Here is an 87,409-nt window from a genome sequence, read left to right as displayed (position 1 = left end):
GGAATGTGAATTTCGGTTTAACTTTGGAACACCCAAAATGCAGCTAAAAACATTGCGAAAATGGTGTGAAATTTAGGGCTAATCTACGTCAGCCCCTAAATTTTTATACAAAAGAAGAAAAAATTTTTAAAGATAGCTTTATAGATGAATTACCTAAAGGTTCTGTATCATGTGGGGAAATTAGTATTGATTATAGGGTTTATATGATATTTTGTTAAATATTAAATCAACACATTATTAAAACATAGCCTTGTTGATAATAATGACGAGATCGTATTTAGAAAAAGTATCCGTTAAAGCGTATGAATAGCACAAAAGTGCGGTCAAAATTTTGCAAGTTTTATGTGAAAATCGTCTTTAATGGAAATGCTAATGGGCTAATGAAATGATGGGTTGGATTTATTGGCAAGATAATGGTGCGTATAGACTACGCACCATTTTTTATGGGTTATTATTATGTGCTGTTATTGGGTATTGCAATTATGCATCTGCACGCACACGCGGGAATAAAATATTATTTTCTAAATGGGTGTGCTGAATGAGATCTTCAATAAATGCGCCCACGCCAATATAAAGCGTGCGCCATGTCGAACAAGCGTCATCAGGTGCGGTAACATTGTTGGTGATCGATTTCAATGTTTCTAGTTGATCGCCCATTTGATCGTGTTCCATTTCCATCACGCGAATTGGCATGCAAGCCATCGCATAGTTGCCCGCACGAATCATTGGGAACAAAATTTGTTCTTCTTTCATCATGTGTTGGCTTAATTCATCAAAAATAGCTTGCAATTCTACACTCAAGCCAGCAGGGCAATCTTTGCGATCTGCGTGCACGCGTTCTACGGTTTCAGCTAGTTGAATTAATTCTGGTAATTGGGCGCGGTGTCCGTCATGAAAACGGCTCACTAAGTAGGCAGTGAAATCATCGTAGCTGGCTTGAGTCCAATCCTTTTCTTCAGGTTCTGCGGTTTGTTGTAGTTGGGCTAAACGCGCTTCTAATTCTGCGAGATCTACCTCTTTTTTAGCTGCCGCTGTTGCTAATTCGACAGAACCGCCGCAGCAGAAATCTAAATCATATTCACGAAAAAGTTTAGTTGCGCCAGGTACGGCGACGGCAATTTCACCAATTTTTTGATTTGCAAATGACATAATAAATCCTTATGGTTTAAGTCGGTTTTAATTCTGAGTTAAATAGTATGGTATTTTGTGAAAAATGCAAGGGGAAAAATAAAAAAGCCACATAAAATCTGTGGCAATTTACGGTATTAACGCTTGTGTTATACGTCATAAGTTCCCATTACAACCGCTTGATCTAAAATATGCCCTTGCAATGCAAAATGCAGATCGTTGAAACGGAAGCCTTTGGCTAAATCAAGTTTACAATCTAATGCATAAACAATCAGTTCATAACGGTGTAAACAATTTGGCGGCGCCATGCCACCGTAAGCACTGGCTTCTTCAATATTGAAATTCCCAAGCGCACTCGCCCAACTGTTTGCGCCTTGCACAAAATCCACCGCCGTTTGGCTTTCATTTTCAGTCACCGCGGTGCGTTCAAGATTTGCAATCAGCCAGTGAATCCAAACAAAACCGCTAGCGGTGATCGTATCTTTATCTTCTAGCACCACCGCAAAAGATTTTGTCCCTGCTGGGGCATTATGGATTTCAAAAGGAATGGAATAGGTTGGCATACCATTTGGGCTGAATTGGCTCCCACGTTTTCCATATTTATCTTCAAATACGCCATTCACAATGGCAGAAGTCGTTACTTTCATTGTTCCTCCTTATTTATTGAGTGGGATTATCATATCGTAAATTAATGTAAATTTTGCTAGACTACGTCAAATTTACATCAAAAATTACGTCAGAATTTTTGCAATTTTAAGGAAAAAATTATGCATTGCCCATTTTGTTCCACTGAAGAAACCAAAGTGATTGATAGTCGTTTAGTTTCGGAAGGTTATCAAGTACGCCGTCGCCGTGAATGCACAAACTGTCGCGAGCGGTTTACCACATTTGAAACCGCAGAATTAATCACCCCTAAAATTATAAAAACCGATGGTTTGCGTGAACCTTTTAATGAAGATAAATTACGCCGCAGTATTCAACATGCGGTGGGAAAACGCCCTGTGAGTGAAGATGATGTTGAAAAATCTGTTGGGCACATCATTCATCAATTGCAAGCCACGGGCGAGCGAGAAGTGCCGAGCAAATTAGTTGGTAATTTGGTCATGGATGAATTGAAAAAATTGGATAAAGTAGCTTACATTCGCTTTGCTTCTGTTTATTTAAGTTTTGAAAATATCAATGAATTTTCAAAAGAAATTGAAAAATTAAAGGAATAATGATGACATTTACCCCGCAAGATCATGAATTTATGCAAATCGCGATAGATTTAGCACAGCGTGGGCGTTTCACCACAACGCCAAATCCCGCGGTGGGCTGTGTGCTTGTGAAAGACGGCGAAATTGTGGGCAAAGGGTTTCATTTTAAAGCAGGCGAGCCCCATGCCGAAGTAATGGCGATGCGTGATGCAGGGGAAAAAGCAAAAGGCGCCACCGCTTATGTCACACTTGAGCCTTGCTCACATTATGGGCGAACACCGCCTTGTGCTTTAGGGCTAATTCAAGTGGGCGTGAAAAAAGTGATTGCCGCAATGCCCGATCCTAATCCGCAAGTGGCAGGGCGCGGACTCAAAATGTTGGCGGATGCGGACATTGAAAGTGCGGTGGGATTATTGGCAGAAAAAGCTGAAATGCTGAATCAAGGGTTTCTCAAACGAATGCGCACGGGCAAACCTTTTGTTCAATTAAAATTAGCGATGAGCCTTGATGGTAGAACGGCAATGGCAAATGGCGAAAGCCAATGGATTACAGGGGAAGCTGCGCGTGCCGATGTGCAAGTGGGGCGTGCGGCGGCCTCGGCAATTTTATCTACGGGCGTGACTGTTGAGATGGATAATCCCAGCTTAAATGTGCGTTGGGCACAGTTGCCAGCGGATATTCAGCAAGAATATACGCAGCACGCCGTGCGTCAGCCTGTTCGTGTGATTTTAGATTTTCATCACCGTGTGCAGCCACATCATCAATTATTCCAAACTCATTCGCCAGTTTGGCTTGTAGGCAATCAAGAACGTGATTTAAGCCCGTTTCCCGATTTTTGTGAGCAAATTGTGTTAAAAACAGCGGAAAATTTCACCGCACTTTCTGCCTTAATGTCAGAACTTGGCGCTCGTGGAATTAATTCGTTATGGGTGGAAGCAGGAGCGAATTTAGCGGGCGCGTTAATTGAAGAAAATTTAGTGGATGAGTTGATCTTATACATTGCGCCGAAATTGCTAGGCGACCAAGCCCGCGGTTTATGCCAATTGCCACATTTGACGCAATTAAAAGATGCGCCATTATGGGGGCTCAAAAGTGCGGTCAAAATTGGCGATGATTTAAAAACAACCTATATAAGGAAGACGAATGGTTAAGAAATTATTACACGCCGCCTTGATTGGTTTAGTTTGTGCGGCATTGATCCTTTTTGTGCTACCGCGTTTTACAGGTGGGCAGCCGTTGCAATTAACGAATGAAGTATTTTCCTTTAAAAATGCCGTTCGCTTAGCTTCGCCAGCGGTGGTGAATGTGTATAACCAATCTTTCACCAGTGAAAATAATTTAGATGCAGGCGAAGTCACAACCAACGAATTGGGCTCTGGCGTGATTATGTCGGCTGATGGCTTGGTGGTGACTAATAAACATGTGATCCAGCTTGCCGATCAGGTGATCATTTTGCTGCAAGATGGCCGCGCTTATGAAGCCACATTAGTGGGCGTTGATAGTTTGACTGATCTTGCGGTGTTGCGTATTCACGGAGAAAACCTGCCCACCATTCCACAAAATCCCGATCGTTTAGTTCATGTGGGCGATGTGGCGTTAGCCATTGGCAATCCTTACAACTTGGGGCAAAGTGTATCGCAAGGGATCATCAGTGGTACAGGGCGCAACGCCATCGGTGAAACTGTCGGGCGGCAAAATTTTATTCAAACCGATGCATCGATTAATCGCGGCAATTCAGGGGGCGCGTTAATTAATTCTCTAGGGGAATTGATCGGCATTAATACATTGACTATCGGTAAGAATGAAATGGAAACCGCAGAGGGCTTAGGTTTTGCGATTCCGATCACGGTGGTTAATGATGTAATGCACCGCATTTTGCGTGATGGACGTGTGATTCGCGGCTATTTAGGGGTGAGCACCAATATTTTATATAGCAATGGTCAAGAGCGTGATTATGGTATGGGCATTGAAATTGATGCGGTTAAACCTGGTGGCCCTGCGCAGAAAGCTGGGCTAAGGGAAAATGATGTCATTTTAAAATATGCAGGGCAAGAGATTAAATCCCCATCGCAATTAATGGATCTGATCAGCAATACTCGTCCAAATACCAAAGTGCCGTTGTTAGTGCTGCGTCATAATCAAGAAATAACGATTCCTGTGGTTATTGAAGAATATCCAGAGAGCTAATTCCAAGGCTCGATAAACGAAAAGACCGCACAAAAGTGCGGTCATTTTTTTCAAATTTTTGTATTAAAGTACTTTTACAATACTTTCACATAAATAACGAATATTATCTTCGGTAATACCCGCCACGTTGATACGACCAGAGCGAACAGCGTAAATCGCAAATTCGTCTTTTAAGCGATCAACTTGTTCTGCGGTTAAGCCACTGAAAGAGAACATACCATTTTGTTCAGTAATAAAATTGAAATTCTGCTGTGCGCCGAATTCTTTCAATAATTCCACAAATTTACCACGCATTTGTTTGATACGATTGCGCATTTCTGTGAGTTCCGCATCCCATTCAGCACGCAATTTAGCGTCAGACAATACAGTTGCCACTGTTGCTGCACCGTGTGAAGCCGGGTTTGAATAAATGGTACGAATGATAGTTTTCACTTGAGTTAAAGCCACAGCTGCCACTTCGGCATTTTCCGCAACTAAGGTAAAGGCACCGACACGCTCGTTATATAAACCGAAGTTTTTAGAATATGAGCTTGAAACTAATAATTCTTTATGACATTTCGCAAATGTGCGTAATCCAACCGCATCTTCATCTAAACCATTGCCTAAACCTTGGTAAGCGAAGTCGAATAGTGGCAACCAACCGTTTTTCACGGATAAATCAGCCAAGGCTTGCCATTGCTCTGGGGTTGGATCGATCCCTGTTGGGTTATGGCAGCAGCCGTGTAATAAAACCACATCGCCTTCACTGGCATTGCTTAAATCTGCGATTAAATTATCCCAGTCTAAAGCTTTCTTTTCGGCGTCATACCAACGATAATCGCGAATAGTCATACCCACAGCATTAAAAATCGCATTGTGGTTTGGCCATGTTGGCGCAGAAATCCACACATTTTGTGCTTTTGTTTGGCGTTTGATAAATTCAGCCGCAATGCGCAATGCGCCAGTTCCGCCTAAACTTTGCACGGTTTTAGCGCGTTTTTGAGCGATGATTTCAGAATCGGCACCAAATAATAATTCTTGTGTTAGTGCATTAAATTCTTGTACGCCATCAATGCCCAAATAGTTTTTCGTACTTTCTTGAGCAAGTAAACGCGATTCCGCTTCTTTTACTGCTTTCATAATTGGCGTGTTGCCCTGTGCATCTTTATATACACCGATACCTAGGTTTACTTTTGGGCTACGAGTTTCTGCTTTAAATGCTTCACCTAAACCTAAAATAGGATCCGCTGGCGCGGCTTTAATATTCTCAAACATACTTTGATCCTTTACATGTTGTGTTAAATTGAATAGTTCTTTTATACTGATTTCAGAGTTTTATTGCAATAGTATTTGAATAAAAAAGCGATTTATTAAATATTCATTAATAAATCGCGTATTAAATTAGATTATTTCAATTTTTCAATCGCCCAATCTAAACCCGATTGATAATCATCAGGTAATTGATGACGAAGTTTGTTCAGCTGTGCAATCAGCACTTTTTTATCCATATGCGTCAAATTAATATGCCCCACTTTGCGACCTGCACGCACTTCTTTGCCATACCAATGCACTTGGCTAAATGGCATATTGAGCCATTGCGGATTATGTTCCGTGCCGATGAGATTCACCATCACGCTCGGCGCAAAAACTTGTAATTCTGGCGTTGGCAAATCAAGTAAAGCGCGCAAATGTAGTTCAAATTGGCTGATTGAGCAACCAAGTTGAGTCCAGTGTCCACTATTATGCACCCGTGGCGCTAATTCATTAATCAATAATTTACCATCCACCACAAAACATTCCATCGCCATTACGCCCACATAATCTAAGTGCGACATCACTTTGCCGAGCATTGTCTCTGCCTGTTGCTGCAAATGCGCGTTAGAATCATCGGCAACACTATAACGCAAGATCCCATTTTGCTGCAGATTATGGGTAACGGGATAGAAGCGAGTGGTGCCATCACGAAAACGTGCGCCCACGATGGAAACTTCGCCGTCAAAGGGAATAAATTTTTCTGCGATGACTTCCCCAAAGAGTTCATCGGTGATCACGTTTTGATTTTCTGTGCTAACAATCCATTGTCCACGGCCGTCATAGCCCCCAGTACGGCGTTTAACGACCACTTTATCGCCAATTTCATTAAAAATTTTCTCAAAATCGACCGCACTTTTTACTAAACACCAAGGCGATGTAGGCAAATTGAGTTCATCTAAAAGGGATTTTTGAGTGAAACGATCGGCGGTTTTGCTGAATACATTTTTATTGACGAATAATTCGTGGTTGCCGAGCATTGTGGTTAATGGCGTTTCTGCCCAGCGTTCAATTTCCGCTGTAATGAGCGCATTTTGGGGCAAATCAAAAACAGGCGCATCAAAAGCCAATGGTTCAACTTGAATATCGAGTGGCGCACCAGCATAGCGTAACATTCGCCCAAGTTGACCATTGCCTAACACATAAATAGTGGGATATAGAGCACTTTTTTGCATACATTAATCTCTTGGATCTGGATTATCTAATACAAGGTTGGTTTGTTTTTCACGGAATGTTTTTAGACGCGCAATCAATTCATCATCCCATGCGGCGAGAATTTGTGCTGCCAACAAACCTGCATTTGCCGCGCCCGCAGGACCAATCGCAAGGGTGCCTACAGGAATGCCTTTTGGCATTTGGACGATAGAGTATAGGCTATCTACACCACTGAGCATTGAACTTTTGACAGGCACGCCCAACACTGGCACGAGCGTTTTGGCGGCGATCATACCGGGCAAATGTGCTGCACCGCCTGCGCCAGCGATAATCACTTTATAGCCGCTCGTTTCAGCATTTTCGGCAAAACGGAATAATTTGTCAGGGGTGCGATGTGCAGAGACGATTTCTACGTGATATGCCACTTGTAATTCATCTAAAATTAGCGTGGCTTCTTGCATTGTTGCCCAATCACTTTTAGAGCCCATTACAATGGCGACTTTAGGGGATAAATTTGACATTGTCGTTCCTGTATCAAGATGAAAATCGGCGTAAGAATAACATATTAGGCAAACGATTGCGATAAAAACTGCTGATGACAAAAAAGTGCGCTGAGAATTTCATCAGTTTTAAATAGACGCTGAAAAATACAGTGCTTTTTGTTATAGTAAGCCCGTTTTATTTGTTAGGAGCTTGAAAGAGAAAACGATGAAATTTATTTGGAATGTATTGAAATGGTGTTGGAAAGGATTCAATTTTATTCGTGATCTTGTCATGAATATTTTCTTTCTTGTTTTTATGCTATTTGTTATCAGCGTATTTAGCCTGCTTCATAGCCATAAAAGCACCGAAACCCTAGAACAGCCGAGTGCATTGTTGCTTAATTTGAATGGCTATTTGGCGGATAATCGTGATGAGAATATGAAATGGCAAACCCTGTTGCAAGAAATCAATGGGCAACCTGCGCCAACGCAAATTTCCACCTTTGATGTGGTGTATGCCATTAATCACGCGGCTGAAGATGAAAAAATCAAAGGGCTGGTGCTCGATCTCAATTATTTTGAAGGGGCAGATTTGCCAGCATTGGATTATTTGGGTTCTACGATCAACCGCTTTAAACAGTCTGGCAAACCCGTGATTGCTTATGCGGATAATTATAGCCAAGCGCAATATTATTTAGCGAGCTTTGCCGATCAGATTTATCTTAATCCTGTCGGCGATGTAGGAATTCAAGGATTTTCTGCACAGCATTTATATTTCAAATCGATGATGGATAAATTAGAAGTCACGCCGCATGTTTTCCGTGTGGGAACCTATAAATCCGCCGTGGAGCCGTTCTTGCGTGATGATATGTCGCCTGATGCGAAACAAAATACGACACGCTGGTTAAACCAAATGTGGAATAATTATAAACAAGGTATTGCACAAAATCGCCACATTCCAGAAACGACCGTCTTGCCTGCTACAGAACAATATCTCACAGAACTCAAAGCCTTGGGCGGCAATAGCACAAAATATGTGATGCAACGCCAGTTGGTGACTGCGCTTGCGACCCCGTCAGAATTATCTGAAAAATTGACCGCACTTTTTGGGCAATCAGATGATGACGACTTCCAACACATTGATTTCGATAGCTATTTAGCGACATTGCCTGATCGCTTAGATGGCATAAAATATCCCCATAATATTGCGGTGATCAATGTGGAAGGCACGATTATCGATGGAGAGTCTTATGAAGAAAACGTTGGCGGCGATAGTATTGTCGCGCTGTTACGCAAAGCGCAATCAGATGATCGCATTAATGGCGTGATTTTACGCGTAAATAGCCCAGGCGGCAGTGCCTTTGCCTCAGAGAAAATTCGCCAAGAAACGGAACAGCTGCAAAAATTGGGCAAACCTGTTGTGGTTTCAATGGGGAGTATGGCGGCGTCTGGGGGATATTGGATTTCTAGCACTGCGGATTATATTGTCGCCGATAAAAACACCATTACTGGGTCTATCGGTATTTTTTCGATGTTGCCAACCTTTGAGAAAACCCTTAAAAAAGCAGGTATTTCCACCGATGGTGTGAGTACATCGCCTTTTGCCAATGTGAATAGTTTACAAACATTGCCTAAAGCCGTCAGCGAGCGATTCCAAGCTGAAATTGAACACGGTTATGATGCGTTTTTAGAGGTGGTAAGCCGTGGGCGTAAGCTTTCCAAAATCGAAGTTGATAAAGTTGCGCAAGGGCAAGTGTGGCTCGGTCAAGAAGCCTTGCAACATAAATTAGTGGACGAGCTTGGCAATATGCGAGTGGCGGTGGAAAAAGCAAAAGCCTTGGCGCAAGCCAAATTGGCAACTGATACGCCGACCGATTTTGATGTGGTTTGGCTCACGGAAGAAGCAACAGGCATTAATGCCTTACTCAATAGTTTTAAACAAGAAAGCAAAGCGTTGTTGCGTAGTTCTGTCAGCGAAATGTTGGGATTGCCGAAAGACACACAACAAATACAAAAAGAGCTCGGACTGTTAACTAAATTTAACGATCCTAAAGGACAATATTTGTATTGTTTAAATTGTGCGAATATCAAATAAACCGAGTGACCGCCTAAAGTGCGGTCATTTTTTTATAAATTTTAAAAAGAGTAGTTGCAATTTTAAAATTTATCATGTAGCTTAATCGTTACATTTAATGTATTAAAAAAATTACAACCTAAGGAAGGCAAAATGAAGAAAGATAGTATCCATAACGTCCATATCGTTTCGGAAAAAGTACTCATCACACCCGCAGAATTAAAAACAAAATTACCACTGCCCGCCGAATTGCGTACACAAATCGAAACGCATCGTAGTGAAATTTCTGACATTATCCATAAAAAAGACAACCGTTTATTGGTGGTGATCGGGCCTTGTTCCATTCACGATCCCCTTGCAGCATTGGATTATGCTAAACGTTTGAAAGCCTTGTCAGAAGAATTAAAAGATCAAATTTATGTGGTTATGCGTGTTTATTTTGAAAAACCGCGCACCACGGTGGGCTGGAAAGGTTTAATCAACGATCCCAAAATTGACGGCACTTTTGATGTTGAACATGGCTTGCATATTGCTCGCCAATTGTTATTAGAATTAGTGGAAATGGGCTTGCCGCTAGCCACTGAGGCTTTAGATCCAATGACACCACAATATTTAGCGGATTTATTCAGTTGGTCTGCCATTGGCGCACGCACGACAGAATCGCAAACACACCGTGAGCTTGCTTCGGGTTTATCTATGGCGGTGGGCTTCAAAAATGGTACAGACGGCAGCCTTGGCACCGCAATTAATGGTATGAAAGCGGCGTCAATGGGGCATAGCTTTATTGGCATTAACCAAAAAGGGCAAGTGAATTTATTACACACCGAGGGCAACCCCGATGGACATGTGATTTTACGCGGGGGAAAAGCGCCAAATTATACGGCTGAGTTCGTACAAAAATGTGAAGAAGAATTAGCCAAAGCAGGATTAGAAACCGCCATTATGATTGATTGCAGCCACGGCAATTCCAATAAAGATTATCGCCGCCAACCTATTGTTGCGGAAGATGCCACTCAACAAATTGTCAATGGCTCAAAATCGATCATTGGCTTAATGATTGAGAGCAATATTAATGAAGGCAACCAATCAGCAGAACAGCCTGTGAGTGAAATGAAATACGGCGTCTCAATTACCGATGCCTGTATTGGTTGGGAAACCACAGAGAATTTGCTACGCAAAATTGCAGCGGATCTGAAAAATCGCTAAAATATCGCAAATTTTGACCGCACTTAAGGACGTCCAAAGGCGTCCTTTCATGTATTCAGTTCATGCATTTAGAGAAATAAAATGGACGCATTAAAAGAAATCCGAAATGAAATTGACGTGCTAGATAAAGCGCTCATCGACCTTTTTGCCAAACGCTTAGCTTTAGTGAAAAAAGTAGGCGAAATCAAACATGAACATGGCTTGCCCATTTATGTGCCTGAACGTGAAGCAGATATGCTAGCCGCTCGCCGCCAAGAGGCAGAAAATATGGGCGTGCCCGCTGATTTGATCGAAGATGTGCTACGCCGTTTAATGCGCGAATCTTATACCAGTGAAAATCATTATGGATTCAAAACCGTCAATCCCGAGATTAAAAAAATTGTGATTGTTGGCGGAAACGGTAAATTAGGTGGTTTATTTGCGCGTTTCTTGCGTGCTTCATGCTATCACGTGCAAGCCTTGGGAAGCCATGATTGGCAAAGTGCGGACAAAATTCTGGAAAATTCTGATGTCGTGATTGTGTGCGTGCCGATTGCGAAAACCTTGGAAACGATTGAGCGATTACAGCCCTATTTAACGGAAAATATGTTGCTGACCGATTTAACCTCGGTGAAACGTCAGCCATTGGAAAAAATGTTAAATGTGCATAAAGGCGCGGTGCTAGGCTTGCACCCGATGTTCGGACCAGACATCGCCAGTATGGCGAAACAAGTGGTGGTGCGTTGTGATGGGCGTTATCCTGAGCGTTATCAATGGCTGCTTGACCAAATCACCATGTGGGGAGCGAAAGTGTTCCAAGTTGATGCAACAGAGCATGATCGCAGTATGACCTACATCCAAGCGTTGCGCCATTTTTCTACCTTTGCCAATGGCTACCATTTATCGCGCCAACCAATTAAATTATCCAACATTTTAGCTTTATCATCGCCTATTTATCGCTTAGAGCTTGCCATGATTGGGCGTTTATTTGCCCAAGATGGCGGATTATATGCGGATATTATTATGGATAAATCTGAAAATTTAGAGGTTATCGAAAGCCTACAACAAAGCTATGAAGAAAGCCTAAAATTCTTTGAAAACGGCGATAAACAAGGGTTTATCAACGCGTTCAACGAAGTGCGTGAATGGTTTGGCGAATATTCTGAACAGTTTATGAAAGAAAGCCGCCAACTTTTACAACAGGCAAATGATTATCGAAATAGCTAAAATTCGTTGATAAAAAAAGTGCGGTCAAAAATTTTAAAAAATTTGACCGCACTTGTTGTTTATTGCTGGATTATTTGGGGCAGATCAAACCTGATCTTTTACATCTTGTTTATATAACAACTTATATAATAACGTCAATCTAAGCGGCTCTATACCTAAACAATATCTGATTACAACATTTCATCAATCGTTTTTAATGCATGCAATCCGCCCATTTCTAAACTTAAAAAATGCATTTTAGGTACGCCTGCTTCAATCGGGTTAATACGAATTAAGCCACCTTTTTTCTGTTTGGCGATGCGTTCAGAAAAAGTACGTACTGTTGGGACGGCTTTTCCGGCACCAATTTCAATAACAACAGGGCGTTGGGTTTGGCGTAACCATTCACAGAGTAGTGCGTATTTGCCGAGTTGGTAACTTTCGCAATAAGTATAGTCATTAAACATCATTACATTTTGTCGCGCTAAACCTCCGCAATTTGGGCAGGTTGGTACTTCACTCACCACGATGCATTGCTCATCATCTGTAACAGGATGATAATCATCAGCCCACCAAGATTGGTTTTGGCAGTTATTCACGCATTGTAAGCGGTCTAATGTGCCGTGACATTCATAAATGCGATTTTCAAGAAAACCAGCCTTGCGGAAATGCCCATCTACATTGCTGGTAAATACAAAATAACCATATTGTTTATTTTCCGCCCAGCGTTTTAACATTACATAGCCTTCGTGGGGTTCTGTTTGGCGATACTGATTTAAGCGATGAGCGAAAAACCATTTGGCTAGTTCGGGGCGTTGCTCATAGACAAGCGGTGTTGCAATATCGATAAATTGCACATTAAACTTTTTAAGTGGGGGATAAGCATTCCATAATCCGCCAACACTTCTAAAATCAGGTAAGCCACTATCAACAGACATTCCAGCCCCTGCGGTAATTAAAATGCCGTCAGCTTGATGAATAAGCTCAACAGCATAATTAAAATCATTTTTCATCGGTTCCCCCTTGATCTTTTAAGTATTGTAAGTAGGGGCGCGAAAAGTTGTGTCGCAAGATTATAAAAACTGACAAACAATAGCAGAAAAATCATCGTACAAGTGGTGCTTTTTGACCATTTTTCTGCAGGTTTGCAGCCGTTCAATGTTATTAGGGTAGTGTTTCCAGATTTGGTTAATATGTGTAGGTGTGATGTAATTATATAAGCCGTCTGAACAAAGTAATATGCTTTCACCTTTAGCTAGCTGAAATTCAGCAACATGAATGCGGAAATCCGCACTATCAAAGTCCGCACTAATACAATCGGATAACGCTTGATACATTGCTGCGTATTCTCTTTTTTCATCAACTAAGCCTTGAGCTTGCATTTCAGCCAAAATGGTATGATCAAAACTAAGCTGTTGCCATTCGCCATTTACTGTAATTTTATAAGCTCGGCTGTCGCCTGTGTTGACTATTTTTCCCGCGCCATCTTTATTAAGTTCGCAAGCAACAAAAGTGCTACTTGTTCCGAAATAAGATTGGGTATATTGTTCGCTCAATTCATTTTGTGCGGCTTTTAGCCAAGTGGAATTAAGTTTTTGACATTGACTTAATTTTTCCATTAAAAATCGGCTAGCAAGTTGGGGTTTTAAGCTATTAGAAATACCATCGGCAACACCTAGAATGACCTTTTCATCATTTAAAATCACACTTTCGGCGTTTTTTAACTTCCATTGATAAAGGTTTACGCCATTGAATAACGCATCTTGATTTTGCTTTTTACTGTTACCAGCTTGCTGGCAGAATGTGATTTCAAATGCCATAAAAAATCTCCTAATTATTTAACCGCACTTTGCTTACTATGAAATAACCAATCAGAAAAATGATAAACCATATCATTTGTTGGTTAATGATATGGCTCGTAAATTTATGTTAATGGCTCTCGTTCTATATCCCAAATATCTTCGCCAAATTTTAAGATCCACCATTCGAGCATATCATTTTCAGAAACCGTTGCTCGAAAACGGTAATGTTCATCACTTTCTTCTAAAAGTTGTTGATCTTTGGAAATTGGCGTTTCCGTTAAATGAAAGCCTGCCCATTTTGAAATTGAAAAGGTCAGGCGGATTTTACGAATGTTTTGATAGCTAGCAAAACCTAAATGACCTTCTTCTTGATAAGTTTGTAAATTAAAATCTTTCGGACGTTCAAAACTAAATGTAGAAATTTCCGCTTTACGAATACGATGCATTGCTAACATTCGCGTATCAGAAAACCCATCAAAACGACAAATTAGATAAATGGTCGCACCTTGCTGTGCAATTGCGAGCGGCATAATGGTGGCTGCGTGTTTTTTGCCCTTTGGATTTTGGTATTCAACTTTCAATAATTTATTTAAATACAAAGCTTGACTAACAGCTGAAAAAATCTCTTCTTTTATTTTGGCAGGAATTAGCGGCAAACTTGTCGGCGTGACACAAACTTTACCTAGCCATTGTTGCGCAGGCTTTTCTTTGCCATTTGGATAAGCCCCTGAAACCATTCGCTCAGCCTGATCAAAAAACGGTTGCATCGCAGACATAATATTCGCAGGCAATAGATATTTCAGCTGTTTTTCCGCCAGTTTTAACAATAGTGATTGTTGCTCATTTAAAATAGGCAGCGCAAAGCCAGCTGAACGCTCTTTCCAATAATAAGTGTAAGGCTTACTATCATCATTACATTCTAAATCATCAAAATGTTGGCAGAGCATTTGCAAAGCCCGCTGAATACTGCGTAAATCACGTTTAAAACCTAAATCAGCGAGTTTTTGGTGAATTTTTCTGGCTTCTATGCTCTCTGGCAACTTAGGAATCATCCGTAAAATTTCTAACAGTAAAAGCGTTGCATCAATATCTTTTGGTCGATTTGCCATAATTTTCTCCAAGTATTAATTTAAAAAATTATAGCATAATCAATTGGTTAAATTGAGCATTCTTAAATCATAAATTCTGATAATGCTATTTCATTCTCAGATTTATAAAATCGCACAATTTTTATAGTTAAATGCCCCAACATATAAACATGTTTAGCTTGCCTAAAAGCGACTCTATGATATTCAGCCCTACAATAGCACTTCCATTTTTCGGTTTAAAACTATGCATGGCCTTTGCAATATAATTGTACTGGTCTAACTCTATATCTTCTCCAGATTCAATAGCGCATAAAATCTCGTTGTTAGGTTTGATATATTTCATGATCTTATCTATTTTTTGATAAAAATCATTGAGATTTTTCCAAGAGTCAATTTCAACAAAAATACATTCTAAGTCTCGATCTTGTAGCACATATTTGATATCTGCGGTGTCAATATATAGGGGTCTTGAAGAGTCATCAGTCACCATAAAATTATTGATGATTTCTGCTGCTTTCTCAGATGATAAATTTTCAACATTCACATTATCATCTTTGAGAGATATTTTTAATGCGGCTTTGGTTTTATCAGTAAAATATTGAATTAGGTTGTCCATTGTGATTCCTTGAAGATAAATAAAGGCTATTTTATATATTGATATGATATTTTGTGTCGCATAATATGATTTTATTGTGTTAGCAAATGACACAATATGAATAAGCTCGCCAAATACTATTTAGATCATCAAAGGATTGAATTTGAATGCCTTACTAGGAAAGGAAAATGCAATTTATCGGGGTATTGAGTGGGGATAGGTATAGGCAATAGCTGGAATAAATCCATTAATTTTGCCGATTGGGCAAAAAAGTGCGGTCAAAAATTTTAAAAAATTTGACCGCACTTTGGGTTATTGCTGGATTATTCAGCGTCTTCTTTTTCCCATTCTAATACACGGCGAACTGCTTTTTTCCAGCCTTTGTAACGGCGTTCGCGTTTTTCGTTGTCATCGTCAGGGCTGAATGTGCGTTCAACACGGGCTTTATTTTGCAATTCACTCAAGTCTTTCCAGAAGCCAACGGCAAGACCCGCTAGATAAGCCGCCCCCAATGCTGTCACTTCTTTCACGACAGGGCGTTCAACGTTTACGTCTAAAATATCAGATTGGAACTGCATCAAGAAGTTGTTGGCTGTTGCACCACCATCCACACGGAGATATTTCAATTTTTCACCTGAATCTGATTGCATCGCTTCTAACACATCACGAGTTTGGTAAGCGATAGATTCTAGGGTTGCACGCACGATGTGATTGCGGTTTGCACCACGAGATAACCCTAAAATTGCCCCGCGCGCATAAGGATCCCAATATGGCGCGCCTAAACCTGTGAATGCAGGCACCACATAAACGCCGTTGGTGTTTGGCACTTTGGTGGCGAAGTATTCACTGTCATAGCTGTCGTGTACAATTTTGAGTTCATCACGCAACCATTGAATAGAAGCGCCAGCAATAAATACAGAGCCTTCAAGCGCATATTCAGGTTCGCCTTTTGCGTTACAAGCAATGGTTGTGAGCAAGCCATTTTTTGATGTAATCGCTTTGTTACCAGTGTGGAGTAGCATAAAGCAACCTGTGCCGTAAGTGTTTTTTGCTTGACCTGCGGTAACACATAAATGTCCATATAACGCCGCTTGTTGGTCGCCCGCAATACCTGCCACAGGAATACGCACGCCACCTTTACCACCGATATTGGTTTGTCCATATACTTCAGAAGAGTTTTTCACTTCAGGCAACATTGAACGTGGGATATTTAAGATTTCTAACATTTTGTCATCCCACTGTTTAGTGTGGATGTTGAATAACATCGTACGCGATGCGTTGGTGTAATCTGTTACATGAACACGGCCTTGAGTTAATTTCCAAACAAGCCAAGTATCCACGGTACCGAATAATAATTCGCCACGTTCTGCTTTTTCACGCGCGCCTTCTACGTTATCTAAAATCCATTTGACTTTTGTGCCAGAGAAATAAGGATCCACCACTAAGCCCGTTGTATTGCGGATATATTCTTCATAACCATCAGCTTTGAGCTTATCGGTAATGTCAGATGTGCGGCGACATTGCCATACAATCGCATTGTAAACTGGTGTGCCTGTTGCTTTTTCCCAGACGATAGTGGTTTCACGTTGGTTTGTGATCCCAATCGCTGCGATTTCATCGGAAGTAATGCCTGCTTTCGCCACCACTTCATTTAAGGTTGAACTTTGGGTCGCCCAAATCTCCATTGGGTTATGTTCCACCCAGCCTGCTTGCGGATAAATTTGGGTGAATTCACGTTGAGCAATTTCAACAACATTCGCGTTATGATCGAGTAACACCGCACGAGAACTTGTTGTGCCTTGGTCTAATGCAATGATGTATTTTTTATCTGTCATAAATCAATTCCTTTTATGAGGGGAGTGATAAGTTTTAGTTTTTAGTAAGATATTTCCCAGTTTTGAGTATCAATGAACGAATTGCGTGCTTACATTAATTCATTAATCCCACAATTTAAATGGGATTTTTCTGAAATTTTGAGCTGAATCACAAAAGCAAAAAAACATTTGTTCATTAACGTGATCTTGTTAACAAATTTGTTAAAAAATTGAAATCCCGCATTGAATTTCATTTTTAAAGCAAGATAATAACAATCACTCTAGTAAGCGCTATTCCGTATTTTGTATTGAATATGAACGAATTTGCAAAGATAGTTCAATAAATTATAAGGAGCGTCTTATGAATGCGTATTTAGCTGAATTTTTAGGTACAGCATTATTAGTATTAATGGGTAATGGCGTTGTTGCCAATGTTTGCTTGAACAAAACTAAAGGAAATAGTTCAGGCTGGATTGTGATCACCACCGCTTGGGCATTTGCCGTTTATGTTGCTGTTGTGGCAACAGGGGAATACAGCGGTGCGCATTTAAATCCTGCTGTAACATTGGGCATTGCCGTGAAAGGCGGTTTTGATTGGGCGATGGTTCCGGGTTATATTGCCGCACAGGTTGCAGGCGGTATTGTCGGCGCCTTTACAGTATATTTGTTCTATCGTGATCATTTCAAAATTACCGAAGACGCTGGTGCAAAACGTGCCTGTTTCTCAACCGAGCCTGCTATCCGCAACTATGCAAGCAACTTCTTCTGTGAAGTAGTCGGCACGGTTGTTCTTGTTTCTGTTATTTTCTATATTTCATCAGGTCATGTGGTATTACCGGGAACAGAAGCGCCTGCACCAATTGGATTAGGCTCTATCGGCGCATTGCCAGTCGCCATTCTTGTTTGGGCAATTGGTTTAAGTTTAGGCGGCACAACAGGTTATGCCATTAATCCAGCCCGTGATTTAGGCCCGCGTATCGCATTAGCGATTTTAGGCAAAAAATTAAATACTTCTCCAGATTGGGGCTATGCATGGGTGCCTGTTTTAGGCCCTATTACAGGTGGTGTGATTGCCGCAATCGCCTATAACATCATTATGTAAGGATTTCAGTTATTCCATGAAAAAGAGCTCAAAACTTAACGATTTTGAGTTCTTTTTATCTGTATGATTTGACGTAACAAAAATTCTTGTTTTTTCTTCGCTGTGCAATGTTGCATCCGTTATCCGCTCATTTCCTTTTTTCGCTAAATATCAGTAGAATAGGCGAATTATTTAATAACAAGGAATAAGAAATGACAAAATTAACGGTCGCTATCGCAGCAGAATTTGAACTGTGCGAGAAAATTGCTGAATTTTTAGAGAAAAGTGAATTGCCCGTAGAAAAGCTATCTATCGTTGAAATTACGCCCTTTGGCGAAGAACAAGGCGTGCGTTTTAATAATCGTGCAGTAGCGCAGTTAGCAGTAGATGAAGTCGAGTGGTCAGAATTTAATTATTTATTATTTGCTGGGGATACCGCTCAAGCAACGCATATTGCAAATGCTGCAGAAGCAGGTTGTGTTGTCATTGATATAAAAGGGGTAACCGCTAATATTGCAGGCGTGCCTGTGGTTGTTCCAAGCGCAAATGATGAACATTTGGCACATATTAAACAACGTAACATTGTTGCTATGCCTGATCCGCAAGTGAGCCAACTTGTTTTGAGTTTGTCACAATGTATTGAACAATATCAATTAACTCAGCTATTTGTTACGTCTATGTTGCCCACATCTTATACCGATGGTGAAACCGTGTCTAAATTAGCAGGGCAAACGGCACATTTGCTCAATGGAATCCCATTGGATGACGGTGAACAGCGTTTAGCCTTTGATGTATTTCCAAAAAGTGCGGTGAATTTATCTGCACAATTACAAAAAATTTATCCCACAGTGAATGCGGTATTTCATGCTATCCAAGCGCCAGTGTTCTATGGAATGGGACAAAAAGTGACCGCACTTTCAGCTTATGAATTGGATCCAGAGCAAATCAAAGCGCAATGGCAAGGGAATGAGTTGCTTCAAGTTGAAGATAATCTGATTACGCCAGTGTTAAATGGCGAACAAGAAAGCCATGAAGAAAGCGTTAAACTGCATCTCAGCAACCTAAGTGCGGTGGAAAATGGCATTGAATTTTGGTCTGTGGCGGATGAACAACGTTTTAATCTCGCATTGTTAGCGGTGAAACTACTAGAAACTATCGAACAGCGAATTGAATAGTGTTATAGAAAATAGAGCAGTAAAGGCACGCATAATATAATGCGTGCTTTTTATTTGGCATATCTTTCACAAAAGCACGCATTAAATGATAAATTTTCCCAGTATCTTGGGATTAATTGATTTTTTTCACTGATTTTCGTATCACTAATTCAGGATAAATCTCAATGGTTTTACGTTCATCAGATTTATTGGTAATCCGCTCAAACAATAGGTTGAGCGCACGTTCGCCTAGGCGCGCTTTGGATTGGTGAATAGTGGTTAATGGCGGCGCGCAGAAACGGGAAATATGCACGTTGTCATAACCGATAATGGAAATATCGTCAGGAACACGCAAACCTTTCTCGGTAATTGCAGAAATCGCACCAAATGCCATAATATCATTACAGCAAAACACAGCGGTTGGGCGAACAGGTTGCGCCAATAAACGGTTCATACATTCATAACCGTCTTCAGGCTCAAAGGATCCTTCATATAACCAATCAGGGTTCATTTCCAAATCCGCTTCATGCAAGGCTTTTAAAAAGCCCTCATAGCGTTTGCGCGCGGTTGTTTTCGTTAATTCAGCACTGAGATAACCAATCTCTTTATGTCCATTTTCGACCAAATATTTCCCCGCCAAATAACCGCCTTGGAAACTGTTATCCAAAATGCGATCCGTATTAGGGTTCAACGGGCCCCAGTCCATTACCACCATAGGAATGTTGCTATAATTTTTGAGCAAATCCAAGCTGTCATCTTTATATTCAGAACACATCACCAAAATGCCATCTACCCGTTTTTTCGCCAACATTTCGACGTGATTTTTGATTTTTTCAGGATTATTTTGCGTATTGCATAAAAAGAGTGAATAGCCTTGGCGATAACATTGTTCTTCGACCGCATGAATAATTTCAGCGAAATAGGGCGCTTCGCTGGTGGTCACAATCATACCGATAGATTTTGTGGTATTCACTTTCAAGCTGCGAGCAACAGCGCTCGGGGAATAGTTGAGTTCTTCAATTGCGCTTAAAACGATATTTTTGGTGTCTTCAGCGACGTGGCGAGTTTTATTAATTACGTGCGAAACGGTGGTGGTGGAAACCCCTGCCAATTTTGCGACATCTTTGATTGTTGCCATGAAATATTCTCCTTAAAATTTTGCGTATTATACGGCAATAATGAAAAATTAATATGGAAAAATTATAGATAACTGTTAGAATGCAATCGTTTAGCAATTAGTATTTAGGAGAAGATGATGAGCGATTTCGGTTACTCAATGATGATGACTGTGCTTTCGTTAGCAATCGTAGTATTTCTAGCAACAGCCATTTTTTAATAGCAAAAACTTAACAAAAATTGACCGCACTTGAGAGTATTAAGTGCGGTCAAATTTTTATAAATTTTCTGTGTTTTCTTTTGTTTCTTTTTTGAAGATATCTTCTTCGTTTAAACTGTGTAAGCGTGCAATGGCATTGCGGTAGGAGATTTCAAGGCTTTCGCTGCTTGTGGCGAGTACGCCTTGGTCGATTAAGTAGCCATCGCTGACATCATAAACCCAGCCGTGTATTGAGAGTTTAGCCCCCCTTGCCCAAGCGTCTTGTATGATAGAAGAGCGCCCTAGGTTGTAAACTTGTTCTGCTACATTGAGTTTAGTGAGCATATCCGCGCGCTTTTCAGGGGAAAGACCGCCTAACAAACTGCTATGTTTAAACCAAATATCGCGAATATGGAGCAGCCAGTTGTTGGCTAAACCGAGATCTTGTTTAATCATTGCCGCTTTGATACCGCCACAGTTTGTATGCCCGCAAATGATGATATGTTCAATATTGAGCACATCAACGGCATATTGCACCACAGAAAGGCAGTTTAGATCGGTGTGGATCACTTGGTTACCGATATTGCGGTGAACAAAAAGTTCTCCCGGTCCTAAATTGGTGAGTTTTTCAGCGGGAACACGGCTGTCGGAACAACCAATCCAAAGATAATCAGGCGTTTGCTTTTCTGCGAGATCGCGGAAGTAGTCATTATTTTCTTCACGCATACGTGTTGCCCAACTATGATTGTTGGCAAAAAGTTGTTCGATTTTTTTCATGTACTTTCCTTAAAAATTCTATTTTATATTTGGTGTGCAAAGATAATCAGCGGCTAAAAGTCGGCCATCTGAAATAAATGCATTAACGTGTGATTTGATAACAAGGCACATAAGCATCGCCCGTTGGCAATTTCATACGGTGTTGTTTCACAAAACTTTGCAATAATTCATCCATTTTGCGCATTAAATCCGCATCACCTTTTAGCTGGAATTTACCCAATTTTTCAATTTGATCTTGGGTTTCCGCCTTGATATTGCCTGCCACAATGCCAGAAAAGGCGCGGCGTAAATTTGCGGCTAAATTGACCGCACTTTGGTTTAAATGCAAATTGAGGTTTGCCATATTTTCATGGGTTGGGATAAATGGATGTTGCAATTCTGCATCAATTTTAAGCGACCAGTTAAAGGCATAGCTGTCGGTATTTTCGTAGCGTTGTTTTTTCACATCAATCATGGCTTTATGCATTTGGCGCGCCACGGCAGCAGGATCGTCAATAATAATTTCATATTGCTTTTGCGCTTCTGCACCTAAGGTTTCCGCCACAAAATGATCGATGGCAGCAAAATAATCCGCACTTTCTTTAGGGCCAGTTAATACTAAAGGCAAATGCTGCGCTTGATTTTGCGGATTCAATTTAATGCCCAAAATAAACATAAATTCTTCAAATGTGCCTGGGCCACCAGGGAAAATTACAATGCCATGCCCCATACGCACAAAGGCTTCAAGGCGTTTTTCAATATCCGGCATAATGATCAATTCATTCACAATGGGATTTGGCGGCTCAGAGGCGATAATCGATGGCTCGGTAATACCAATGAAACGGCTATTTTTGTAACGCTGGTTGGCGTGCCCAATGGCAGCACCTTTCATTGGTGCTTCCATTACGCCTGTTCCGCAGCCTGTAATAATATTGAGTTCTCGATGCCCCAATTCTAGCCCGACTGCACGGCAATATTGGTATTCTATTTGGCTGATTGAATGTCCGCCCCAGCAAACCACAAGATTAGGATCTTCGCCCACAATCAAGGCTTTTGCATTACGTAGGATACTGAACACTTGGTTGGTAATGTCTTCGCTACTTTGTGGTTGCCCCAAGCCAAAACGCTGCATCATTGCGTTGACGAATAAAATATCACGCAACACCGCGAATAAATGGAATTGGATATTGCGAATCATCACATCGTCCACAAATGCGGTTTCGGGCGGATTATGCAATTCAAGGGCAACGCCACGTTCTTTGGCGATGAGATTAATATCAAAATCCGCATATTTGCCGAGTAGGGCACGGCTGTCATCGGTTACCGCCCCTGAATTTAATACCGCTAATGAACAATTGCGGTAAAGTTGATAAAGTGATGAAGTGGCCTGTTTTCTCAGCTGTTTCACTTCTGCGTGAGAAAGCAAATCCATGCTGCCTTTCGGGTTTACATAATGAATATGGCTCATAATTTTCCTTATAATCTTTTATTGGCGTGCCAAGCGTAAATTGCTTGGAACAGTTTCAAAATTGGAACGAAACGGATTAATATCTAACCCGCCACGGCGTGTGTAGCGTGCGTAAACCGTGAGTTTCTCGGGTTTGGCAAAGCGCATAATGTCGCAAAAAATCCGTTCCACGCATTGTTCATGAAATTCGTTATGTTGGCGGAATGACACAATGTAACGCAATAATTTTTCACGATTGATTTGTTTGCCAACATAGTGAATTTGCAGGCTGCCCCAATCTGGTTGGCTGGTGATTAAACAATTGGATTTTAGCAAATGGCTGACTAAACGTTCTTCCACCCAATTTTTATCCGTGCAATCCGCTAATAGCTCGGCATTAAAGCCATAATCTGAAATTTCAATGTCTTGCGCGTCAATTAATTCGCCAGCCAGCGCATTGATCGGCTGATTAGTATAAAACTCGACAGAATTTAACCGCACTTTGACATCCCCTTGCGCGCATTCGCTGAGATCTTGTTGCATTGTGCGTTGGACTTCGTCAAAAGAGGTAAAGTGTGTTTGGTTAAAGCTGTTCAAATAAAGTTTAAAACTTTTCGATTCAATTAAATTCACCGAGCGAAAATCAATTTCTACATCGGCAATGGCGACTTGTGGCAAGCCTTTTGCGTTCAGCCACGAAATTTCATAAGCCGTCCAAATATCCGCACCTTGGTTGAACGGCTGTTGCGTGGTAATGCCTAAGCCGTCACGATTTAACGCGCGTGGCACAGGTTGTAGCAAAGTGCAGTCGTATTGGGCTTTATATTCTGTTTTTTGCCCGAGTTTAAGGCTTTTTAATTGAGATTCGTAATTCATTATAGAAAATTCCATGACATATTCGACACCAAGCGACAATGATCGCACTTAAAATGAAAAAGGTCAAAAAGCGGAGCGGAAAGCGCCCAATCACCACCACATTTAGGGCATTTTCGTTGTTGCTCTGAGAAACGATCAGCGCCGCCAACACGATACAAATAATAAAAAGTTGGAATTTGAGTTTCACGCTCAATTTCTTGCGCAAGCGAATAACCGTGTTTAAAACTGTTTGAATGAATGTCAGAAATTTCTGCCAAGGCTTGCTTTTCTAGCACTGAGCCATTCATTTGCAACTGATCGCAGGCTTGCCAATTTTCCTGCCATTTGATGACATCCATGCTTAAGTGCTGTTGATTTTTCAGCTGTTTGTAGAGCGGAATCGGCGCAAGACGATCACCACTGTGCAGCGGCGAACAGACTTGTAAATAGGTGGTGTACAACACCTGCCATTCAGGACGTTCTTGTTCAAAGGTAATATCAGAATTGAGATCTTCGCTAATAATTTGAAAACTATCTAAAATTAGACCGCACTTTTCCGCCTGTTCAAGGGCAAGAGCGACTTCAGCATTGTTATTTTCAGGCAACAGGCTTGATTGTTCGGGGCAAATGACACGCGTGCCAAACCCGTTTTCGCCGTCTTGTTCCGCCACAAAAACAGGAATTTCACGCCCAATAATTTGCCCGTTATAACGCCATTGATCGATAACACGATTAATATACGGCATTTGTTCAAGCCCTAAATCAGGCTGATTATTTTGGAAAAATACTTCAACAAGATACATTTTTATTGTCATTTTCGTTAGAATAAGTCACATCTTAACCTATCGAGAATGTTTATGCCAATTCGACACAAAACTCGCCAACATTTGACCGCACTTCAAGCGGTGATGAACGAATTAGATCTATGGCAAATTGAAGCGCCTTCTGAAGAAGCATTCGCCAGCCAAGAACCTTTTGCCATTGACACCATGAGCCCAACAGAGTGGCTACAATGGGTGTTTATTCCTCGTATGCACGCGCTTTGTGAGAGCCAATTGCCCTTGCCAAGCCAAATTGCGATTTCGCCTTATATTGAAGAAGCGTTGAAAGAACAGGAGCGTCTAACGGATTTATTGCGTCCGATCATTGAAATTGAACAGTTGTTACAAAAACAATGACGCTCGAAATTTTATATCAAGACGAATATCTTGTTGCGGTGAATAAACCTGCGGGGATGCTAGTGCACCGCAGTTGGCTTGATAGCCATGAAACGCAATTTGTGATGCAAACCTTGCGCGATCAAATTGGGCAGCACGTTTTCCCCATTCATCGCTTAGATCGCCCTACATCTGGCGTCTTGTTATTTGCACTGAGTAGCGAAGTCGCCAATTTGTTGTGTCAGCAATTTGAGCAGAAATCCACAGAGAAAAGCTATCTTGCGGTGGTGCGTGGCTATTTGACGGATAGCGCACGCATTGATTATCCATTAAAGATTCAGTTGGATAAAATTGCGGATAAATTCGCCCAAGAAAACAAAGAGCCGCAAAGTGCGGTAACCGATTACCAAGGTTTGCAAACGGTGGAAATGCCGTGGGCGATAGGGAAGTATCAAACGGCACGCTATTCTTTAGTGGAACTCACGCCACACACTGGGCGCAAGCATCAGTTACGTCGTCACATGAAACATATTTTCCATCCCATTTTAGGGGATACGCAATATGGCGATTTGCACCAAAATCGGGGATTGGCAGAGCATACTGGAATAACAAGATTGATGCTGCATGCTCGAACTTTAACCTTTCAGCACCCCATTTCACAGCAACGAATTAAAATTTGTGCAGACTTAGACCAACAATGGCAAGCCTTGTTAGAAAAATTTGCCTGGCGGCTACGTTGATACCCTGACGGCTATGTTGATACCCTGATGGCTACGTTGAAATGTTGAACGAATGCTCAAGATAAAATTAATGCCCTTGGCAACAAGCTCAAAAAAGAAAAGCTATACATATTGGTATAGCTTTTTACTTTATTTTTCAGTAATTATTTAGCCTAATGACGCCACCATCACTGCTTTGATCGTATGCATACGGTTTTCAGCCTGTTCAAAGGCAATGTTCATTGGGCTTTCAAATACATCTTCGGTCACTTCAATACCATTGGCTAATGCAGGATATTTTGCCGCAATTTCTTGCCCGATTTTGGTATCGCAGTTGTGGAAAGAGGGTAAACAGTGCATAAATTTCACGTTTGGATTACCTGTGCGTTTCATTAATTCTGGTGTTACTTGATATGGCATTAACAAATCAATGCGCTCGCCCCAAGCCTCGATAGGTTCGCCCATTGAAACCCAAATATCCGTATGCACAAAATCTACGCCGTTGACAGCAAGATCAATATTTTCGGTCACGGTAATTCTTGCGCCAGTTTCTTTGGCAAATTGCTGGCACTGTGCAACGAGACTTTCTTCAGGTAATAAGGCTTTAGGCGCACAGATACGCACATCCATACCTAATTTAGCACCAATTAATAATAAGGAATTGCCCATATTGTTACGCGCATCGCCAATATAAACATAGCTAATTTCATTTAATGGTTTCGGGCTGTGTTCCATCATTGTCAACACATCGGCAAGCATTTGAGTGGGATGAAATTCATCGGTTAAACCGTTAAATACCGGCACGCCAGAATATTTCGCCAAATCGTTCACTACTTGCTGGCTAAAGCCACGATATTCAATGGCATCATATAAACGCCCTAACACGCGCGCCGTGTCTTTAATGCTTTCTTTATGGCCGATTTGTGAAGAAATAGGATCAAGATAGGTTACATTGGCGCCTTGATCATAAGCCGCAACTTCAAAGGAACAGCGTGTACGAGTGGAAGTTTTCTCGAAAATTAACGCAATATTTTTGCCTTTCAAACGGGGCTGCTCAGTTCCTGCATATTTTGCACGTTTCAAATCACGGGCTAAATCTAATAAAAACTGAATTTCTCGCGGACTATGATTAACCAAGCTAAGTAAATGGCGATTTTTCAAGTTAAAAGGCATTGTGTTGCTCCCATCTCGTTGTGTTTATATCGTTGTGTTGTGATTTTTGCTATATTACCGTTTTCTTTAGTGTTATTAAAGGGCAATTATGTTAGATAGCGCATTATTAGGATTAACCCATGAACAGCAGCAACAAGCGGTAGAAAAAATTCAAGCGCTTATGGCGCAAGGCATTGCAGCAGGGCAAGCAATTGCGATGGTGGCGGAAGAATTACGTCAGCAACATCAAGACAAAGAGCAAAAATAGCACAGAAAGCAACGTAATATTCTATCAATGTGCCGTGTTTGAGTTACTGATTATTGGGCTTAAATCGTGATATAATTCCGCTAGTTTTTCGCTAGGATTTTATGATGAAACGATTTTTTTTGTTTTTTGCGCTCATTTTGACCGCACTTTCCGCTCAAGCTGGGCTATTTGATAATAATAAACCAGCATTTTTAAAGGCGGGTGAGGCTTTTCAATTTTCTGCAGAACGGCAAAATGATGTTGTGCATTTGCAGTGGCGCATTGCCGATGACTATTATCTCTATAAAAAAGAAATTCATGTAAATAGTGAAAGCACGAAATTAGGCGAATTGCAATTCCCTAAAGGGGAAATGTATCACGATGAATTTTTTGGTGATGTGGAAATTTTTCGCCATGATTTACTCGTGAATGTGCCGATTGAACAGCGCACCGCGGCGGATCAAATTGTGGTGAGCTATCAAGGTTGCACCAAAGGATTTTGCTATCCGCCAGAAGAAAAAATCATCAACTTAAGTGCGGTCAAAAAAACGCAAGAAAATTCGACCGCACTTACAGCCAATTTAAGCGAGCAAGATAAACTTGCGCAGAGTCTATTTCAATCAAAATATGCGGTATTTTGGTTTTTCTTACTTGGGCTTGGGCTTGCCTTTACCCCTTGTGTATTGCCGATGTTACCCTTGCTTTCCGCCCTTGTGATCGGGCAGGGCGAGCGTCCAACTATGGGGCGTGCATTGAGTTTGAGCGTTGTTTATGTGCAAGGCATGGCGCTCACCTATACTTTACTCGGCTTAGCCGTGGTTGCGATAGGCTTGCCGTTCCAAGTGGCGCTGCAAAGCCCTGCGGTTTTGATTGGGTTGTCCGTATTATTTGTGCTATTAAGCGCATCAATGTTCGGCTTATTTGAATTACAACTGCCGAGCGGTTTGCAAAATAAATTACATCAATGGAGCCAAAGCCAAAAATCAGGGGCATTTGGTGGCGTTTTTATGATGGGCGTGATCGCAGGGCTGGTGGCATCGCCTTGCACGTCGGCGCCGCTTTCGGGTGCATTGCTTTATGTGGCACAATCGGGCGATTTATTGACTGGGGCGGCGACCTTGTATTTACTGGCTTTAGGCATGGGCGTTCCGCTCATTTTAATGACCGTCTTTGGCAATAAAGTGTTGCCTAAATCAGGTGCGTGGATGCTGATCGTAAAAGAATTATTCGGCTTTATATTATTGCTGTTGCCGGTATTCTTGTTAGAACGTGTTTTCCCCGAATATTCTGTTTATTTATGGATGCTTTGGTTGATTGCATTTTGTTGCTGGGTGGCATCGAAAAAATATTGGGTGGGACTCATTGTGACTTTGGCGTTATTTTTTGCACTTCAGCATTTTTATCCAAATGCTTTATGGATAAAAAGTGCGGTCAAATCTGACGAAATTTCGCAAAACCATCGCCAATTTGTGCCTATTTCAACCTATGCCGAATTGCAACAAGCATTGGCGGAAAATCCGACTAAAATGGCAATGGTCGATTTGTATGCCGATTGGTGTGTGGCTTGTAAAGAATTTGAAAAATACACGTTCACGGATAACAATGTACAAAAAGCCTTTGAAAATATGCTTTTATTACAAGTGGATATGACAAAAAATAGCAAAGAGAATAAAGAATTAATGGAGCAATTACAGGTGATGGGATTGCCGACCATTCTCTTTTTCGATCACAATGGCAAAGAAATTCGAGGCTCACGAGTTACAGGATTTATGGAGGCTCAGCCCTTTGCTGATTGGATCAATATGCTAATGCAGAAAACGAATTAATCAAAAATTAAGGAGAGAATATGACAGCACAAAGTGGCATTTTATTAGAGAGCTGTAAAGCGGGGATCTTTTTAGAAGCGAATGTAGTTGATGTCAGCTTATTAGCCAATGCAAGCCGTCAATTTATTGCGCAATTAACTGAATTGCAAACCCAATATTCAGACGCTCATCTTGGCGCAACAGTGGCATTCGGTGATAGGGTGTGGAAACAATTGACAGGTGCCGACAGTGCACCAGAATTAAAGCCTTTTACTGCGTTAGGCAAGGGCAATTTAAGCGCGCCAGCAACGCAATATGATTTGCTTATTCACATTCAATCAAATCGCCCTGACGTGAATTTTAGCGTGGCGCAATCGGCGTTCAATGTCTTTCAAAGTGCGGTCAAATTTCAGCAAGAAATTCACGGTTTCCGCTGGATTGAAGAGCGCGATTTGACAGGATTTATTGATGGCACGGAAAACCCTAAAGATGAACAGCGCGCCAAAGTGGGCTTAATCGCCACTGGCGATGATGCGGACGGAAGTTATGTTTTCACTCAACGTTGGGTGCATCAGCTAGATAAATGGTCAAAACTCAGCGTGGCTAAACAAGAAGATGTCATCGGGCGAACCAAGCCAGATAGCGTGGAATTGGATGATGTTCCTGCCACTTCTCATGTTGGGCGTGTGGATATAAAAGAAAATGGTGAAGGGCTGAAAATTTTACGCCAAAGCTTGCCTTACGGCACGGTAACAGGCGAGCATGGCTTGTTCTTTATCTCTTATTGCGCAAAATTGCATAATATTGAACAACAGCTGCTCAGTATGTTTGGTGAAGTGGATGGCAAAACTGATCGCCTTCTTGGTTTCACCAAGCCTGTGACTGGCGCATATTATTTCGCGCCATCATTGGAAAAATTAAAAGCACTCTAGTTGCTAACATATTGGAAAAACGTTCACTTTGTGGACGTTTTTTTATGCAGTTAAACATCTTAGTATAGTTTTGCGCAATCGTTTGCGGTATAATGCAGCCAATTTTTTATGGCTAACAAAAAGGAAACATTCATGCAAACTCGTCCCATTCGTCAAGCGTTATTAAGCGTATCTGACAAAGCTGGTATTGTAGAATTCGCTCAGGGCTTACACCAACGTGGTGTCAAATTATTATCAACTGGTGGCACAGCAAAATTGCTCGCAGAGCGTGACTTACCCGTGACTGAAGTTTCTGATTATACTGGTTTTCCTGAAATGATGGATGGTCGTGTGAAAACCCTGCACCCGAAAGTGCACGGCGGGATCTTAGGTCGCCGCGGCACGGATGACGCGATTATGCAGCAACATGGTATCGAAGGAATCGATATGGTGGTGGTAAACCTTTATCCATTTGCGGCAACGGTGGCAAAAGCCGATTGTTCCCTTGAAGATGCGGTAGAAAATATTGACATTGGCGGGCCAACAATGGTGCGTTCTGCCGCGAAAAATCACAAAGATGTCGCCATTGTGGTGAATAATAAAGATTTCGATGCCATTCTTGCTGAAATGGATCAAAACCAAAATAGCTTAACGTTAGAAACGCGTTTTGATTTAGCGATTAAAGCATTTGAACATACCGCGCAATACGATTCGATGATCGCCAATTATTTCGGCAAAATGGTTAAACCTTATTTTGCCGCCGAGGAAGAAGATAAAGACGCGAAGTGCGGCCAATTTCCACGCACTTTAAATTTAAACTTTGTTCGTAAACAAACAATGCGTTATGGCGAGAACAGCCATCAAAATGCGGCGTTTTATGTGGAACAAAATCAGCAAGAAGCCAGCGTTTCCACCGCGAAACAGCTACAAGGCAAAGCTCTTTCTTATAATAATATCGCGGACACGGATGCGGCGTTAGAATGTGTGAAATCCTTTGATGAGCCTGCTTGCGTGATTGTGAAACATGCGAATCCTTGCGGTGTAGCATTAGGCAAAGATGCATTAGAAGCCTACAACCGAGCCTATCAAACGGACCCAACTTCAGCCTTTGGTGGCATTATTGCCTTTAACCGTGAATTAAATGAAGCCACAGCAAAAGCGATTATTGAGCGTCAATTTGTGGAAGTGATCATCGCACCAACGGTTTCAGCGGCGGCGGTAGAAGTGGTTAAAGCGAAGAAAAATGTACGCTTGCTTGAATGCGGTGAATTCACTAAATCGCAACAACGTTTAGATGTGAAACGTGTAAACGGCGGCTTGTTAGTGCAAGATGCGGATTTAGGCATGGTGACGATTGATGATTTAGAAGTGGTCAGCAAACGTAAACCGACTCAACAAGAATTAGAAGATTTGCTGTTCTGCTGGAAAGTGGCGAAATTTGTGAAATCTAATGCCATTGTTTATGCGAAAAATAATCAAACTATCGGCATTGGTGCGGGCCAAATGAGCCGTGTTTATTCGGCGAAAATTGCAGGCATTAAAGCTCAAGATGAAGGTTTAGAAGTGAAAGGTTGCGTCATGGCTTCTGATGCGTTCTTCCCATTCCGAGATGGTATTGATGCGGCAGCGGCAGTGGGCATTGAATGCGTTATTCATCCAGGTGGTTCAATGCGCGATCAAGAAGTGATTGATGCCGCAGACGAACATAATATGGTGATGGTGTTGACTAAAATGCGTCATTTCCGTCATTAATTAAAAGTGGGGTAGAAAAATGAATATTTTAATCATCGGAAATGGTGGACGTGAACACGCTTTGGCTTGGAAAGCGGCACAATCGCCATTAGCCTCAAAAGTGTTTGTTGCTCCAGGCAACGCAGGCACGGCACGAGAAAAAGATAGCAAACAAAGTGCGGTTGAAAATGTGAATATTTCGGCAACGGATGTTCCCGCATTGGTAAAATTTGCACAACAAAATGAAATTGGTTTGACTATTGTTGGGCCAGAAGCCCCACTGGTTGTTGGTGTGGTGGATGCCTTTGAAAAAGCAGGTTTAACGATTTTTGGCCCGCGTCAATCAGCGGCGCAATTAGAGGGTTCAAAAGCCTTTACCAAAGATTTCTTAGCTCGTCATCATATTCCAACGGCAGAATATCAAAACTTTACCGATGTGGAACAAGCATTGGATTATGTTCGCCAAAAAGGCGCGCCAATTGTGGTTAAAGCAGACGGCTTAGCTGCGGGGAAAGGCGTGATTGTGGCAATGACCTTGCAAGAAGCGGAAGAGGCAATCAAAGATATGCTTTCGGGCAATGCCTTTGGCGAAGCAGGCAGCCGCGTAGTGATTGAAGAATTTCTTGATGGCGAAGAAGCCAGTTTTATCGTGATGGTTGACGGCGAAAATGTTGAACCAATGGCGACAAGTCAAGATCACAAACGTGTAGGCGAGGGCGATAAAGGCTTGAATACTGGAGGAATGGGCGCTTATTCGCCTGCACCAGTGGTTACTCAAGAAATTCATGACCGCATTATGGAACAAATTATTTATCCGACTGTGCAAGGCATGGCTGCGGAAGATAATGTTTATAAAGGTTTTCTCTATGCAGGGTTAATGATCGACAAAAAGGGGCAGCCTAAAGTGATTGAATTTAACTGTCGCTTTGGCGATCCTGAAACTCAGCCAATTATGATGCGAATGAAATCAGACTTAGTGGAACTTTGCCTAAAAGCCTGCAAAGGCGAGTTGGATCAAGTCAAATCAGAATGGACGCAAGAGTCTGCACTAGGCATTGTGTTAGCCGCAGAAGGGTATCCCGCAGATTATCGTAAAGGCGATGAAATTCAAGGTTTGCCAGAAAAAGCCACAGCGGATGAAAAAGTATTCTTGGCTGGCGTGGCAGAAGAAAATGGCAAATTAGTCACCAATGGCGGACGCGTGCTTTGCGCCACTGCATTAGGCAATTCTGTTTTGGAAGCCCAACAAAAAGCGTTAAAACTCGCTGAACAAATTCAATGGCAAGGGCGTTTCTTCCGCCGAGATATTGGCTGGCGAGCCATTGCGCGTGAAAGCAAGTAACGCATTAAGTAGAATGACTTTAAACGCTATCATCAATCATAAAGATGAAAAAAATTCATCAAGATGATGAGAAATTAACAATTAAATTTTCATTAAAAATTGTAAGAGAACAGGGTAAACTATTCTCATATTTAAAACAGAGAGGACAAACACAATGTTTAAAAAAAGTATGAATATCGCTGATTATGATCCTGTATTATGGCAGGCGATCCAAGATGAAAATCGTCGCCAAGAAGAACATATCGAATTAATCGCCTCAGAAAACTATGCAAGCCCTCGTGTGATGGAAGCCCAAGGTTCTCAATTTACCAATAAATACGCAGAAGGGTATCCAGGAAAACGTTATTACGGCGGCTGTGAATATGCAGATATTGTTGAACAATTAGCCATTGATCGTGCAAAAGAATTGTTTAACTGTGACTATGTGAATGTGCAACCGCACTCTGGTTCACAAGCAAATGCTGCCGTGTATGGCGCATTATTGCAACCGCACGATACCATTTTAGGAATGGATTTAGCCCACGGCGGACATTTAACTCACGGTGCAAAAGTAAGTTTTTCTGGAAAAATCTATAATTCAGTGCTTTATGGCATTACCGCTGATGGCGTAATTGATTACGAAGATGTACGCCAAAAAGCCTTAGAATGTAAACCAAAAATGATCGTGGCTGGTTTCTCTGCTTATTCGCAAGTAGTTGATTGGGCGAAAATGCGCGAAATCGCCGATGAAGTAGGCGCATATTTATTCGTAGATATGGCGCACGTCGCTGGTTTAATCGCCGCAGGCGTTTATCCAAGCCCATTGCCATACGCGCATATCGTCACAACCACAACCCATAAAACCTTAGGCGGCCCGCGTGGTGGTTTGATCTTATCTGCTTGTGGTGATGAAGAATTATATAAAAAATTACAATCTTCTGTATTCCCAGCCAATCAAGGTGGTCCATTAGTACATATCATCGCGGCAAAAGCGGTTTGTTTCAAAGAAGCATTAGAGCCTGCCTTTAAAGAATATCAAACGAATGTATTGAAAAACGCCAAAGCAATGGTGGAAGTGTTCAAAGCGCGTGGTTATGATGTGGTTTCCAACGGAACAGAAAACCATTTATTCCTTGTTAGCTTTATCAAACAAGGCAAAACAGGTAAAGCGGCAGATGCTGCATTAGGCCGTGCTAATATCACTGTAAATAAAAACTCAGTGCCAAATGATCCACAAAAACCATTTGTGACTTCAGGTATCCGAGTAGGCACGCCATCTGTCACTCGCCGTGGCTTTACTGAAGCAGACGTTGCCGCACTTGCAGGCTGGATGTGTGATGTGTTAGATGCAATGGGAACAGATAAGGAAGAAGAGGTTATTCTTTCAACCAAAGCAAAAGTGCTAGAAATCTGTGCTCGTTTACCAGTTTATGCAGACTAATGTTTTTTAGTATTATTGCAATCTATTTGGCGGCGGTGAATATCGCCGCTTATTTTTTGATACGCGCCGATAAAAAACGCGCAATGAATAAAGAATGGCGCATTGAAGAAATAGTGCTATTCAGTTTTTGCTTTATGGGCGGTTTTATCGGTATTCACCTTGCGATGGAACGTTATCGCCATAAAACTCAACATTGGCAATTTCGCGCGGCTGTTATCATAAGTGCGGTCATTTTTTTTGATAATTTTACCGCTCTTATTTTTTATGCGAATGCATAGCTAATAATCAATGAAAAATCCCAAGCTATTTTCTCGCTTGGGATTTTTATATGCCTTGTTTAAGAGCCTAAGATAAGTGGTTATAGTTGAACAATTACTCGCTATATAGTGCAGAAAAAGCATTATTGTGTTGGTTTGAGTATTACCGAAAACGAATATTTAATGCACTGGGAATATCAACAAAATGATAATATTATCAAACCAGAACTGCGTTATAATGCCGTAGTAAATAGCAATCTGTTAGCCCAGAATATGGCTGTTGACGGTGTTGGTATCTGTTGGCTACCAGAACATATGGTCGCAGACGATCTCGCCAGTGGAAATTTGATTGAAGTGTTGGCGGATTATGCCATTACCTACCCTGGGCATTATCTCTATTTCCCTAAAAACAGCTATAAATCATCGGCACTGCAAGCATTGATAGATGTGTTAAAGATGTAAAATGTTTTCAACCTTGAATCTTCACTTTTCTGTCTTGTTCATAGAAATAATAGAGTAAAAATAAGTTAACTTAGGAAATTATATGTCATCTAATAAAATAAATTTGTCATTAATGCTCATTTTGGGCTTATTAATGGCATTCACCTCACTTTCCACCGATATTTATTTGCCAGCGATGCCGCAGATGGAAGTGGATTTACAAGGGAATGTGGAATTGACGATCACTGGCTTTTTGATCGGTTTTACTATTGCTCAGCTAGTGTGGGGCGCGATTTCAGACCGCATTGGGCGCAAAATTCCGCTTTATATTGGTATGTGCTTATTCATCATAGGGTCAATTGGCTGTGCGCTATCAACCACAATTGGGCAAATAGTATTTTGGCGAGTATTCCAAGCATTAGGGGCATGCACGGCACCAATGTTAAGCCGTGCCATAGTTCGAGATATGTTCAGAGCCACGCAAGCCGCACAGATACTTTCAACCTTAACCCTAATTATGGCGGTTGCGCCTATTGTTGGACCATTATTAGGTGGTCAACTCATTCGTTTTAGCACATGGCACAGCATATTTTGGTTGTTGGCAATAATTGGTGCGGTGATGTTTTTCTCTTTATTTGCGTTAAAAGAAACTCATCATAAAGAGAAAAGGGCAGCTACGCCTCTTTGGGCTGCGTTTCGGACTTATATAAATTTACTGGGTAATAAAGTATTTATGAAGTATACGTTATGTGTAACCTTTTTCTATGTGGCAGCGTATGCTTTTATTGCAGGATCGCCAAAAGTCTATATTAATGATTTCGGAATTGAGCCTCAATATTATGGTTATTTATTCGGACTTAATATTATTGGTGTAATGACCTTAAGTTTTTTCAATCGAAAATTAGTTCATCAATATTCCCTTGATCAATTACTTAAAGTTAGCACATTGATCGCTATGTTAGCAGGGATTGCATTATTAATCGTGGCATTAAGTGGTGCGAGTAGCATAGTTGGCATTGTTATTACGGTGTTTATTATGTTTTCAATGAATGGCATTATCGCAGCCTGCTCAACTGCCGCGGCATTAGACGGCGTCCCTCAAGTGGCAGGATCAGCTTCAGCATTAATTGGCGCTTTACAATATGGTAGTGGGATTATTTCATCACTTATTTTAGCTTGGTTTGCGGATAGTTCTTTCATTACTATGGCTGCAATAATAGCCGTTTCTTGTATGTTATGCGCACTAATGGTATGGAAAAAATAGATTAATTAGCTGCTATTTTGCTCTTTAATGCCAATGAAGTTTTTAAAAGTGAAATTGAATTTAATGAGAATTATTTGCTGAAAAGGGAAGTCGGAAGTGGTAATAGAAAAACAAGAAGAACCGTTCCAGACAAGCAGCAATTTAGCGCAGAGCATAAAAAAGGGTATCTTTACGATACCCTTAATTTTTAGATTGCTTTGCGATTAGCCAGTGTTACGCATACCTGCGGCGATACCTGCGATTGTAATCATTAAGGCTTGTTCTACATCTTGGTTTGGTTTTTCTGGGTTTTGACGTAAACGGCTTAGCAATTCCACTTGGAGTAAGTTGAGTGGATCGGTGTACACGTTACGTAAGGCAATGGATTCCGCAATCCAAGGCAAGTCAGACATCAGTTGTTGACCTTTGCCAGAAAGTGCCAATACGGTTTTAATATCTTCAGCGAGTTGTTCGCGTAAAGATTGACCAAGATACCACAGCTCTTTTTTCACTAAACGTTGATCATAATGTTCAGACAACCATAAATCTGTTTTACTGAACACCATTTCTAACATGCCGATACGCGTATTAAAGAACGGCCATGCGTGGCACATTTCTTCAATTGTGGCTTTTGCTTCGGCATTTTTCATCACTTGACGTAATGATGCTCCCGCACCAAGCCAAGCTGGTAACATTAAGCGGTTTTGCATCCATGCGAAAATCCATGGAATTGCACGCAAACTTTCTACGCCGCCATTTGGGTTACGTTTAGCTGGGCGAGAGCCGAGTGGCAATTTAGACAATTCTTGCTCTGGTGTTGCGCTGCGGAAATACGGCACAAAGTCTTTATCGCCACGCACAACATTGCGGTAAATATCGCAAGATGAACGAGAAAGCTCATCCATCACAGTGCGCCAACTGGCTTTTGGTTCTGGCGGTGGTAATAAATTCGCTTCTAAAATGGCGCTGGCATATAAATCTAAGGTTTCGACTGCCACGGCAGGCAAGCCGAGTTTAAAGCGGATCATTTCCCCTTGTTCAGTCACGCGTAAGCCATTTTTCAACGAGCGTGGCGGTTGAGATAATAATGCCGCATGAGCTGGTGCACCGCCACGACCTACTGTACCGCCACGTCCGTGGAATAAGGTTAATTCAATGCCTAATTTTTCGCAGAGTTTAACTAGGTTTTCTTGCCCACGATATTGCGCCCAAGATGCTGCCATCATGCCCGCATCTTTCGCACTGTCTGAATAGCCAATCATCACCATTTGTTTATTGTTGATAACGCCACGATACCAGCCAACATTAAAGAGTTGTGTCATCACTTCTTCTGACGCGTCTAAGTCATCAAGGGTTTCAAACAATGGCACAACAGGCAAATGATATGGCACACCAGCTTCTTTCAACAATAAATGCACGGCTAATACATCAGAAGCCGTACGCGCCATAGAAATGATATAGCAAGAGAACGTTCCCTCAGGCTGTTTTGCGATCACACGGCAAGTATCTAAAATTTCTTGCGTTTCTGCTGACGGAACCCAATCGCGCGGCACTAATGGGCGGCGTGAGTTTAGTTCGCGAATTAAGAACGCTTGTTTGTCATCTTCTGTCCAGCTTGAATAATCGCCCAAACCGATATAGCGTGTGATTTCAGCAATGGCATCGGAATGACGAGTGCTTTCTTGGCGAATATCTAAGCGAGAGAAAGCCACACCAAAGCAACGGATACGACGCAAGGTGTCTAATAATAAGCCGTTTGCAATAATCCGCATCCCACAAGCGGTTAAGGATTGATAGCTATCGTAAAGCGGTTCCCACAAATCTTCATCTTGGGTAATGATTTCTTCTTTAGTGTGTTTAGGCAAACGATCGGCTAATAAATCATCATAATAATCAAGCGTATTTTTTAATTTAGTGCGTAAACCTTTCATCACATGGCGATAAGGCTCTGAACGCTCACCATATTTTTCACGGAATTGGGCGGTACAATCTGTAATGGAAAGCTCATCGACTAAATTTTGAATATCGCTTAAGAATAAATCAGCTGCTTTCCAACGTGCGAGTTGGAGAACTTGCGCGGTTACTTTAGCGGTAACAAACGGGTTGCCGTCACGATCTCCCCCCATCCAAGAAGAAAAACGCACAGGCGTGAGATCAAGTGGTAATTCATAGCCAAAATGCTCCACCGCATGATCGTTTAACTGACGTAAAAAGGTTGGCACAGCTTCCCAAAGGCTGTTTTCGATCATCGCAAAGCCCCATTTTGCTTCTTCAAATGGCGTTGGGCGTTGGGTACGAATTTCATTGGTGTGCCAAGCTTGCGCGATCAATTGTAACAAACGGCGTTCGATAGTATGACGTTCAATTGCAGTTAAATCGCTATGTTCGAGTTTGCTTAAACATTTATTGATTTCCACTTGTTTATGCACAAGCGAACGGCGAGTGACTTCGGTAGGGTGCGCAGTTAGCACCAATTCCACCAACAATTTTTCTATGGTTTGGACAATTTGTTCACGCGGCACATTTTGTTCTTTTAAGCGTTTAAATAAGGACTGAATCGAACGTTCTTGCGCGGTTTTGTCTTGATGATGGCGCGAAATTGTTTGATATTGTTCCGCCACATTCGTTAAGTTTAAAAATTGGTTAAACGCGCGGGCAACAGGAATAATATTTTCAGTAGAAATATTGGAAAGAAGTGATAAAAGTTCGCTACGCGCTTTATCATCACCACTGCGAGAATTGCGCGATAATACACGAATATTTTCAATTAACTCGAGAATATCGCTCCCTTGCGCTTCACTGATTGTTTCGCCTAAAAAATGCCCCAGCATATTGATGTTATTTCGCATCGCTGAATATTCTTGTTCTTGTGTCATATAAACCTCGCTGTAATTTTAATTCTGCTATTGATATAACCAAAATTCGTTATGAATTGCAAACGGAAATCACAAAAAAAATAAAAATTTGCATTTTTCTTGTTTTAGATCGTGTTTTTATAAAATTAAAGTCTTATTTTTGGATAATATCTAACAAATATTGCACTATGCAAGAAAATTATCAAAAATTTGACCGCACTTTTGAGCCCATTTAACTATTCACGGAAACCTTTAACTCACGTTCATTTTTAGTCGCAAAAGAAGCGATATTTCGTTATAATCGACCGCACTTTTGAGCTTATCTATGGGAATGAAATCAGTGAAACTTCGTGCAAATAACAAAGTGCTAGATTTGTCGCAGCCACAAATTATGGGGATTTTAAACTTTACCCCCGATTCATTTTCTGACAGTGGTCAATTTTTTAATTTAGATGCTGCCTTATTTCACGTTGAAAAAATGCTGCGTGAAGGTGCAACAATTATTGATATTGGTGGCGAGTCCACACGCCCAATGGCAGATGAAGTGAGCGAACAAGAAGAGCTTGAGCGAGTAGTGCCGTTGGTGGAGGCGGTGAATCAACGTTTTGATTGCTGGATTTCGGTGGATACGTCAAAAGCCGCGGTGATGGAAGAAAGCGCTAAGGTGGGTATGGATATCATTAATGATATTCGTGCTTTGCAAGAACCGAATGCCTTAGAAACCGCCGTAAAATTAGCACTTCCAACTTGTATTATGCATATGCAAGGGCAACCGAGAACGATGCAAGCCAATCCGCAATATGATGATGTGGTGAATGATGTGCTCGAATTTTTACAAAAACGCACCGCACTTTGCCTGCAAGCGGGAATGGCGCGTGATAATATCATTTGGGATGTGGGTTTTGGCTTTGGCAAAACGGTGCAACATAACTATAAATTATTGCAACAAACCGCGCGTTTTGCCGTGGAAGGCTATCCTGTGTTGGCGGGGCTTTCACGCAAATCAATGATTGGTGCCGTATTGGATAAACCCGTAGAACAACGAATGGTGGGCAGTGCCACAGGGGCATTACTTGCCGCAATGAATGGTGCCACTATTTTGCGTGTGCACGATGTGGCAGAAACCGCCGATGCATTGAAAATTTGGCAAGCGATGTTAAACGCTTAATTAATTTGGCAAATCTGTTTGCCTGTTAAACGAACAATTAGTTAGAAAGCGTGAACAAATCTGTTCACGCAATAAATTAAGGATAAAAAAATGGCTGAACGTAAATATTTTGGTACTGATGGTGTGCGTGGAAAAGTCGGTGAATTTCCGATTACCCCCGAGTTTGCCCTTAAATTAGGTTGGGCGGCTGGCAAAGTGTTGGCGACACAAGGTTCAAAAAAAGTATTAATTGGTAAAGATACGCGTATTTCGGGCTACATGCTGGAATCTGCGTTAGAAGCAGGGCTCGCCGCAGCGGGTTTATCGGCGGCATTTGTTGGACCAATGCCGACACCTGCGGTGGCTTATTTAACCCGTGCATTTCGTGCCGAAGCGGGCGTTGTGATTTCAGCTTCTCATAACCCTTATTATGACAATGGCATCAAATTCTTTTCAGCAGAAGGCACAAAATTACCTGATGAAGTCGAAGAAGCCATTGAAGCGATGCTTGAGCAGCCTATGGATTGCGTGGAATCCGCAGCATTAGGTAAAGCGAGCCGTATTAATGACGCGGCAGGGCGTTATATTGAATTTTGTAAAAGCACTTTCCCAACGCATTTAAGTTTAGACGGATACAAAATTGTGGTGGATTGCGCTCATGGGGCAACATACCATATTGCCCCTAGTGTGATGCGCGAGTTAGGTGCGGAAGTCATTGAAATTGGTACAGAACCAGACGGTTTAAATATCAATGAAAAATGTGGTGCAACAGATATTAAAGCCTTGCAAGCAAAAGTCTTAGAAGTCAAAGCAGATGTGGGTTTGGCTTATGACGGTGATGGCGACCGCATTATGATGGTTGATCACTTGGGTAATAAAATTGATGGCGACCAAATTCTGTATATCATTGCACGCGAAGCATTGCGTTCAGGCAATTTAAAAGGCGGTGTTGTGGGAACATTAATGAGCAATATGAGCCTAGAAATTGCCCTAAAACAGCTTGGCATTCCATTCTTGCGTGCCAATGTGGGCGACCGCTATGTCTTAGAGAAAATGCAAGAAAATAACTGGAAATTCGGTGGCGAAAACTCAGGGCATATTATCATTGCAGACAAAAATACCACGGGCGATGGCATTATTGCATCATTAGCTGTATTAACCGCAATGGTTCAGCATAAACTTAGCTTGCATGAATTAGCCACGGCGGTGCAGTTATTCCCACAAGTGTTAATTAATGTGCGTTTCGCTGGCGGGACAAATCCATTAGAAAGCGAGAGTGTGAAATCAGTTGCCGCTGAAGTAGAAAAACGTTTAGCAGGCAAAGGACGCATTTTATTACGCAAATCAGGCACAGAGCCGTTAATTCGTGTGATGGTGGAATGTGAAGATGGTGCCTTAGCGCAACAATGTGCTGAAGAAATTGCTAACGCAGTAAAAGCAAACTAATCGTTCAAATTTGTATCAGTTAGCAAAGTGTGGTCAAATTTTCTCTTGTTTTGAAATAAAAACTCGCTATAATTGACCGCACTTTACACGCATCAGCGTAAATAAAAAATTCATTATGCGACTATAGCTCAGTTGGTTAGAGCACCACCTTGACATGGTGGGGGTCACTGGTTCGAGTCCAGCTAGTCGCACCATATTAGAAAGCCAGACTATACAGTCTGGCTTTTTGCTATTTTAAGATTTCTTATACTAAAAATTGTCGCCAAATTTCGTCAATAAATGACCGCACTTCTGCAAATTCTTCAGCTTCTACAATTGAAGGTAGCCCTAATAGGTTTAGATGATGAATGTGGTTGCGTAGGCTGGTATAACAGGCTTTTAAACGTTCTGCGGTGTCATATTCAATCACATTATTGCTCGCCATAACATCAAAAATTCGCACGTTATCAGACCAATAGGCGAGATCAGGATTTTGTGGTGCGTTGGCAAGCACTAGATATTGGGCGATAAATTCAATATCGGTAATGCCGCCGTGATCAGTTTTGATGTCGAATTTTTCGCTATGTGGATTTGCCAGATGTTGATACATTTTCTCACGCATTTCACGCACATCAGTTTTTAATTGTTTTAAATCTCGTGGGGTTGCTAGGATTCCTTGGCGTAATTGTTCATAGCTTTGGCGCAGACGCGCAGAGCCATACACCGCACGGCTGCGCACTAGCGCTTGTTTTTCCCATGTCCAAGCTTCGTTAAGTTGATATTGCTCAAATGCTTGGATTGAGCTGCATAATATGCCTGCTTCCCCAGAAGGGCGTAAACGCATATCCACTTCATAGAGAATACCCGCGCTGGTATTCATGCTGAAAATACTGATGATTTTCTGCGTAAGGCGCAGATAAAATTGATGGGTATCAATTTGTTTTTTTCCGCCCACCGTCCAACTATCTGCTGCTTCATATAAGCAAACTAAATCTAAATCAGATTTATAGCCCAATTCAATGCCGCCTAATTTCCCATAACTGATCACCAAAAAACCTTTTTCATTGGCTTGCAGATGTTCGGGGACGCCAAAACGCGCGGTAACTTGTTGCCAAGCTAAATTAACCACTGCATTAATCATGGCTTCAGCAAGATAAGTGAGGTGATCGCTGACTTTCATCACGGGGAGAGCGCCAAGAATATCGGCTGCCGCAACACGGAGCAAGATCGTTTGTTTAAATTGGCGCAGTGCGTTGATATATTGCTCTTCATCGTCATCGGGCAAACGCAACAGATATTGTTGCAGTTCATCCGCATATTGGGTAAATGGCGGCGGATTGAACAGCGGTTTGCTGTATATGAGTTCATCAAGCAAAATAGGGTGCTGCGCCACTTGTTCTGCGATCATCTGCGATTGCGCGCAGAGTTCCATTAATAGGCTAAGCACTTGGGGATTTTCGAATAACAGCTCTAAATAGGTAGTGCGCGACACAATTTTTTCAATGATGTTTAGCATGCGTGGCAAAAGCTGACGATATTGTGCGTGCGCAAAAATTTTTGCAAATAAATTCGGCATTAATTGCGCAAGCACATCACGCCCACGCGCACCAATAGAGCGATTAGCAAGTGTATTGCGGAATTGTGATAACAGGTGATCAATGTCATCGAGTTCTTCATCGCTTACGCCCATTTTACTGATTGCGAAGAGTAAATCTTCATGATTGAAATCAGAATCCAAAAAATCAGCCCATTCACTGTCTTCATGATTTTCTTCCGTTTCATTATCATCGCCAATTAATGCGTTGAAAACTGACCGCACTTTTTGCTGATGCATTTGTAGCATCGCATAAAACTCATCCCAGTTGGCAATATTGTAATGGATCGTAACGGGCTGATGATTTTCGTCCCATTGCGTAAATGTTGCCATAGCAGAAACCAAACGCTGGCGATCGAGTTCATCCGTGGGTAAAAGCTGGGTTTGTTTATCATTAATCGCTTGCAGCACATTTTCTGTGCGGCGCAAAAATAAATAGGCATTTTGTAGATCTTGCCGCTGTTCTGCGCTGATTAACTGCAAATGCGCAATTTCGGGGAGTAACTTTAATAATTCGTGCTGCTGTAATTTAGCTTCTCGTCCACCACGAATCAGCTGGAATACCTGCACAATAAATTCCACTTCACGAATACCGCCTGCACCTAATTTGATGTTATCCACTAATCCGCGGCGGCGAACCTCACGCTCAATTTTTCCTTTCATATCACGCAATGATTGAATCACACTGAAATCAATATAACGGCGATAAACAAAAGGGCGGAGCATTTGATGCAGCGTTTTTACGTGAGGATCATCGGATTGCGCGCCGAGAATGCGCCCTTTGATCATCGCATAGCGTTCCCAATCTCGCCCTTGCTCTTGATAATAGGTTTCCATTGCCGCAAAACTCAATGCCAGTGCGCCATTATCACCAAATGGGCGCAAACGCATATCTGTGCGATATACAAACCCGTCAGAGGTGAATTGGTCTAGGGCATTGATTAAACGTTGACCAAGGCGAGTGAAGAATTTTTGATTATTGACACAGCGCCGTGCGCCCACGGTTTCGCCATTATGCGGATAGGTAAAAATGAGATCAATATCTGATGAAAAATTGAGTTCAAAGCCCCCTAATTTTCCCATGCCTAAAATATACAGTTGCTGTGGTGTGCCATTTTCATCGACAGGTGTGCCCATTTCTTGGCAGGCTTGTTGATAGAGCCAATCACGGGCAGCAATAATTAAACTTTCCGCGAGCTGAGATAAACGAATAAAAATTTCTTCAACGGTTCCCAAATTTAAACTTTGACAAATGCTTAATTTGGCGATTTCACGATTGCGAAATTGGCGTAAAGCTTGATTGAGCAGTTCTTCATTTTCAACATGATAAAGTAGCGAGCCAAGTTTTGTACTATAATTTTCGCAATCAGTAATATTCGGTAAATTAAGCCAACATTCCGCCAAAAAGTGCGGTTGTTTTCTAAAAACATCGGTGACAAAGTCCGACATAGCGATACTTTGCAAAATCGCAGATGAATTTGGATTGGCAGTTTGAAAGCCTGCTGAAAATTGTTCAGGAAATTGCTCACAGAGCAGATTGGCAAGCTGATTCAGCGTATCTTCAAATTGCGCGGTAGGAAGTGGCATTTTTCGTCCTTTATCGTATTGAGCGGCGGGAGATGATGCGCTTATGATACAAAAAAGTGCGGTGAAATTCGACCGCACTTTTGCCGTTTTTATGATTTTATGATGAATTATAAAGTTGCTGCTTTCATCGTTTTCACAAATGCGGCTAATTCATCAAGACATTTTGCATGATTATCAAGATTAGCCTCAATAATTTTTACGGTTGCCGAACCCGAAATCGCCCCCGCAACGCCCATATTTAAGGCATCTTTCACCTGTTGAGGCTGCGCGATACCAAAACCTTGCAGAATTGGCGGCGCATTGTGCGCTTTAAGGCGTTCCACCAAATTATCCAAGTTAGCGGCATGACTTTGATTTTCAGCGCTGGTGACACCCGCGCGTGAAACTAAATAGGTATAACCTTCAGAGTGTTCAGCCACGCCTTGAATTGTGCTTTCATCCGCATTCGGCGGGCAAATAAAGACGGGCTGAATGCCGTATTTTTTCGCTGCTTGAACATAAGGTTCGCAAGCCAATAGGGGAATGTCGGCGACTAACACGGCATCCACGCCCACTTCCGCACAACGCTGATAAAATCCATCTAATGTTTGCGCATAAATCAAATTAGCGCAAAGCAGCAGGCTGATAGGAATTTCTGGATATTTTGACCGCACTTTTTCCAATAATTTAAAGCTTTCAGCGATGCTGCAACGGGCTTGCAAGGCACGATTATTGGCTGCTTGGATAACAGGGCCGTCTAATAGCGGATCAGAAAAGGGAAAACCTAATTCCAAAGCGTCTGCACCGTTATCGACCAAAGTACAAATGATGTCAAATGAACGTTCAAGATCGGGATCGCATAATGTCACGAATGGCACAAAAGCCCCTTGTTTTTTTGCTGCTAATTGAGCAAATACTGTTTCAAAACGAGCCATTAGAGCATACCTCTTTCAGTGAAAATTTTATCTACCGTGAAAATATCTTTATCACCACGACCAGATAAATTCACCACCAATAATTGTTCTTTTTCGGGATTTTGTTTCGCCATTTTTAAAGCGTGCGCAAGCGCGTGAGAACTTTCAAGCGCAGGAATAATGCCTTCGTGCTGCGCCAACTCTTTAAACGCATTAAGCGCTTCATCATCAGTAATGCTAGGATATTCCGCACGACCTATTGCGTTTAAATAGGCATGTTGTGGCCCCACAGAAGGAAAATCTAAGCCCGCAGAAATACTATAAGATTCTTCAATTTGCCCATCTTCTGTTTGCATAATAGGCGATTTCATACCAAAGTAAATACCAGCTTTGCCATGACCAAGCGGCGCGCCATGCTCGCCTGTTTCGATGCCTTTGCCCGCAGGTTCAATACCAATTAGGCGGACGGATTGTTCCTCAATAAAATCTGCAAACATCCCAATCGCATTTGAACCACCGCCAACACAGGCAATCACCGCATCGGGTAAACGACCTTCTCGCTCTAAAATTTGGCGTTTGGTTTCTTCACCGATCATTTTTTGGAATTCGCACACAATGGTTGGGAATGGATGCGGGCCTGCTGCGGTGCCGATTAAATAATGGGTATTATCATAATTTGCTGCCCAGTCACGCATCGCCTCACAGCAGGCATCTTTTAATGAGCAAGAGCCTTTTTTTACGGGAACAACTTCCGCGCCCATTAAACGCATTCGGAAAACATTAGGTGATTGGCGTTCTACATCTTTTGCCCCCATATAAATACGACAAGGCATACCTAACATTGCACAAGCAAGCGCCGTGGCGACACCATGTTGCCCTGCACCTGTTTCCGCAATAATACGCGATTTTCCCATACGTTTTGCTAGCAAAATTTGCCCTAAAACTTGGTTCGTTTTATGTGCGCCACCGTGCAATAAATCTTCACGTTTTAAATAAAGCTTGGTTTTTGTGCCTCGGGTGAGATTGCGACACAGCGTAAGTGCGGTTGGGCGGCCTGCGTAGTTTTTGAGTAAATCTAAAAATTCGGCTTGAAATTCAGGATCTTCTTTGGCTTCCACAAAGGCTTGTTCTAACTGTTTTAATACAGGAATCAGAATTTCGGGGACATACATCCCGCCAAATTCCCCAAAATAAGGGTTTAAAATTGTATTCGTCATAGTATTTCCTCAATATGATATTTATGTGAATTATACTATTAAACTAGTACATAAATGTAAAGTGATTTTTTAACTAAACATTTAAAAATGTTGAAAGAGTAGGAGTTGGCGAAATTTAAAGGAAAGAATGTGTAAACGATGTGAATGAGAGAATGCATAAGAAAAAGCAAAAAGTGCGGTCAAATTCACCGCACTTTTGGTTTAAAAATCAATGATTTGTTTAAAGGTGGCGGCAATTTTTTGCTGATCCTTTATACCTGCGGCAGATTCCACGCCAGAGTTGAGATCTAAGCCACGACAATGTTGTTGCAATGCCTGTTGCACGTTGTCTGGGCTGATGCCACCTGCGAGCAAAATTTGGCTTTTGAGTTCAGTTGGGATTTTTGACCAATCAAAGGTTTTCCCTGTTCCCCCTTGCTGGTTACCTATTTTGCTATCTAACACATAGCGATTTACGGCAGAAAATTGCGGAATTTCCACCGCACTTTCTGTGTTGACATCCACAGAAATGGCTTTCCAAATCTGAATTGGCGGTGGTAGTTTGGCACGAAGTGCGCTGATAAATTCAGCCGTTTCTGCGCCATGTAATTGCACTGCGTAAAGATTTAATTGACTGGCGATTTTCACAATAAAATCAATGTCCTGATTTTGAAAAACGCCGACAAAGCGCAATGGGGCTGTGGTTACTAGCTCTTGCGCTTGGCGTAAAGAAACACAACGTTTTGATTTTTCAACGAAAATTAATCCGCCATAAAGCGCACCATTGTCATATACCGCTTGCACATCTTGTGGACGTGTTAAACCGCAGACTTTGTTTTCCCCAAAAATCACCGCACGCACGGCATTGTTTAAATCCTCACTTCCCATCAAACTTGACCCGATTAAAAAGGCATGCACATGGCTTTTTAATTGTTGTACTTCTTGATGAGAATAAATACCTGATTCACTAACAATAATGCGATCAGCGGGGATTTGTTGTGCCAATGGTGGGGTTTGGCCAAGATCGACCGTTAAATCATGCAAATTGCGATTATTGATACCGATAACTTTCGCCTCTAAGGCAATAGCGCGTTCAAGTTCTTGCTGATTTGAGGTTTCCGTGAGCACGCCCATTTCCAATTCGTGCGCAAGTGCGGACAAATTTTGATAAGTTTCATCATCTAACACAGAAAGCATTAATAAAATCGCATCTGCTTGATGATAGCGTGCCAAATACACCTGATATTCACTGATCATAAAATCTTTGCAAAGCACAGGGCAGGTGACAATGTCACGCACTTGTTTAATATAGGCAAAATCCCCTTGGAAATATTTTTCATCAGTCAGCACCGAAACGGCTGTCGCATAATGTTTATAGATTTGCGCGATGGACTTCGGATCGAATTGTTCACGAATGAGCCCTTTTGACGGCGAAGCTTTTTTACATTCCAAAATAAACGCAGGGCGTTGGTGCGTGCCTTTCGCCAAGGCATCATAAAAACTGCGGTCAGATTTTGTGATATTTTGCTTAAATTCGCTTAAAGGAAAAGCCTGTGATTGGGCTTTCACCCACTCAATTTTATCGAGCACAATTTTTTGCAAGATAGTCGGTTTGTCTTTTAAATTATTCATATTTTTATCATTAATATGTGGTTAGTTGTTCTAAAGTCGCAAAGGCTTTGCCCGAGGCAAGTTGCTCTAATACTTGTTGTGCATTTTGTTTCAGATCTTCATAACCAAATAATTTCATGAGCAGCGCGGTATTCATCGCAACCGCTTGGTTATGTTCCGCTTTGCCTTTGCCTTGCAAAAGTGCGGTCAAAATTTTAGCATTTTCTTGAGGCTCGCCACCACGTAGGCTTTCTAGCGGTTTAGCCTCAAAGCCGAAATCTTTTGGGGTCAGGCTGTAATATTCAATTTTGCCATCGCGTAATTCTGCCACTTTTGTTTCGCCGTGAATGGCGACTTCATCAAGCCCACAACCATGCACAACAATGCTATGCTCGTGTTGCAGATTGGCATTGGTTTCGGCATAAGGTTTTAATAATTCTGGACGATACACCCCCAATAATTGGCGTTTCGGGTTCGCTGGGTTAATCAATGGGCCTAAAATATTAAAAATGGTTCGTGTTTTTAACGCTTGGCGCACAGGTGCCGCATATTTAAAGCCCGTGTGATATTTTTGTGCAAAGATAAAGGCGAGCCCAATCTCATCTAAGGCTTTGCGTGCGCTTTCTGCTGACATATTAATGTTCACATTCAAGCACGTTAATAAATCGCTTGCCCCAGTTTTACTGGATACGCTGCGGTTTCCGTGTTTAGCAATTTTTAAGCCAAGGCTCGCACCGACAATGGCTGAAACGGTAGAAATATTGATTGTGTTAGCGCCATCACCACCTGTTCCTACAATATCTGCAAAGGCATAATCAGGAGCAGGGAAAGGTTCTGCGGCGTTTAAAAGTGCGGTCACCGCGCCTGTAATTTCTTCAATGGTTTCCCCTTTTAGTTTTAATGCGATCAGTGCCGCCGCTAATTGTTCATTGGATAATTTTCCATTAACAATGGCGTGGAATAAATGGCTAGATTGCTCTTGAGTGAGGGATTGCCCCTCAAAAAGTGATGAAAGAATGTGTTCAGTTTGCATATTATTGTCCTTTTCTTATTTGGTGCGATTAACTTTTGTGCGATTAACGATGAATATCGTAGGCTAAATCATTGGCTTCATCGCCCGTCATTCCACGAAATCCCCAGCAATGAGAAGGTTGTTCCTTGATGGTAATTTCCACATCAATAGGGGAAAGCCCAATTCGTTGTTCTAGTTCACAAAACAGCGTTTTTATTAGCCGTTTTTTGGTTTCTTCTGTCCGCCCTTGCATTAAATTAATTTCAATCACGGTGAAATTTTCACTGCGCCCTTCGGGATAGTAAAAATCTTCAGGCTCTAGCCCAATAAAGCGCAAAGCATGTTTTCTTGCGGGAATGCCTAGCTGTAAATGCAAACAATCAAAAATTGCTTGCATAATGGCAGCTTTGCGAGATATTAAAGGCTGTTTGAGCCCATAAACGATGATCATTTATTTCTTCCTATCCTGTGTTTGCTTATCTTTTTAATAACCAATTAATGGAATTTTCTAATAATTTAGAGCCTTGCACCGTTAAAATGCTTTCTGGGTGAAATTGAAAGCCACAAATGGGCAAGGTTTCGTGGCGAATCGCCATAATGATATTGTTGTAATGCGCGTTGGCGATTAATTCATCTGGTAAATTTTGCCCCATTAACGAATGATAGCGTGCAACTGGCATCGGGTTTTGCAAGCCTTGGAACATAGCTTGTTCATCATGAGTGATTTTAGAAACCTTGCCATGCAAAACTTCCCCCGCATGAACCACCTTGCCCCCAAAGCTCTCAATCAGCGCTTGATGGCCTAAACAAATGCCAATAATGGGTACTTCATTTTTCACACGTTCAATCAAGGCTAACATATTTCCTGCTTGCGCAGGGGTGCCTGGACCGGGTGAAAGGGCGAGAATATGATTAGGCTGGCGACAGCATTTCGCTAAAAAATCGAGATCACAATCATTGCGATAAATTTTCACCGAATGCCCAAGCGTGCGAAATTGATCGACTAAATTGTAGGTAAAGGAGTCAAAATTGTCTAAAAAGATGATGGTTGCCATTTTTTACTCCTTATTTGAACGATTGATTTGCATAATGGCGTTTAAGACAGCGCGGGCTTTGTGTCGTGTTTCATCCGCTTCCATTTGCGGATCGGAATCTAACACTTCACCGCAGCCCGCTTGAACATAAGCGATACCATTTTGCACAAAGGCAGAGCGAATGACGATACAGGTATCAAAATTGCCGTCTGAAGAGAGATAGCCTACCGCGCCGCCATAACTATGTCGTTTTTGTTTTTCAAATTGATAAATAAGCTGCATCGCCTTGATTTTTGGCGCGCCAGTCAGTGTTCCCATATTCATACAGGCTTGGTAGGCGTGTAGCGCGTCAAGTTCTGTGCGCAGTTTGCCCACTACACGAGAAACCAAATGCATAATATGAGAATAGCGATCCACTTGCATTAAATCTTTTACTTGGCGCGTGCCACTTTCACAAACGCGTGCGATGTCATTGCGCGCGAGATCCACTAACATTAAATGTTCCGCCAATTCTTTGTGGTCAAGACGCATTTCGAGTTCTAAACGCGCGTCCAGCTCAGGATCAATATTGCCATTGGCATCAAAACCACGAGGGCGCGAGCCGGCGATCGGATAAATTTCTAGCTGACGGCTATCCGCACTATATTTCAATGCACTTTCAGGAGACGCGCCAAACAGGGTAAATTCGTCATCTTGCATATAAAACATATAGGGACTTGGGTTATTCACTTTTAGTTGACGATAAGTTGCCAGCGTATTCGGGCAAGGTATGCTAAAACGGCGTGACGGCACAATTTGGAACACATCGCCTATATAAATATGCTGTTTAAGTGCGGTGATAATTTGTTTAAATTTATCATCATCGTGATTTGGCACCACTTCCGTGCTGGCAGGCACAATAGCGGGTAAAGGCTTGAGATTTTGTAAATCTTGCTCAATTTTGACCGCACTTTGTTGCAAATTTTGCTTTTCTTGGCTCGTAAAACAGAAGGTTTGTAGCGTTGCCTGTTGGGTAGGGTGATCTAAACGCAGCAAATTTTCTGCTAGGTAGAACACATAATCGGGGCAGCTGAGTCCGTCATCTTGCAACGCAATGTCTTTCATCGGAATAAAATTGGCGACCAAATCATAGGCAAATAATCCGCCTAAGAAAATCGGTGTTTGGCTGTGAGCATAAAGATTATTCACTTGGCGCAAACCTTCAAAAATCGTTGCGGCTTGCAATTTACTGTCTTCATCAAGGTTTTGGTCAAGCTGAGAAAATTGCGCTTGCAAGGTTGTATCATTTAATTTTGTTAAGGTTGCTAAACCCTGTAACTTTTCTTCTAAATGAGATAAAACCGCTTTGCCATTATTCGTTAATGCTAAAAATGTGACGAATTGACTTGTACAAGTAATTTTCACTGCGGCATTAACAATAAGCAGACTTTTTAAACTGTTTTTACTGGAGATTTCAGCACTTTCCAACAAAAGGCTATTTGATGTCGCAGGGCAGAGCGTGGTAAATACAGCGCTTAAATCACTTTGATAGCGCACATCACGTTGAAAAACTTGAATATAAGGTTGAAACATAGTAAATCCTTAATCTTGAATATTTTGCACTATTAAACTAGTGCATTAAATTTTTGTCAAGTAAAGAAATAAAAATTTTTCGATTATCATCATCGGTCAAGAGAAAGTGCGGTCAGTTTTTGCATGATTTTAGAAAAAAGAGTATGATTCGTGCCTATTTTTGCAAGTGAATATGAAATGAAAGCATTAGAAATTTCTAAATTAACAAAATCTTATAAAAATGGTGTGCAAGCGTTGCATGGCATTGATTTAGTTGTCGAAGAGGGGGATTTTTATGCCTTGCTCGGACATAATGGCGCAGGTAAATCCACAACCATTGGCATTATCAGTTCGTTGGTGAATAAAACCAGCGGTTCGGTGAAAGTGTTTGGTTATGATTTGGATCAAAATCAGTCGGCATTAAAGCAACACATTGGTTTGGTGCCACAAGAATTTAATTTTAACCAATTTGAAAAAGTACAAGACATTCTGACAAACCAAGCGGGCTATTACGGTATTCCCCATAAAGAAGCCCTAGTTAGTGCAGAAAAATGGCTAAAAAAATTGGATTTATGGGAAAAACGAGATCAACAAGCAATGCGCTTATCTGGCGGAATGAAACGCCGTTTAATGATTGCGCGCGCCTTAATGCATAACCCTAAGTTATTGATTTTAGACGAACCCACCGCTGGGGTAGATATTGAATTGCGCCGTTCTATGTGGATTTTCTTGCAAGAACTCAATGCGCAAGGCACAACCATTATTTTAACCACCCATTACCTTGAAGAAGCAGAGATGTTGTGCCGTCATATTGGCATTATTCAGCAGGGGAGATTAGTGGTGAATATGCCAATGAAAGATTTGCTTGCGAAGCTTGAAACAGAAACCTTTATTCTTGATGTGAAAAATGCTGAGACGTTGTCACAAATTGAAGATTATCCGTTACGCAAAATTGATGACAATTCTATTGAAGTAGAAATTCATCGTTCCCTTGGGCTAAATTCGTTATTTACTCAATTAACCGCGCAAGGCGTGCAAGTGGTGAGTATGCGCAATAAAGCCAATCGTTTAGAAGAATTATTTGTGAGTATGTCGCTTAACAAGCCAGTGGGAGAAACAAAATGAGATTATCTTGGGTAGCATTTTCGACCATTTTACACAAAGAAATTCGCCGTTTTACACGCATTTGGCTGCAAACTCTCGTTCCCCCTGTGATCACAATGACATTATATTTTGTCATCTTCGGGCAATTAATTGGCAGCCGCATTGGTGAAATGAGCGGTTTTAGCTATATGCAATTTATTGTGCCAGGGTTGATCATGATGTCGTCACTGACCAATTCGTTTACAAATGTGGCGTCTTCTTTTTACAGCACAAAATTCGCGCGAAATGTGGAAGAACTCTTAATTTCACCAACTTCGCCGCATGTGATTATTTTAGGTTATATGGCAGGGGGAATGGCGCGCGGTTTATGCGTGGGGGTGTTAGTTACCATTGTTTCGCTCTTGTTTGTTTCCTTTGATATTCATTCTTGGCTTGTCATTTTTGTGACGTTGTTACTTACTACCGCCACCTTTGCTTTAGCAGGATTAATCAACGCTGTTTTTGCTCGTTCATTTGATGATATTAGCATTATTCCTACCTTTGTATTAACGCCATTAACCTATCTTGGTGGGGTATTTTATTCCATTTCTTTATTGCCCCCATTCTGGCAGGTTGTGTCTAAGCTCAACCCAATCGTCTACATGATTAACGGTTTTCGTTATGGTTTTTTAGGTATTAGTGATGTCAGTTTAGGCTACACCTTCACAGTGTTGCTAATTTTTATTTTAGGCTTGTATAGCTTTTCCTATTATTTAATTAGTCGTGGTATAGGATTGCGTAGCTAATCGCATACAGCCTAAAAAGTGCGGTCAAATTTTGAGAAATTTTTGAAGAGTTTTAAAGAGAAAAGGAGAGGACAATGTGGTCTGAAATTTTAGTGGGATATGGGATTTTTATTTTAGAGATCTTGACGATTTTACTCATTATTGGCGCAATAATTTTTGCCATCATCGCCTTAAAACAAAAGAAAAATGCTATTCATGGCGAATTAGAGCTGACGGATTTAGCTAAAGAATTTGAAGAGAATAGCAAAAAAGTGCGAGATTTCTATCTCACCGAAGATGAACTTAAAACACAGGAAAAAGCCGAGAAAAAAGCAGAAAAAGCCAAAGCGAAAGAACAAATGGCGAAACGTAAAAGTGGTGAGCTGCTAGAAAAAGAAATTAAGCCAACGCTTTATGTGCTTGATTTTAAAGGCGATGTTCAAGCCTCGGCAACTGGGGCATTACGCGAAGAAATTAGCACCATTTTATCTGTCGCAAAACCCGAAGATGAAGTGCTGTTGCGCTTAGAAAGCCCTGGTGGTGTCGTACATGGTTATGGATTAGCCGCTTCACAATTGGCGCGTTTAAAACAACATGGTATTAAATTGACTGTGGCTGTTGATAAAGTGGCGGCAAGTGGTGGTTATATGATGGCTTGTGTTGCGGATAAAATTGTATCAGCACCCTTTGCGATTATTGGATCTGTTGGTGTTGTTGCTCAAGTGCCGAATATTCATCGTTTGTTGAAAAAACATGATGTGGATGTTGATGTGATGACGGCAGGGGAATTTAAACGCACGGTGACGGTTTTAGGCGAAAATACCGAAAAAGGGAAACAAAAATTCCAGCAAGAATTAGAAGAAACACACGAATTATTCAAACAATTTGTGGCGCAAAATCGACCGCACTTAGACGTGAACCAAATTGCCACTGGGGAGCATTGGTTTGGGCAACAGGCTTTAAATCTAAAATTAGTGGATGAAATTGAGACAAGTGATGATTTGATTTTACAAGCAATAAAAGAGAAATCTGTGCTTGCCGTGCATTACAAACAGAAAAAATCGATACTACAAAAATTGGGAAAACAAGCAGAAGAAAGTGCGGATAATATTGTTTTAAATTGGACAAAATTTAACCCTAGAACTTATTTTTAGAAAATCCTTTGCTCTCTTTACAATATTTGACAAAAATATGCCTCGAGTAAGACCGTTTTAAATTTACTTTTTAATCGGCTACGATTAATATACCGCCTTAATGAAATTAGAGTTTCATTGCTTTGATAAGCGAATGTTGTCTCGTTAACGCTGATTTGAGCGATTTTTAATTTAAAAGGTAAGAGAAAATGAAATTATCAAACTTTGTATTCACTGCTGCCGCTGCATTTACTTTAGCTGCATGTGGTAACTTAAGTCATGTAACCGATGAAGGAACACCGGCGGGTAATACACCTGAAGAAGCAGTTCAGAATTTAGTATGGCCGAAAGTGGAAGATAATACATTTAACCATGATGGTACACAATTTGGTACATGGCCAAACTGGGATAATGTTCGTATGATCGAACGCGGGATGAGTAAAGATCAAATTCGTCATTTAATTGGTAACCCTCAGTTCCAAGAAGGCTTATTCGGCGTGCGTGAATTTGATTATGTCTTCAATTATCGTGAAAATGGCGAACACAAAATTTGCCAATATAAAGTGTTATTTGACAAAGATATGCAAGCACAAAGTTTCTTCTGGTATCCAAATGGTTGTAATGGTAACGCTGGTTTTAACTTAAGTGGTGATTTCTTATTTGATTTTAACCAAGCCACATTAACAGCAAAAGGTCAAGGCGTTGTTGATAATGTTGCAGAACAATTGAAAAAAGTTGAGTCAAAATCAGTTAAAGTAGCGGGTTATACTGACCGTCTTGGTTCTGAATCTTATAACTTAAAATTATCACAACAACGTGCAGATGCTGTAAAAACGCGTTTAATTCAAAAAGGTGTAACAGCTGATATTTCTGCTGTGGGTTATGGTAAAGCAAACCAAGTTGTAGCTTGTACAGGGGAAACAGGTCAAGCATTGCGTGATTGTTTACGTCCAAATCGTCGCGTAGAAATTAGTGCTTCAGGAACTAAACAAATTGACAGCTCTATTGGCGGTTCAACAGGTCCAACGCCACTTTATAAAAAATAATAAATTTGTTAAATAATAATAAAAGGGCTTTATGATCTGAAGCCCAAAAGTTGGACAGTTTAATCTAAGTGTTTAAGGACTGAATTCTGTATGTAACAGGCTCCAGTCCTTTTAATTTAGTTTGAATTCGAATAAGCAATTAATCATGCAGAACCTGTTCAAGTTGTGCGATATCCTCAAACTGCCTGCTTATAATACTCCTTCTCTTTTAATCATCGCCAAAAACTTTCCACCGCACTTACATCTTCCTATTCATTGTCATTAAAGTGTCATAATTGCTGCCTATACTATCTCTCGTTACTTTAGCATTAGCACATATTTTAGGAGAAACAAATCGATGAAAAAGAACTGTTTAGCATTATTGATAGGCGCGATATTACCGCTTTGTAGTATGGCACAAAATGTTGTTTATCCCATTGATCGAGCTACAATGATGGAGGGGAGTAAATTTGATTTTAAAGTCGAATTTGATGAAGTTATTAAACCTGAGCAAGCAAAGATCTTAATTAATGGCAAAGATTTTAAAGAATTGCTTGGTAATAACGTCGAATTTGTTGAAAAAGAAGATGGTAAGGATGTATCTGCCCTATGGGTACGAGATACCAGTATTGCACAAGCAGGCGATTATAAGGTAGATGTCACAGTCAATGGAAAACAAACTGAAGTCAATTGGAGTGTATATGCTACCCCTGATGTGCGTAAAGCTAAGAATGTTATTCTATTTATTGGTGATGGTTTATCTGTTGCTCATCGAACAGGCGCAAGACTGCTTTCTAAAGGCATTAATGAAGGGAAAGCGACGGGGCGTTTAGCCATGGATACTTTACCTTATATGGGATTGATTGGTACATCAAGTACCGATTCTATTGCAACAGATAGTGCAAATACAGCGAGTGCTTATATGGCAGGTCATAAATCTGCAGTCAATGCATTAGGTGTGTATGCGAGCCGTTCTGAAGATAATTTTAATCACCCAAAACAAGAAACTATCGGAGAATTACTAAAACGCCGCACAAAAATGTCAGTAGGTATCGTTTCTGATGCGGAACTACAAGATGCAACACCAGCAGCGGTTGTTGCTCATACTCGCCGCCGTGCAGAAAAAGCAGCAATTACCGAGATGTTATATAACGTTGGTCCTGATGTAATGTTAGGCGGTGGTTCTGCTTACTTTTTACCAAAAAGCACGCCGGGTTCTAAGCGTAAAGATGATAAGAATTTTCTTGAGGCTTTCCAAAATGCAGGATATCAGTTAGTCACTAATGCAACGGAACTCAATGCCGTAGATAGTACCAAAACACAAAAATTATTAGGGCTATTTCACACAGGTAATCTTAACTCAGTATTAGATCGTCGTTTCTTACAAAATGACACAACGAAGAAATTTCCTGATCAACCTGATTTAACGGAAATGACTAAAGTTGCCCTTGATGTATTATCAAAAAATAAAGAGGGTTTCTTCTTAATGGTAGAATCCGCATTAATTGACAAAGCATCTCATCCATTAGACTGGGAGCGAGCTTTCGCGAGTACTATTATGCTTGATCAATCTGTTGAAATAGCCAAGGAATTTGCTAAAACACATCCAGACACATTGGTTATTGTAACTGGTGATCATACTCACGGTATTTCTATTATCGGTACAGTTGATGATGATAAACAGGGAGATATGCGTGAAAAAGTAGGCACCTACCAAAATGCAGGTTGGACAAACTATACTGATGAAAATAAAGATGGTTACCCAGATAGATGGGATGTCAGCAAACGTTTAGCGGTTTTCTTCGCATCATTCCCTGATTACTATGAGACGTTTCGTCCTAAATTAGAGCGTCAATTTGTTCCAGCAATTAAAACAGAGAAAGGTGACTATATTGCGAATGAAGAATATAAATCAGTAGAAGGTGCAATGTTCCGTGAAGGTAACTTACCTCGCTCAGCAGACACAGGAGTTCACGCTGTAGATGATATGCTCATTCAAGCACAAGGACCTGGTGCTGAAGCAATTCACGGCTACATGGAAAACTCCGATTTATTTAAAGTCATTGTTGATACACTTGCGGTGAAATAATAATGAAAACATACTTTGCAAAAATAGTTTCTCTTTTGCAAGTTAGCAGCCTAGCTTTGCTAGGCTGTTTGCTACTCATCACTTCTCCCGCATACTCAAATAATCAGCTTAGTTTTGAACAACTATACGGAAAATATTCAGTAACAGGATTAGAATTTAGCGATAAGGTGAAAGCATTATCAGGTAAAGAAGTTACCATTCAAGGTTTTATGGCTCCACCACTAAAAGTAGAGTCACAGTTTTTCGTTTTAACTAAAGCACCAATGGCAATCTGCCCTTTTTGTTCCAGTGATGCAGATTGGCCAGAGGATATTTTAGTGGTATATCTAAAAAAACGTCAGTCTTTTGTTCAATTTAATACCATTATTGAAGTAAAAGGGATATTAGAACACGGAATGTTTGTAGATCCTGATACGGGATTTGTCAGCATGCTAAGGCTTAGAGAAGCAACGTTCAACTCATTGTAATTGTGGAGAATATTATGAATTTATTTATTGATCAGTTACATATTACCGTTCCAACGCTCTATACGCCTATATTATCTATTCCCAAGTTGTTTATTCCCTCTGCTCAGCAAGTCGCTATACTTGGTCCCTCAGGTTCAGGAAAAACCACTTTATTGAATGCGATTAGTGGATTAATTGATCTCTCTGCTAATCAATTATTATGGGACAATACAGATTTATCACAATTATCAGCAAATAAAAGGGATCAATGGCGGTTTGAACATATCGGTATAGTGATGCAAGATTTTCATTTAACTCAAGGGTTAACCGCATTAGAAAATGTACTGCTGCCTTATTATTTCCTCCACGGTACGAGCCCCAGGGGTGTAAAACAACGGGCTGTTGAATTATTAAAACAAATGAACTTTCAGCGAATAGAGAGTAAAACAGAAGTACTTTCTCGTGGAGAAATGCAACGGGTCTCTATTGCGAGAGCCTTATTAACTCATCCTAATATTATCATTGCAGATGAACCAACTGCCAGTTTAGATGCGGAAAATAGTGAAATGATTACCGCACTTTTAAAAGAACTCGTAGAACAAGCAGGTTGTACCTTGATTATATCTACCCACGATCAACATTTAGCCCAGCAAATGCAACGACGTATTTATTTACAAAACGGACAGATTCAATACGAGAATTAAGCAATGTTCAATATCAAATTATTATGGCTCAATGTGAGTAAAAATAAATTTGGCACATTAATGATTATGTTGCTAACGGGATTGTCTGTGGCATTAAGTGTCACAGTTAATTTACAAGAACGAGCATTTCGTGAAGGCAGTGCTAGAGCTGCTGAGCGTTTTGATTTAGTCATTGGAGGATTAGGTAGCGAAACGCAGTTAGTGCTTTCTACTGTATTCCTGCAACCTTCTCCATTACCTTTAATTGATACTCAAAACCTTACCGCACTTGAAGCAGATTCTCGAGTAAAATGGGTAGCGCCTTTAGCTTTAGGGGATTTTACCAAAGGAATGCCGATCATTGGCACAAGTAAGGTATTTGTTACTGACGGAGGGGAAAAAGAGATACAAGGGCGTTTATTTGAACGCGATTTTGAAGCCGCCGTAGGGGCAAGAACGGGTTACCAGATTGGAGATAAGTTTTCACCAATACATGGACAAGTGGGTGAAAGCGGCTCACATAGCCATAGTGATATTGAATATGAAGTCGTGGGAGTTTTGCCAGAGGATCACAGTATTTGGGATACCGCAATATTAGTTCCTATCGAAACAATATGGGAAGTTCATGCACACCATCAAGAAGGGCAGCAAAGCGGTGAACATACAGAGCTTCATCATCACTCACCTTTTCCTATCAAAACTAAACCAACGCACATTAACCAGATCCCCGAGATGCACGAACATTCCGAATTAGGTGTATCAGCGATTATTGTCAAACCGACAAGTTTTTCAGCAGCTTACCAATTAAGAAGTGAATATCGTAATTCTCAGACACAAGCGTTATTCCCTGCGGAAGTGTTGGTGAAAGTCTATGGTGTATTAGGCGACAGCAAAGAAGTGCTTTCTTGGATTGCAGTGGTAATGCAAATATTGATCGGGATTGCTTTAATGATGATTATTACTCTATATCTCAAGCAACAGCAGAAACAAATTGCCGCGTGGAGAATTTTTGGTGCACCACGTCACAAAATTTTATGGCTAGTTTGGTCGAGTCTATTATTATTGATAACACTTTCAATCATACTTGGTGCTATATTAGGCTATATTGCTACACTTTTAATTTCACAGCATATTAGCTTAAAAAGTGGCTTCGCTTTACCCGTTAGTTTTACTTTGGAAGATGTTTCACAACTTTTCTTAATATTGTCTATCTCTGTGATATTTGCCCTCATTCCTTCATTAATGTTATATGCCCAATCTCCTGTCAAAATATTACAAGAAAGAGATTAAGCACCTTATGCATTTTCTATAAAAAATACTTTAAATGACCTGAATTCCAAAACTCAGATGGTTTAATCTAAGTGTTTAAGGACTGAACTCCGTATACAAAAGGACTCAGCCCTTTTAATTTTAATTTGGATTAGCTCATTATTATAATAAGTAATATAATCATGCAGAGCTTGTTCAAGTTATGTGATATTCTCAACTGCTGACTATGATAATATTCATCTCTTAATTGCCCCAAAACTTTCCATCGCTACATTATCGGATGTTGTGTCGCAATCGCCTTCATTTTCTCAATTAATGCCTTATCCTGTTTCGCCGAATGACTTAAGCAATTGTAAAATGTGCTACGTTTCATTTGAACGATATGAAGCAACCTATCAAGTAGAAAGTCTTTCCTTAACTCACGAATGATTTTTGCCTTTTCTCTATTTTATCTTACTCCGCGAGCTTTCTTAAGTAAGCATTCTCCGCTTCTAAATAGAGACGATGTTCTCATAAGCATTCAAATTCTGTTTGTGGTTCTTTTGTTTTTTCCTCTGTGTTTGCTAGACGATTTCATCGCTTTTCGTCTTATGGATTTATCTTCAAGTCTCTACTGATATTATGCTACCCATTTTTTACAATGGATTTATGAAGAGGAAAATGTTGGCTTGTCTGAGTTATTGATTGGTGGTGTTTGAAGTAAAAATGAATAGCATCAAGTTTGAATATTTCGTTGTATTTGGTTATAAAAAATCTGCACCTTAATTAGTTGGTTAGTTAGTCCAACTTTTGGGGTGCAGATCATGAGACCCTTTTTTAATGCCTAAATTTCATCATTTAAAATTAGCTGAACAAGCTTTCGTGTGAGTGCGACATAATGCCCTTTGAAACGATGGCTAAAATTTAATAAATAATAAAGTTGATAGAGCGGTTTGCGTTCAATATAGTCTTTTTCTAAGGGAAAAGTGCGGTCATAATTTGTATAAAATTCTTCTGGGAAAGGCTCAAATAATTCAGTGAACGCTAAATCGCATTCACGATCTCCCCAATAACAGGCAGGATCATAAGTGATTGTTGTGCCATTTGCTGTCGCACAGTTTTCAATCCAGAGATTGCCGTGGAGTAGTGATGGTTGGGGTTTATGTTTAGCCAGTTTATTCGCCACTTTATCCACTATGGCTTGAATGTCGCCAAATTCAATGCCCTTTTCTTTACAGATTTGTAACTGCCAGCCGATGCGTTGCTCAGAAAAAAATGTCGCCCAATTTTCTTGCCATTCGTTTGGTTGATAAACTGGTCCAAGCCAAGTATCAAAATCTAATCCATAGCGTTCAGGGCCTTGTATTTGGTGAAGTTTGGCTAATGTTTCACCAAATTTAGCCAAGGTTTCTGCCGCATTATCTTGCAAATCTAAATATTCTAATAATAAAAAACTATGATTTTGTGAACAACCAATGCCATAGACACGCGGCACTGCTACTGTATTAGTTTTTGCAAGCAATTCGAGCTGATCGGCTTCTGCGCGAAACATTGAGCGGAAAGATTTTTCATTTGTTTTCACAAACACAGGTTGCAAACCATCATCAATCACCCATGATTCATGCATTTCGCCAGTATGCACTTTGTCTTTCGATTTGATGTTGTAATAGGCACCAAATTGATCAGCTAGCACTTGAGAAACGGATTTCCACATAATTGCCCCCTAATATGCGTGATTTAAGATTAACTTGATATTAGCGGATCTTTTGTGAATAATCTGTGACGAAGTTCAAATTTTCAATGAAATGCTGACATTATAAGGAGTTATCTATGAAATTATATGTTTATGATCATTGCCCATATTGTGTGCGAGCTCGCATGATTTTCGGTTTTAAAAAGTTATCCGTTGAGCTAATCATTCTGGCTAATGACGACGAAGCCACGCCAATAGGCTTAGTAGGCAAAAAAGTGGTGCCTATTTTAGTGAAAGAAGATGGCAGTGCAATGCCAGAAAGTTTAGATATTGTGAAATATATTGATGATAATTTTGGCGAAACAGTGCTTTCAGAACAAGTGCGCCCAGAAATTGAAGCTTGGATAAAACAGGTGGGAGAGTATTATAATCATTTATTATCGCCGCGCTTTGTTCAATTGGATCTGGCTGAATTTGCTAGCCAAAGTGCGGTCAATTATTTCACTAAAAAGAAAACCACATTGATTGGCGACTTTGCGGAAAATCTTGCTAATAGTCTGCAATATATCGCTAAAATTAACGCAGATTTGACCGCACTTTCTGAGCTGATTCATGCAGATGATAAAGCGAATGGCGCACAGCTTTCTTTGGAAGATATTATGTTATTCCCAATGCTGCGTAATTTGACTTGCGTAAAAGGAATTGTGTATCCCGCCAATGTGGAACGCTATTTGCATAAAATGGCAGAATTAGCCCAAGTTTCCCTTTATCTCGATCGCGCAATTTAATTTCCGATAAAATTATGCTAAAATCCACCGCACTTTTGTTGATTCATGGTAGGAGTCAAACAAAAGTGCGGTGCGTTTTTGCGCACTTTTTTATTTTCATTTCAAACACATTTAACAAGTCACCTCTCGTATGGGTGACCACTGTAAGGATATAAAAATGCCTATTATCACTTTACCAGACGGCTCACAACGCCAATTCGACAATCCCGTTTCTGTCATGGAAGTGGCTCAATCTATCGGTTCAGGTTTAGCGAAAGCCACGATTGCAGGACGTGTAAACGGACAACGCCGTGATGCCTGTGACATTATTTCTGAAGATAGCTCAGTTGAAATTATTACCGCAAAAGATGAAGACGGTTTAGAGATTATTCGTCACTCTTGCGCGCATTTATTAGGGCACGCAATCAAACAACTTTTCCCAGATGTGAAAATGGCGATTGGGCCAACCATCGACAATGGTTTCTATTATGATGTGGATTTAGATCGTTCGCTCAGCCAAGAAGATTTAGACGCGATTGAAAAGCGTATGCTTGAGCTTGCAAAAACAAATTATGATGTGGTGAAGAAACCTGTAAGCTGGCAAGAAGCGCGTGATACCTTCGAAAAACGTGGTGAGCCGTACAAAATGGCGATCTTAGATGAAAATATCGAACGTAGCGCAACGCCTGCGTTATATCATCACCAAGAATATATTGATATGTGCCGTGGGCCGCACGTGCCAAATATGCGTTTTTGCCATCACTTTAAATTACAAAAAGTGGCTGGCGCCTATTGGCGTGGCGACAGCAAAAACAAAATGTTGCAACGTATTTACGGTACAGCTTGGGCAGACAAAAAACAATTAACTGAATATTTAACTCGCTTAGAAGAAGCTGCCAAACGTGATCACCGCCGTATTGGTAAAGCCCTTGATTTATATCATATGCAAGAAGAAGCGCCGGGTATGGTGTTCTGGCATAATGACGGTTGGACAATTTTCCGTGAACTTGAAACCTTCGTGCGTACCAAATTAAAAGAGTATGATTACCAAGAAGTGAAAGGTCCATTTATGATGGATCGCGTACTTTGGGAGCGCACAGGGCACTGGCAAAACTATGCAGATTTAATGTTCACCACCCAATCTGAAAACCGTGAATATGCGATTAAGCCGATGAACTGCCCAGGACACGTGCAAATCTTTAACCAAGGTTTAAAATCATACCGTGATTTACCAATCCGTATGGCAGAATTCGGTTCATGCCACCGCAACGAGCCGTCAGGTTCATTGCACGGTTTGATGCGTGTTCGTGGATTTACCCAAGATGACGCGCATATTTTCTGTACGGAAGAACAAATTGAATCGGAAGTAACCTGCTGTATCAAAATGGTTTATGACATTTACAGCACATTCGGTTTCAATAATATTCAAGTGAAACTTTCAACACGCCCTGAAAATCGTATCGGCGAAGACGCAATGTGGGATCGTGCAGAAGACGGTTTAGCCAAAGCATTAGTGGCAAATGGCTTAGAATATGAAATTCAAGAAGGCGAGGGCGCATTCTACGGGCCGAAAATTGAATTTGCATTGCGTGACTGTTTAGATCGTGAATGGCAATGCGGTACAATCCAATTAGACTTTGCCTTACCAGGTCGTTTAGACGCTTCTTATGTGGCAGAAGATAACGGTCGCCGTACCCCTGTGATGATTCACCGTGCAATTTTAGGTTCTATCGAACGTTTTATCGGTATCATCACCGAAGAATATGCAGGATTCTTCCCAACTTGGTTGGCGCCGACTCAGGCTGTTGTGATGAATATTACGGATAGTCAGTCAGATTATGTTCAAAAAGTTACAAAAGCATTATCTGACGCTGGTATTCGTGCAAAATCTGATCTCCGCAACGAAAAAGTCGGTTTTAAAGTCCGCGAACACACCTTGCGTCGCGTGCCTTATATGCTGGTATGCGGTGATAAAGAAATCGAAGCGGGCAAAGTTTCCGTGCGTACTCGTAAAGGTGCGGATTTAGGCACATTCACCATTGAAGAATTTGTGGAAATTCTCAAAAATCAAGTGAAAGCCCGTGAGCTTAAATTATTAGGCGAAGTGTAATTTCATTATTTGTAAAAGTGCGGTCAAATTTGGCCGCTTTTTTATAGTATTAATTAAAGTGATTCGATTAATTATATTGATAAAACGTTCATTGTAAGAAGTTGAAAAGATGATAACTTCCACTTGCATAACGCGTAAATATCTTTTAGAATTCAAACGTTTGCTCTCTAATTAATTTAACGAGCATTATCAATTTTAATCTTCTGCTTAGCAGAGGATTTTAGCCTAAAACTTACAAGAAGGAATAATATTATTAAACCTGTAAAACGTGTTCAGACAAATCGCGCACATCGTCTTAATGATGAAATTCGTGGCGTGAAGGAAGTTCGCCTCACTGATGAAAATGGTGAACAAGTTGGTATCGTGTCGATTCAAGATGCTTTGGCGAGAGCGGAAGAAGCTGAATTAGATTTAGTTGAAATCAGTCCTAATGCGGAGCCACCAGTTTGTCGCATTATGAACTACGGTAAGTTCATCTACGAAAAAGAAAAAGCTGCGAAAGAGCAGAAGAAAAAGCAAAAAGTGGTACAAGTGAAGGAAATTAAATTCCGTCCAGCTACTGATGAAGGCGACTATCAAATTAAATTGCGTAATATTTTACGTTTCTTAGATGATGGGGATAAAGTTAAAATTACGGTGCGTTTCCGTGGACGTGAAATGGCGCACCAAAGTATCGGTTTTGATGTTTTAGAACGCGTTAAAACAGATACTGCTGAAGTGGCTGTGGTTGAATCTGCACCAGGCAAACTTGAAGGTCGCCAAGCGGTAATGGTTATTGCACCGAAGAAAAAATAATTTATTCTTGCATAAAACGGGCGGATCCTATAAAATCCGTCCGTTTTCTCTTTTGCAAAAAAGAGAAATAAAAGCAACATACAGGCACATTTCGCAGCCTGATTTGCTTTTTAAGCTGAAAGGCTTATGAGCGGTAACGCTCTTCGAGATAATTAGTGCTTTCCAAGTAAAAATATGATTAGCGATAATCGCATTTTTCGCCTGATTATTGTGTATTATCTAAACAATGCGGAGTTTATAAAACAATGCCTAAAATTAAAACAGTACGTGGTGCTGCGAAGCGTTTCAAAAAAACAGCTTCAGGCGGTTTCAAACGTAAACAATCTCACTTACGTCATATTTTGACTAAGAAAACCACTAAACGTAAACGTCACTTACGCCACAAATCAATGGTAGCGAAAGCAGACCAAGTGTTAGTCGTAGCGTGCTTACCATACGTATAAGCCGTTAGTAAGTTAAACGTACTTTAGTGAATTTTAGTTAATTATATACATTAGGAGATTTAATAATGGCTCGTGTAAAACGTGGTGTTATTGCAAGAGCACGCCATAAGAAAGTTCTTAAGGCTGCTAAAGGTTATTATGGTGCGCGTTCACGTGTTTATCGCGTTGCGTTCCAAGCTGTAATTAAAGCTGGTCAATATGCTTACCGTGACCGCCGTCAACGTAAACGTCAATTCCGTCAATTATGGATTGCACGTATCAACGCTGCAGCTCGTCAAAACGATTTATCTTACAGCAAATTCATCAATGGCTTGAAAAAAGCTTCTGTTGAAATCGACCGTAAAATTTTGGCTGACATCGCCGTATTCGACAAAGTTGCATTTGCAGCTTTAGTTGAAAAAGCAAAATCTGCTCTTTAATTTTAAAGAATAGAAATTGGGACGCTTTTTAGCGTCCTTTTTTATTGTTTTATGTTTTTTTATTCTTATTTATTGACTATTTTGTTGGCGGGATATTCAAAATTCTTTAGTGACTGTGAACAATTTGCAGATAATAAATTGCAATAAAAGTACCAAAAAAACATAAAAAAACCGCTATCAGTGGATAGCGGCGAATCTTAATATAAGATAGTAAAAAGACGACTGATATTTTTCAATAACAGTGCATTAGCAATTACTCAGACTTACGAACGAGAAAATAGTTCACAGATTTTCAATATTTCTTACAAATTGTCGGATTTTTTCTTCGATGCCTTTAGCATCTAAGCCTAAATCTGACATAATCTCTTGCTGAGTACCTTGTGGAATAAAGAAATCGGGCAAACCGAGCTGTAAAAGTGCGGTCAATTTTGCATGAGAATTTAATACTTCCGCGACTGCAGAACCTGCGCCACCTTGAATGGCATTTTCTTCCAAAGTCACAATAACTTTATGTGTTTGGCTAATTTGAAGGATACGCTCTTCATCAATCGGCTTAACAAAACGCATATCCACAACGGTTGCATTGAGTTTTTCAGCCACTTCAAGCGCTTGTGGTAATAACGTTCCAAAATTTAAAATCGCAACTTTTTCCCCTTGACGAACGAGATTTGATTTTCCTAATTCCAGAGTTTGTAATGGCGCTAGCTCAACGCCCACGGCATTGCCACGAGGATAGCGCACCGCCGCAGGTTTACCGCATTGATAGCCTGTGTAAAGCATTTGACGGCATTCATTTTCATCACTTGGTGTCATTATGACGAGATTCGGAACACAGCGCATAAAAGAAATATCAAAAGCCCCTTGATGGGTTTGTCCGTCTGCACCAACCACGCCCGCACGATCGATCGCAAAGAGCACAGGTAAATTTTGAATTGCCACATCATGAATTAATTGATCGTAGGCGCGTTGTAAGAAAGTCGAATAAATAGCGACAACGGGTTTATAGCCACCAATCGCTAAACCCGCAGCAAAGGTTAGTGCGTGTTGTTCTGCGATGGCGACATCAAAATATTGCTCAGGGAATCGTTGAGAAAATTCCACCATACCTGAACCTTCACACATCGCAGGCGTGATACCAATTAAGTGCGGATCATTTTCAGCCATTTCACACAGCCAATCCCCAAAGATTTTAGAATAAGTGGGCTTGCTATTAGATTTGGGCAACATGCCGCTCATCGGATCAAATTTCGGAACGCCATGGAAACCTGTTGGGTCATTTTCCGCTGGTGCATAACCTTTACCTTTTTTGGTGCGAATATGCAAAAATTGTGGTCCTTTCAGCTCGCGCATATTGGTTAGCGTTGCCACTAAATCTTCAATATTATGCCCATCAATAGGCCCGATATAATTAAAGCCAAGTTCTTCAAATAGGGTACTTTCAGGAGAAAACATCACGCCTTTCATGTGCTCTTCCGTTTTCTTCATAAAGTTTTTGACAGTCGGGATTTTATCCAGAATTTTTTTACTACCATCACGCACATTGGTGTAAAGCGAGCCAGAAAAAAGGCGAGCGAGATGATTATTCAACGCGCCGACATTTTTTGAGATCGACATTTCATTATCATTGAGAATCACGAGCATATCCGTATGTAGCGCGCCCGCGTGATTCAAGGCTTCAAACGCCATGCCCGCAGTAATCGCGCCATCGCCAATAACGCAAACGGTTTTGCGTCCAGCATTTTCTTTTTCTGCAGCAACCGCAATGCCAAGCCCTGCACTGATTGAGGTTGATGAATGCCCCACGCTTAACACATCAAACTCGCTTTCTTCGCGCCACGGAAATGGATGAATGCCATTTTTCTGGCGGATAGTAGACATTTTATCACGGCGACCAGTGAGAATTTTGTGTGGATAGGCTTGATGGCCAACATCCCAAATCAGTTGGTCAAAAGGGGTTTTATACACATAATGCAATGCCAAAGTCAGCTCTACACAGCCTAATCCCGAGGCCAAATGCCCACTGCTTTGGCTGACGGTTTCTAATAAATAAGCACGCAGTTCATCACAAACTTGCGCTAACTGCTCTTTGTCTAATGTGCGTAATTCATCAGGGCTATCAATTTTTGAAAGTAAAGGGTAATTATTCATATAGCTAAACTAATTTTTTCGTTGAATAATAAATTCTGCTAATGCGCGTAATACCGTGGTATCAAACTCAATTTCATCTAAAATTTTGACCGCACTTTGATAAAGTTCTTGTGCTTTTTGTTTAGCACCTTCTAAGCCAAGTAATTTGGGATAGGTGCTTTTGTCTAAATCTAAATCAGAGCCAACAGGTTTGCCAATTTCTGCTTGATTGCCTTCAATATCTAAAATGTCGTCTTGCACTTGAAAGGCAAGTCCGATAGCATTTGAGTACGCCGCAAGTTTTTGTGCTAAGTTTTTATCGTTAAAATACGGAGAGCAGAGAAATCCCATCATCACAGCGGCAGAAAGTAATGCGCCTGTTTTATTGCGATGAATGCGTTCTAGTTCTGTTAAGCTGACTTGTTTATGTTCTGAAATCAAATCTAAACTTTGACCAAGACACATTCCGTTTACTCCAGAAGCTTGGCTAAGGGTTTGTACTAATTTTAATTGTTGTTGAGCAGAAAGTGTGGTCGATTTTTCTGAAGATTTTGTGAGCAATTCAAAAGCAAAAGCTTGCAATGCATCGCCCGCTAGAATGGCGGTTGCGTGGTCAAAAGCGATATGGCAAGTCGGCTGTCCGCGGCGTAATTCATCATTATCCATCGCAGGTAAATCATCGTGAATTAGTGAATAAGCGTGAATGCATTCAATCGCCGCCGCTGCATAATCCAGCGTATTGGCATCAGTCCCGAGCATTTCCCCAGTGGCATATACCAAAAAAGGCCGAATGCGTTTGCCGCCTAGCAAAAGTCCATATTTCATTGCTTCGACCAATGGCGAGGGTTGGCTATCAATGTGTTCAAATTGCGCCAACATAAAATGATTAATGCGATTTTGTACTTGCTTTAAATCTTGAGAAAAATCGTAATTCATAAGTATTATGCATCAGGTTGATAATCTGCCAATGGGGCGTCATCGCTTTTTTGTAATAAAATTTGAATGCGTTGTTCCGCTTGCTGTAAGCGTTCTTGCCCTAATTTGGCAAGTTTTACGCCGTTTTCAAATTCTTTTAACGCCTCTTCTAAAGGTAAATCCCCATTTTCTAATTGCGAGACAATCGCCTCAAGTTGAGCGAGTGTTGTTTCAAAGTCTAATTCGACGGGTTTGCGAGCCATAATTTTCTCTTCTAAATAAATAATTTACGTATTGTACTGGAATTTACGCAGACGGCAATTTAATTTCACGAATTGCCATATTTAAGCCATCGATCATCAATAATCGACCACACAAATTCTTGCCAATTTTTAACCGCACTTTGATGGCTTCTAAAGCCTGAATCGAACCCACAATGCCTACAATCGGCGAAATAACGCCTGCTTCCACACAGCTCAACGCGTTTTCACTAAATAATTGGCTCAGGTTTCGATAAGTTGGGGTGTGCGGTTCGTAAGTGAAAACTGAAATTTGCCCTTCAAAACGTATTGCTGCCCCAGAGATTAAAGGCACTTTAGCTTGCTCACAGCAACGATCAAGTTGATTACGAATTTCCACATTGTCGGTGCAGTCTAAAATAACATCAAAGTGCGGTACGATTTCCGCTAATTTTTCTTCGCTTAATAACCCATTGATGGTTTCAATTGTGATGTGTGGATTTAAACTCGTTAGGGAAAGTTTAGCAGATTCCACTTTCGGCATATCTAAGCGGCTGTCATTATGCAAAACTTGGCGTTGTAGATTTGATAATGACACCGTATCAAAATCGAGTAGCGTCAAATGCCCAACGCCAGCAGCGGCTAAATATTGGCTTGCCGCACAGCCTAAACCGCCTAAGCCAACAATCAGCATATTGCTGTCTTTCAATTTTTCTTGCCCGTCAAAATCCACCGCTTTCATAATAATTTGGCGGTTATAACGCAATTCTTCCTGATAACTTAATTCTGCCATAGTGATTTGTTATGAAAGTAAGTGGTTAAAAGGCTCAATGGTGACGGTTTCACCTGCATTCACATTGCCGCGATCTTTTTCTAATACGATAAAACAGTTGGCTTTAACAAAGGCGCTGAACAAGTGTGAGCCTTGGAATCCTACGGGTTGCACTTCAATTTGTCCTTGTTGGTTTAGATGATAAAAACCGCGTTGAAAATCCAAACGTCCAGCCGATTTTTTCATATTGGTTGTCGCAATCGCAGGAAGTGGCTGCGGGCGCTGATATATGCTGCCAGAGAGTTTTGCAATCACTGGTTGAACGAGTTGATAAAACGTTACTAAAGCCGAAACTGGGTTACCAGGCAAACCGCAGAACCACGCATTTTCGAGTTTACCAAAGGCGAAAGGTTTGCCGGGTTTAATGGCTAATTTCCAGAAATTGACCGTGCCGACTTTTTCGAGCACATTTTTGGTGAAATCCGCTTCGCCAACAGAAACACCGCCGCTGGTGATCACTAAATCAGCTTGAGCTTGCGCTTTAATAAACGCTTGTTCAAACTGTTCGGGGTGATCGGGCAGGATACCGAAATCTAAGACTTCACAATGTAATTTTTCTAACATTAATTTTACGGCAAAACGGTTTGTATCATAAATTTGCCCTTGTGCTAATGGCTCACCAACGGGAACAAGTTCATCCCCTGTGGACAAAACAGCGACTTTTAAACGCGGATAAACGGCTACATTGGCGATCCCAAGAGAAGCCAATAACGGCAAAGAAACCGCATTAAGCGGTGAACCTTTATGCAAGACCACATCGCCTTGTTTTACATCTTCACCAATGCGGCGAATGTTTTGGTTGAGCTTTGGCAGTGCGGCAAAAGTCACGCTGCCATCGGCGTTGAGCGTGACTTCTTCTTGCATTACCACCGCATCAGCGCCTTCTGGAATCATTGCGCCCGTCATAATTCTGACCGCACTTAAGGGCTGCCATTCATCTGAAAACGGATTGCCCGCAAAGGATTTACCCGCCACGGAAAGGGTGAGCGATTGTTCTAAATCTTTTAAACGCACCGCATAGCCATCCATCGCTGAATTATCGAACGAAGGGACATTTATAGGGGAAATAATATCTTCGGCGCAGATACGATGAGCGGCTTGATGAATAGAAAGTTGTTCAGTTTGAGTTGGAGCGGGAAGTGCGGCAAGCATTTGCTCTAATGCCTGTTCAATCGTGAGCATAATTTATCCTTGTTGTAATCATTGTTATAAATGGCATCATCAGCGATGAATGAGCCTCAAATTTGCGTTAATTTTAGCACAAAAGTGCGGTCAAAATTCTAATCAAATTTAGTAAAATTCAGCAAAATAAGTATAATAGCCTATTAAATTTTAATAACGATTAAACAATCTGGATAAAAATAAACAGTCTATGAAAATTATTTCTTTTAATATTAATGGATTACGCGCACGCCCACATCAGTTAGAACAATTAGTCGCAAGCTATCAACCCGATATTTTAGGTTTGCAAGAAATCAAAGTGGCAGATGAACAATTTCCCTATGAAATGGTAGAAAATTTAGGCTATCACGTTTTTCATCATGGGCAGAAAGGGCATTATGGTGTGGCTTTATTTTGCAAACAACAGCCGAAAATGGTGCGCAAAGGGTTTCCAACAGACAGTGAAGATGCACAACGCCGTATTATTATGGCGGATTTTGATACCGCATTTGGTTCATTAACGGTGATCAACGGTTATTTTCCGCAAGGTGAAGCGCGCAATCATGAAACTAAATTTCCAGCGAAAGAAAAATTTTATGCCGATTTACAACGTTATTTAGAGCAGGATTTGCCTTCAGAAAATGTAGTGATTATGGGCGATATGAATATTAGCCCAACGGATTTAGACATTGGCATTGGCGATGAAAATAGAAAACGTTGGTTGCGCACAGGAAAATGCTCTTTCTTGCCTGAAGAGCGTGAATGGTATCAGCGTTTATATGATTTCGGTTTGCAAGATACCTTCCGCAAATTAAATCCAACGGTTAATGACAAATTCTCGTGGTTTGATTATCGCTCAAAAGGCTTTAATGACAATCGCGGATTGCGCATTGACCACATTTTGGCAAACGAAAAATTAGCACTTCGCTGTGTTGATACGGGGATCGCTTTGGATATTCGCGCGATGGAAAAACCTTCCGATCACGCACCAATTTGGGCAACTTTTGAATAAGGAATGCCATGAATATGGAACAAAACTGGCAAACTTATCGTTCTACATTAAACGATAATGTCGCCGTTTTTTCGGCAAATTTAAGTTTATTTGAGCAATTTCCCAACACTAAATTGACGCATGTTGTGCAATTTTCTTTGCCCTATGAAACAGACGATGCCTCGGGTTTGCCTAACGAAGATGAATATCAAAATTTGCTTACGCATACATTTAAAGCATTGACTCAGCTTTCGGCTTTGCCCGACACGATTTATGCTGGCAACATTATGTCTGCGGGTAAATCAAAATTGTATTTTTATACCCATGATACCGAGGCGTTGCTGACCGTGCTAAGCCAAATTGAGCAAGTGGATGATGTTGAAATTCAGCAAGATGCGGATTGGGATTTGTATTTCGATTTTTTACTGCCTTCGCCATTAGAAATGAAAATGAATGCCACAGAAGAAATTCTGGAAATGTTGGCGCAAAATAACCGCACTTTAAGTGATGTTTATTTGGTTGAGCATCGTTTTCATTTTGAAGATAAAGAGCATTTACAAATCTTTATTGAGAAAATGCGGTTAAATGATAATGTGCCATTTAATGTCATAAAATACACAGATGAACCTGTTGCAGTCAATGATGAAGAAATGATGTTTATGGTGAAATTAGAGCAGGAAATTACGCTAGATACGCAAGATATTTTTAAATTTGTGGAACAATTTGAACGCTTGGCGATACAATGTTCGGGCGAATATATTGGCTGGGAATGTGATGAACTGTTTTCAGAAAAACAATTAAATTGATGAGCAATTGGGCGTAAAATTACGCCCATTTTGTTATTTTAATAAATCTTTCAAGCCCGCTTTCATTGTGGACATTTTATTTTCAAACAACACTTTGCTTTCACGCTCATCGATCATATAAGAAATGGTTTCAGACAAGGTCATATTCATTTTGCGTGAATATTTTGATAGACGATTCCATACACTATATTCCAAATCAATAGATTTTTTCTTGGTATGTCGTTTTTCTGCGTTGAAAAAACGTTTACGGCGCGCACGAATGGCTTGATCCAATTTAATAACAAGATTTTCTGCCATATTTTCTTTTATCCAAGCTTCAATGAGTTCGGGGTGATTACGGCTATCCGCTAATTGCTTGGTTTTTTCTTCTTGCAAGCTACGCTCTGGATAGCGGGTGATATTTTCCCCTTCACGACTTTTCTTTATCAAATATAGCCATTTCCATTGTGCTTCTTGGTTTTCAAGTTTCTGATATTTCATCGCTAGTATTTTCCGTGACGTGGTAACTGCGATTAATATACGCTTTTTTACTAAAAATTTCTAGTGAAATCTGGAAAGTATGCGATAATCAGCAATCATTTTTAGCTGTGAGAATATCCGCGTGAAGTTAACCGAGCAATCTTTGAATTGGCAAAATTTAATTCCTCATTTAGACATTAATCATATATCAAATGACAACGTCACATTTTTTGATTTACAACCCCGAGCCAGTTCGGCAATAACCCAATTTTTGCAAAATTCGCACCGCACTTTATTAGTTCTCAAAGCCGATGACCAAAATGAATATGCGCCGTTGCTAGAAGCGTTTATTGCCAAACAGCAATCTCAGTCTCATACAGTAAAGGGCGTGCAGTATCTTGTTGAGCAGGCTGACAGTTTTTCTTTTGCTCGGGTTTCGGTACAACCCGCACATTCCGTTGATGATAACTTTGCGGCGAAGAAAACGGTGGCAAGCGCGCTGTATTTTGACCAAGCTAAATTATTTGGTTCTTTACAAATTCACCCAACTTCAAAAGATATTCAGTTAAATGCAGGGTTGGTACATCAAGTAAATGGTGGGGTATTGATTTTATCTGCAGCAACATTGTTAGAGCAATTTGAGCTATGGCCACGTTTAAAGCAGATTTTGCTCACTCAAACCTTTGATTGGTATTCTGCACATCCTTTCAAGCCTTTACCTTGCGATATTCCTAGCTATCCGTTATCACTAAAGGTTATGTTATTAGGTTCGCGCAATGATTTAGCCACATTTAACGAATTAGAACCCGAGTTATTTTCAGTAGCAGATTATTCTGAAATTGAAAGTTACTTCAGTTTGGAAACGGCAGAGGCTCAAAATCAATGGGCAAGTTATGTTCAGCAAGCCAGCCCCTGTCCGCTTGATTTGTCAGGCTTGAATAAATTTTACCAATTATTAGTGCGAGAAAGTGAAGATCGTCATTTAATCAATATTTCTCCCACAACCCTAAAAAACTGGTTTTCACGCGCAGAATGGCAAGGCAAAAATAGCCTAAGTGCGGTTGATTTTGAGCAAGTTTTTGCCCAACAGCAATATCAACAAAGTTTCTTGCGCGAACAGGCATACAACGATATTTTGTATGAACAAATTTATGTGCCAACGGAAGGGGAAGAAATCGGGCAAATTAATGGCTTGTCGGTTGTTGATTATGCTGGCACGCCCTTATCCTTTGGCGAACCTTCGCGCATTAGCTGTATTGTGCAATATGGCGATGGGGAAGTGATTGATGTGGATCGCAAAAGTGAACTGGCGGGCAATATTCATAGCAAAGGAATGATGATTGCAGAAAGCTGTTTGGCGAATTTATTGGAGCTGCCTTCACAACTGCCATTTTCCGCATCGCTTGTTTTTGAGCAATCTTATAGCGAAATTGATGGCGATAGTGCGTCACTGGCGGCTTTCTGTGTGCTAACCAGCGCATTGGCAGATTTACCTATTCCGCAATCTATTGCAATTACTGGGGCGATTGATCAATTTGGCTTGGTTCATTCTGTTGGTGGGGTGAATGACAAAATAGAGGGATTTTTCTCGATTTGTGAACGCCGCGGTTTAACGGGTTCTCAAGGCGTTATTGTGCCAACCGCAGTGATTCATCAATTAAGCCTGAGCGAACAGGTGGTAAGTGCGGTCAAAAATCAACAATTTTTTATTTGGGCAGTCGAAGATGTATTTCAGGCTTGTGAAATTTTATTCCAACGCGATTTATTGGCGCAAGATAAGGATTATCAAGATGATAACCAGCCAATTTCCCGTCTTATTCAACAGCGCATTGAATTGCGTGCCGAGCCACCTCGTTTAAATTTGTTACAAATGCTATTTGGCAAAAAATAACAACTGGTTTGACCAATTCAGCGAACAAGTGTTAGCTGTTTTTATTTTCCTATAACTTTGCTAGAATGCGAACCATTCGATGCTCTAGTAAAGTATCTCATATTAATAATTTCAAAGGAGAGTAAAAGTGACAAACACTTGTACACCGAATAAAAAAAGTTCTTACACTTATGAAGATTTATTAGCTTCAGGCCGTGGCGAACTTTTTGGACCAAAAGGCCCACAATTGCCAGCCCCTACTATGTTAATGATGGACCGCGTTGTCGAAATGAACGAAACAGGCGGTAAGTATGGTAAAGGCTATGTCGAAGCGGAATTAGATATTAAACCAGATCTTTTTTTCTTCGATTGTCACTTTATTGGTGACCCTGTGATGCCAGGTTGTTTAGGTTTAGATGCAATGTGGCAACTAGTTGGCTTTTATCTAGGCTGGCTAGGCGGTGAAGGCAAGGGCAGAGCGTTAGGTGTTGGCGAAGTGAAATTTATTGGCCAAGTATTACCAACCGCGAAAAAAGTTACTTACCGCATCCATTTTAAACGCGTAATTAATCGTAAACTGATTATGGGGCTTGCAGATGGCGAAGTGGAAGTAGATGGTCGCCTTATTTATACGGCAACAGATTTGAAAGTGGGTCTATTCCAAGATACTTCAACATTCTAATTAATGTTTTCAGAACATAGCCAGTTGTTAAAACTTATTTCAGCTGGCTGTTCAATCCTTTAAAAAGCCTTGTTAATCAAGGCTTTAAGCTATCTTTATTTTTGTTAAACGCCCAATTATCAGCTGAAGATGAAGCAAATTATAAATATGCTGCCATAATAATGGCGTTTTCTCGTTTGCCGTCGGGGCTTGGATAGTAATTTTTGCGAATATCTACTTCATTAAAATTCAATTTTTCATACAGCTTAATCGCATTTTGATTGCTTTCACGAACTTCTAACCAAAGCGTAATAATGCTTTTTTCTCGTAGCCGTGACATCAATTCTTCCAGTAAATACTGTCCCAATTTTTTTCCTTGAAAATCAGGGTGTATCGCCAGATTAAATAGAGTCGCTTCATCTAACACGGTTTGGCAAATCGCAAAACCAATAGCACGCTGCTCCATTTCTAATTTTAAATTGAGATAGCGTTCTCCCATATTATTTTTCAGCGTCCCCATGCTCCAAGGCACCAAATGAGCGGCTTGCTCAATTTCAAATAGAACATCGAAATCCCGTTCTGTGATCGGGGAAATTTGTAGCGTTTCTGTCATAAGTTTCTATTAAAGTGCGGTCAAATTTGCGTGAGATTTTATCATTAATCTCTGATTTTGTGACCTAGCTAACAGAATTGCTGTTTCGATTTTGCTACATTGTATGCGTTTTCTTTTCTCTTTCTTAAAAGGACGACAATATGAAAAAATTAATTAATTCCGTTGATACCGTATTAGATGAACAATTACAAGGTTTAGCCAAAGCTCATCGCAATCTAGTTTTGAATACCGATCCTGTCTATGTACGCCGCGCAGATGCGCCTGTTGCTCGAAAAGTTGCGTTAATTTCTGGTGGTGGAAGTGGTCATGAACCAATGCACGCAGGTTTTGTGGGAAAAGGAATGTTAGATGGTGCTTGTCCAGGGGCTATTTTTACCTCTCCAACGCCAGATCAAATGTTTGAGTGTGGTTTAAATGTAGATAGTGGCGAAGGTGTACTCTTATTAATTAAAAATTACACTGGTGATGTATTGAACTTTGAAACGGCAGCAGAATTGCTCGCGGACAGCGGTGTTAAAGTAGCAACAGTATTGGTTGATGATGATGTTGCCGTAAAAGATAGTCTTTATACAGCGGGTCGCCGTGGTGTGGCAAATACAGTAATTTTAGAAAAATTACTAGGTGCGGCAGCAGAAAAAGGGTATTCCTTAGAGCAGCTTGCCGAATTAGGTTATAAACTCAATAATGCTGGGCATTCCATTGGAATCGCACTAGGGGCTTGCACAGTGCCAGCCGCGGGTAAACCGTCTTTCACATTAGCCGAGAATGAAATGGAGTTTGGCGTGGGAATTCATGGCGAACCGGGAATTGAACGCCGCGAATTTGTTGATTTGAATAAAACGGTTGAACAAATGTTTGAAACCTTAATTGCGCACGGTGATTATGAACGTACAATTCGCCGTTGGAATCATGAGAGTAATCAATGGGATGAAGTAAAAGACAGCAAAAAAGCATTGCAAAAAGGTGATCGCGTTATTGCGTTAGTGAATAATCTTGGGGCAGTTCCGCTTTCTGAACTTTATGGGGTATATCATAAATTAGAACAAGTGGCTGAAGAATTCGGCTTAAAAATTGAACGTAATCTGATTGGCTCATACTGTACGTCCTTAGATATGCAAGGGATCTCTATTACATTATTGAAAGTGGATGATGCAATTTTGGAATTATGGGATGCACCAGTGAATACACCCGCATTGCGTTGGGGCGAATAGAAGTTTAGCCAAACAAGGAGAAGTCGTAATGAGTATGACAAAATCGCAAGTGTTGCAATGGATAGAAAATTGTAATGAAGTGATGACCGCGCAACGTGATTATTTAACACAATTAGACACAGAAATTGGCGATGCGGATCACGGTTTAAATATGCAACGGGGCTTTAGCAAAGCATTAGAAAAAGTAGCCACCGTATCAGAAAAGGATATTGGCACGATCTTGAAAACTGTCGGCACGACATTGTTATCTCAAGTTGGCGGTGCCAGTGGCCCATTATATGGCTCATTATTTATCAAAGGCGCACAAAGTGCGGTCGGAAAAGAAGAAATTTCTAATGATGAACTGATTACCGTGCTTAAACAGGGCGTAGAAGGCATTATCGCTCGAGGACGTGCTGAAATAGGCGATAAAACGATGTGTGATGTATGGTTGCCTGTATTAGCCGAGTTAGACGCTGCTGATAAATCCCAACCTTTGGCAGTTTTATTGGAAAGTGCGGTGAAAAAAGCGGAAGAATCCGTGGCAGCTACGATTCCATTAATCGCTAAAAAAGGGCGTGCAAGTTATTTGGGTGAACGAAGTGCAGGGCATCAAGATCCCGGTGCAACGTCGACTATGTATATGATTAAAGCCTTATATGATGCAGTGAAATAGAGGTGAAAATGGTTAATTTAGTTTTGGTTTCACATAGTGAAAAATTAGCGCAAGGTGTGGCTGAAATCACCCGTCAAATGGCGGGTGATGGTTGCAAAATTACAGTCGCCGCAGGGATTGATGATTCAGAGAATCCCATAGGGACTGATGCGGTTAAAATTATGACGGCAATAGAAGATGTTTATTCTGCCGATGGCGTAATTATTTTTGTGGATCTTGGGAGTGCAATTTTAAGCGCAGAAACCGCTATTGATTTGTTAGATGCGGATATGGCAAAAAATGTTGTGATCAGCTATGCCGCATTGGTTGAAGGTGCTTTTGCGGCTGCCGTTTCTGCATCAAGTGGCGATGATTTGCAAACCGTGTTGGCTGAAGCGAATGCGGCGGCTGGTTTAAAATTAGAACAAGCGGGGACATAAATTATGCAGATTCAAGCCGTTATTTTTGATATGGACGGAACACTGATTAATTCGGAACCCATTTGGAATGAAGCTGAGGTTCAATATTTCAATCAGCAGGGTTATCCTGTGACACGGGCTGATATTGCGAATTTACGAGGTTTGCACATCGGTGGCGTCACGGATTATGTGCTACATCATTATGCGGATTATCATTCCGGCAAAAGCCCCGAAGAGTTAAGTCAAGAGCTGCTTGATTATGCCATTGCGATTATTCTTAAGAAAAAGCCGCTCATCGATGGCGTGCGAGAAACCTTAAGTTATTTACATGAAAAAAAGATTAAACTCGCGGTCGCATCGGCATCGCCTTTGTATATGCTGGAAGAAATCGTAAAAAGCTGTGGCATTGCACAATATTTTGATTATTTATCTTCAGCGGAAGAATTGGAATATAACAAGCCTCATCCTATGGTATATCTGCATGCTGCCCAAAAATTAGGCGTGCCAGCAAAACATTGTCTTGCCGTGGAAGATTCGGTCACAGGGATGATTTCAGCAAAATCTGCCAATATGAAATGTGCGGTTGTGCCAGAAAGCGAACATTGGCATGATGCTCGTTGGGCAATTTCTGATTTTAAATTTACTCAAATTAGTGAAATTAAAAAGCTTTTTGACTAGGGTGCTGAATAAGGCTCTCAGAAACTAGAGATAAAAAACCGCACATAAAGTGCGGTCAAATTTTTCTTAGTTTTAGAAGTTTGCATTGCGTGGTGAACGAGGGAATGGGATCACATCACGAATGTTTTGCACGCCTGTTACATACACGATTAAACGTTCAAATCCTAAGCCAAAGCCTGAATGTGGTACGGTGCCATATTTGCGTAAATCGCGATACCACCAGTAATCTTCCGGGTTTAATCCCATTTCAGCCATACGTTTATCTAACACGTCTAAACGTTCTTCACGTTGTGAACCACCGATGATTTCACCAATTCCTGGGGCTAATACATCCATTGCCGCCACCGTTTTGCCGTCATCATTTAAACGCATATAGAACGCTTTAATGTCTTTCGGATAGTTTTTTACCACCACTGGCGATTTAAAGTGTTCTTCTGCTAAATAACGTTCGTGTTCAGATGAAAGATCGATACCCCAAGATACTGGGAATTCAAATTTTTTGCCTGATTTTAACAATACATCAATTGCATCCGTATAATCGATTTGCGCAAATGGTGAATTGATAAAGTTTTCTAAACGAGTGATCACATCTTTATCAACATGTTTAGCGAAAAACTCTAAATCATCACGGCGTTCTGCAAGCACGGCTTTGAAAACATATTTCAACATATCTTCCGCCACTTTCGCATTATCCGCTAAATCCGCAAAAGCAATTTCAGGCTCAACCATCCAGAACTCCGCCAAGTGGCGAGTAGTATTTGAATTTTCAGCACGGAATGTTGGGCCAAAAGTATAAATTTTGCTTAATGCGCAAGCATAGGTTTCGCCATTTAACTGACCAGATACCGTTAAGAATGACTCTTTGCCAAAGAAATCTTGGCTAAAATCGACCGCACCTTTGTCCGTGCGAGGTAAGTTTTCTAAATCTAAGGTGGAAACACGGAACATTTCGCCCGCACCTTCAGTATCAGAAGCGGTAATTAATGGCGTGGCAACCCAATAGAAACCTTGTTCGTGGAAGAAACGATGAATCGCTTGAGCCAAGCAATGACGCACTCGAGCCACCGCACCGATAATATTGGTACGCGGACGTAAGTGAGCAACTTCGCGTAAATATTCAATGGAATGGCGTTTCGCCGCCATTGGGTAAGTATCAGGATCTTCCACCCAACCTGTGACTTCAACCGTTTCTGCTTGTAATTCAACCGCTTGTCCTTCAGCAGGCGATTCCACCACCGTGCCCGTGACAATCACAGAACAGCCTGTAGTTAAACGCAACACTTCGCTTTCATAATTCACGATATCGTTGTTGATGATTGCTTGGATAGGATCAAAACATGAACCATCGTAAACGGCTAAGAAAGAAAGCCCCGCTTTTGAATCACGACGTGTACGCACCCAACCGCGCACCGTTACTTTTTCGCCAATGGCTACTTTACCTTGTAGCACATCTACGATTGACGCAATTTTTGCCATTTTTATCTCCGAAAAATTGGTTTGATATAAGGTTAGAAAATGCCGTGTAGTTTACCTTAATTTGGCTAAATTACCAAAAAATTATCCGTCATCATTGAAACGATTGCTTTCCTTTTTAACATTGGATAAGTGTAATTCCAAAAATCTCTGATTTTTTCACCGCACTTTATTTAATCTTATCCCTATATTTGCTAGAATGCGCCAATTAATTTTGACCTAAGTGCCTAAAAAAGGACAAAGAATGACAATTTCAGCAGAAGCGAAAAAAGTTCGTGATGCCTTGGTAGAAAAGGGGATTGAAACCCCAATGCTACATTTACAGGAAAGCAAAGATAGCCGCCGCAACGCCATTGAACAAAAAATGCGTGAAGTAATGGAACTCATTGGTTTGGATTTGCGAGATGACAGCCTTGAAGAAACGCCCGTGCGTTTAGCAAAAATGTATGTGGATGAAATTTTCAGCGGCTTAGATTATGCGAATTTCCCTAAAATTACCAATATTGAAAACCGCATGAAAGTGAGTGAAATGGTGTTAGTGAATGACGTTACTTTAACCAGCACTTGCGAGCATCACTTTGTAACCATTGATGGCTTGGTTTCGGTGGCGTATTATCCGAAAAATTGGGTTATCGGATTATCAAAAATTAACCGAGTGGTGCAGTTTTTCGCCCAACGCCCTCAAGTACAAGAACGCTTGACGGAACAAATTCTGTTAGCTTTTCAAACAATTTTGGAAACAGACGATGTCGCCGTGTATATGAAAGCGACGCATTTCTGTGTGAAATGTCGTGGGATTAAAGACACGAATAGTTATACCGTGACTTCAGCATTTGGCGGGGTTTTCTTAGAAGATCGGGAAACGCGTAAAGAATTTTTATCGTTAATCAATAAATAAACGCTGGATTAAATTAAGCCCTAAATTCTCTTTCTTTCAAAATAACGGAAAAGATTTCTGATCTATTCCGTTATTTTTTTATGCGCATTTTGCCTATTCCATAAATTTACAGTTTTATTAACGCCATTTTTGTGGCTACATAATAAATGGAATAAACATTGCTATATTAATACAAATAAAAAGGACTGAATCTGAGTATCAGAAACAGTCCTTTTGGGGAGTTTAAGTATTTTTATTTAAATACTATTTCACCGCAACTAATTTCACTTTACACGGTGTAGCATCAACGGTGTTAGTGGTAACGAGAGTGGTATCACCTTTCACTTGTGCGCTTGCGCATTGGTTGGCTTTCTCAAGTTTCCATTTGCCTTTAACAGTCAAGGTGGATTGTTGTGCTTGAGACGGCACTTTGCGCCATTCGCGTGAATAGATGCTGACCTCAGCTTGTTTACCATCTTTCACCTGATCGGCTTCCGTGCCTTGATAGAATGCAAAATCAGGGTTCACGATGGAAAGTTCAAGCGCGCCTTCACCTTTTTGCGCCATTGCCATTAACGGTTTATCCGCACCTAAAACGATACCGCCAACATCCTGTTGAGCCGCTTCAAAATAGGCATATCCCTCTTGGCCGCTGTGATTATCACGAACAGCGTGCAAATCGCTGGTTTGCGCGAGTTTTTGATAATCCGCTTTTTGCTCTGCTTTTGGCGCAATGAGAATGGCGTATTCATATTGGCCATTCTTCGGCGCGGTGCCGTGGTCAATTACAGCAGTGGCAAAGTCGCCTTTGGTCGGTTTATCATCGCGATCATCAACAGACTCTTGGGTTTGATAGCTAAACACGATGTTTTGTCCTTCGCCAACATAATAGCGGTTGCCTGCTGGATCAGAGAGCACCGCTGGGCTAGTGAGAGTTTTCGTTGTGCCGAGTTTAGCGATGGATTCGCCATTAACAATCGCCGCTTTATGATCGGCAACATTATGTTGGAAAAGGGTAGTTTCCGTATGATGTTTGCCGTCATCGCTTTGAATGTCGCTACCGAGCGCAACAATTTGATTATCAAACAAGAAATAGGATTTTTTCGCGAAGAAAGATTCTTGTTGATATTTGCTGTGCCCGCGTAATTTCATTGCGTACATGCTGTTGTTGTTCAAATCCGTACCGCCAGCATAGGTTTCCGTTGAAAGCAACATTTCTTCCAATCCTGCCGCAGGCAATTGCAACAATTGGGCTTTGAGATCAGGATATGGCAAGCGAATAGCGGTTGTGCCTGGGAAACGATTCCAATCCCAACCGTCATAGCGATAACCACGATTAGCGAAATGGTCTGGGATAATTTCTAACGCGCCGTAAGACATATAGCGTCCGTAGCGGTTATTTTTATCATAAGACTCATTACCTACGAGATAGCGGCTGAAACCGCGCGCGATAGCAAGCCATGATAGTTTTGGATCATCCACATGACGGCGTTGTACTACCATCGAAGCATAGTTCATCGCCCATGCGCCGACAGGTTCATTAGCCGCTGGCACGCCTTCAAACTCAGCTTTTTGTGTCATCGCTGCGTAAATACCCGCAAAAGTGCGGTTAATTTTTTCGCCGTTATCGCCTGCGAGCGCAAACCATTTAAATGGTTCAGGGCTAACGTTGAATTTACCCGTTGGGTGGCGACCGCTCAATACGATAGGAATTTCACGATCTTTGGTGTAAATCCACATTTTGTATAGCACATCGTCTAAGCGTGCTTTTGCCGCTTTGCTTAAGGCATACGGAGAATTATTGATAGCATAAACTAATGGTGCTAAGCCACCAAAGGCGTCTTTAGCATAGGCAACATAATGTTGCGAGTGGTGGAAAATCGAACCGTCTGGTTTGAAACCACCGCCCACGCCTTGGGATTGCAAAATTGAGAGCGTTAACCAATGAGAGAATTGGTTAAGCAATGCTGAACGTTGTTTTTCATCAGGCAATAGTAGGATACTTTTTAAAATCCATTGTAATTGCGTATTGAGAATATCCACATTGGTATCAACAATTTGCGCATCAGGTTCTAAAATTCGACCCATACCAGTAAACCACGCCATTGCGCCTTGTGCTTGCTCTAACAATCCCTCTTTAGCGAGTAAATCACGCATCAAGAACCACGCATCGAACATTTCGCGATTTTGATAGCCCATATGGCTGACGATTTGAATACCGCTGCCGCGCACCATCCCTTGATCGAATAAATAGCGAGTAGTGAGCAAGAATTGCGCTTCTAATTGCTGACGTTGCTCCGTAGTTAATGCATCAGAACGTAAAGCGCGCGCACTTTCTAGCATCACTTTGCCGATATCGCGCATAGAATTGGAAGTGAGTAAGAAATCTTGCGTAGCTTTGTCAAAAGTGCGGTTATTTTTCATGAATTTTTGACGCGCAGGGAAATCGACCATCGCCCCTTGAATCACGCCATCTTTCTCATGGATATTAAATGCCGCATATTTTTTCAAAATACCTTCCACATCCGCCGCGCTCGGTTTTTTCTCGCCGACTTTCAGCACGGTTTCAAAGCGCTGATAAATGCTTGCGCTGTTTTTATCCGCTTGGAAAGCTGAACTAAAATCCAAATTCGGATATTGTTTAGCGAACATTTGATCATACATTAACAACGCATTCCAATGTTTATTGGCGGCGGTATTAATTTTCAAGTTCACAAATGGCGCTTGATAATCAGGAATCGGTTCGCGATTATCCACTGGCACATTAAATAACAATTGATCTAAATATAATGTACCTGCCGTATTTGGCGCTTGAATGACTAATTTATCCAATGCGCTGACTTTCTCGCCTTGCATATCGCGGAATGGCACGGCAATCCCGCGCCAACCGACAAAATCAAGATTGATTTGGAAAGATTTTTTCACCGAACCTTTATCTTCAAAAGCGAATTTCAGCGGTGATTTAATGGCTTTCTCGTTATAAATCCATAATAAAAATGTTTGTGGCAACACATCATCATCAGTTGATAAATCCATGTTTTGATTGAAAACCAATTTTCCATCAGGCTGAAATTGCCAACGCAAAGATTGCTTACCGTCTTTATAACGCAACTGGCTCGGCTCAACCTGCCCCGCATCGACGGTAAGATTGCTCGGTAGCTTTTCCGTTTCAAAAAAATCCCACACATAATTCTCCGCGCTTGCACTCGCTGCGATAAGGCAGCTAGCCAAGAGCGTTAATCGGGGGAACGACGCTAATTTCATATTTACCTCTCTTAGAATAGGAAACGGAAACCAGTGTAGTAGCTGTTTGCATAGTCATTGTGAACGTTGACATTGGCAATGTTGCGATCACGTGCAAATTCAATAAAGGTAATAAAGTTTTTAATAGGACGATAATCTAAACCAGCGGTATAGCCGCGATTCACGTTTTCTCCGCGTTTTTCATAACGGAATTGGCTATAAGCTGCGAATTTTGGTGTAAAGAAATATCTCGCAGCAAGGAAGTGTCTTTTTTCTTTTACGCGATCGGTATCAAGATAATTAGCAAATTGTAAATCTTTTAATTCACCATAGTTATAAGCAACTTCAAAATCACGATATTTCACTTCTGTGGAAACACGCCAAGCATCGCGGTTTACATCATTTGCAATCCAACTTCTGTTTACACCATTATTATCTGGCGCCTTAAATTGATGACTATCATAAGCATCTCGGGTGTAACCAGCTCTGAAGCGGAAACGCCAATCATCATTAAATTTATTGGTATAGTATAGTGCGAGTCCATAACCATTTTTTAAGCTACTGGTTGAATTGAGATCCTTAACTGCAGAACCAAATAAATAATCTGCACCGACTTCAAAACCTGCATATGCCGCACTACGGTAATGAATACCTTTACTTGTTGAAGCTGTTAATGGGTTGCGTCCGTTGCCACCTAATTGATAATCCCCTAACATGATGGCATCACCATTGGTTGGTAAACGTCCAAAATATAAACGACCAATAGATTTTTGTTCTAAACCTAAATAAAGTTGAGCTGTACGTGGCTCACCAAAACCAGAATTGTTACTACCATTAGCATCCTTACCATTAAAGATAATTCGGTTTTTACCGACTAACGTCCAGCCACCCATATCTTGTTTAAGGATAAACTCAATACGAGAACCACGGTCACGCAAATCTGTGCGTTGACCTTCTGAATGAACGATCATTGGTCTGTATTGACCATTAATTTGAAAAGCTAAGCCGTCTTTTTTATAGATTTCGACACCGTGCGCAGTAGCTGATGCGAGTAAAGATAGTGTCAACAAAGAAAGTGATTTTTTCATAAAAAATACTCCTGGTTATTAACTAATGATGTAAATTTTTTCGTTTACTTACACTGTATCTGATGTGTACTAATGCACTGAGATTTCTACCTAAAGAGTAGTAATCGAGGCTTATCATAGAAAAAACGAAAGTATTTGCAACCATGAATTTAAAAAAACGGTATTATGTAGCAGTTGCACAAAGACCAAAATTTAAACAAAACCGTACAAAAATGCCCTTATTTCGATAAGGGCATTATTTTTACTATAATTG

General features: G+C 41.0%; 79 protein-coding genes, 1 tRNA gene and 1 pseudogene. 45 read left to right on the top strand and 36 right to left on the bottom strand.

The window, feature by feature from the left end:
- Positions 1–76, top strand: a pseudogene (locus tag C8D76_RS06715) (IS1595 family transposase); the annotation flags it as partial.
- A gap of 404 nt (positions 77–480) precedes the next feature.
- Here C8D76_RS06715 and ytfE read toward each other — a convergent pair.
- Together ytfE and C8D76_RS06705 are read right to left on the bottom strand one after the other, a co-directional pair.
- Positions 481–1,149, bottom strand: coding sequence for an iron-sulfur cluster repair protein YtfE (gene ytfE / locus C8D76_RS06710; RefSeq protein WP_116632018.1), 669 nt, complete (start codon positions 1,147–1,149; stop codon positions 481–483).
- Positions 1,150–1,277: 128 nt separating this feature from the next.
- Positions 1,278–1,775, bottom strand: a complete 498-nt coding sequence (locus C8D76_RS06705) for a YbhB/YbcL family Raf kinase inhibitor-like protein (protein ID WP_116632017.1) — start codon at positions 1,773–1,775, stop codon at positions 1,278–1,280.
- Positions 1,776–1,895: 120 nt separating this feature from the next.
- Between C8D76_RS06705 and nrdR the strand changes: the two genes are divergently transcribed.
- The 3 genes from nrdR to degS are packed head-to-tail and all read left to right on the top strand — an operon-like array spanning position 1,896 to position 4,511.
- Positions 1,896–2,345, top strand: a complete 450-nt coding sequence (gene nrdR / locus C8D76_RS06700) for a transcriptional regulator NrdR (RefSeq protein ID WP_116632016.1) — start codon at positions 1,896–1,898, stop codon at positions 2,343–2,345.
- Positions 2,346–2,347: 2 nt separating this feature from the next.
- Positions 2,348–3,475: a bifunctional diaminohydroxyphosphoribosylaminopyrimidine deaminase/5-amino-6-(5-phosphoribosylamino)uracil reductase RibD gene (gene ribD, locus C8D76_RS06695; RefSeq protein WP_116632015.1), complete on the top strand. Its 1,128-nt coding sequence runs from the start codon at positions 2,348–2,350 to the stop codon at positions 3,473–3,475.
- The gene (gene degS / locus C8D76_RS06690; RefSeq protein WP_116632014.1) at positions 3,468–4,511 is read left to right on the top strand and encodes an outer membrane-stress sensor serine endopeptidase DegS; all 1,044 of its coding nucleotides are present in this window, start codon (positions 3,468–3,470) and stop codon (positions 4,509–4,511) included. Before ribD ends, degS begins: the two co-directional genes overlap by 8 nt.
- Before the next feature lie 63 nt (positions 4,512–4,574).
- Here the strand turns inward: degS and C8D76_RS06685 are convergent, their stop codons facing one another.
- From C8D76_RS06685 to purE, 3 genes are all read right to left on the bottom strand, one after another.
- Positions 4,575–5,765, bottom strand: a complete 1,191-nt coding sequence (locus C8D76_RS06685; RefSeq protein WP_116632013.1) for an amino acid aminotransferase — start codon at positions 5,763–5,765, stop codon at positions 4,575–4,577.
- A 131-nt stretch (positions 5,766–5,896) separates the two neighbouring features.
- Positions 5,897–6,976: a 5-(carboxyamino)imidazole ribonucleotide synthase gene (purK, locus tag C8D76_RS06680; RefSeq protein WP_116632012.1), complete on the bottom strand. Its 1,080-nt coding sequence runs from the start codon at positions 6,974–6,976 to the stop codon at positions 5,897–5,899.
- A gap of 3 nt (positions 6,977–6,979) precedes the next feature.
- Positions 6,980–7,477: a 5-(carboxyamino)imidazole ribonucleotide mutase gene (gene purE, locus C8D76_RS06675; RefSeq protein ID WP_116632011.1), complete on the bottom strand. Its 498-nt coding sequence runs from the start codon at positions 7,475–7,477 to the stop codon at positions 6,980–6,982.
- Between the two features lie 196 nt (positions 7,478–7,673).
- Between purE and sppA the strand changes: the two genes are divergently transcribed.
- From sppA to tyrA, 3 genes are all read left to right on the top strand, one after another.
- Complete coding sequence (sppA, locus tag C8D76_RS06670; protein WP_116632024.1) at positions 7,674–9,533, top strand: signal peptide peptidase SppA; 1,860 nt, start codon at positions 7,674–7,676, stop codon at positions 9,531–9,533.
- Between the two features lie 132 nt (positions 9,534–9,665).
- A complete protein-coding gene (locus C8D76_RS06665; protein WP_116632010.1) occupies positions 9,666–10,718 on the top strand; it encodes a 3-deoxy-7-phosphoheptulonate synthase in 1,053 nt (350 codons plus the stop codon).
- An 81-nt stretch (positions 10,719–10,799) separates the two neighbouring features.
- A complete protein-coding gene (gene tyrA, locus C8D76_RS06660) occupies positions 10,800–11,924 on the top strand; it encodes a bifunctional chorismate mutase/prephenate dehydrogenase (RefSeq protein ID WP_116632009.1) in 1,125 nt (374 codons plus the stop codon).
- Between the two features lie 170 nt (positions 11,925–12,094).
- On the opposite strand, the gene C8D76_RS06655 is transcribed toward tyrA, so the two are convergent.
- The 5 genes from C8D76_RS06655 to glpK all read right to left on the bottom strand — a co-directional run bounded on the left by C8D76_RS06655 (position 12,095) and on the right by glpK (position 17,223).
- A complete protein-coding gene (locus C8D76_RS06655) occupies positions 12,095–12,916 on the bottom strand; it encodes an SIR2 family NAD-dependent protein deacylase (protein ID WP_116632008.1) in 822 nt (273 codons plus the stop codon).
- A gap of 60 nt (positions 12,917–12,976) precedes the next feature.
- A complete protein-coding gene (locus C8D76_RS06650) occupies positions 12,977–13,723 on the bottom strand; it encodes a PP2C family protein-serine/threonine phosphatase (RefSeq protein ID WP_116632007.1) in 747 nt (248 codons plus the stop codon).
- Between the two features lie 104 nt (positions 13,724–13,827).
- The gene (locus C8D76_RS06645) at positions 13,828–14,814 is read right to left on the bottom strand and encodes a helix-turn-helix transcriptional regulator (protein WP_116632006.1); all 987 of its coding nucleotides are present in this window, start codon (positions 14,812–14,814) and stop codon (positions 13,828–13,830) included.
- 127 nt (positions 14,815–14,941) lie between these two features.
- Entirely contained in the window at positions 14,942–15,409 is a 468-nt protein-coding gene (locus C8D76_RS06640) for a hypothetical protein (RefSeq protein ID WP_116632005.1), read from the bottom strand.
- A gap of 302 nt (positions 15,410–15,711) precedes the next feature.
- Positions 15,712–17,223, bottom strand: a complete 1,512-nt coding sequence (gene glpK, locus C8D76_RS06635) for a glycerol kinase GlpK (protein ID WP_116632004.1) — start codon at positions 17,221–17,223, stop codon at positions 15,712–15,714.
- Positions 17,224–17,563: 340 nt separating this feature from the next.
- Between glpK and C8D76_RS06630 the strand changes: the two genes are divergently transcribed.
- Together C8D76_RS06630 and C8D76_RS06625 are read left to right on the top strand one after the other, a co-directional pair.
- The gene (locus C8D76_RS06630) at positions 17,564–18,304 is read left to right on the top strand and encodes an MIP/aquaporin family protein (protein ID WP_116632003.1); all 741 of its coding nucleotides are present in this window, start codon (positions 17,564–17,566) and stop codon (positions 18,302–18,304) included.
- Between the two features lie 191 nt (positions 18,305–18,495).
- Positions 18,496–19,458, top strand: coding sequence for an oxidoreductase (locus C8D76_RS06625; protein WP_116632002.1), 963 nt, complete (start codon positions 18,496–18,498; stop codon positions 19,456–19,458).
- Between the two features lie 112 nt (positions 19,459–19,570).
- Here C8D76_RS06625 and purR read toward each other — a convergent pair whose 3' ends face one another.
- From purR to C8D76_RS06600, 5 genes are all read right to left on the bottom strand, one after another.
- Entirely contained in the window at positions 19,571–20,575 is a 1,005-nt protein-coding gene (purR, locus tag C8D76_RS06620) for an HTH-type transcriptional repressor PurR (RefSeq protein WP_116632001.1), read from the bottom strand.
- Between the two features lie 255 nt (positions 20,576–20,830).
- The gene (gene can / locus C8D76_RS06615; protein ID WP_116632000.1) at positions 20,831–21,529 is read right to left on the bottom strand and encodes a carbonate dehydratase; all 699 of its coding nucleotides are present in this window, start codon (positions 21,527–21,529) and stop codon (positions 20,831–20,833) included.
- A gap of 82 nt (positions 21,530–21,611) precedes the next feature.
- Entirely contained in the window at positions 21,612–22,976 is a 1,365-nt protein-coding gene (gene ppnN, locus C8D76_RS06610; protein ID WP_116631999.1) for a nucleotide 5'-monophosphate nucleosidase PpnN, read from the bottom strand.
- 18 nt (positions 22,977–22,994) lie between these two features.
- Positions 22,995–23,831 carry an NADPH-dependent 7-cyano-7-deazaguanine reductase QueF gene (gene queF, locus C8D76_RS06605; RefSeq protein ID WP_116631998.1) on the bottom strand — a complete coding sequence of 279 codons (837 nt, stop codon included), beginning with the start codon at positions 23,829–23,831 and terminating at the stop codon, positions 22,995–22,997.
- Positions 23,831–24,613, bottom strand: coding sequence for a Zn-ribbon-containing protein (locus C8D76_RS06600; protein ID WP_116631997.1), 783 nt, complete (start codon positions 24,611–24,613; stop codon positions 23,831–23,833). The genes queF and C8D76_RS06600 overlap by 1 nt, the downstream gene beginning before the upstream one ends.
- A gap of 54 nt (positions 24,614–24,667) precedes the next feature.
- Here C8D76_RS06600 and C8D76_RS06595 point away from each other — a divergent pair, with 54 nt between their 5' ends.
- On the top strand, positions 24,668–24,988 hold the full coding sequence (locus tag C8D76_RS06595; RefSeq protein ID WP_423802750.1) for a YqcC family protein: 321 nt from the start codon (positions 24,668–24,670) through the stop codon (positions 24,986–24,988).
- Complete coding sequence (gene truC, locus C8D76_RS06590; RefSeq protein ID WP_116631996.1) at positions 24,985–25,707, top strand: tRNA pseudouridine(65) synthase TruC; 723 nt, start codon at positions 24,985–24,987, stop codon at positions 25,705–25,707. Before C8D76_RS06595 ends, truC begins: the two co-directional genes overlap by 4 nt.
- 147 nt (positions 25,708–25,854) lie before the next feature.
- Here the strand turns inward: truC and C8D76_RS06585 are convergent, their stop codons facing one another.
- Entirely contained in the window at positions 25,855–26,859 is a 1,005-nt protein-coding gene (locus C8D76_RS06585; protein WP_116631995.1) for an ornithine carbamoyltransferase, read from the bottom strand.
- Between the two features lie 88 nt (positions 26,860–26,947).
- Between C8D76_RS06585 and C8D76_RS06580 the strand changes: the two genes are divergently transcribed.
- The 9 genes from C8D76_RS06580 to C8D76_RS06540 all read left to right on the top strand — a co-directional run bounded on the left by C8D76_RS06580 (position 26,948) and on the right by C8D76_RS06540 (position 36,256).
- Complete coding sequence (locus C8D76_RS06580; RefSeq protein ID WP_116631994.1) at positions 26,948–27,106, top strand: YoaH family protein; 159 nt, start codon at positions 26,948–26,950, stop codon at positions 27,104–27,106.
- A gap of 104 nt (positions 27,107–27,210) precedes the next feature.
- Positions 27,211–28,911, top strand: coding sequence for a protein-disulfide reductase DsbD (locus tag C8D76_RS06575; RefSeq protein WP_116631993.1), 1,701 nt, complete (start codon positions 27,211–27,213; stop codon positions 28,909–28,911).
- A 20-nt stretch (positions 28,912–28,931) separates the two neighbouring features.
- Positions 28,932–29,822, top strand: a complete 891-nt coding sequence (locus tag C8D76_RS06570) for a Dyp-type peroxidase (protein ID WP_116631992.1) — start codon at positions 28,932–28,934, stop codon at positions 29,820–29,822.
- A 132-nt stretch (positions 29,823–29,954) separates the two neighbouring features.
- Positions 29,955–31,553, top strand: a complete 1,599-nt coding sequence (gene purH / locus C8D76_RS06565; protein WP_116631991.1) for a bifunctional phosphoribosylaminoimidazolecarboxamide formyltransferase/IMP cyclohydrolase — start codon at positions 29,955–29,957, stop codon at positions 31,551–31,553.
- A 19-nt stretch (positions 31,554–31,572) separates the two neighbouring features.
- The gene (gene purD / locus C8D76_RS06560) at positions 31,573–32,874 is read left to right on the top strand and encodes a phosphoribosylamine--glycine ligase (protein ID WP_116631990.1); all 1,302 of its coding nucleotides are present in this window, start codon (positions 31,573–31,575) and stop codon (positions 32,872–32,874) included.
- Between the two features lie 154 nt (positions 32,875–33,028).
- The gene (gene glyA / locus C8D76_RS06555; protein ID WP_116631989.1) at positions 33,029–34,294 is read left to right on the top strand and encodes a serine hydroxymethyltransferase; all 1,266 of its coding nucleotides are present in this window, start codon (positions 33,029–33,031) and stop codon (positions 34,292–34,294) included.
- Positions 34,294–34,572, top strand: a complete 279-nt coding sequence (locus C8D76_RS06550) for a DUF1294 domain-containing protein (protein WP_116631988.1) — start codon at positions 34,294–34,296, stop codon at positions 34,570–34,572. Before glyA ends, C8D76_RS06550 begins: the two co-directional genes overlap by 1 nt.
- Positions 34,573–34,734: 162 nt before the next feature.
- Positions 34,735–35,013: a LysR substrate-binding domain-containing protein gene (locus tag C8D76_RS06545; protein ID WP_116631987.1), complete on the top strand. Its 279-nt coding sequence runs from the start codon at positions 34,735–34,737 to the stop codon at positions 35,011–35,013.
- An 82-nt stretch (positions 35,014–35,095) separates the two neighbouring features.
- Positions 35,096–36,256, top strand: a complete 1,161-nt coding sequence (locus C8D76_RS06540) for a multidrug effflux MFS transporter (protein ID WP_116631986.1) — start codon at positions 35,096–35,098, stop codon at positions 36,254–36,256.
- Between the two features lie 203 nt (positions 36,257–36,459).
- On the opposite strand, the gene ppc is transcribed toward C8D76_RS06540, so the two are convergent.
- Complete coding sequence (gene ppc / locus C8D76_RS06535) at positions 36,460–39,111, bottom strand: phosphoenolpyruvate carboxylase (RefSeq protein WP_116631985.1); 2,652 nt, start codon at positions 39,109–39,111, stop codon at positions 36,460–36,462.
- A gap of 319 nt (positions 39,112–39,430) precedes the next feature.
- On the opposite strand from ppc, the gene folP reads away from it, so the two are divergent.
- The 3 genes from folP to C8D76_RS06520 all read left to right on the top strand — a co-directional run bounded on the left by folP (position 39,431) and on the right by C8D76_RS06520 (position 41,877).
- On the top strand, positions 39,431–40,258 hold the full coding sequence (folP, locus tag C8D76_RS06530) for a dihydropteroate synthase (RefSeq protein ID WP_116632022.1): 828 nt from the start codon (positions 39,431–39,433) through the stop codon (positions 40,256–40,258).
- A 90-nt stretch (positions 40,259–40,348) separates the two neighbouring features.
- Positions 40,349–41,683, top strand: coding sequence for a phosphoglucosamine mutase (gene glmM / locus C8D76_RS06525; protein ID WP_116631984.1), 1,335 nt, complete (start codon positions 40,349–40,351; stop codon positions 41,681–41,683).
- A gap of 117 nt (positions 41,684–41,800) precedes the next feature.
- A tRNA-Val gene (locus C8D76_RS06520) sits at positions 41,801–41,877 on the top strand.
- A 50-nt stretch (positions 41,878–41,927) separates the two neighbouring features.
- Here the strand turns inward: C8D76_RS06520 and glnE are convergent.
- The 8 genes from glnE to trpE form a co-directional block, all read right to left on the bottom strand.
- Positions 41,928–44,843 (bottom strand): bifunctional [glutamate--ammonia ligase]-adenylyl-L-tyrosine phosphorylase/[glutamate--ammonia-ligase] adenylyltransferase, encoded by a 2,916-nt coding sequence (gene glnE, locus C8D76_RS06515; protein WP_116631983.1) that lies wholly within the window; start codon positions 44,841–44,843, stop codon positions 41,928–41,930.
- Positions 44,844–44,950: 107 nt separating this feature from the next.
- Positions 44,951–45,757: a tryptophan synthase subunit alpha gene (gene trpA / locus C8D76_RS06510; RefSeq protein WP_116631982.1), complete on the bottom strand. Its 807-nt coding sequence runs from the start codon at positions 45,755–45,757 to the stop codon at positions 44,951–44,953.
- Positions 45,757–46,953: a tryptophan synthase subunit beta gene (gene trpB, locus C8D76_RS06505; protein WP_116631981.1), complete on the bottom strand. Its 1,197-nt coding sequence runs from the start codon at positions 46,951–46,953 to the stop codon at positions 45,757–45,759. Before trpB ends, trpA begins: the two co-directional genes overlap by 1 nt.
- Before the next feature lie 201 nt (positions 46,954–47,154).
- Entirely contained in the window at positions 47,155–48,564 is a 1,410-nt protein-coding gene (gene trpCF / locus C8D76_RS06500; protein ID WP_116631980.1) for a bifunctional indole-3-glycerol-phosphate synthase TrpC/phosphoribosylanthranilate isomerase TrpF, read from the bottom strand.
- A 10-nt stretch (positions 48,565–48,574) separates the two neighbouring features.
- The gene (gene trpD / locus C8D76_RS06495; protein WP_116631979.1) at positions 48,575–49,576 is read right to left on the bottom strand and encodes an anthranilate phosphoribosyltransferase; all 1,002 of its coding nucleotides are present in this window, start codon (positions 49,574–49,576) and stop codon (positions 48,575–48,577) included.
- A 43-nt stretch (positions 49,577–49,619) separates the two neighbouring features.
- The gene (locus C8D76_RS06490; protein ID WP_116631978.1) at positions 49,620–50,006 is read right to left on the bottom strand and encodes a tautomerase family protein; all 387 of its coding nucleotides are present in this window, start codon (positions 50,004–50,006) and stop codon (positions 49,620–49,622) included.
- 25 nt (positions 50,007–50,031) lie between these two features.
- Positions 50,032–50,610, bottom strand: coding sequence for an aminodeoxychorismate/anthranilate synthase component II (locus C8D76_RS06485; RefSeq protein WP_116631977.1), 579 nt, complete (start codon positions 50,608–50,610; stop codon positions 50,032–50,034).
- Between the two features lie 3 nt (positions 50,611–50,613).
- Positions 50,614–52,161, bottom strand: coding sequence for an anthranilate synthase component I (gene trpE, locus C8D76_RS06480; RefSeq protein WP_116631976.1), 1,548 nt, complete (start codon positions 52,159–52,161; stop codon positions 50,614–50,616).
- A 177-nt stretch (positions 52,162–52,338) separates the two neighbouring features.
- Here trpE and C8D76_RS06475 point away from each other — a divergent pair, with 177 nt between their 5' ends.
- The 8 genes from C8D76_RS06475 to C8D76_RS06440 all read left to right on the top strand — a co-directional run bounded on the left by C8D76_RS06475 (position 52,339) and on the right by C8D76_RS06440 (position 60,674).
- Positions 52,339–53,265, top strand: coding sequence for an ABC transporter ATP-binding protein (locus tag C8D76_RS06475; RefSeq protein WP_116632021.1), 927 nt, complete (start codon positions 52,339–52,341; stop codon positions 53,263–53,265).
- On the top strand, positions 53,262–54,029 hold the full coding sequence (locus C8D76_RS06470) for an ABC transporter permease (protein WP_116631975.1): 768 nt from the start codon (positions 53,262–53,264) through the stop codon (positions 54,027–54,029). Before C8D76_RS06475 ends, C8D76_RS06470 begins: the two co-directional genes overlap by 4 nt.
- Positions 54,030–54,103: 74 nt before the next feature.
- Positions 54,104–55,162: a protease SohB gene (sohB, locus tag C8D76_RS06465; RefSeq protein WP_116631974.1), complete on the top strand. Its 1,059-nt coding sequence runs from the start codon at positions 54,104–54,106 to the stop codon at positions 55,160–55,162.
- 188 nt (positions 55,163–55,350) lie between these two features.
- Positions 55,351–56,187, top strand: coding sequence for an OmpA family protein (locus tag C8D76_RS06460; protein ID WP_116631973.1), 837 nt, complete (start codon positions 55,351–55,353; stop codon positions 56,185–56,187).
- A 337-nt stretch (positions 56,188–56,524) separates the two neighbouring features.
- Positions 56,525–58,255 (top strand): alkaline phosphatase, encoded by a 1,731-nt coding sequence (locus C8D76_RS06455; protein ID WP_116631972.1) that lies wholly within the window; start codon positions 56,525–56,527, stop codon positions 58,253–58,255.
- A 2-nt stretch (positions 58,256–58,257) separates the two neighbouring features.
- On the top strand, positions 58,258–58,722 hold the full coding sequence (locus tag C8D76_RS06450) for a hypothetical protein (RefSeq protein WP_243405826.1): 465 nt from the start codon (positions 58,258–58,260) through the stop codon (positions 58,720–58,722).
- A 14-nt stretch (positions 58,723–58,736) separates the two neighbouring features.
- On the top strand, positions 58,737–59,405 hold the full coding sequence (locus tag C8D76_RS06445) for an ABC transporter ATP-binding protein (RefSeq protein ID WP_116631971.1): 669 nt from the start codon (positions 58,737–58,739) through the stop codon (positions 59,403–59,405).
- A 3-nt stretch (positions 59,406–59,408) separates the two neighbouring features.
- The gene (locus tag C8D76_RS06440; protein WP_116631970.1) at positions 59,409–60,674 is read left to right on the top strand and encodes an FtsX-like permease family protein; all 1,266 of its coding nucleotides are present in this window, start codon (positions 59,409–59,411) and stop codon (positions 60,672–60,674) included.
- Positions 60,675–61,476: 802 nt separating this feature from the next.
- Here C8D76_RS06440 and C8D76_RS06435 read toward each other — a convergent pair.
- Positions 61,477–62,346: a fructosamine kinase family protein gene (locus C8D76_RS06435; protein ID WP_116631969.1), complete on the bottom strand. Its 870-nt coding sequence runs from the start codon at positions 62,344–62,346 to the stop codon at positions 61,477–61,479.
- Positions 62,347–62,462: 116 nt separating this feature from the next.
- Here C8D76_RS06435 and grxB point away from each other — a divergent pair, with 116 nt between their 5' ends.
- The 5 genes from grxB to rplT all read left to right on the top strand — a co-directional run bounded on the left by grxB (position 62,463) and on the right by rplT (position 66,859).
- Positions 62,463–63,113, top strand: coding sequence for a glutaredoxin 2 (grxB, locus tag C8D76_RS06430; protein WP_116631968.1), 651 nt, complete (start codon positions 62,463–62,465; stop codon positions 63,111–63,113).
- 157 nt (positions 63,114–63,270) lie between these two features.
- On the top strand, positions 63,271–65,202 hold the full coding sequence (gene thrS / locus C8D76_RS06425; protein WP_116631967.1) for a threonine--tRNA ligase: 1,932 nt from the start codon (positions 63,271–63,273) through the stop codon (positions 65,200–65,202).
- 249 nt (positions 65,203–65,451) lie between these two features.
- Positions 65,452–65,997: a translation initiation factor IF-3 gene (gene infC, locus C8D76_RS06420; protein WP_479768642.1), complete on the top strand. Its 546-nt coding sequence runs from the start codon at positions 65,452–65,454 to the stop codon at positions 65,995–65,997.
- Between the two features lie 245 nt (positions 65,998–66,242).
- The gene (gene rpmI / locus C8D76_RS06415) at positions 66,243–66,440 is read left to right on the top strand and encodes a 50S ribosomal protein L35 (protein ID WP_011200231.1); all 198 of its coding nucleotides are present in this window, start codon (positions 66,243–66,245) and stop codon (positions 66,438–66,440) included.
- Between the two features lie 65 nt (positions 66,441–66,505).
- Positions 66,506–66,859 carry a 50S ribosomal protein L20 gene (rplT, locus tag C8D76_RS06410; RefSeq protein WP_116631965.1) on the top strand — a complete coding sequence of 118 codons (354 nt, stop codon included), beginning with the start codon at positions 66,506–66,508 and terminating at the stop codon, positions 66,857–66,859.
- A 282-nt stretch (positions 66,860–67,141) separates the two neighbouring features.
- On the opposite strand, the gene dxs is transcribed toward rplT, so the two are convergent.
- Genes dxs through moeA form a run of 5 tightly spaced genes read right to left on the bottom strand, consistent with a single transcriptional unit; the run spans position 67,142 to position 72,154 of the window.
- Complete coding sequence (dxs, locus tag C8D76_RS06405) at positions 67,142–69,007, bottom strand: 1-deoxy-D-xylulose-5-phosphate synthase (RefSeq protein ID WP_116631964.1); 1,866 nt, start codon at positions 69,005–69,007, stop codon at positions 67,142–67,144.
- Between the two features lie 9 nt (positions 69,008–69,016).
- Positions 69,017–69,922 (bottom strand): (2E,6E)-farnesyl diphosphate synthase, encoded by a 906-nt coding sequence (gene ispA / locus C8D76_RS06400; RefSeq protein ID WP_116631963.1) that lies wholly within the window; start codon positions 69,920–69,922, stop codon positions 69,017–69,019.
- 5 nt (positions 69,923–69,927) lie between these two features.
- On the bottom strand, positions 69,928–70,164 hold the full coding sequence (xseB, locus tag C8D76_RS06395) for an exodeoxyribonuclease VII small subunit (RefSeq protein WP_116631962.1): 237 nt from the start codon (positions 70,162–70,164) through the stop codon (positions 69,928–69,930).
- A 43-nt stretch (positions 70,165–70,207) separates the two neighbouring features.
- Positions 70,208–70,933, bottom strand: coding sequence for a molybdopterin-synthase adenylyltransferase MoeB (gene moeB / locus C8D76_RS06390; protein WP_116631961.1), 726 nt, complete (start codon positions 70,931–70,933; stop codon positions 70,208–70,210).
- Between the two features lie 9 nt (positions 70,934–70,942).
- Positions 70,943–72,154: a molybdopterin molybdotransferase MoeA gene (gene moeA / locus C8D76_RS06385; RefSeq protein WP_116631960.1), complete on the bottom strand. Its 1,212-nt coding sequence runs from the start codon at positions 72,152–72,154 to the stop codon at positions 70,943–70,945.
- A 190-nt stretch (positions 72,155–72,344) separates the two neighbouring features.
- Between moeA and xthA the strand changes: the two genes are divergently transcribed.
- The gene (xthA, locus tag C8D76_RS06380) at positions 72,345–73,145 is read left to right on the top strand and encodes an exodeoxyribonuclease III (protein WP_116631959.1); all 801 of its coding nucleotides are present in this window, start codon (positions 72,345–72,347) and stop codon (positions 73,143–73,145) included.
- An 8-nt stretch (positions 73,146–73,153) separates the two neighbouring features.
- A complete protein-coding gene (locus C8D76_RS06375) occupies positions 73,154–73,930 on the top strand; it encodes a TIGR01619 family protein (RefSeq protein WP_165814351.1) in 777 nt (258 codons plus the stop codon).
- Between the two features lie 33 nt (positions 73,931–73,963).
- Here the strand turns inward: C8D76_RS06375 and matP are convergent, their stop codons facing one another.
- Positions 73,964–74,410 (bottom strand): macrodomain Ter protein MatP, encoded by a 447-nt coding sequence (gene matP, locus C8D76_RS06370; RefSeq protein ID WP_116631958.1) that lies wholly within the window; start codon positions 74,408–74,410, stop codon positions 73,964–73,966.
- A 121-nt stretch (positions 74,411–74,531) separates the two neighbouring features.
- Between matP and C8D76_RS06365 the strand changes: the two genes are divergently transcribed.
- Entirely contained in the window at positions 74,532–76,280 is a 1,749-nt protein-coding gene (locus C8D76_RS06365) for an AAA family ATPase (RefSeq protein WP_423802749.1), read from the top strand.
- 127 nt (positions 76,281–76,407) lie between these two features.
- On the top strand, positions 76,408–76,941 hold the full coding sequence (fabA, locus tag C8D76_RS06360; protein WP_116631956.1) for a 3-hydroxyacyl-[acyl-carrier-protein] dehydratase FabA: 534 nt from the start codon (positions 76,408–76,410) through the stop codon (positions 76,939–76,941).
- A gap of 139 nt (positions 76,942–77,080) precedes the next feature.
- Here the strand turns inward: fabA and rimI are convergent, their stop codons facing one another.
- Positions 77,081–77,533 carry a ribosomal protein S18-alanine N-acetyltransferase gene (rimI, locus tag C8D76_RS06355; protein ID WP_116631955.1) on the bottom strand — a complete coding sequence of 151 codons (453 nt, stop codon included), beginning with the start codon at positions 77,531–77,533 and terminating at the stop codon, positions 77,081–77,083.
- Between the two features lie 140 nt (positions 77,534–77,673).
- On the opposite strand from rimI, the gene dhaK reads away from it, so the two are divergent.
- From dhaK to hxpB, 4 genes are read left to right on the top strand one after another with little or no spacing between them, the layout of a single operon-like run.
- Entirely contained in the window at positions 77,674–78,744 is a 1,071-nt protein-coding gene (gene dhaK / locus C8D76_RS06350; protein WP_116631954.1) for a dihydroxyacetone kinase subunit DhaK, read from the top strand.
- 28 nt (positions 78,745–78,772) lie between these two features.
- Positions 78,773–79,399 carry a dihydroxyacetone kinase subunit DhaL gene (gene dhaL / locus C8D76_RS06345; protein ID WP_116631953.1) on the top strand — a complete coding sequence of 209 codons (627 nt, stop codon included), beginning with the start codon at positions 78,773–78,775 and terminating at the stop codon, positions 79,397–79,399.
- An 8-nt stretch (positions 79,400–79,407) separates the two neighbouring features.
- Positions 79,408–79,818, top strand: a complete 411-nt coding sequence (gene dhaM / locus C8D76_RS06340; RefSeq protein WP_116631952.1) for a dihydroxyacetone kinase phosphoryl donor subunit DhaM — start codon at positions 79,408–79,410, stop codon at positions 79,816–79,818.
- 3 nt (positions 79,819–79,821) lie between these two features.
- Positions 79,822–80,475, top strand: a complete 654-nt coding sequence (gene hxpB, locus C8D76_RS06335; protein ID WP_116631951.1) for a hexitol phosphatase HxpB — start codon at positions 79,822–79,824, stop codon at positions 80,473–80,475.
- 72 nt (positions 80,476–80,547) lie between these two features.
- Here hxpB and asnS read toward each other — a convergent pair whose 3' ends face one another.
- On the bottom strand, positions 80,548–81,951 hold the full coding sequence (gene asnS, locus C8D76_RS06330; RefSeq protein ID WP_116631950.1) for an asparagine--tRNA ligase: 1,404 nt from the start codon (positions 81,949–81,951) through the stop codon (positions 80,548–80,550).
- A gap of 241 nt (positions 81,952–82,192) precedes the next feature.
- Here asnS and folE point away from each other — a divergent pair, with 241 nt between their 5' ends.
- Positions 82,193–82,846, top strand: a complete 654-nt coding sequence (gene folE, locus C8D76_RS06325) for a GTP cyclohydrolase I FolE (protein WP_116631949.1) — start codon at positions 82,193–82,195, stop codon at positions 82,844–82,846.
- Between the two features lie 243 nt (positions 82,847–83,089).
- On the opposite strand, the gene C8D76_RS06320 is transcribed toward folE, so the two are convergent.
- Together C8D76_RS06320 and C8D76_RS06315 are read right to left on the bottom strand one after the other, a co-directional pair.
- Complete coding sequence (locus tag C8D76_RS06320) at positions 83,090–86,089, bottom strand: chondroitinase family polysaccharide lyase (protein ID WP_116631948.1); 3,000 nt, start codon at positions 86,087–86,089, stop codon at positions 83,090–83,092.
- Positions 86,090–86,100: 11 nt separating this feature from the next.
- Positions 86,101–87,156: a porin gene (locus tag C8D76_RS06315; protein ID WP_116631947.1), complete on the bottom strand. Its 1,056-nt coding sequence runs from the start codon at positions 87,154–87,156 to the stop codon at positions 86,101–86,103.
- Positions 87,157–87,409 lie beyond the last annotated feature (253 nt).

It is taken from the genome of Alitibacter langaaensis DSM 22999, assembly GCF_003096995.1.
GTDB classification, from domain to species: domain Bacteria; phylum Pseudomonadota; class Gammaproteobacteria; order Enterobacterales; family Pasteurellaceae; genus Exercitatus; species Exercitatus langaaensis.
This window is presented reverse-complemented; position numbering and strand designations above follow the sequence as displayed.

Coding starts and splice junctions, on each gene's coding strand:
- trpD (WP_116631979.1), bottom strand. CDS start 49,576: ATGCAAACTGAACACATTCTTTCATCACTTTTTGAGGGGCAATCCCTC.
- C8D76_RS06630 (WP_116632003.1), top strand. CDS start 17,564: ATGAATGCGTATTTAGCTGAATTTTTAGGTACAGCATTATTAGTATTA.
- C8D76_RS06655 (WP_116632008.1), bottom strand. CDS start 12,916: ATGAAAAATGATTTTAATTATGCTGTTGAGCTTATTCATCAAGCTGAC.
- dhaK (WP_116631954.1), top strand. CDS start 77,674: ATGAAAAAATTAATTAATTCCGTTGATACCGTATTAGATGAACAATTA.
- moeA (WP_116631960.1), bottom strand. CDS start 72,154: ATGCTCACGATTGAACAGGCATTAGAGCAAATGCTTGCCGCACTTCCC.
- rimI (WP_116631955.1), bottom strand. CDS start 77,533: ATGACAGAAACGCTACAAATTTCCCCGATCACAGAACGGGATTTCGAT.
- C8D76_RS06460 (WP_116631973.1), top strand. CDS start 55,351: ATGAAATTATCAAACTTTGTATTCACTGCTGCCGCTGCATTTACTTTA.
- grxB (WP_116631968.1), top strand. CDS start 62,463: ATGAAATTATATGTTTATGATCATTGCCCATATTGTGTGCGAGCTCGC.
- glyA (WP_116631989.1), top strand. CDS start 33,029: ATGTTTAAAAAAAGTATGAATATCGCTGATTATGATCCTGTATTATGG.
- C8D76_RS06440 (WP_116631970.1), top strand. CDS start 59,409: ATGTTCAATATCAAATTATTATGGCTCAATGTGAGTAAAAATAAATTT.
- hxpB (WP_116631951.1), top strand. CDS start 79,822: ATGCAGATTCAAGCCGTTATTTTTGATATGGACGGAACACTGATTAAT.
- C8D76_RS06600 (WP_116631997.1), bottom strand. CDS start 24,613: ATGTATCTTGTTGAAGTATTTTTCCAAAATAATCAGCCTGATTTAGGG.
- C8D76_RS06705 (WP_116632017.1), bottom strand. CDS start 1,775: ATGAAAGTAACGACTTCTGCCATTGTGAATGGCGTATTTGAAGATAAA.
- C8D76_RS06645 (WP_116632006.1), bottom strand. CDS start 14,814: ATGGCAAATCGACCAAAAGATATTGATGCAACGCTTTTACTGTTAGAA.
- ppnN (WP_116631999.1), bottom strand. CDS start 22,976: ATGAGCCATATTCATTATGTAAACCCGAAAGGCAGCATGGATTTGCTT.
- queF (WP_116631998.1), bottom strand. CDS start 23,831: ATGAATTACGAATCTCAATTAAAAAGCCTTAAACTCGGGCAAAAAACA.
- purD (WP_116631990.1), top strand. CDS start 31,573: ATGAATATTTTAATCATCGGAAATGGTGGACGTGAACACGCTTTGGCT.
- C8D76_RS06375 (WP_165814351.1), top strand. CDS start 73,154: ATGAATATGGAACAAAACTGGCAAACTTATCGTTCTACATTAAACGAT.
- C8D76_RS06455 (WP_116631972.1), top strand. CDS start 56,525: ATGAAAAAGAACTGTTTAGCATTATTGATAGGCGCGATATTACCGCTT.
- C8D76_RS06665 (WP_116632010.1), top strand. CDS start 9,666: ATGAAGAAAGATAGTATCCATAACGTCCATATCGTTTCGGAAAAAGTA.
- dxs (WP_116631964.1), bottom strand. CDS start 69,007: ATGAATAATTACCCTTTACTTTCAAAAATTGATAGCCCTGATGAATTA.
- purR (WP_116632001.1), bottom strand. CDS start 20,575: ATGGCAACAATCAAAGATGTCGCAAAATTGGCAGGGGTTTCCACCACC.
- ppc (WP_116631985.1), bottom strand. CDS start 39,111: ATGACACAAGAACAAGAATATTCAGCGATGCGAAATAACATCAATATG.
- can (WP_116632000.1), bottom strand. CDS start 21,529: ATGAAAAAAATCGAACAACTTTTTGCCAACAATCATAGTTGGGCAACA.
- C8D76_RS06585 (WP_116631995.1), bottom strand. CDS start 26,859: ATGCCTTTTAACTTGAAAAATCGCCATTTACTTAGCTTGGTTAATCAT.
- degS (WP_116632014.1), top strand. CDS start 3,468: ATGGTTAAGAAATTATTACACGCCGCCTTGATTGGTTTAGTTTGTGCG.
- C8D76_RS06650 (WP_116632007.1), bottom strand. CDS start 13,723: ATGGCATTTGAAATCACATTCTGCCAGCAAGCTGGTAACAGTAAAAAG.
- C8D76_RS06570 (WP_116631992.1), top strand. CDS start 28,932: ATGACAGCACAAAGTGGCATTTTATTAGAGAGCTGTAAAGCGGGGATC.
- C8D76_RS06580 (WP_116631994.1), top strand. CDS start 26,948: ATGTTAGATAGCGCATTATTAGGATTAACCCATGAACAGCAGCAACAA.
- C8D76_RS06475 (WP_116632021.1), top strand. CDS start 52,339: ATGAAAGCATTAGAAATTTCTAAATTAACAAAATCTTATAAAAATGGT.
- C8D76_RS06625 (WP_116632002.1), top strand. CDS start 18,496: ATGACAAAATTAACGGTCGCTATCGCAGCAGAATTTGAACTGTGCGAG.
- xthA (WP_116631959.1), top strand. CDS start 72,345: ATGAAAATTATTTCTTTTAATATTAATGGATTACGCGCACGCCCACAT.
- C8D76_RS06435 (WP_116631969.1), bottom strand. CDS start 62,346: ATGTGGAAATCCGTTTCTCAAGTGCTAGCTGATCAATTTGGTGCCTAT.
- C8D76_RS06470 (WP_116631975.1), top strand. CDS start 53,262: ATGAGATTATCTTGGGTAGCATTTTCGACCATTTTACACAAAGAAATT.
- ytfE (WP_116632018.1), bottom strand. CDS start 1,149: ATGTCATTTGCAAATCAAAAAATTGGTGAAATTGCCGTCGCCGTACCT.
- ispA (WP_116631963.1), bottom strand. CDS start 69,922: ATGAATTACGATTTTTCTCAAGATTTAAAGCAAGTACAAAATCGCATT.
- matP (WP_116631958.1), bottom strand. CDS start 74,410: ATGAAATATCAGAAACTTGAAAACCAAGAAGCACAATGGAAATGGCTA.
- C8D76_RS06490 (WP_116631978.1), bottom strand. CDS start 50,006: ATGATCATCGTTTATGGGCTCAAACAGCCTTTAATATCTCGCAAAGCT.
- purE (WP_116632011.1), bottom strand. CDS start 7,477: ATGTCAAATTTATCCCCTAAAGTCGCCATTGTAATGGGCTCTAAAAGT.
- rpmI (WP_011200231.1), top strand. CDS start 66,243: ATGCCTAAAATTAAAACAGTACGTGGTGCTGCGAAGCGTTTCAAAAAA.
- C8D76_RS06445 (WP_116631971.1), top strand. CDS start 58,737: ATGAATTTATTTATTGATCAGTTACATATTACCGTTCCAACGCTCTAT.
- dhaM (WP_116631952.1), top strand. CDS start 79,408: ATGGTTAATTTAGTTTTGGTTTCACATAGTGAAAAATTAGCGCAAGGT.
- C8D76_RS06485 (WP_116631977.1), bottom strand. CDS start 50,610: ATGGCAACCATCATCTTTTTAGACAATTTTGACTCCTTTACCTACAAT.
- C8D76_RS06575 (WP_116631993.1), top strand. CDS start 27,211: ATGAAACGATTTTTTTTGTTTTTTGCGCTCATTTTGACCGCACTTTCC.
- asnS (WP_116631950.1), bottom strand. CDS start 81,951: ATGGCAAAAATTGCGTCAATCGTAGATGTGCTACAAGGTAAAGTAGCC.
- C8D76_RS06540 (WP_116631986.1), top strand. CDS start 35,096: ATGTCATCTAATAAAATAAATTTGTCATTAATGCTCATTTTGGGCTTA.
- tyrA (WP_116632009.1), top strand. CDS start 10,800: ATGGACGCATTAAAAGAAATCCGAAATGAAATTGACGTGCTAGATAAA.
- C8D76_RS06685 (WP_116632013.1), bottom strand. CDS start 5,765: ATGTTTGAGAATATTAAAGCCGCGCCAGCGGATCCTATTTTAGGTTTA.
- nrdR (WP_116632016.1), top strand. CDS start 1,896: ATGCATTGCCCATTTTGTTCCACTGAAGAAACCAAAGTGATTGATAGT.
- purK (WP_116632012.1), bottom strand. CDS start 6,976: ATGCAAAAAAGTGCTCTATATCCCACTATTTATGTGTTAGGCAATGGT.
- glmM (WP_116631984.1), top strand. CDS start 40,349: ATGGCTGAACGTAAATATTTTGGTACTGATGGTGTGCGTGGAAAAGTC.
- sohB (WP_116631974.1), top strand. CDS start 54,104: ATGTGGTCTGAAATTTTAGTGGGATATGGGATTTTTATTTTAGAGATC.
- trpE (WP_116631976.1), bottom strand. CDS start 52,161: ATGTTTCAACCTTATATTCAAGTTTTTCAACGTGATGTGCGCTATCAA.
- purH (WP_116631991.1), top strand. CDS start 29,955: ATGCAAACTCGTCCCATTCGTCAAGCGTTATTAAGCGTATCTGACAAA.
- rplT (WP_116631965.1), top strand. CDS start 66,506: ATGGCTCGTGTAAAACGTGGTGTTATTGCAAGAGCACGCCATAAGAAA.
- truC (WP_116631996.1), top strand. CDS start 24,985: ATGACGCTCGAAATTTTATATCAAGACGAATATCTTGTTGCGGTGAAT.
- C8D76_RS06640 (WP_116632005.1), bottom strand. CDS start 15,409: ATGGACAACCTAATTCAATATTTTACTGATAAAACCAAAGCCGCATTA.
- glnE (WP_116631983.1), bottom strand. CDS start 44,843: ATGCCACTTCCTACCGCGCAATTTGAAGATACGCTGAATCAGCTTGCC.
- C8D76_RS06545 (WP_116631987.1), top strand. CDS start 34,735: ATGCACTGGGAATATCAACAAAATGATAATATTATCAAACCAGAACTG.
- thrS (WP_116631967.1), top strand. CDS start 63,271: ATGCCTATTATCACTTTACCAGACGGCTCACAACGCCAATTCGACAAT.
- xseB (WP_116631962.1), bottom strand. CDS start 70,164: ATGGCTCGCAAACCCGTCGAATTAGACTTTGAAACAACACTCGCTCAA.
- trpCF (WP_116631980.1), bottom strand. CDS start 48,564: ATGAATAATTTAAAAGACAAACCGACTATCTTGCAAAAAATTGTGCTC.
- C8D76_RS06595 (WP_423802750.1), top strand. CDS start 24,668: ATGCCAATTCGACACAAAACTCGCCAACATTTGACCGCACTTCAAGCG.
- C8D76_RS06320 (WP_116631948.1), bottom strand. CDS start 86,089: ATGAAATTAGCGTCGTTCCCCCGATTAACGCTCTTGGCTAGCTGCCTT.
- C8D76_RS06450 (WP_243405826.1), top strand. CDS start 58,258: ATGAAAACATACTTTGCAAAAATAGTTTCTCTTTTGCAAGTTAGCAGC.
- folE (WP_116631949.1), top strand. CDS start 82,193: ATGACAATTTCAGCAGAAGCGAAAAAAGTTCGTGATGCCTTGGTAGAA.
- dhaL (WP_116631953.1), top strand. CDS start 78,773: ATGAGTATGACAAAATCGCAAGTGTTGCAATGGATAGAAAATTGTAAT.
- C8D76_RS06315 (WP_116631947.1), bottom strand. CDS start 87,156: ATGAAAAAATCACTTTCTTTGTTGACACTATCTTTACTCGCATCAGCT.
- ribD (WP_116632015.1), top strand. CDS start 2,348: ATGACATTTACCCCGCAAGATCATGAATTTATGCAAATCGCGATAGAT.
- trpB (WP_116631981.1), bottom strand. CDS start 46,953: ATGACGAATACAATTTTAAACCCTTATTTTGGGGAATTTGGCGGGATG.
- trpA (WP_116631982.1), bottom strand. CDS start 45,757: ATGGCTCGTTTTGAAACAGTATTTGCTCAATTAGCAGCAAAAAAACAA.
- glpK (WP_116632004.1), bottom strand. CDS start 17,223: ATGACAGATAAAAAATACATCATTGCATTAGACCAAGGCACAACAAGT.
- moeB (WP_116631961.1), bottom strand. CDS start 70,933: ATGGCAGAATTAAGTTATCAGGAAGAATTGCGTTATAACCGCCAAATT.
- C8D76_RS06550 (WP_116631988.1), top strand. CDS start 34,294: ATGTTTTTTAGTATTATTGCAATCTATTTGGCGGCGGTGAATATCGCC.